This window comes from Hymenobacter armeniacus (genome assembly GCF_014699055.1).
Lineage (GTDB): Bacteria > Bacteroidota > Bacteroidia > Cytophagales > Hymenobacteraceae > Hymenobacter > Hymenobacter armeniacus.
The window spans coordinates 285619-400961 of record NZ_JACXAC010000004.1 but is presented as its reverse complement, the minus strand read 5'-3'; the positions used below and the strand labels follow the sequence as shown (position 1 = coordinate 400961).

Genomic DNA, 115343 nt, shown 5'->3' with positions numbered 1-115343 from the left:
CCATCCAGGTGCTGGGCGTGAGCACCGACATCACGGCCCTGAAAAAGGCCCAGCACGCGGCCGAAGCCGCGGCCACGGCCCGCGAAAACTTCCTGGCCAACATGAGCCACGAAATCCGCACGCCCCTGAACGGCGTGCTGGGCATGACCAACCTGCTGGCCAAAACCGGCCTCAACGAGCAGCAGCACAACTACGCGGCCATCATTCAGCACTCGGGGCGGCACTTGCTGAGCGTGGTGAACGACGTGCTCGACATGGCCAAAATCACCTCCGGCAAGCTGGAGATGGAGCAGTCGGCTTTCAACCTGTGCGACTCGATGCGCAAGGCCGCCGAGCCCCTGGTGATGCAGGCCCAGGAGAAGGGCATTCGGGTGGTGGGCACGATGCTGCGCGACTCCTGCCCCCACCCCTGGGTGCTGGGCGACTCATACCGCCTCAACCAGGTGCTCATCAACCTGCTGTCGAACGCCATCAAGTTCACGCCGGCGGGCGGCACCGTGTCGATAGGCGGCTACTTCGTGAGCGAAACCGAGGACACGCTCACCACCGAGTTTCGGGTTACGGACACGGGCATCGGCATTGCGCCCGACAAGCTGGAAAGCATCTTCCTGGAATTCACCCAGGCCTACGCCGACACCACGCGGCAGTTTGGCGGCACGGGCCTGGGCCTGAGCATCAGCCGGGCGCTGGTGCAGCAGATGGGCGGCCAGCTCACGGTGCAGAGCGAGCAGGGCCAGGGCAGCTCGTTCTCCTTCGTCACCACCCTGCCCAAGGCCAGCCCCGAGGCCCGGCAAGAGGCCCTGGCGCCCCTGGCAGCGGGGCAGGAGGCCGCCGTGCGCGGCACCCGCGTGCTGCTGGTGGAAGACAACCCCGTGAACCGCGAAGTGGCCCAGCTGCTGCTCGAAAGCCACGGCGTGGTGGTGCACGAAGCCGCCAGTGGCCTCGAAGCCCTGGAACAGTTTGAGCAGCACCGCTACGACGTCATTCTGATGGACATTCAGATGCCGGGCATGAACGGCCTGGAAGCCACGGCCCGCATCCGCGCCCACGCCGACCCGGTGAAGGCGGCCACGCCCATTCTGGCCCTCACGGCCAACGCCTTCCGGGCCGACGCCGAGAAGTACGTGGCCGCCGGCATGAACGACACCCTGCCCAAGCCCTTCGACGAGGCCGAGCTGCTCAGCAAGCTGGCCGCGCTGATGGCCGGCGGGAGCAGCCAGCCCGCCGACCGCCGCCCGGCGCCGCCCGCCCCCGCGCCGCTGCCGGCCGCAGCCACAGCCGCCGACCCGCTCTTCGACCTGGCCTTGCTGCGCGAAACGGCTCACGGCAGCACCACTTTCATGAACCGCATCCTGGCTTCGTTTCACACCAACACGCCCGCCAGCGTGGCCGAGCTGCGCACCGCCCTGGCCGCCGCCGACTGGCCCGCCGCCGCCGCCGTGGCCCACAAGCTGCGCCCTTCGCTGCGCCTGATTGGGGCCGCCCAGGTGGTGCCTCACCTCGCCGCCGTGGAAGCCAAGGCCTCGACGGACGCCGAGCGGCAGGCCGGGGCGGAGCAGCTGGTGGCGGGGCTGGAAGCGCTGCTGGCGGGGCTGCCGAAGGAGGTGTAGCGTCGGGGGGCCTACTGACGGGGCGCCTTCCCCTCCGGGCGGCGCGGGTGGGCGCCTCACCCCCCGGCCCCCTCTCCCGAGGGAGAGGGGGAGCCAGATGAGATGCTGCAGCCTTGATGGGGCGGTTGGAGGGCGGCCTGGATTTCGCGCAGCACCTGGGGCAGGTTCGTGAGGATTTGGTCGTTGGGGAAGCGCAGGAGGCGGTAGCCGTGCTCGGCGAGCAGGGCGGTGCGGCCGGCGTCGTAGGCCTGCTGGTCGGGCGGGAGGTGGGCGGCGCCGTCGGCTTCGACCACCAGCCAAGCGTCGAGGCACACAAAGTCCACGACGTAGCGGTCGATGGGGTGCTGGCGGCGGAACTTGGCTCCGATTTTTCCGCCGCGCAGGGCTTGCCACAGGGCTTCTTCGGCCGCGGTGGGCTGTCGGCGCATGGCGCGGGCGCGGCCCTTGAGGTCGAGCCGACCGTACTGGCGCTTGTCGGCGCTCAAGATGTAGTCTTCGCGGTGATGCTCCATGCGTTGGGGAATGGGTGATGGCGGGTTGGGCGTTTAGACGGCGCGCCTTCCCCCCCGGCCCGGGCGGCGCGGGCGTGGCGCCTCACCCCCCGGCCCCCTCTCCCAAGGGAGAGGGGGAGCCTGACGTTGTTGGAGTTGAAATAGATGCTGAAAACATAGTAGAAATATAACTGCGCCGCCGTGGCTCCCCCTCTCCCTTGGGAGAGGGGGCCGGGGGGTGAGGCGCCACGCCCATGCCGCTGGGGGTGGCCACGCCCGCGCCGCCGTGGCTCCCCCTCTCCCTTAGGAGAGGGGGCTGGGGGGTGAGGCGCCACGCCCACGCCGCTGGGGGTGAGGCGCCACGCCCGCGCCGCCCGGGGGGGGAGGCGCTACGCCCGCGCCGCCCGGGGGGTGAGGCGCCCCGTCTGAACGCCCCACACACGCCGCCACCCGCGGCAGCACCCGCCGGCGCACCTACCACGCCACCCGCCACCCGTGGCAGACTACCCCGGCACCGTTCCCACGCCACCCGCCACGCGTGGCAGGGCCTAGAAGCACAGTGCCCCTGCCCGTCGCCACAGGTGGCGGATGGCAGGGGCACATCGGGCAGGGCCCTCGCCACGCGTGGCGAGGGGGCTGGGGTCAGGCCGTAGCGGCGGGGACTTTGGCCGCTTTGTCGCGGCCGGGGTTGCGGTTGGGCAGCAGCCCGTAGTTGAAGTAGAGGTAGGCCTGCTCCGGGTGCTCCCACAGGGCGCCCAGGGCGGTGCAGTGGGTTTGCCAGAGCAGCTGGGTGGCTTGGGCCCACTGCCCGCCGATGCTGCCGATGGTTTCCTTGGCCACTTTCAGGCCGGCGTCTTTGGCGGCGCTGGCGGCCGTGAGCTCGGCCAGCAGGCCGGCGGCCGTGGTGCCGGGGGCGGCGCCCAAGTCGGCGGCGTGGGCCGTGAGGGCCTGGGCAAAGGCCTCGAAGCGCACGGGCAGGTCGGTGGCGTTGGCGTCGGTGAGGTGCATGAGGCCCTGGGGCAGCAGCTCTTTCAGCTTGCCGGGCTGCTGGCGGTAGGCGGGCACCAGCTGCACGGCGTGGGTGTCTTGCACAAACACGCGCATGGCGCGCAGCACGTCCTTCTTGGAGCGGGTGAGGGCCTGGCCGGTGGCGCCCTGCCCTTCGCGCGTCACCACGGCGCCGCCCAGCGCGGTGGCGGCGGCCTGCAGGTCGGCGCTCAGCTTTTTGAGGGCGGGCACGGGGCTGCCGGCCGTGGCCGTGGCGGTGTAGTTCAGGAAGGCCAGAAACGTGGCCCGGCTGCACCGGATGTTGGCGAAATGGTTTTCGTACAGGTCGTGGTAGGGAGCGGCCATAAGCGGTAAAGGGTTGAGGTTAGGTTGTGAGGCGGGAAGGTAGCCGCACGCGTGGACAATAGCTAGCCCTCAGTGATTTACTTGCAAGAGGTTTTCCGTCACCGCACCGGCTGGGCATTTAGAATTTGACGTCGAATCGGCCGTTGGTCACGCGCACGCTGTCGCAACCGGGCTTGTAGAGCGTGAAGGCAAACCGGCCGGCCGCGATGCGCGCCACGGGGTCGAACTTGACCAGCTCTACTTTGCCCGTTGTAAAGTAGTCGCCATCATAAACACAGGGGAGCGCCGCGACGTGGGAATAAAACTGATTTACTCCTGGGGTAAATATGGGAAAAGGCGTTGCGGAAGAGATAATGGCAAAGGTTTGATTGCTTTGAAGCGCACCGTTTAGCGCGATGAGTATTGTACTCATTTCTCCCCCTGCTTCGCCATTTAACCTCGTTGTGCTACCTATAGCTAATTTGGTTGTCGACTGCCAGTCCCCATTGGCGGAAGTTGTGAAAGGCGCGACGTAGGCCTTGCCATTGACCAGGCACCCGAAGGTGCGGGCGCCGGTCTTGGTTTCGGGCGGCAGCAGCGTGAGCGGGTCCTTGGGCGGGTCGGGGGTGGGGTCGTTCTTGCACTTGCTGCACTGGGTGAGCGTGGCCAGGCACAGGTAGAGGAGGAATTTGCGGAGCATACAGCAATATAGCCCCATTTAGCGCCGCCCCACGCGCCACTCCGCCGTCAGTTCGAAGTAGGGCAGCACGCGGGTGGTTTCGCGGTCCAAATCCAGGGCCGAGTAGCTGCTGCCGAGGAAGGTGCCCTTGCCCACGGTGTAGGTGGAAAAGGTGCGCAGCCACTGCAGCCACAGGCTGGCCGTGAGGTTGAAGCCCGCCACCGCGTGCCGCTCCACCGCCACCTCGGGGCCGTGCTGCCGGGTGATGTTGTGCAGGTAGATGAGCTGCGGCGAGGGATTGGCCGCCGTGGCTTCGGGCAGCAGGGCGGCGCGGCCGTAGTTGCGCTGCTCCAGCAGGCGGTAGCCCAGGCGCAGGCTGGTGCTGCCCCGGGGCCCCGCCCACCCCTGCCGCGCCCCCAGGGAGAAGTCGTGCGTCACGCTCGTATCCAGGGGGCTCTCCCGAAACTGGGCCCAGTTGAGCTGGCCCACGCGGTTTTCGCGGCGCACGTAGTCGGCCAGCAGCAGCAGGCGCGGCCGCAGCTGGTAGGTGATGCTCTGGGTTTGCTCCAGCACGCGGCTGGCGCGGTTGCGGGCCTGCTCGGTGGGCTGGTCGCGCACCTGGTAGCTCACCCACAGGTGGTACTGCGAGCGGATGCTCCACTTGCCCGGCGCCCACGTAAAGCCCGGCTCCCAGTGCAGCAGGTGGTCCACGTAGTTCTCCGCGCTCAGCCCGGCCCGGATGAACACCGTCTGGCGGTACTCGCCGGCCACGCCCAGCGTGGTGCGGAAGGCCCCGGCCCAGCGCCCCGTCCAGGTCAGGCGGGCCAGGTGCTGGGCTTCGTCGCGGGTTTGCTGGTTGTCTTTGCTGGGGGCGTCCACGCGCAGCAACTGGGCGGTGCCCACCACGTCGAGCGAGTGCCGCGGCGTGGGCAGCCAAGTCAGGCTGCCCTGCCAGAGGGTGGTTTGCTCGGTGATGTCCTTCACCTGCTCGCGGCTGAGGGCGGCGGCCAGGCGCGGGGCGCTCAGCCGGCGCGAGTTGTCGAGGTAGTAAGCCCGCGTGCGCTCCCGGTAGTTGAACACGATGCTGGCCTGCAGCCGGGGCCGGCCAAAGCGCAGCTCCTGCCGCGTGTCGAGCTCGCGCTGGCGGTAGCCCACGTCCTGCAGCGTGTCGGCGCCCTCGCTCAAGCGCCGGTACAGGAAGGCGCGCGTGGGCAGCAGCACGCTGTTGTCGGAACGCAGGGTGGCGTAGTCGTTCACCTTGTAGGTGGCCCCGGCCTGGGCCAGCACCGTGTCGGACTGAATGCGCTGCACCGAGCCCAGCAGGTAATCTTCGGCGCGGTTGGTGCGGTAGCCCAGCCGGCCCTGCACCGTCACGGGCGCATCGGCCAGGAAAGCCTGCTCGCCGGCGGCTTCGGCCACCAGGCGCTGCATGGTGCGCGGGCCCAGCCGCGAGCGGGTGCCCAGCACGCGCAGGGCCAGCGGCGGCGCCGCGGTGCCGTTGAGGAAATACAGCGCCGCCGCGTCGAAGCCGTAGGCCACGCCGGCGTCGGTGCGGCCGTTGCGGCGGTCGGTGGCCAGGCCGCCCAGCACGGTGAGGTGCAGCTGGGAAAGCGAGTCGGCCGCCCCCGCCGGGCGCAGGCGGCGCTGGTAGCCCAGGCGGCCCAGCCACAGGCCGGTGCGGGTGGCGTTGGCGCGGCTCTGGTCGTAGTGCAATTGCTGACCCAGCTGCCAGTGGTTGGCGGCGTCGAGGGCGAAGACGTGGGCCACGTCGGCCCCATAGTCCTCGCGCACGAAGGGCGGCGTGCCGCGCGAGTCGTAAATCATGTCGGTGCCCACGCGGTAGCGCAGCTGCTGGCGCGGCCCCAGCTGCAGGTAGCCGCGGGCACCGGTGGTTTGCACGAAGGTGCTCACGCCCACCCGCCGGGCCCGGGCCAGCAGGAACAGGGCGGTGTCGGCTCCGGCCGGCCGCAGCCCGCTGAACACCGGCCCAAACGGCGTGGCCCCCACCAGCACCTGGGCCCGGGCCGCCCCACCCCCCACTAGGAAAAACAATAAAATCAGTGCCGCACCGGCGCGCCAAAATCCGGGGCAGTTACCCGCTCCAAACGCCCGCTCACGCACCGAAAACACTGGAATTGCCACGAATAGGCGGCCCCCGAAATGCTGCCTCGCGGAACCGTATCGGGAAGGTAATACATTCGCCTGGGAGGCTCCGCAAATCCTTTTTCGTTAGGTTAGCTGTGCAAAACCGCTTCCCGGTTCCGTTGCAAATCCCGTTATTTGCCAGACCTAGCGCTGTCGTTACGTTTTCATGCTGCCGATACTATGAATAATTATCTTATCCGGAATTTGCTGCTGGCCGTGCCCGCCACGGTGCTGCTGGCGGCCGCGCCGGCCGCCGCCCAACACGTGCAGTGGGCCGCTCGCCTCGTAGCGGTTTCGTCCTACAAAGCCGAAGGCAAAGAGCCCTTCTCGCCCAACCAGGTGCTGAGCGTGCCCAACGCCCTGCCGCTGGGCCAAATCAGCAACGACGCCTGGATTCCGCGCAAAGAAGGACCGAACGAGTTCATCGAAGTGCGCTTTGCCCGCTCCATTCAGGCGCAGCAGGTCACCATCGTGGAAAACTTCAACCCCGGCTCCATCACCAAGGTAGAGCTGGTGGACACCAAGGGCGAGCACCACGAGGTGTACACCAACGCCAACCCCGGCCCGCTGCCCGAAGCCTTCCGCACGCTGGAAGTGCGCTTCCCCCCGGCCGACTACCGCACCCTGGGCGTGAAGGTGTACATGAACACGGCCAAGGTGGAAGGCGTGAACCAGATTGACGCCATCGGCATCGCCGACGTGGCCTCCACCATGGTGAAGCAGGCCTTCGACGCCCCCAAGGGCCCCGACGCCGTGAAGTCCACGCAGTTCGACTCTTCGCTGGTGAACCTGGGCCCGAACGTGAACACGCGCTACGTGGACACCCACCCCGTGATTTCGCCCGACGGCCGCACTCTCTACTTCGCCCGCCAAAGCATGCCCGAAAACGTGGGCGGCGGCCGCGACCCGCAGGACGTGTACTACTCCACGCTGGTGAGCGGCCGCAACAAAACCTGGAGCAAGGCCAAAAACATCGGCGGCCCCATCAACACCCCCGACGACCCAAACGGCCTGGCTTCGGTGTCGGCCAATGGCCAGAGCGCCATCGTCATCAACATCTACAACCGCGACGGCACCATCGACCCGCAGGGCTGCAGCCTCAGCAAGCGCACCCGCATGGGCTGGACGCAGCCGGTGAAGCAGGACATCAAGGACTTCATCAACCTCGACAAGGAGCACGTCGACTTCTTCCTGGCTACCTCGGGCAAGGCCCTGCTCATGGCCGTGGAGCGCCCCGACGGCCTGGGCGGGCAGGACTTGTTCGTGAGCTTCCCGGTGCCCGAAACGCCCAACACCTGGACCAAGCCCAAGAGCCTGGGCCGCACCGTAAACACCGAAAAGTCGGACTTCGCCCCCTTCCTGGCCGCCGACGAAAAGACGCTGTACTTCGCCAGCGACGGCCGCGGCGGCTACGGCAAGTCGGACATTTTCTACACCAAGCGCCTCGACGACAGCTGGACCAACTGGAGCACGCCCCGCAACCTGGGCCCGGTGGTGAACTCGCCCGATTTCGACGCCTACTACACCATTTCGGCCGCCGGCCAGGACGCCTACCTGGTGTCGTCGCGCAACGGCATCGACAACTCCAAGGACATTTTCCGCATCTCGCTGGCCCCGGCCTTCCAGCCCGAAGTGGTGACGCTGGTGACCGGCCAGGTGCTCGACGTGAATACCAAAAAGCCCATCCGGGCCATCATTCACTACGAAAACCTGCTCACGGGCGAAGAAATCGGCGTGACCGAAACCGACCCGCGCGACGGCTCCTACACCATTGTGCTGCCCAGCGGCGTGCAATACGGCATGCGCGCCGAAGCCAAAGGCTACATCTCCGAAAACGCCAGCCTCGACGTGACGGCCAAGGACAAGTACTCGGAGCAGAAGGAAGACCTCTACCTCGTGCCCTTCGACGTGGGCCAGACCGTGAAGCTGAACAACATCTTCTTCCAGCAGAGCAAGTACTACCTCACCACCACCTCCTACCCCGAGCTGGCCCGCCTCATCCGCATCCTGAAGGAGTACCCGTCGGTGGAAATCAAGATTTCGGGTCACACCGACAACCAGGGCGACCCCGCCCTCAACCTCAAGCTGAGCGTGGACCGCGTGAACGAAGTGAAGAAGTACCTCGTGAGCCACGGCATCAACGGCGGCCGCATCACCACCGAAGGCTTCGGCGGCGCCAAGCCCATTGCCAGCAACGACCAGGAAGAAACCCGCGCCAAAAACCGCCGCGTGGAGTTCACCATTACGAAGAAGTAACGCTCGTTCTGACGGGCGCCTCACCCCCTGACCCCCTCTCCAAAATGAGAGGGGGCACCGGAAATGCTCGTTTTAGCTTTAACACAAAAAAGGCCCGCTGCTCAGCGGGCCTTTTTACATTTTCAGTCGTTACACCCGAACCGGTGCCCCCTCTCTTTTTGGAGAGGGGGTCAGGGGGTGAGGCGCCCGTCAGGACTGCCGCCCCTCTTCCCGGCCCGGCTTGATGCTGCCGCTGCCACTGCCGCCGGGGTTGGCAATGGAGTCGCGCATTTCGGTATCGGCCTGCACGTTGCGCATTTTGTAGTAGTCCATCACGCCCAGGTTGCCGCTGCGGAAGGCTTCGGCAATGGCTTTGGGGATTTCGGCTTCGGCTTCCACCACGCGGGCTTTGGCGTCCTGGGTTTTGGCGCGGTTTTCCTGCTCCATGGCCACGGCCATGGCGCGGCGCTCTTCGGCGCGGGCCTCGGCCACGCGCAGGTCGGCGCTGGCCTGGTCGGTTTGGAGCTTGGCGCCGATGTTTTCCCCGATGTCGACGTCGGCGATGTCGATGGACAGGATTTCGAAGGCGGTGCCGGCGTCGAGGCCTTTGGATAGCACCAGCTTGGAAATCTTGTCGGGGTTTTCCAGCACTTCCTTGTGCGATTTTGAGGAGCCAATGCTTGTCACGATGCCCTCGCCCACGCGGGCCAGAATGGTTTCTTCGCCGGCGCCGCCCACCAGCTGCGCAATGTTGGCCCGCACCGTGACGCGGGCAATGACGATGAGCTGAATGCCGTCCTGCGACACGGCGGCCACGCTGGGCGTGTTTATCACCTTGGGGTTGACGCTCGTGGTCACGGCCTCAAACACGTTGCGGCCGGCCAGGTCGATGGCTGTGGCCTGCTTGAAGCTGAGCGGAATGTTGGCCTTGTCGGCCGAAATCAGGGCCTTGATGACGCTGGGCACGTTGCCCCCCGCCAGGAAGTGTGTTTCCAAATCGTTGGCCGTGAGCTGCAAACCGGCCTTGGTGGAGGTGATGAGCGAGTTGACGATGAGCGACGGCGGCACCTTGCGCACCCGCATAAACGCCAACTGGAACAAGCTCACCCGCACCCCCGAAAAAATAGCCGTGACCCACAGGCTAATCGGGAAGAAATACAGGAACACCAGCAGCACAACGGCTGCTATGGCCAAGGGAAAGATGGGAAAATTCATGGCGTAAAGTAACGCCGAATTTCACACCGCCCTTACGCCGCGGCCACCACAATGCGGTTGTGCTCAATGCCTAGCACCCGCACCTCGTGCCCCGAGGCCACAAACTCGCCCCGCGTTACCGCTTCCCGCCGCTCGGTGCCGAACAGCACCGTGCCCGCCGGGCGCAGCGCCGACAGCGTGCGGCCCACCGTGCCGGGCGCCACATCGGGCCAGCGCGCGTCGCGCACCGAGGCGTCGTTGACGTTGGTGAGGGCCACGCGGGCCAGGTTTTTGGGCCGCAGCCCCACGTACACTATCAGCCCGGCCAGCGCTACCACGCCCACCAGCGCGTAGTGGCCCACGGGCGTGCCCAGGTCGCGGTAGCCCAGCCACACGCCCACCACCAGCAGCACAAACCCCACAATGCCCACAATGGTGGTACCGGGAATGAAAATGACTTCGGCCGCCACGAAAAGCAGGCCGAACAGCAACAGCAGCGCAATGGTGAGCCAGGGCATGAGCGTCAGGGAATTGTTTACCTAAAGATACGCAACCAGCCCCCCAAAGGCCATAGCTGCCGCGGGGGCGCTTACTGTTTGGCTGCAACCGGGCTGTTTTCTACGAAGGCCGGCAGCCGGCCATCGGAGCTGTCAATGCCCACAATGTCGAGCAGGTCTTCGTAGTAAGCGGCCACTTGCTGGCGGTCTTCCAGCGACTTGGCTATCGGGCTGAGGCGGTTCAAGCCCGCGTCTACGCTCTTAAAATAGGCTTCCTTGCTAGGGCTTTGCGAGGTAATCGCCAAAAATTCTGCCGTCGACTGCGCCAAAATGCGGTTCAGCATGGGCCGAGCTTCAACCGGCAACGTTTCGGCGCGCTTGCCGATGACCACCGCTTCTTGGGTCTGCTTGAGCACTCGCTCCAATTTTGCGGCAGCTTTGGCTGGCACTTCAATGGCCGCAGTGGTTTGGGCATAGCCGGAGCTGGCTGCTAGGACGAGTAAGCTGAGTAGAAAAATACGCATCGGAACACGGCTTAATGGGCCGCGCAACGATGCGCGACCCAATGCCATATGAAGGTACTATTCTATTTTAAAATATCACTATCAGTAAGAAAGATTTATTTTTAAACAAGAATATTCCTCAATAAGCCCGGGCAAAATAAGCCCGCCGAACGCTCGGCTTGCCTGTCACCATGCACACGCCGTCTTCGTCGGGCTCGGCCAAGGCCAGGCAGCGCACGGTGGCTTTGGTTTCTTCCTTGATGCGCTCCTCAGTTTCGGAGGTGCCGTCGTAGTGCGCCAGCAGGAAGCCGGGCTCCTCGTCCAGCATCCGCTTGAACTCGTCGTAGCTATCCACGCGGGTGGTGTGCGTTTCGCGGAACTTCAGCGCCTTGTTGTAGATGTTGGTCTGAATGTCGGTCAGCAGTTGGTCGACGCTGGCCACGATGTCGGCCAGCGGCAGGCTCATCTTCTCCTTGGTGTCGCGGCGGGCCACTTCCACGGTGCCGGCGTCCAGGTCGCGCGCGCCGATGGCCAAGCGCACGGGCACGCCCTTCATTTCCCACTCGGCAAACTTGAAGCCGGGGCGCTCGGTGTCGCGGCTGTCCACCTTCACGGCAATGCCGCGGGCAATAAGGCCCTGCTGAATGGGCCGGATGCGCTCCAACAGCGCGTCGAGCTCGCCGGTTTTGTAGATGGGCACGATGACCACCTGAATGGGCGCCAGCTTGGGCGGCAGCACCAGGCCTTCGTCGTCGGAGTGCGCCATCACGAGGGCGCCCATCAGGCGGGTGCTCACGCCCCAGCTGGTGCCCCACACGTGCTCGAGGCCGCCTTCCTTGTTGGCAAACTGCACGTCGAACGCCTTGGCGAAGTTTTGGCCCAGGAAGTGGCTGGTGCCGGCCTGCAAGGCCTTGCCGTCCTGCATCAGCGCCTCAATACAGTAGGTGTCTTCGGCGCCGGCAAACCGCTCGTTGGGGGTTTTCACGCCCTTCACCACGGGCAGGGCCATGTGCTCTTCGGCAAATTCGGCGTACACGTCCAGCATCTGGCGGGTTTCGGCCACGGCTTCCTCGGCGGTGGCGTGGGCGGTGTGCCCTTCCTGCCACAGGAATTCGGCGGTGCGCAGAAACAGGCGCGTGCGCATTTCCCAGCGCACCACGTTGGCCCACTGGTTGATGAGCAGCGGCAGGTCGCGGTAGCTCTGAATCCAGTTTTTGTAGGTACTCCAGATGATGGCCTCCGAGGTGGGGCGCACCACCAATTCTTCTTCCAGTTTGGCGTTGGGGTCGACGCGCAGCTTGCCGGGGCGGTCGGGGTCGGTTTGGAGGCGGTAGTGCGTCACCACGGCGCACTCTTTGGCAAAGCCTTCGGCGTTTTTCTCCTCGGCTTCGAACAAGCTTTTGGGGACGAAGAGCGGGAAATAAGCATTTTCGTGGCCGGTGCGCTTAAACATGTCGTCGAGCTGGCGCTGCATTTTTTCCCAAATGGCATAGCCGTAGGGCTTAATCACCATGCAGCCGCGCACGGCCGAATTCTCGGCCAGGCCCGCGCGCTTCACTAACTCGTTGTACCAGAGAGAATAATCTTCTTGGCGGGTAGGCAACTTTTTGCTCATGGAAGGCATCTTAGGGGTAAATGAAAAAGTTCCCAACTCTGGTACAAGATTTGAACTGACCAAGTGGCACCGTTTCGATGCCAAATTACGTTAGGAATAAGTGGACCTGATAAGGGCACGCACCAAGGCCTTGGGCTGGTATCCAGCAGTCGTTGCAACACCCCCTTATCTTTCTGCTTGTTAAAGTCTCATCGAGTCTTCCCGTGTTCATACCCTTTCCATCATTTGCGTTGTTACTTTACTACTATTGATGCGCTCCTCCCACTCTTCACGTCTTTCGTCATGAAAAACCTGCTCACCGCTTTGTTGCCCGCCATGGCCCTGCTCGCGCTGGGCGGCTGCGCGAGCACTTCGGCCGTCGCCACCTCGGAAGACGACGGCGTCTATTACAGTTCCAAGGACCGCACCACGTCCCTGGTGAGCGCTGCGCCGGCCCCGGCCAGCACCGACGAAGCCGCCAACCCCGACTACAACGGCGGCAGCCAGTCGAGGTCGGCCCGGCGGGGCAGCGGCTCCGACCAGTACTACGACAACACCTACACTTACATGCAGGGCGTGCCCAGCTACGGCCCCGGCCTGGCTTACTACACGCCCTACAGCGCCTACACCACCCTGAGCTACGGCTGGGGCGGCGGGGCCTGCGGCTTCTCGCCCTATGGCTTTGCTGACCCGTTCTGCACCACGGCTTTCTACAGCCCGTTTTATAGTCCCTTCTACAGCCCCTACTACGGCTCGGGCTTGAGCATCACGTTCGGGTTTGGGCGCCCGTGGGGGTACGGCTACGGCGGCTATTATGGCTACGGCCGTCCTTATGGTTACGGCTATGCCGGCTACTACGACCCCTTCTATTACAGCAGCCCCTGGGGCTACGGCGGCTATTACGGCCGTGGCGGCTACTACGGCAACCGTTATTACGGCAGCAACTACGACTATAGCAACGGCGGCTACTACGATAACGGCCGCCGCACCAGCACCCCGGTGCACCGCAACGACCGCAGCTCCGACGGCCGCCGGGCTGGCAGCAGCGTGGCCGGCAGCACCCCCGGCTCTACCGGCATTCCGGCGCCCGCCGGCAGTGGCCGCACCCGCGACGACCTGCGCCCGCAGTCGCCCAACGCCCCGCAACCGACCGCCGGCATGGTGGAAGCCGGTGGGCGCACCCGCACTGAGGTATTGACGGCAGCCCCCGGTACCGAAGCCACGACGCCCGTTGGCGGCGGCTTCAACCGCCCCCGTCAGATGACCGACGACGGCTTGCAGCCCCGCTACCGCAACATGGACCAGCGGCCTTCCGCCGAGGGCCGCCAGCCGCAGGACGCCAACCCCGGCTCCGGCCAGGTGACGCGCGAGGATAATCGCCCCCGCTGGCGCAACCTTGATGCCGCCACCCAAACCGACCAAGCGCAGCCCGCCGCTCCGCAACCGCAGGAGGGTCGCCGTCGCGGCGGCATCTTCCAGAACGTGCCCGCCGAGCAACCGAACAACGCGCCCGAGCAAGTAGTGACGGAGCAGCCCCAGCGCCGCCGCTTCGAGCAGCCCCGCCAGGAGCGTACCTACGAGCAGCCCCAACAGCGCACCTACGAACAGCCGCAGCAACGCTCCTACGAGCAGCCACAGCGTACGTATGAGCAGCCCCAGCAGCGCAGCTACGAGCAACCGCAGCGCTCGTACAGCCAGCCCAGCCAGCCTTCGTACTCGGCGCCGTCGAACGGCGGTGGTGGAGGGGGCGGCGGCCGGGGCCGGGGCCGCGCCGACTAACCCACGTTTTCACCTACGGTTTCTGCAATTATTTTCTCAAGCGAGCCGGCCCAACGGCCGGCTCCTTTTCTTCCCACCCCTATGAAAAAACGGATATACTGGCTTAGCCTGGCCCTCGTAGCAGGGCAGGCCGGCCACGCCTTTGCCCAAGGCGCCACCGATGCCCTGCGCTATTCCCGCCTCCAGTTTGGGGGTCCTGCCCGCACCCAAGGCATTGGGGGGGCCAACGTGGCGGTAGGCGCCGATTTTGGCAACCTCACCAGCAACCCCGCCGGCCTGGGGCTGTTCCAAAAATCGGAGGTTCACCTCTCGCCCGGCCTGGGGCTGGGCGAAAGCACGGCCCGCATGGAGGGGAACAGCGCAGCTGCGCAAAACGACACCAAGAACAGCTTCCACATTGGCAGCGCAGGCGTGGTGCTGGCCAACCGCCGCCCCGACGACGACCAGAGCACCAATTGGCGCGGCGGGGCGTTTGCCCTGGGCTTCACGCGGCTGGCTGACTTCAACACGTCTTTCCGCTATGGCGGCACGCTGAACGACCGGACCATCGGCAACTTGGCCCTGACCGGCGACGACCAGTCTTACCTGGCGTCGTTGCGCCGCACGGTGGGCTTCGATGGCTACGGCCAAGAGAACATCGACAACCTGCGCAGCCAAGCAGCCGACGGCGAGTACTACTCGCTCAACGCCTTGGCCTACGGGGCCTACCTAAGCCGCATTGTGAAAGACCCGCGCACCGGCAAAGACATTGGCATCGCCTCCACCACCCGCAGCGGGCCCATCCAACAGGCCGAAACGAGCTATGCCAAAGGCTCGGCGTCGCAGTTTGACCTGGGCTACGGCGCCAGCTACCGCGACCGCCTCTACCTGGGCATTGGCGTGGGGCTGGTGAGTTCGAACTACACGTCCGTCAAAACCTTCACCGAGCGCGAATCGGACCCCAACACCCACCTCAGCGAATACACCCTGCGCGAGGAGCTCAAAACCAGCGGCACGGGCATCAACGCCCGCATCGGGGCTATCTACCGCGCCACCGACGCCTTGCGCATTGGCGCCTCCATTCAAACCCCGACCTTCACCTGGCTGACGGACGACTACAACGCCGTGTTTACGACGACGTTTACGGCGCAGGGCAACGACGTGGTGGCCACTTCGCTGCCCACGGGCCCGGTGGGCGTGAAGTCGCTCGACCAGACGTTTGCGCCCTACGCCTACACGCTCACCACGCCCTTCCGGGCCAATGGCGGGCTGGCGTATACCGTGGGCAAGCACGGCTTCGTGAGCGGCGACGTGGAATACGTGGGCTACGGCCAGGCCCGCCTGCACAACAACGCCAACGACGCCAACGGCAGCGACTACCCCTTCACGGCTGAGAACAGCGACATCCAGGCGCTCTACAAAAACACCGTGAACCTGCGCTTTGGCGCCGAGGGCCGCTTCGACATTTTCCGGGTGCGCCTAGGCTACGCCCGCTACGGCGACCCGTACAAGGCCGACACCAACAACGAGCGCGCCCAAAACTTCTACACCGGCGGTTTTGGCCTGCGGCAGAACAATTTCTTCCTCGACTTGGCCGGCGTGTACACCACCTTCAACCAAGACTACACCGCCTACGACCTGGGCGGCCTGGAGCCCTTGGTGAAAATCAACCAGTCGCGCTTCACCACCAGCGTCACGGCGGGCCTCACGTTCTAGCCCCTTCCATTGCCCACAAAAAAGGCGCCTTCCGTGCGGAGGGCGCCTTTTTTTGTGGGCAACAGCGCTTACGGCACTTTCTGCACTTTCACGGTGCACGCCACGGTGGGCGAGGTGCCCAGCACAATGTTGGTGACCAGCAGCAGCCCGGTGAATACGTCGGTTCCGTCGCCCTTCACCTGGAAGGCAATGACTTCGTTCTTGCTCAGCGGGCCGGTATTGGTCACGGCGGGGAAGTCGGTGCCCGCGGCAAAAGCGGCCGCGATGGTGGCGCCCGTGGCGGCGTTATTGAAATCCGTGTCGGAAAGTCTGGTGCTCTTGAGCACGGTGGTGCGGCGGTCAGGCCAGCGGGCGCCGCTTAGGTTGAGCACGCGGGTGTCGTTGGGCGAGCTCAGAATCACGCTGTTGCCGTCGGCGCTTAGGGCAATGAGGTCGACCAGCGCCTGATTGGCGGCTAGCGGCACACGGCTCAGCACGGCAAACTTGGGCAGCAGCAGGCCGGTGCGCAGGTTGAGAAACACGCGCCGCACGGCCCGCAGGCTGTCGGCGCGGAGGCGGTTGCCAGGCACGGGGCGCAGCAGGGCCGTGAAGCGGTGGTACACCTGGGCCGAGTCGGACTGGCGCACCGTGAGCCGATAGGCCCGGCTGGCCGATTCGCCCTGCTTGTCGGTGATGGTGTATTGCCAGCGCTCGGTGCCCGAGGTGGTGCGCGCCGCGAAGGAATTGTTGAACAAGTATTCGCCGCCCGGATAGGGTGGCTTGCTTTTGTAGGCGGGCTTGATGAGCGAGTCGAGGTACACGATTTCCTGCGCCTCGGGGGCATTCTTGGCGGGGTCGAAGCTGGAAAGCGGCGTGGGGTAGGCAATGGGCCTGAGGCCGGGCTCGTAGTTCACCACGATGCGCAGGCGGCGCAGCGAGTCGTTGTTGCCCACGGCATACACGCGGGTGAGGAGCGTGTCGCTCGGGCTGGCCGTGCGGTTGCCCGACGTCAGCCCCGTGGCGCCAATCAGGTCGAGCTGCACGCCAGGGTTGGTTTTGGAGCAGGCGCCCAGCAGCACGGGCAGGCAAAGCAGAAGCAGGCGAAATCGCATGGCGCAAAGGTAACGGGGCGTGCCGGTGCTGGGGGCAGCTAGTACCTTTAACGTCTTATTCTAACTCTTATTTCGCTCACGATTTTCTCCTTTATGCGTTTTCGCTTTTTCGCGCTGGCCACGCTGCTGGCCACCAACGGCCCGGCCCTGCTGCCGGGCCTCGCCCCTACCGCCGTGCAGGCCCAGCAAAAGCTGCCCCTCACCCTCGAAGACATTTGGGCCAAGCCCACCTTCCGCTCGGCCTCGGTGCCCGGCTTCAACTGGATGAACGACGGCCGCTACTACTCCGCCCTGGAGGGCGGCAGCCTGGTGCAGCACGAAGTGACCACCGGCAAAGCCGTGCAAACCCTGGTGGCTGCTGCCGACCTGCAGCCCGCCGGCGCCGCCAAGTCGTTGGACGTGGACGGCTACTCCTTCAACGCCAACGAGCAGAAAATCCTGTTCACCACGGCCACCGAGCCAATTTACCGGCACAGCGCGCAGTCGGCCTACTACGTGTTCGACCGCGGCACGAAGAAGCTCACGGCGCTGAGCACCGGCAAGCAGGGCTACGCCACGTTCTCGCCCGACGGCCAGCGCGTGGCTTTCACCCGCGACAACAACGTGTTTGTGACCGACCTGGCCACGATGAAGGAAACCGCCGTCACTTCCAATGGTCTGAAAAACAACCTCATCAACGGTTCTGCCGACTGGGTGTACGAAGAAGAGTTCACGATGGCGCAGGGCTTTTTCTGGTCGCCCGACAGCCGGCAGATTGCCTTTTACACTTTCGACGAAAGCCAGGTGCCGGAATATGACATGCAGAAGTGGGGCAGCCTTTACCCCCAGGAATACCGTTTCAAGTACCCCAAGGCCGGTGAGAAGAACTCGGTGGTGAGCGTGAGCAGCTACGACGTGGCCAGCGGCCGCACCACCAAAATGGACGTGGGGCCGAACACCGACCAGTACCTACCCCGCGTGATGTGGACGCAGGTTACCAACACGCTCAGCATCCAGCGCCTCAACCGCCTGCAGAATAAGCTCGAAATCCTGCACGGCGACGCCACCACCGGCAACACCCAAGTGGTGCTCACCGACACTAGCCCAGCCTACGTCGACATCAGCGACGACCTGCGCTACCTGCCCGGCAGCAAGCAGTTCCTCTTTACCAGCGAGAAAGACGGCTACCAGCACCTCTACCTGCACGACATGAAGGGCCGGCAGGTGCGCCAGCTTACCAAGGGCAACTGGGAAATCACGGCCATCAACGGCTTCGACCCCAAATCGGGCTTCGTGTACTACACCAGCACCGAGGGCTCGCCGCTGCAGCGCCACCTATACCGCATCAACCTGCAGGGCACCGGCAAAAAACGCATCAGCGAGGCCGGCGGCGGCAACGACGCCGTGAACATGAGCCCCGACACCCAGTACTTTCTCAATACGCACTCTTCGAACGGTGTGCCCGCCGTGGTGAGCCTGCGCCAAGGCAGCACCGGCAACTTGGTGAAAACCCTGGAGGACAATGCCAAGCTGCGCCAAACCCTGACGCAGTACGACCTCGGCAAGCTGGAGTTCATCACCTTCAAAACCAGCGAAGGCACCGAACTGAACGCCTCCATGCTGAAGCCCAGCAACTTCGACCCGGGCAAAAAATACCCCGTGCTGATGTACGTGTACGGCGGCCCGGGCTCGCAAACCGTGAGGGATGACACCGGCGCCGGCATCGCCTTCACCAACTACCTCTGGCACCAACTGCTGGCTGAGCAAGGCTACATCGTGTTGTCAGTTGACAACCGGGGCACCGGGGCCCGGGGCGCCGATTTCAAAAAGAGCACCTACGCCAACATGGGCAAGCTCGAAACCATCGACCAAGCCGAGGGCGCCAAGTACCTGGCCACACTGCCGTACGTCGACAAGGCCCGCATTGGCATCTGGGGCTGGAGCTACGGCGGCTACATGACCTCACTGGCCATGACCAAAAACGCTGACCTCTTCAAAATGGGCATCGCCGTGGCACCCGTCACCAACTGGCGCTACTACGACACCGTGTACACCGAGCGGTTCCTGAAAACGCCCCAGGAAAACCCCGGCGGCTACGACGACAACTCGCCCGTGCAGTTTGCCCAGAACCTGAAAGGCAAGTTCCTGCTGGTGCACGGCACCGGCGACGACAACGTGCATTTTCAAAACTCTATTGCCTTCGTCGAGGCCCTCATCAAGGCCAACAAGGACTACCAGACGCTGTACTACCCCAACCGCAACCACGGCATTGCGGGCGGCAACACGCGCCTGCACCTCTACCGCCAGATGACCAATTTCGTGCTGCAAAACCTGTAGTCCTCGAAGCGGGTGAACGCGCCAACAGGCCACCGGATTGGGCACTGCCCGGCCCGGTGGCCTGTTGGCTTACGGGGAGCGGCCGGGCCGGGCCCGTTCTTCGCGCATTGGCTACGCTTCGTCGCCCTGCTGCTACGGTTCGGCAGCTTGGGCTTGAGGGCCGGCGGCCGGCGGGCGCACCTTTGAAGCATGAAAACGCTCCGCTTCCTCCGCCCCGCCCTGTTATGCTTGTTCTATCTGCTGCTGGTTGGCCCGGCCGCCCGCGCCCAGGCGCTGGCCAACGGCACGCCCGCCGTGAGCACCTCCGATGGGGTGCGCCTTTATGTGCGCGTGGCGGGCCAGGGCCGGCCTTGCGTGTTTGTGCACGGCGGGCCGGGCGCCGGCAGCGAAACCATCGAAACGCTGGCGGGCCCCATGTTGGAGCAGCGCTTCCAAATGATTTACCTCGACCAGCGCGGCAGCGGCCGCTCGGCCAGTTCGCCCACCAAGGCCTATGGCCTGCCCCGATTGGTGCAGGACCTCGAAGACCTGCGGCAGCAGCTGCACCTCGAGCGCTGGGTGCTCATGTCGCACTCTTTCGGCGGCCTCATCGCCACGGCCTACGCCCGGCAGTACCCGCAGCACGTGCTGGGCCTGGTGCTCACCAACAGCATCCTGAACCTGCCGGCCTCCATGGAAAGCATGGCCACCAAAGGGTACGCGTTGCTGCCCGCCGCCACCCGCCCCCCGCTCGATGCCGCTGCCCCGCTGCCCCAGCGCTTCGGCATGGTGATGGCCTTGCTCAACCAGCAGCACCTCATGGGTCGCCTCATGTACGCTACCGACTCGGCCGCCGCCCGAGTGGCCCGCGCGCAACGCCGCCAGGCCACCGCCAACCACGACTTTGCCGCCTCCCTCTACCAGCCCGGCGTCATTGACGGCTACCTGGAGGACCTGACGGCCAGCACCCCCCAAATGACCCTGCCTGTTCTCGTGCTCCCGGGCCAAACCGACGACGTCACCGGTCCGCAGCATGAGTCCTTCCGCTTCCCTCACCAGCGCGTGGTGGCCTTGCCCGGCAAGCATTACGTGCTGCTCGAAACCCCCAACGAAGTAAGCCGGGCGCTGGCGGCTTTCTCCCGCGAACTCCCTAAGTAAGCCCCCTATTCCTAATACCTTTTTCAACCAACAAAAAGGGCTCTCATTGCTGAGAGCCCTTTTTGTTGGTTGAAGTCGATAGAGCCTAGCGACTTGAGCTACTTATTCAGTCCCGACAGCAAACCCAACCGATGGCGCAGTTGTGACCGATAGCGCTAACTGCGAGGCATCTTATAAGCACAAGTGTAATCCAAAAAGTAACTATATAAATTATCCAAGCACATTCAGTCAGTACAAATTCCATATATAACGCAATGTCCGCTTCATGAGCAAGCAGTAAGCAGCAAAAACGATTTATACAATGACTTACTTCATTTTGGCAAACTATAAACTTTCTAATTATGTAATATTATATGATTTATTTGCAAATTATCTACAATATGTTTGTTCCAATTAGTGACTTACTCATACCCCAAACGCCCTTACCAGCTGGGGTGTAACCGTCGCCTACAAAACCCTTTTTTCAACTTAACTATGTTGACAAACCACTACTCTCGCACTCTTGCATTTGCCGGAGCCCTGATGACTTACCTCCTCGGAGGCGCGGCCCAGGCCACTCCCCTAGCGCCAGCCAGCCTTGCGGCCACCACCTCCAGCACGACGGTGCTGACCGGCGCTGGCGGCACGGCCACCATCACTCCCGCCACCCTGAGCCCGGTGGTGAGCGGTTGCAGCCAAACCACCCAGTTGGTTTCCCTTGTCACGGGCCAGGAAGGCAGCATCACCACTTCCCAGCAGGAGGGCGGGGGAATCAAACTCAACATCGCCGCCCCGGCCAGACAGGTCTTCACTTCGGTGGAATACGCCAACTACGGCACCACCACCGGCTGCAGCGCGCCTACCAGCAAAGCCGTGGTAGAGTCCTATCTGCTGGGCAAAAACTCCGCATCGATTCCGGTTGAGAATTCCACCTTCGGCGGCGACCCTTGTTACGGAGTATACCCCAAAAGCCTGTACGTAACGGCTTCTTACGGCCAGCCGGCCGTGGCTTCGCTCACGCTCACGCCGGGCACCTACACCGTAAAGCTCACCGTTTCGGGTTGTGGCGAAACCACCACCAGCACCGCCACCGTGACGGTGGTGAATGCCGCCTGCGGCCCCCACGGCGATAAAATTAACCTCTGCCACAACGGCCACCAAATCTGCGTGGCCCAAGCAGCCGTGGCCGCCCACTTGGCCCACGGCGACTCCTACGGCGATTGCGGCGCCGGTGGTTCTTCCCTGATGGCTGCTGCTCCCAAGAACGAGAGCAGCGCCATCCGCGCTACCAACCCCGATGTGGTGGCTCAGACCTCGCCCAACCCCGCCACCAGCGGCCAGTTCCAGGTACACGTGCAGGCTGCTGCTACTGGCCCCGTGCAAGTCAGCCTGTTCGACATGCAAGGCAACTTAGTGAGCCAGCTTTTCAACGGCCAGCTTGAAGCCGGTGAGCAGCGCGACTTTGCCGTAAACCGCCCGGACCTGCGCCAGGGCCTGTACTTGGTGCGCATCCAGAACGGGCAGCATTCGCGCTTTGCACGGGTCGAAGTGCAGAAATAACCTTCCCGACCAGGCAACAAAAAAGGGCTCCCGCCATTGGGAGCCCTTTTTTGTTGCCTGCTTAATTGAGATTAATACGGCTTGGCGTCGTGGGCTACCGCCTCGGCTTCGGCCGCTGCTTTCGAGCCCTGGGCTTCGTTGTGCTGGTTGCCGCCTTCGGCGTTCTGGCCGGCGCGGGCAGCTGCCAAGCCTTCGGCCAGGCGGCGGCCCCAGTCGGCATCGCAGTTGGTGCACAGCTCCACCATCTTGTCGCTCACGGTGCGGTTGGCGGTGGCGAGGGCGCCCACCATGTTGTTGATGAGGTCGTCGCGCTCCCAGTCTTCGTGCAGGCGGTAGCGCTCACCGGCTTGCTTGAAGTTGTTCTGGCGGTCAATGGTCTGGCGCATCAGGCGGCCGCTGTACTGCGGCATGTGGTCGGGCGCCGTGCGGGGCGCCTCCTTCAGGCCATTCAGCGAGCTGGGCTCGTAGTTGACGTGGTTGTTCTGGCCGGGGGCCGAGTCCACGTGGTAGGCCATCTGGCCGTCGCGCTGGTTGGTGGCCACGTGCTTTTTGGGCGCGTTGATGGGCAGCTGCAAGTAGTTGGTGCCCACGCGGTAGCGCTGGGTGTCCGAGTACGAGAAGGTGCGGCCTTGCAGCATCTTGTCGTCGGAGAAATCGAGGCCATCCACCAGCACGCCCGTGCCGAACGCCGACTGCTCCACCTCGGCGAAGTAGTTTTCCGGGTTGCGGTTCAGGGTCATCATGCCCACGGACAGGTGCGGGAACTGGTCTTCGGGCCAGATTTTGGTGTCGTCGAGCGGGTCGAAGTCCAGCTCCGGGTGCTCGTCGTCGCTCATTATCTGCACGCGCAGCTCCCACTTGGGGAAGTTGCCCTTCTCAATGTTCTCGAACAGGTCCTGCGTGGCGTGGTTGAAGTTCTTGGCCTGAATGGCTTCGGCTTCGGCCGCAGTTAGGTTTTTGATGCCCTGCTGCGGCTCCCAGTGGTACTTCACCAGCACGGCGTCGCCGTGCTGGTTCACCCACTTGTAGGTGTTCACGCCTGAGCCCTGCATCTGGCGGTAGTTGGCCGGAATGCCCCAGGGTGAGAAGAGGAAGCTCACCATGTGCATGGCTTCCGGCGTGTTCGAGATGAAGTCGAAGATGCGCTCGCCGGTCTGGCGGTTGTGCACCGGGTCGGGCTTCTGCGAATGAATGAGGTCCGGAAACTTCATGGCGTCGCGGATGAAGAACACCTTCAGGTTGTTGCCCACCAAGTCCCAGTTGCCGTCTTCGGTGTAGAACTTCACTGCGAAGCCGCGCGGGTCGCGCAGGGTTTCGGGCGAGTGGCCGCCGTGGCCCACTGTGCTGAAGCGCACGAACACAGGCGTTTCTTTGCCGGCCGTGTTGAACAGCTTGGCGCGGGTGTATTTCGCAATGGGCTCGTCGCCCACTTTGCCGTAGGCTTCGAACACGCCGTGGGCGCCGGCGCCGCGGGCGTGCACCACGCGCTCGGGCACGCGCTCCCGGTCGAAGTGGCTGATTTTCTCAATGAACTGGTAGTTCTCGAGCATGGCCGGGCCGCGGTTGCCCACGGTGCGGGTGTTTTGGTTGTTGGTGAGGGGGTGGCCCTGGCGGGTGGTGAGGGTCTGGGCGTTTTCGCCGGCGGCGAGGCGGCCGTCCTGCGAGGTGCCGGCCCCGTTCACGGCCGTGCCCGTGCCGTCGCCGGACGTGGGATTTTGCTGTTCGCTCATGGAAATAATGCGCTGAATAGTGGAAGAAAAATGTCGGTTTGCTGCGCGAAGAACGCCGAAAGAAGGCCCGGCGTTCGATAGATTTTGCTTATACCGCCATTAGCGCCAGCCCACTAGAGCCCCGCCATGGCCCATGAAAGCAGCACGTTAGCCGCCTCTGAAAAACTGGTAATCTGAGGCTTTATCAGGCCGGCAACGTTCCCGACATCGATTGCACGAATTTACTCCGGACAACCAGCCAATTTCCGCCCATCTGGCCCTTACTATTACTGCTGGCTAACCTCTTCCCCACCCAATTCCTCGCATGAAAACATCCTTACTTTTCGCTGCTTTCCTGGCACTTATCGGCTGGCTTCCCGCCGCGGCCCAAACGCCCGGGGCCACGTTTGGCTTGTTTGGCTTCGCTTCGATGACGACGGGCACCACGGGGGGCGCCGGCGGCACCTCCGTGACGGTCAACACCGGCACGGCCCTGCAAAACGCCATCAAAACCAAGGGCGCGCAGCCGCTCACCATCTACGTCAACGGCCCCATCACGCTGGCCAACTCGCCGGGCCTGAGCAAGATTGACGTGAAGGACGTGAGCAACCTGTCCATCATCGGCTTCGACCGGCTGGGCGAGTTCAATGGCATCGGCATCAAGGTGTTTCGGGCCAGCAACATCATTATTCAGAACGTGAAGGTGCACAACGTGCTGGCCGGCACCGGCGACGGCGACTGCATCGGCATCGAGGGCCCGGCCGACCACGTGTGGGTGGACCACTGCGAGATGTACAACGTGTACCAGGGCGTGGGCACCGACGACTACGACGGCCTGCTCGACGCCAAGGCCGACTGCCAGTATATCACCTACTCCTGGAACTACCTGCACGACGGCTGGAAGGCCAGCCTCTGCGGCTTCACCGAAACCGACAACTTCGACCGCAAAATCACCTACCACCACAACCGCTTCGAAAACATCAACTCGCGCCTGCCGCTGTTTCGCTTCGGCACCGGGCACGTATTCAACAACTACTACAAGGACATTGCTTCCACCTGCGTGAACTCGCGCATGGGCGCCTGCCTCAAAATAGAGAACAACTACTTCGAAAACGCCCGCAACCCCTACGTGGCCGCCTACAGCCCGCAGGACGGCTTCGGCGACATTTCAGGCAATACCTTGGTGAACAGTCCCTTCGTGTACGCCTCCGACGTGCACGTGCTCACGGCCTGCACACTGGCCATTCCGTACGCGTACAGCGGCGTGCTGAACGCGGCGCCCGACGTGCCGGCCATTGTGCTGGCCAATGCCGGCATTGGCAAGGTGGGCCCCACGCTGGCGCCGGGCACGTTTGCCGTCACGGCCTCGGCGCTGGGCCAGGGCACGGTGGCGCCGGCCAGCGGCACGTATGCCCTGGGCCAGTCGGTGACGCTGACGGCCACGCCCGCCACCGGCTGGCAGTTTGCCGGCTGGAGCGGCGACACCACCGCCACCACCAACCCGCTCACGTTCCGGGTGAAAAACAGCAAGGTGCTGCGGGCCACGTTCACGCTCATTCCGGGCACGGGCGCGGCGGGCCCGCTCATCCGCATCGAGGACACCAACACGCCCCTCACCGGCCTGTGCAGCTTCGACGGCGCCATCAGCCAGAACACCGGCGCCGACAACGGCGCGGTCATCAACCTGAGCAACTCGGCCGCCAAGGCCATCGTGTGGAAAGTGGAGGTGACGCCGGCGGGCGCCTACGAGCTGAAATGGCGCTACACCAACAGCAGCGCCAGTTCGGGCTTCACCGGCAAGCTCGTGGTGAACGGCGTGGTGGTGAACGCCGCCGCGCCGTTCCCCCGCACGGCCAACAGCACCACCTTCGCCCTCGCCACCCAAAACGTGACGCTGGACAACGGCGTGAACGAAATCCGCCTGGAAACCACCACGGCCGCTTCGTTTGCCGACATCGACTGGCTGGAAATCACCGGCAACCGCATCGTGCCCACCAACTGCGCCAACGCCGTGGGCACCATTCAGGTGCTGGCTGCCCGGCAAAGCTCCGGTGCCGCGGCCCCGCAAGCCCAGGCCTTCCCCAACCCCATGGCCGGCTCCGTGACGTTTGACGTGACGCAGCTCACGCCGGGCCCCGTGCGCATTGTGCTCTACAGCACCAGCGGCGCCAAAGTAGCCGAAGTGGCCACAGGTCGCGCAGTCTTCGGCAGCGGCACGCACCGCTTTGAGTACCAGAATGCCAAGCTGCCCGCCGGGCTGTATTTCTACGAGGTGACCACCACGGGGGGCACCTACCGCGAGAAGCTGCAGGTGGAGTAATTATTAACCTTGTCATCCTCACCTGGCGTCTGCGCCGCGAAGGATGACAGGGTTGGGACTTATTTCTCCCCTCTCACCACCCGCGCCTTCCCAAATATGTCCTCCTGCACGCGCACTTCGGCAAAGCCGCGCTGCGTGAGCAGGTCGGCGGTTTCCTGGCCTAAGGCCTCGTTGATTTCGAAGTAGATGGCCCCACCGGGGCGCAGCAGCTCGTGGCCGATTTCGGTGAGGCGGCGGTAGAACAGCAGTGGGTCGTCGTCGGGCACGAAGAGCGCCGTGGCCGGCTCCCAGGCCAGCACGTTGTCGCGCATCTGGGTGCGCTCACTTTCGCGCACGTAAGGCGGGTTGCTCACCAGCACGTCCAGCGAGCCGGGCGGCACGCCAGTGGGCAGGTCTTGCAGAATATCTACTTGCTGAAAGGCCACGGCGGGGGCCCACAGCGCGGCATTGCGCCGGGCCACGGCCAGGGCTTCGGGCGAAATGTCGACGGCCAGCACCTCGGCGACGGGCAAGACGCGGGCCAGCGCCAGGGCCAGGCAGCCCGAGCCGGTGCCTACGTCCAGCACGCGCCGCCCGGGCGTGGTGCCCTGCTCACGCTCAATTAGCCGAACCAACTCTTCGGTTTCGGGGCGCGGGATGAGGGTGGCGGGCGTCACTTCCAGCTCCATGCCGGCGAAGTAGGCCGTGCCCAGCACGTACTGCACCGGCTCGTGGGCCAGCAGGCGGGTTTGCAGGGCCGGCAGCTGCGCCAACACGCTGGGCTGCACCGGCTGCGAGGCGGCCATCATGAAGTGCAGGCCATCGAGGTGCAGCAGGTGCTGGAGCACCATGCGGGCAATGGCATCGGCTTCCGACTCGGGGTAGAGGGCCGTGAGCGCAGCGGTCAGGGAGGCGGTGGCGTCGCGTAAAGTCATCGGGGCAAAGGTAGCGGGCGGGCCCAGCCACGCCCCCGTTCCTACCTTCGCGGCCATGAAAATCGACGACGTTTCCTGCATGAGCCGCGCGCTTCAGCTGGCTCACCTCGGCACCGGCCACGCCCGGCCCAACCCCTTGGTGGGCTGCGTGGTGACGCACCAGGGCCGCATCATCGGCGAGGGTTGGCACAAGCAATACGGCGACCCGCACGCCGAAGTGAACGCCCTGGCCGCCGTGGCCGACCAGGAGCTGCTGAAGCAAGCCCGCGTGTACGTGACGCTGGAGCCCTGCGCCCACCACGGCAAGACGCCGCCCTGCGCCGACCTGCTCCTTGCCAAGGGTGTGCCCGAAGTGGTGGTATGCAACGAAGACCCTTTTCCGCTGGTGGACGGCCGCGGCCTGGAAAAGCTGCGCGCCGCCGGCGTGCGCGTCGAGACCGGCCTGCTGGCCCCGGAAGGCCGCTGGCTGAATCGCCGCTTCTTCACCTTTCACGAAAAGAAGCGGCCTTACCTGGTGCTGAAATGGGCCGAAACGGCCGACGGCTTTCTGGCCGGCAAGTACTTCCAGCCCATCCGCATCAGCTCGCCGCAGGCCAACTTGCTCACCCATCAGTGGCGGGCCGAGGAACAGGCCATCTTGGTGGGCACCCGCACGGCCCTGCACGACAACCCCCGCCTGAACGTGCGCGACTGGCCCGGCCCCCAGCCCACGCGCCTCGTCATCGACAAAAACCTAAGCCTGCCGCCCACGCACAACCTGCTCGACGGCTCCCAGCCCACACTCATCTACACCTACCGCCAGCCCTACCACAAGGCCAACCTCGACCTCGTGACCTTGTCGGAAGCCGACGACCTCATCCCGCAAATGCTGGCCGACCTGCACCAGCGGCAGGTGCAGTCGGTGCTGGTGGAGGGCGGCCCCACGGTGCTCAATGCCCTGCTGCAGGCCGGTTTGTGGGACGAAATCCGCGTGTTTCGCGCGCCCACCAAGCTGGGCCAGGGCATTGCGGCGCCGCGCATCGGGTTCAGCGGCCTGCGCAGCCGCACAAACGTTGGCCCCGATGAGCTGTTCTGGTACGTAAACGAGTAGCCGCCCACGTTCATCGCCGTAATGCCTGTAATGGCTGGCGCCTCTTCCCGATTAATCATTTGCCTTCCAACATTCCGCGAGTCCTGACTTCGCACATTTTCCATGGCCGAAACCCTCTCCCTCGACGCCACGCTCACCAAAGCCGAGCAATACCGGCAGCTGCTGCCCCAAATTGAAGCCCTCACCACCGGCGAGCCCGACCTCACCGCCAACCTCGCCAACACGGCCGCAGCGCTGCGGCAGGCATTTGGGTTTTTCTGGGTGGGGTTCTACCTCGTGAAAGGCGATGAGCTCGTGCTGGGGCCCTTCCAGGGACCTATTGCTTGCACCCGCATCCGGCATGGCAAGGGCGTGTGCGGCGCCAGCTGGGCCCGGGCCGAAACCCTGCTGGTGCCCGACGTGGAAGCCTTTCCCGGCCACATTGCCTGCAGCTCGGAGTCGAAGTCGGAAATCGTAGTGCCCATTTTCAAGAACGAACAAGTAATGGCCGTGCTGGATGTGGACAGTGACCAGCTCAACGATTTCGACCACGACGACCAAGCTGCCCTGGAGCAGCTCATGCAGCTGGCGGGCCAGTGGTTTGTCTGAACCACGGATTCATCCGGATTTTTTGGATTCCACGGATTTTGTGGAAGACTGTCCGACCAACCCGCCCCCTTACATTCGGCACAAAGCCGACCGCCAGCCGATTGAAGCTTTCGACCTATTCAATTTCGCTCCCGTCTAATCTCAATACTATCCACAAAATCCGTTCAATCCGAAAAATCCGGATGAATCCGTGGTTCAGACTATGAAAAAGCACTTCCACCTCCTCGGCGACTGGCGCCGCAACGTGCTGCTGATTGCCGCGGCCAGCAGCCTGGGCCTCGCCCTGCCCGCCTGCTCCAACGACAACCGCCGCGACGACAACGGCGCCGAAGGCAGCTGGGGCGGCGAAAGCTACAGCCAGGGCGTCATCACGGAAATGACCGAAGTGCAGCCCGGCCAGTGGAAAATCACGGCCGAGCGCCCGGCCGGCAAGGAAGAAGTGGCGGCTGTGCTGCACCATTTCGATGGCAAAACCGACACCCTGCAAGGCCAGGCCCTGCAGCGCCAGATGCAGGACTACAGCCGCCAGTACCCCGAAAACCGCGCCAACGGCACCGGCCTGATGGACGTGCTGATGTGGAGCGGCATCGGCTACATGGCCGGCCGCTTCCTCACCCCCAACCCCGGCTACTACGCCAACCCCGGCCTCATTCAGCGCAACCAGGGCTGGCGCGCCAACGTGGCCCGCGAGCGCCAGGACCAGGGCCGCGGCTTCTTTGGCCGGGGCTTTGTGGGCCAGCGCACGCCCACGGCCGGCATTCAGGAAAGCCGCTCCACGATGCGCAGCTCGCCGCGGCCCAGCTTCCGCAGCAGCGCGCCGTCGGGCCGCAGCAGTGGCTTCGGCAGCCGCGGTGGCTTCCGGGGCTTCGGGGGGTAGTGGTGGCTCAATGAAGTTGCGACCTATTCAATCGGTAAAGACTGTCATGCAGAGCGCAGCGAAGCATCTTGCCCGCCACCACTAATCATTTGATTGCATTGCGCTGTCAAGATGCTTCGCTGCGCTCTGCATGACATTCTAGTTTATCACCCCGCAGATGATTAACCTCCTTCCGCTCTCCGGCGAAGTAGCCCCGGCCGTGCAGGCCCTGGGCTGGGAATGGGCCATTGAAGACGCCTGCGAGAACTACGTGGCCCGCGAAGCCGTGCAGCTCTCAGAAACTGACGCTGAAACGCTGCTCCAGGCCGCCGATACGCTCTACGACATGTTGATAGAAGCCATTCCGGACCCCATTCCGGACGCTCTGCTGCAAAAGCTGGCCATTCCGGCCAACCTGTGGGAAGCCGTGCGCCACTCTTGGAACGACGAGCGGCACTGGCACCTCTACGGCCGCTTCGATATGGCGCTGACGGCCGACGGCCCCAAGCTCCTCGAGTTTAACGCCGACACCGCCACCGGCCTGCCCGAAACCAGCGTGGTGCAGTGGGCCAGCCTGGTAGCCGCCGGCCAGTCCGAAGACGAGCGCCAGGCCAACGGCTTGTTTGAATGCCTCGAAGACCAGTTTCGCCACTGGCGCGCCCTGAACAACGACAAGCAAGCCACCCTCCTACTCGTGCACCTGCCCGAAAGCGCCGAGGACGAAGCCAACTGCGCCGTGCTGGCCGAAGCCGCCCGCACGGCGGGCTTTGCCGATGTATTCGTCTGCTCCGTTGATGCCATGACCGTATCGGTGCAGGGCGAAGACCGGGGCGTGTGGGCCGAGTCGGTGCCCGGGCAGTGGCAAAAGTTCGACTTCCTGTTCAAGCTGGTGCCCTGGGAAATTCTGGCCGAAGAAGAGCCCGAACTCACCGCCGACCTGGTGCAGCTCCAGCTCACCCGCGACGTGGTGACGGCCAACCCGGCCTACGCCCTGCTCTTCCAAAGCAAGGCCCTGCTGGCCCACCTCTGGGATACGTTTCCGCACCACCCGCTGCTGCTCGATGCCAGCCTGCGCCCATTGCCCGGCCACCACGTGCGCAAGCCCGTGCTGGGGCGCGAAGGTCAAAACGTGGCCGAAATTCAGCCCGACGGCCGCGCCGGAGCCGAAGTACCCGGCGAGTTTGACCAGCAGCCCCAGCTTTACCAGCGCTGGGCCGAACTGCCCACCGACGCGCAAGGCCGCCGCTACCAGGCCGGCGTGTTCTGGGCCGGCGAGGCCTGCGCCATTGGCTTTCGCCGCGAGGCGGGGCTCATCACCAACCTTTCGGAGTTTGTGCCGCACGTGCTGATTTGAAATTCGGCGGGGCGAGGCTGCGATGAGCAAGTTCTCCTTACCGCGCTCGGAATGGGTGGCACGGCCCGGCCGACTATTGAATTCGGCGCCGCATCACGTAATACGCCCCGGTATTTGCCGGGTCGATGAAGGTGCTGGCCAGTTCCCAGCCTTGTGCATTCAGCCAGTTTAGCGCGTCCATGGCCGAATTGAACTCAACCGCCTTGCCCGATGCATCGCGAAAAAGATTGGCCGAGACCAGCTTCTGCTGCTGGCCATAATCAATCGACACCACGTAGCGTCCGTTCAGCTTGGCTTGGGCCACCACTTGGCAATACTCTTCGGTGCGTTTCACCGCCGCAGTCGATGCGGGGGTTTGGGCCGTTGCGGCGCTAAGGGTTCCCGTCGTCAGGAACAGGCAAAGAAGAGGCAGCTTCATAAAACTGAACTGAAAAAGTGTGAAAGGACGCGAATGTAGGCCCAAACGCACCGCATAGCCGGCAGTCGGTGCAGCCACGGCGTTGGCAGTGCGGGGCCGCCACAACGAACAAGGCCACTCATTGAGTGGCCTTGTTCGTTGTGGCAAATCGTGTTTCTGGTCGTTGCCGTTGCGGTTTGCTCCCGCTTATCACACTTTCAACTGGCAAATGACGGTTTCGCCGCCTTTCACTTTCTGGCCCAGCTCCACTTTCACCTCCGTATCGAGCGGCACGAAAACGTCGACGCGGGAGCCGAATTTAATGAATCCAAACTCCTCGCCCTGGCTCACTTCGTCGCCCTCGTTCACGTACCATACAATGCGGCGGGCCATGGCGCCGGCAATCTGCCGGAAGAGCACCAGCGGGCCGGCGTCGCTTTCCACCACCACGGTGGTGCGCTCGTTTTGGGTGCTGCTTTTGGGGTGCCAGGCCACCAAGTAGTTGCCGGGGTGGTACTTGAAATACTTCACGAGCCCCGATATGGGGTTGCGCGTCACGTGCACGTTGATGGGCGACATGAAAATGCTGATTTGCTTGCGCTCGTCTTCGAAGTATTCGGGCTCAAACACGTTCTCAATCACCACCACCTTGCCGTCGGCGGGGGCCAGCAGCAGGTCTTCGTGGGTGAACATGTGCCGGAACGGGCTGCGGAAAAACTGCAGAATCAGCAAAAAGATAATCACCGTGGCGCCCGCAAACAGCCGGTTGACCAACGCGTTGCCCCGGTTGAAATAAAACATCAACAGGTTTAGCGCCAGCAAAATCAGCAGCGTAACGAACAGGATGCGTCTTCCTTCTTTATGTATTTTCATCTGAATTGCGAAACTGGCCGCCGGGGCGAAGTTAAAGCCCACTGTCCAAACAACGGCCCACCTTGCCGCAACGGGCAAAGTGGGCCGGATGTTCGGTTTGGCGCGCAAAGCGTCGGCGTTGCGCAGCCCTCAAAGCCATTAACGCTGAAAACAGCGCCGTTGGATTGACTTGATTAGTGCTTAGAAGCCGCCGCGGAACTTGTACGTCTGGGCCACTTTGTCGATGGCCACCACGTAGGCCGCGATGCGCATCGGAATCTTGTATTTCTGGCTGGTCTGGTACACTTTCTCGAAGGCGTCGGACATGATGCGGTCGGCGCGCTCGGTCACCATGTCGAGGCTCCACTTGAAACCCTGCTTGTTCTGCACCCACTCGAAGTACGACACCGTGACGCCGCCCGAGTTGGCCAGAATGTCCGGCACCACCATGATGCCCTTCTCGTTGATGATGGGGTCGGCCGAGGCCGAGGTGGGGCCGTTGGCGCCTTCCACGATGAGCTTGGCCTTGATGTTGTGGGCGTTGTGCTCGGTGATGACGTCTTCCACGGCGGCGGGCACCAGCACGTCCACGTCGGAGGTCAGCAGGTCGTTCGGGTCCATCGGCGTGGCGCCGGCAAAGCCTTCGAGGCGGCCGTTGTGGGCGTTTTTGTAGGCGATGGCGTCGTCGATGTTGATGCCGTTCTCGTTCCAGTAAGCACCCGAGATGTCCGACACGGCCTTAATCTTCACGCCCTGGGCGTGCAGCAGCACGGCGGCCCACGAGCCCACGTTGCCGAAGCCCTGCACGGCGGCCGACACTTCGGTCGGCTTCAGGCCCAGCTTTTTGAGGGCGGCCAGGGCCGACACCATCACGCCGCGGCCGGTGGCCTCGGTGCGGCCCAGCGAGCCGCCCATCACCAGGGGCTTGCCCGTGACCACGGCCGGCGAAGTCATGCCGTTGGTTTTCGAGAATTCGTCCATCAGCCAGGCCATTTCGCGGGGGCCGGTTCCCATGTCGGGGGCCGGAATGTCACGGTCGGGGCCGAAAATGTCTTTCAGGGCCAGCGTATAGCCGCGCGTCATGCGCTCAATTTCGCCGGGGCTCATGGTGGTAGGGTCGCAGATGATGCCGCCCTTGGCGCCGCCATAAGGGATGTCGACCACGGCGCACTTCCAGGTCATCCAGGCCGCGAGGGCCTTCACCTCGTCGAGGTGCACGTTTTTGTCGTAGCGGATGCCGCCCTTGCTGGGGCCGAGGATGGTGTTGTGAATCACGCGGTAGCCTTCAAACACGTGAATCTGGCCGTCGTCCATCGTCACGGGGATGTTGACGATGACCTGTTTGTCGGGGGCCTTCAGAACGTTGTAGGTTGCCTCATCGAGGCCGAGGATTTCGGCGGCGATGTTGAAGCGCGACATCATCGATTCGAGCGGATTTTCGCGGTCTACTAGCGGAGCGGGCTCTTTATACACGGTGTGGGCTGCCATTCGTGGTGGGGTTGGTTTTAAGAAGCGTTGGGTGGGATGATGGATACGATTGAGGGCCGCAAAGGTATTGCTTTTGGCAAGACCGGAGATGAATTGACCGCAAACGTTTGGGGGAAATCGCAACCGCCTGTCATTGCGAGGCGTAGCCGTGGCAATCCTTCCGCTCAATGCTAAGCGCTTTTCTTTGCGATGAGTTGCGGTTAGTGAAAAGCCCCGACACTGCGCAGTGTCGGGGCTTTTCGATGGGCTTGCTCACATGATTGGGTTGGTCGCTGAGAACAGGACGGATTGCTGCATTCCGCTGTGCTCCATTCGCAGTGACCGAGGGGCTCCTACCCCGCCAGCAGCTGCAGCAGCGCCAGCACCGGCAGCACCAGCAGAAACGCGTCGAACCTATCGAGCAGGCCGCCGTGGCCGGGCATGATGCTGCCCGAGTCCTTCACCCCCACGCTGCGCTTGAGCATGGACTCGGCCAAATCGCCCAGCGGTGCGAACACGGCCACCACGCCGGCCGCCACCAGGCGGTGCGCCAGCGGCAGGTCGGGCAGCATGAAGCCGATGGCCCAGCCCACTATCAACGTCATCACGAAGCCGCCGGCCCAGCCTTCCCAGGTTTTGCCGGGCGAGATTTTGGGGGCCATTTTGTGCTTGCCGAAGGTTTTGCCGGCCGCGTAGGCGCCGATGTCGGACGCCCAGATGAGGAAGAGCAGGGCGAAGATGCGGCGGTAATCGTAGCCGTGATTTCCGTAGGCAATTACAATGAGCAGGCACATTGGTATACTCACATAAAAAAGCCCACCAAGCGCTGCACCAACGTTGGCAAATGGTTGCTTTTGGTCAGGCCAACTGCCTAATTCCTTCAACAGCGAAATCACACTTGTAAAAAGCGCAACCACCATTGTAACAGCAGCCATAAAACCCAGCCTTTCAACACTGCGATATGCAGTTATCATATCGTGTATCGGTTGGCCAGCTATGTAAAGAGGTGATTCAACTGGATACATCCATTGGAATGAAAAGGCTGTCACTCCAAATATTATCAAACTAGCTCCAACCCCAATCCATGTAGCCGGCGCGTAGCCGCCTGCCCGCATCATGCGGTAAAATTCCCACAGCATCACGGCCTGCACGAAGGCGAAAAACAACCCAAACGTCCAGGGGCTGAACCAGACGCTGCCCAGCAGCGCCGCCGCGCCAATGACGCCCCAGATGACGCGCAAACGAAGGTTGCTGGGGCCGCCTTTGGCGGCGGGAGTATCGGTGGCGGCGTCGGTAATCGGAGGCGTAGAGTCGGACAAGTGGGAAAGGAATGTAGAGACGCGACACTTCGCGTCTCGGCGTTGGGAAAGTACGCCGGTGCAATACCGGTCGTTCAGACGAGAGACGCGAGGTGTCGCGTCGCTACAGATTATTGGTTGTCGTTGCGATGCACGGCCACGCCCTCGCTGCTGAGGGTGAGCATGGTGGTGGGCGCGGCGGGCGCGGTCATGCGCTGGTGCAGGAAATAGAGCAGCCCGGCCGAGAGCAGCGCCGACGGCACTACCAGCGTCCAGGGCAGGGGCTCGGTGGCGTCGGGGTCGAAGCCCCAGCCGAAGCGGCCCTGCTGCGTGAAGTAGAGGATGAGGAGCTGAAAGGCATTCTGGGTGAAGTGGGCGGCCATGCTCACCAGAATGTTGCCGCTCCAGAGGTAGAGGTAGCCCAGCACCAGCCCCAGCACAAAGCGCGGCACGAACCCGAAGAACTGCAGGTGAATGGCCGAAAAAATGGCCGCCGCCAGCCACACGCCCACGTGCGGCGAAAACCAGCGCACCAGGTTTTTCTGCACCACGCCGCGAAACACCAGCTCTTCGGCCACAGCCGGCACCAGCGCCACCACCACAATGGCCACCAGCAAGCGACTGGTGGACGTGAGCCGCGTGAGAAACTTGGTGAGGCCGGCGGCCCGGTCTTCGCTGGCGCGGGCCCACACTTCAAAATCGTGCAGCGCGGCCGGGAAATGCGCATCCGCGTTCCAGGCAATGATGACGGACATCAGCGGCAAAATGACCACAATAAGCGCCGCCGCGGCCAGCAGCCACCAGCCCGCACCCAGCCGGCGCGGGTTGAAGTATTCGGCCCAACGGTAGCCCAGGGCCGAGGCCAGCGCCAGCGCGGCGCCGCCAAACACCAGCCCCAGCGTGACGCCCTGCACCATCATCATGATGCCCCAGCCGTTGGGGGAAGTCGTGGGCCGCTGCATCGCCTCTATCAGTTGCCCCGTCGACAAGCCGAACCCGCCCATGCCCCAGGCAAATATCACGGCGTAGGCCACGCAAAAGCATAACGCCATAAAACCCAGCAGCAGGAGTATCTGCAAGCCGGGGTGCAGGGTACGGGGCAGGAAACCTTTCATGGCGGGGCGCTAGTTGGGAAGGGCGTAAATTTACCGCAGATTTTAACTTAGGCTTAGTCATTCAAACAAAGAGCGTGCTGTAGCACATAGCGGGCGCCTCCCCCCGGCCCCTCTCCAAAGGGAGCGGGGAGCCTGACGATTTCCATTTGAAGCAAGTCCGGTGCCCCCTCTCCTTTCGGAGAGGGGGTCAGGGGGTGAGGCGCCCCGCCAGAACATCACGCTTTAACATACAGATATCCCCGTGGTCAACATCGGTCCCAACATCTCCCTTCCCGACTTCCCGCTCCTGCTCGCGCCCATGGAGGACGTGAGCGACCCGCCCTTCCGCGCCGTGTGCAAGGCCAACGGGGCCGACCTGATGTACACCGAGTTTATTTCCTCGGAAGGCCTGATTCGGGCCGCCGCCAAGAGCCGCAAGAAGCTCGACGTGTTCGACTACGAGCGGCCCATCGGCATCCAGCTGTTCGGGTCCGACGTGGAGACGATGGGCGAGTGCGCGGCCATCAGCACCGAGGCCGGGCCCGACCTCATCGACATCAACTACGGCTGCCCGGTGAAGCAGGTGGCCTGCCGCGGCGCCGGCGCCGCCCTGCTCCAGGACATTCCCAAAATGGTGGCCATGACGGCCTCGGTGGTGAAGCACACCCACCTGCCCGTGACCGTGAAAACCCGCCTGGGCTGGGACGAAGGCACCAAAAACGTGGAGGAAGTGGCCGAGCGCCTACAAGACGTGGGCATTCAGGCCCTCACGGTGCACGGCCGCACCCGCGCCCAGCTCTACAAGGGCGAGGCCGACTGGCGCCTCATCGCCAGCATCAAAAACAACCCGCGCATCAAGATTCCGATTTTTGGCAACGGCGACATCACCTCGCCCGAGAAGGCCCTCGAATACAAAAACCGCTACGGCGTGGACGGCGTGATGATTGGCCGGGCCAGCATCGGCTACCCCTGGATTTTCCGCGAGGTGAAGCACTACGTGGCCACCGGCGAGCTGCTGGCCCCGCCCACGCTGGAAGAGCGGGTGGCCATGTGCCAGATGCACTTCGACCGCAGCGTGGAGTGGAAGGGCCCGAAAGTGGGCGTGTTTGAGATGCGCCGGCACTACGCCCAGTACTTCCGTGGCCTGGAAGGCGCCAAAGCCTGGCGCACCCGCCTGGTAGACGCCGAAACGCCCGCCGCCGTGCTGGAGATTCTGCAGGAAATTGCCAGCAGCGACGCCGTGCTGGTGGGGTAGTTTTCGGGGCTAAACAGAACGTCATGCTGAGCGCAGTCGAAGCATCTCGCGTGCCGAAGTAATTCTTACGATTGAGTTACTACCACACGCGAGATGCTTCGGCTTCGCTCAGCATGACGTTCTTTCTAACAATTACATGATTCCGATTTACGAAAAGAAAACCCGCATCAAAATCCTGGTGGCGGTGCTGGCCCTGCTCATTGGGGCAGCCACCGTGGTGTATACCAACCTCCTGGTGCAGCGCGTATCGGAGCGGGAGCAGCAGCAGATTCAGCTCTACGCCAAGGCGCAGGAATTCATCGTCAATTCGGAGTCGGAAACGAACCCCTTTGTTTTCGACGAAATCATCAACGGCAACACCACCATTCCGGTCATTCTCAGCAGCGACGGCAAGGACATTATCGCGGCCAAAAACATCGACATGCCGCGCCGCCTGCCGCTGGCCGACTCGATGGCCCACCTGCAAACCGAGCTGGCGCTGATGAAAACCAAGCACCCGCCCATTGTGGTGAAATTCGGCGGCGGGCAGGTGAACTACATTTTCTACCGCGACTCGCAGCTACTGCGGCAGCTGCGCACCTACCCGCTGGTGCAGCTGGTGGTGATTGGTTGCCTGGCCGTCATCGCCTACTTCGCGTTCAGCTCGTCGCGGCGGGCCGAGCAAAACCGCGTGTGGGTGGGCCTGGCCAAGGAAACGGCCCACCAGCTGGGCACGCCGCTCAGCAGCCTAGTGGGCTGGCAGAACTACCTCCGCGACTCCGACCGCTTCAAGGACGAGCCCATTGTGGAGGAGCTGGGCAAGGACATCCGGCGCCTGGAAATCATCACCGAGCGGTTCAGCAACATCGGCTCGGTGCCGGTGCTCAAGGACGAAAACCTGCTTCAGACCACCCGCAACGCCATTGAGTACCTGCAGAGCCGCGTTTCCAAAAAGGTCGTCTTCAAAATCGAAACCGACCTGCCGACGGACACGCCCGCCCGCATCAACGTGCCGCTGTTCGACTGGGTCATCGAAAACATCTGCAAAAACGCGGTGGACGCCATGGACGGGCGCGGCTCCATCACGCTGCACCTGCGGCGGGTGCGCACGCGCCGCACCTGGTACCGCCGCGGCACGCCCGCCCGGCAGGTGGCCGTCGACATCACCGACACGGGCAAGGGCATTCCCAAAAACAAGATGGAAAGCGTGTTCATGCCCGGCTACACCACTAAAAAGCGGGGCTGGGGCCTGGGCCTAGCCCTGGCCAAGCGCATCATCGAGAACTACCACGAAGGCCGGCTCTTCGTGAAATGGAGCGAGCAGGGCCGCGGCACCACCTTCCGCGTGGTGCTGAATCAGTAAAACATGAGACGTGAGACGTGAGACTTATGGTTGGCAAGACGTTTTCCATGGGTCTCATGTCTCACTGTCTCATGTCTCAGGTCTCTACCGATTCGTAATCTCTACATACGCCTTGCCGGTCACGGGCTGGCCGTTGCGGGTGCCGGTCACGCGGCACATGCCCTCCCAGTAGTACATGGTGAAGGCGTGGAAAAAGCGCAAAGCCAGCTCCTGCTGGGGCACCAGCGGCTCCACGGTGAGGTCGTAGCCCTGGCCGGGCACCTGCACACGCCAAGTGGCGGGGTACTTCTTTTTGGATTTGGGGCTGGTCCAGTACGTGAGGGGCGTGAGCTGGAAATCGGGGCCGGAGAGGTGCAGGTCGGCGCCGCCGGTGGCGCGGCTGAAGGTGCCGTTGTTCAGGGTGAGGCCGGTGGCGGAGTTGCGCAGGGTGTTGAGCATGAACTCCTCGCGCGGCTCGTCGAGCTGGATGCTGAGCCAGTCCCAGCCCACGTTCTTGTCCACGATGCTGGTGCAGTTCCACTGCCGGTCGTACCACAGCTCGCCGGTCACGGCGTGGGGCTGGCCGCCCACGGTGAGGGTGCCCGTGGTGGCCAGGCGCGGGTAGGAATAGTAGCCGGCCACGATGCCGTTGCCGTAGTTTTCGTAGCCGGTGCCGCTGTGCAGCACCACGGGCCGGGTGGGCCGGGTGGTGAGGTCGAGGGAGTAGCCGGCGTTCTGCTTGCCGGTGAAGGCGGCCTGCAGGTGGTAGGTCCCCTCCTGCCCGTCGAGCTTCCACACCTGGCCGCGTTGCTGGTCGCGCAGCCGCAACGGCAAAGAGTCGGTGAGCAGGCGCGGCAGCCGGCCCAGCTTGTAGTCGTAGTTGAACTTCTGCCCCTGTGGGTCGGTGAGGGCCATGTTCACCATCTGCCAGTCCTGTTTGCCGTCTTTCAGGTTGAAGTGGAAGAAAACGTACTCCACGCCGTATTGGTGGCCGGTGGCCTGGTCGGTGAGGTGGCCGGTGAGGTACCACCACTCCAGCGAATTTTTGGAGTGCACGGCTTCTTCGCGGGGCAATTCGGCGCGGGTAGCGGTGGGGTTGAAGCGGGTGGTGGGCCGGGGGGCAGCGCACGCCGTGGCCAGCAGCAGTAGGGTAAAACGCAGGAATCTCATACCCTCAGAAAAGGCATTTCCGGGGCGAAAGGTTTGCGCTTTGCTTCCTCTCGCAGCATTTAAAGCGGCTAACTGCTCACCTACGTGGGGGCTTCACCGGCAACACTGGCCTTATCATCTTGCCCATTATATGCCCACGTCCCTCTCTTGCCTGCATCTTGACCATTAATTCAAGAGGCGAGGAAACCGGCCGCAAATCGACTTGCACTTCCTGAGTGTTAAAATCGAACGGACGGCCTTCTATACGTAGCATGAGCGAATCGGCTTGCACCGGCTTCCAACTCGCATCCAACACCAGCTCAAAGCGCCCACTTGCGTCGGTAGTGGCGCCATAGCGCGTTTGATTGATAAAAATATACATCCCCGGCAAAGGCATACCGGTATCGCCATCGAGCACCTGCCCGCGAATAACAATTTGCCTGTGGGTGGTAGCGTTGGCCCCAATTGCCGACGTGCCCGCCACCGGCAACACCTGCGGCGGCTCCGTCGCACTGGCTGCAAACGGGTGCCAGCCGAGCAGGGCCAGCCCCGTGACCACCCAACGCCGCCAGCGACCTGCTGGCACCGATACCAGTTGCGTCACGTGTGCTCGTACGCACATGTGCTGTCCATTCCGCGCCGCCAGAAGGGCCAGAATCTCGGCCTCGCTCATGCGCGTAAAATCCACCACTTCCGTAGCACAGGTGGCGCAGTGGCGGCCTTGGGCGGTTGGCGTCATGGCGCCCCAGCTTTCGGAGCAGGGCCGCGGAATGGAAACGAGTGAATGAGCCATGCGTCTAAAATACCCTATTCATTTCTTCTACCGCCGGAACGGCCGCGTCACCCAGTACTTGCCCCAGCCCCACAGCGCCCGCGGGTGCCAAGGCGCGGGCGGCAATGCAGAAACCATGAGGCCGCCCGCCACCACTACCTCGCCTAAAGTCTTCACATCTGGCTGCAGCCGGAAGGCTAGGGGCGTGCCGGCTTGGACTGCTACTGCCCGAAACTGCGAGACATAGCCAATGGAGGCCACTTTCACTTCCAGTCCCTTTTTATTTACCAACTCCAGCGGCACCGCCAAGCTGAATAAGCCGTCCTTGTCGGTGCTGGTGCCCACGGTGGTGCCTTCAAACAGCACTGTTACGCCGGGTATCGGTTCGCCGCTGGCAGAGTCGGTCACTACGCCGCGCAGCACGGGCGCGGTGAGGGGCCGCGGCGGCAGCTGGTCTGGGAAGGAGGACATCAACATGGGAGCCCCCGTTGTAGCACTCTGATTCCCGGCTGGGCTCGGGGGCTGCACGTCGGCAGCTTTTGCGGCAGGCGCTGGAGTTTCGCTAGTTGCTGGTACTGGCGCGGCTGGCACCGGGCCACCCCAGTAGCGGGCCCGCCATTCCTGCGGCGTCTGCGCCTGCGCACTCGTGCCCACCGCTTCGCGCACGCCCCACACGGCCACGGCCGCCGCCAGCCAGGCCCGCCACCGGGCCATTGGGGCAGCCGGAACGGCGCGCTGCAACGGCCGCTCCAGCTGCCCCGCCGCGAAGCGCCCGCAGGTGGGGCCGCCCGCGGCCGTGGCCAGATAGGCCAGTATCTCGGCATCGGTTTTCAGGGTGAAGTCGACCACGGTTTTCTGGCAGGCGGCGCAGTGGCGGCCCTGGGTAGCGGGCGTCATGGCGTCCCAGCTTTCGTGGCAGGGCTGCGGAATCTGGATGCTAAGCGAGTGCATAATACAGAGTGGGCTAGAAGCTGATTAATTGGTAGAAGGGCGGCGAAACGGTTTCGTCAGCCATTTGAGTAAGCTGCGCACCCGCTGCCCAGGCGTTCTGGCTAATGGTAGGAGCTCGGTTGCGGAGACTGCGCTGATACTTCCCATCCATATGGTCCGTTGTTGGACGACAGGCATGGCGGCCGCAACCTCGACGCCAGTTGCCGCCGCGTCGGCACGTAGCCCGATGGGCACGTAGCTTCTCGCCTGCACCGTTGCGGGCACCGCTGCCGTCTGCGACTGGTAGCCGAACAGGTGTACTACGAGCGAATGCCTGGCGCGGCGCCCGGCCGGAACCCGCAAGCTGAAGCGGCCCGCCGAGTCGGCGGTGGTGCGCCGGTTTTCACCCTGCAGAAAAACCGCCGCGCCCGGCAAGGGCGCTCCCGTAGTCACGTTCAGCACCACGCCCTGGATGAGCAATGCGGGCGCCGCGGCACCAGCCTTTTTCCGCGAATGAGGCGCGTGCCCGGCCGCTGGCGTCTGGGCCAGCGCCCCTCCTGTCAGGCCTTCGCGCAGCCCCCAAGCGACCAATGCGGTAGCCGCCCACGTGCGCCAGCGGGCAGGCACCGCGCTTGGACCAAGCGGCGCCAATGGCCGGGTTAGCTGGTTGTCCCACACCCGACCGCAAACTCCGCTAGCCGCCGTGGCCAAATGCGCCAGAATTTCGGCATCGGTTTTCAGGGTGAAGTCGACCACGGTTTTCTGGCAGGCGGCGCAGTGGCGGCCCTGGGCGGCGGGCGTCATGGCGTCCCAGCTTTCGTGGCAGGGCTGCGGAATGGTGAGGGAAACGGTGGGGCGCATAAGCTGAGGAAGAAGGCGAAAGAGCTTGCCCGATTGATGCCCGCGCGGCCCCGATTGCACACGCCCCCGCCATTATGCTTTATCTTTTGCCCTTCAAACCCGCTCCTCCCACCTTTCATGAGCTCCGACAAGTCCCTTTTCCGCCGCAAGACCATTGCGGCCATCCTCCAAAACCCACCCGCCGACCACGAAGGGCCCTCCGCCGGCGGCCTGGCCCGCCACCTCACCGTGCGCGACCTCACGGCCCTTGGCATTGCGGCCATCATCGGGGCCGGCATCTTCAGCACCATCGGCAAGGCCAGCCTCGACGGCGGCCCGGCGGTGTCGCTGCTGTTTGTGTTCACGGCGGTGGCCTGCGCGTTTTCGGCGCTGTGCTATGCGCAGTTTGCGGCCACCATTCCGGTCAGCGGCTCGGCCTACACCTACGCCTACGCTTCGTTTGGCGAGCTGGCGGCCTGGATTATCGGATGGGCGCTCATCATGGAATATGCGGTGGGCAACATCGTGGTGGCCATTTCCTGGTCCGACTACTTCACCGGGCTGCTCGACGGCGTTGGCATTCACCTCCCGCTGTGGCTCACGATGGGCACGCAGACCGGCCACGCCGGCTACGAGGCCGTGATGAGCATCATGCAGGCCGGCCGGCCGCTGGCCGAAGCCACCCCGGCTCAGCTAGAAGGCTACAAAGCCTGGACTTCGGCGCCCGAGCTTTTCAACGGCTTCCACCTGGTGGTCGATTTGCCGGCCTTCGTCATCACGGTGCTCATCACGGCGCTGGTGTACGTGGGCATCAAGGAAAGCAAAAACGCCTCGAACCTGCTGGTGCTGCTCAAGCTCATTGTGGTGTTCATCGTCATTGCAGTGGGCGCGTTCTACGTGCAGCCTTCGAACTGGACGCCCTTTGCCCCCAACGGCGTGGGCGGCGTGCTCAAGGGCGTGTCGGCGGTGTTTTTCGCTTACATCGGCTTCGACGCTATTTCGACCACGGCCGAGGAATGCAAGAACCCGCAGCGCGACCTGCCCAAGGCCATGATGTATGCCCTCATCATCTGCACGGTGCTGTACGTGGTTATCACGCTGGTGCTCACGGGCATGGTGTCGTACAAAGAGTTGGGCGTGGGCGACCCGCTGTCGTTCGTGTTTGCCAAAGTGGGCCTGTCGCGCCTTTCGGGCCTGGTGGCGGTGAGCGCCGTGTTTGCCATGGCCTCAGTGCTGCTGGTGTTTCAGCTGGGCCAGCCGCGCATCTGGCTCACGATGAGCCGCGACGGGCTGCTGCCGAAGGTATTTTCCAAGATTCACCCGAAGTTTCACACGCCCTCGTTTGCCACCATCGTCACGGGCTTTTTCGTGGCCGTGCCGGCGCTTATTCTGAACATGGATTTGGTGGTCGACCTCACCAGCATCGGCACGCTGTTCGCGTTTGCGCTGGTGTGCGGCGGCATCCTCATCATCGACCCCTACGGCCGTTCCGAGGCTCGCTTCAAGGTGCCCTACATCAACGGGCAGTGGCTGGTGCCGCTCATTCTGGCCGTGGGCGCCTTTTTGGTCATCCGCTACAACGCGGCCAGCAACCACGAGTTCTGGCTGGATGCCACCGGCCAGCACGGCTGGCTGCAGCACGACGCCGTGAGCGGCAAGGTGACGGGCGGCTTTGCCCACCAGATTCCCACGCTGGTGTTCTTCCTGTTCTGCCTGGCCCTGAGCGTGCTCTCCTTCCGCAAAAAACTGTCGCTGCTGCCCACCCTGGGCCTGCTCATCAACCTGTATTTGATGACCGAACTGGGCATCAGCAACTGGACCTTGTTCTTCGTGTGGCTGCTGATTGGGCTGGCCGTGTACTTCACCTACGGCTACAAGAACTCCAAGCTGGGGCAGCCCGGCGCCCAGGTTGCCGTGGCGTAGCGCCCGGCGCGCCGGCACAGAAGCCGCACACCAAAAAGGGCCCTGGCGAGCATTCGCCAGGGCCCTTTTTGATGAATAAGGCCGGCCGTGCTGCCGATGAACGAGCCTGCCGGTTGTGGCACACGCCGGGCTCGTGGAGAAAAACGCGGCTATTTCACGGGCTTGGGTGCCGTTTCCATCGTGATGAGGCGCTGGCTGAGTTCCTGCTGCTCGACGTCGGCCCATTGGCGCGACGAGCTTTGCATGTTCACGCTGAACCGGTGTTCGTCGTAGCCGATTTTCACCAGAATGGTGTATTTGCCGTTGGGCAACTCGCTGAAATTGAGCTTGCGCCCGAAATTGGTGGCTGAGCTGTACTGCTCGAAGTAAACGGTGCCTTTGTCGTCCACCATTTGGATGAAGCCCGGCTTGGCCGCTGGGTTGCAGGCCCACACGCGGTAGCTCAAATCGGTCATTTTTACGACCCCGGCCCACCGCTGGGGGGCCTGAGCCTGGCTGGAACTGGCAACAAGGAGACTAAGCGCAGCCCCTAGGAGGGCAACAACGCACGTCCGGCCGAAACGGGTGGCGACGGGCAACAACGGATTTTTCATGAGTCAGAACGTTAAAACAGAAAAAAGGAGAGAAAAGGGCTGGCGTGTGGCGCGCCCCAGGCCACAACTCCTGGGGCGGCACGGCCGGGTCAGCTAAAAAAAGCGTGTAGTTGGTCGCATCATAGGCCTTGCCGTAGTTGCCACTCTGCGCTCCCGGGGGTGGCCCGTCTCACCCCTGGCCGCGCGTCCCCTCATAGAAGGAGCGACAAAAACATAGTAAAATGTATATATTTTGCCAGGCGAAGTATTGCACGAATGCGACATAGGCGCTGCCAATGTGCCAGGCCCGCCTGAAGCCGCTGAAGCGCTGCATGCTGCAGCCAGTGGCTGCCCAGCTGCAGGCGCCGCCACCAGCGCCTGCCGGGGGCATCCGGCTGGGGCGAAACGCTGTATATTTCGGCCTGCTTGCATTTCGGCCCGCCAGCAGGTGTGGCTGTACCAACCCGTTTTTTTAGTGGTGGGCCGCTCCCCCAACGCCGCGTTTTTCTGCTTCCCTTTCCCATGCTCACTCCCCCGGATTTGTTTCAGCACTTGCTCGAAGGCAGCCGGCAAACCTTCTTCATCTACAGCATCAGCGCGGGCAAAGTGCTCTACCTGAGCCCCTCCTATGAGAAGCTGTTTCCGGGCCTGCTCTGCGAAAACGTAGACGCCGACTTGCCGCAGCTGCTGCACTGGCTGCCCGTCGACGACCAGGCCTACGCCCGCGAGTGCTTTGTCGACCTGGCCTCGGGCGAGCTGCGCGACGACCTGCTGCTACGCCTGCAGCCCGGCCCCGACCGGCCCCTGCGCTGGCTGGCCATGCAGGCCCACCGCGCCACCGCCGCCGACGGCCAGGAGCTGCTCACGGGCTCGGTGCAGGACGTGACCGTGGAGCAGGAATACCTGCGCAACGCCGACCTGTACATGGCCAAGAAAAACACGACGCTGGAAATCCTGTCGCACGACCTGGCCGGTCCCTTCAACATGCTGCGCCAGCTGGCCGACTTTCTCGAAGAGAAAACCCAGGCCCTGAACGACCCGCAGGTGCAGAACATGATACGCGTGATGCAGGACACCTGCCGCGACAGCGTGAACCTCATTCGCGATTTCGTGGACGGGGAGTTTATGGGCTCGGCCAGCGTGGAGTTGAAGCGCACGCGCGTGGACCTGGCCGCCGAGCTGCGCCAGGTGATGGAAACCTACCAAAAAAACGAGTACCTGGTGGCCAAGTGGTTTTCGTTCGAAACCTCGCGCCCCTCGATTTACGTCGAAATCGACCACAACAAGTTCCTGCAGGTCATCAACAACTTGCTGTCCAACGCCATCAAGTTCACGGGCGAGGGCGGGCGCATTGCCGTGTCGCTGGAGCAGCGCGCCGAGCACGTGCTGGTGGCCGTGGCCGACGACGGCATCGGCATACCCGAGCAGCTCCACCCAGTGCTGTTCGACCGCTTCACCAAAGCCCGGCGGCCCGGCCTGCGCGGCGAAAAAACCACCGGCCTGGGCATGCACCTCATTCACACGATAGTGCAGCTGCACAACGGCCGCATCTGGTTCGACAGCCAAGAACACAAGGGCACCACCTTTTACATCGAGCTCCCCACCGCCCCCGGCGCTTAGCCTGTTGCGGCCTGCTCCAGCTGCGTGCGCACCAGGCGTATCTGCTCGCTGTCGATGGGTTTGCGCAGCAGGCCAGCCACCAGCGCAAACTCGTCCACGCGGGCCGTATCGGCCTGGGCCAGCGACGACGTGAGGATGTAGAACCGACAGCGCCCGCGCAGGCGGTCGGCGATGGGCTGCAGGGCCGCCAGCAGTTCCCAACCGTTCATCATGGGCATGTTCAGGTCCAGAAACACCACGCGGGGCAGCTCGTCGGGGGCGGCCTGCTGCAAAAAAGTCAAGGCCTCGTGGGCGGTGCTCAGCGTGACGATGTCGTCGGAAAATGCCTCGCGCCGAAGCAGGCGCTCGGTAAGAAAGACGCCGATGAGGTCGTCGTCGATGAGGAGGGTGTGCATGCAGGAAGGAGGGTTAGGCTCCGGGAAGAAAACGGTGAAACGCACTGCCGTGTCAGCAGCGGTTTGCACCTAGCGTGCGAAGAAGAATAAGCGGGTATTTGTAAACAGCGCCCGACATTGTAGCACGCCTGGACGGGACAAGGTTCGTGTAGTGGGCCGTTACAGTAATTTCAACCAAGCCCCTTTGTTACGGCCCATGAACCGCAATAACTCCGACACCGGCGCCCCTTCAACCGCTCGCGCCACTTCGCCCGCTACCCTACCGCCGGCCTCGCCCCATAGGCACCGCGAGTAAGCCTATGAGTACCAAAAAGCCATTGCCTTCCTGCTTCAGCTAATTTCTCGCTGCTGCCGTTCTTGAGGCGGCTTTCTTTTCCAATATTTTCTCCTGCGGCGCCCGGCCATGCCCATCAGTCTCATCACCTTTCGCCTGCACGGCACCATACCGGCCGCCACCGGCCGCGAGCTGCAAGCCGAACGGCGCCGGGCTCACGAAGCCGGCGCCGAGCACCGCCGCGCCCAAAAGCAGTTCTTCGCCGCATTCGACGCCGTGCTCGACCGCGCCCCCATCGGCCCGCGCTACTTCGACAGCGAGAAAATGGCCGAAGCGCTGGCCGGCGAAATCCTGATGCTGGAAGAAACCGGCTTCGCTGTGCTGGGCTTCGCCATTCTGCCCAACCACGTCCATTTGGTGGTGCTGCTGCCCGAAACCAGCAACTTATCCTTCGCCAAAGCCATCGACCTGCTGCACCTGCGCACCGGCACCGCCTGCCGCCGCCTGGTGCGCCCCAAGCTTCCGCCCGAAGCCGAGTTCTGGCAAGTGGGCTGGCAAGAATACGAAGTGCAGGACGAGGCCGAACTCACCCGCCTGCTGGCCTACGTGCGCGGCAACGCCCGCGCCGCCGGCCTGCCCGCGCGGTTCCAGGAATGGCCGTATGTGAATGAGTGAAAGGAATGTATTCACTTCACCCATTCACCCATTCTTACCTGGCCCGGTGGATAATGAGCACGCCGGCCAGAATGACCACCATGCCGGCAAAATGCCAGAGGTTGAAGGCTTCGCCGTCGAGGGCGCCCCACGCCAGGGCCACGATGGGAATGAGGTAGGTGCTGGACGAGGCAAACAGCGCCGTGGACTGCTGAATGAGCTTGTTGAACAGCACCATGGCCACGGCCGTGCTCATGGTAGCCAGCAGGGCAATGTAGCCAAAGGCCGCCCAGGCGCCCGGCACGGTGGATAACTTGTGCAAAAAGGCCGTGCCCAGCAGCAGATACACCAGCGCCGGCCCGCCAATAAGCAGCAACAGCACCGACGTGACGGCCACCGGCGTCATCCCGCCCAGCTTGTGCTTGATAACATTGACACTCAGACCATAGCCCATGGTGGCAATGAGGATGTAGACGCCGTACCAGGCGTTGCCCTCGCCGGTGGGCGTTTCGGCCCCGCCGCTGCCGCCCAGCAGCAGCATCACCACCGTGCCCACCAGCCCCAGCGTGATGCCCAGCACCCGCAAGCCCGTGAGCCGCTGCCCAAACAGCAAGGCGCCCACCAGCAGCGTGAACACCACCGTGAGGGCATTGAGCACGCCCGCTAGCCCCGAGGCCAGCTTGGTTTCGGCATAAGCAAAGAGAAAAGCCGGGATAAAGGTGCCTACCATACCGCTCAGGGCCAACCACTTGAAGCGGCTGCGCTCCACACTGCCCACGTGGCGCAGGGCAAACGGCAGCAGCAGCAACGAGGCCACCGCCACGCGGGTAGCGCCCAGTTCCATGGCCGAAAACACCACCAACCCCTTCTTCATCAGAATAAACGACGTGCCCCAGATGGAGGCCAGCACCAGCAGCAGCACCCACGCCACGGGCGAGGTGACGGCCGGCGCGGGCACGGCCATGGCTTCGGCCGCTTCCAGCGACGCGGTTTCGTCGGCGGCGCCCACGGCGCCGGGGTCGCTGCCGGCCGGGCCTGCGCTCGAGGCAACCCCGGCGGGGCGCGGCACGAGTGGAGAGTCAGCAGCAGAGGGGTTTTTCACTAACATGCAGCAAAGGTACGGGCCCTGCGCACGGCGGTTTTTCCGAAAAGTTGCGGTGTTGAGGCTGGGTGGCTAGCGCCGGGCACCTGATTTTCATCAGCCGCCCGCCGGCCAGGTGCCCGTGCTACGCTTGGGATGGGCCCGCCGGCTGATATTCATCAGGTTTGGGGCCGAACCCCGGACGGGCACTGGCTGTTAGTATTCGGAACCGAAATCCTGCCGTAATTTTGTAGTCCGATTTCGTGTCGTCTATTCTATGTCCCATCCGTTCAAGGCCGTTAGCCTATCCTTCAAGAAAGCGCCGCTGGCCATCCGCGAGCTGCTTTCTTTAGACGAGGCCGCTTGTCGCCGCTTTTTACACACGCTGCACAACGAGCTGGGTCTCTCCGACTTACTTGTGCTGAGCACCTGCAACCGCACCGAAGTCTACTACGCCGCGGAGGACGACCGCAGCCGCGAAATCATCCTCGCGCTGGGCCACCTCAAGGACCGCGCCGACATCGGCCAGTTTCTGCCCTACTTCGACCTGCTCACCGAGGCCGACGCGGCCGTGCAGCACCTCTTCGAAGTGGCCATGGGCCTCGACGCGCAGGTGGTGGGCGACCTGCAAATCAGCAACCAGGTGAAAATGGCCTACCAGTGGGCCGCCGATGCCGACGCCGCCGGCCCCTTCCTCCACCGCCTGCTGCACACGGTGTTCTTCACCAACAAGCGTGTGCAAACCGAAACCAGCTTCCGCGACGGCGCCGCCTCCGTGAGCTACGCCGCCCTAGAACTGGTAGAAGAGCTGACCGCCGACGTGGCCAACCCCAACGTGCTGGTGGTGGGCCTGGGCGAAATCGGGGCCGACGTGTGCCGCCACCTGGCCGCCAGCAAGGCGTTTGGCACCATCACCCTCTGCAACCGCACCCGCAGCAAGGCCGAGTCGCTGGCCGAGGAGTGCGGCATGAACATCGTAGACTTTGAAAACCTGGTGCCCGCGCTGCGGGAAGCCGACGTCATCATCTCCTCCATCAACCGCGCCGAGCCGTTCTTCACGAAAGAATTGGTGCAGCACCTCGACGTGCTGAGCTTCAAGTTCTTCGTCGACCTGAGCGTGCCCCGCAGCATCGCCGCCGACGTGGAGCAGGTGCCCGGCGTGCTGGTGTACAACATCGACGCCATCCAGAGCAAGGCCTCGGCCGCACTGGAAATGCGCCTGGCCGCCGTGCCCCAGGTGCGCGCCATCATTGCCGAAAGCATTGTCGGCCTCAGCGACTGGGCCAAGGAAATGATGGTGTCGCCCATCATTCAAAAAGTAAAAGCCAGCCTGGAGCAGCTGCGCCAGGAAGAGCTCGACCGCTTCCAGAAAAAAGCCACCCCCGCCGAAAGCAAGCTCCTCGACGAAGCCACCCGCTCGCTGATGCAAAAGGTGCTCAAGCAGCACGTGTTACAGCTCAAAGCCGCCTGCAAGCGCGACGACGCCGGCCAGCTAGTGGAGCTGCTGGGCGAGCTGTTTGACCTGGAAAAGCAACCGGCTGCGGTTTAAGCGACCTGCCTGTCATTGAGAGCGCAGCACAGCAATCCGTCCTGTTCTCAGCGACTAGCCTTTTTAATGTGATAAAGTCAATAAAAAGCCCCGGCACCCTTGCGGTACCGGGGCTTTCTGGTAAAGGAACGGGGCTGGTTTTGACAGGACGGATTGCTTCGGCTCCGCCTCGCAATGACAGGCGTTATTCCGCCATCATTTTTTCCCGCTCTTTGATTCGCACGTCGTTATTCGCCGCCGTCGGCATCACTGTCACCACCACGTATTTGGAGGTGGGCGTGTTGCTTACTTTGGCCACCGAGCCGATGGGTACCAGCGGGTTGGCCTCGGGAAAGTAGGCCGAGACGTTGCCTTTCGGGATGTCGTAGGGTACGGCCACGAACTTTTCCACGCGGCGCTCTTCGCCTTTGTAGTGGCTCGTGATGTCGATGAGGTCCTTGGCCTTGAGGCCGCGGGCCTCCATGTCGGCGGGGTTCATGAACAGCACGCGGCGCTCGTTGTGGATGCCGCGGTACCGGTCGTTGTAGTCGTAGATGGTGGTGTTGAACTGGTCGTGCGAGCGCACGGTCATCAGCACCAGCTGGTCGGGCTCCAGGGGGTACTTCTCCAAGGTGGTTTTTGAGAAGTTGGCCTTGCCGTTGTCGGTGGTGAATTTCCGCTCGCGGGGGCCGTTGGGCAGGTAGAAGCCGCCGGGCTTGCGCAGCTTCATGTTGTAGTCCTCGAAGCCGGGAATGACGCGGGCAATGTGGTCGCGGATGACGTCGTAGTTCTCCGTCATGGCCACCCAGTCGGTCTTGCTTTTGCTGCCCAGCGTGGCAATGGCCATGCCGCAGATGATGGCCACTTCGCTGAGCTGGTCGCCGGCCACGGGCACCAGCACGCCCTTGTTCTGGCTTACCACGCCCATGGAATTTTCGCAGCTGGTCATTTGGTGCCCAGCCTTTTGCAGGTCGATGTCGGCGTGGGTAAAGGTGGGCAGCAGCAGGCTGGTTTCGCCGGTCACCAGGTGGCCGCGGTTGAGCTTGGTGCCCACGTACACGGTTAGCTTCTGCTGGCGCATGGCTTCGGCAATGACTTCGGTGTCGGGGCCGGCGGCCAGCAGATTGCCGCCCAGGCTGAAGTACACCTTGGTGTGCCCCAGGCGCATGGCCTTGATGGACTCCACCACGTCGAACCCCTCTTTTTTGGGCGGCGTGAAGCCAAATTCTTTCTCCAATGAGTCGAGGAAGTGCTGTGGCATGCGCTCCCAGATGCCCATGGTGCGGTCGCCCTGCACGTTGGAATGGCCGCGCACCGGGCAGGTGCCCGCGCCAGGCTTGCCGATGGCGCCTTTCATGAGCAGCAGGTTCACGATTTCCTTCACCGTTTCGACGCCCTGGCGCTGCTGGGTGATGCCCATGGCCCAGCACACGATGATTTTCTGCTTGCGGGCAATGAGGTTGGCCGCCTCCAGCAGCTGGGCGCGGCTGATGCCGCTGACTTCCTCAATGTCCTCCCAGCTGGTGCTGAGGATGTTCTGCTTGAACTCTTCAAACCCGGTGGTAAACTCCTGCACAAACGCGTGGTCGACCACCTGACCGGGGTTTAGCTCATCGGCCTCAAACAGGTGCTTCATGATGCCGCGCAGCAGGGCCATGTCGCCATCGATGCGCACCTGCAGGTACACGTCGGTAATTGGGGTGCCGCCGCCCACCAGCGCCCCCAGCGCCTTGAGCGGGTTCATGAAATCCTGCGGGTTGCGGAAGTGGTTGAGGCCGGCCTCAATCAGCGGGTTCACGCTGATGATTTTGGCGCCGTTGTTCTTCGCGATTTGTAGGGCCGAGAGCATGCGCGGGTGGTTGGTGCCCGGGTTCTGGCCCATGATGATGAGCACCTCCGCTTCGTGAATGTCATTCAGCGTGACGGAGCCCTTGCCCAGGCCCGTGGTGGGCGTGAGGCCCGAGCCGCTGCTCTCGTGGCACATGTTGGAGCAGTCGGGCAGGTTGTTGGTGCCGAACTCGCGCACAAACAGCTGAAACAGGAAGGCTGGCTCGTTGGGCACCTTGCCCGAGGTGTAGAAAATGCCCTCGTCGGGCGAATCCATGGCGTTCAATTCCCTGGCAATGATGTCGAAGGCGTCGGGCCAGGCAATGCGCGAGTAATGGTTGTCGCCGGGGCGCTTCACCAGCGGGTGCGTGAGGCGGCCGGCGTTGTTGAGGTCGCGGTCGGTCATGCGCGAGAGCTCGGCCAGGCTGTGCTTGGCGAAGAACTCGGGCCCGGCGGCGCGGTGGTCGGAGTCGGAGGCAGCGGCTTTGGCGCCATTCTCGCAAAACTCGGCCACCGAGCGGTGCTCGTCGGGGTCGGGCCAAGCGCAGCTCGAGCAGTCGAAACCGTCCTTCTGGTTCATTTTGAGCAGCGCGTGGGTGCCGCGCGTCATGCCCGCCTCGCTCCAGCTAAACTGCATGGACTTGAGCACGGCCGTGACGCCGGCCGCAATTTTCTGGCGCTCCTCCAGGTGCAGGCCGGTGAGGGCTTCGGGGGGCTGGGCCAGCACGGGGTGCTGGTACTTGGCGTTGGCCACGTCGGGGGCAGGAATGTGGGCGTGCACGTGGGTTCGGTTGGGGTCAGATTTGTAGTGGTTAGGCGCGGGGGCGCTGCCCTGGGCGGGCCGCTCGCCGCTTTTGGGCGCGTTGTCTTGGGCGCCTTGCTCGTGGGAGCGACCGGCCTTGCTCGGGTCGTTTTGCGGGGAGTTGGGAGTATCGGGCATCTTGAAAGATTGAGTTTTTAAGTGTTGAATGTTGCATGCAAAAGGGCCGAATCTTCAGAGGCTGCCGGAGCACTCAACATTCAACACCCAACCCTCAACATTTCCTTAGTGCTTGCAGTCTAAATCCTTCTCCACCAGGATGCGCAAATGCTGATTGTCAGCCAACGGCAGCTCGTGCGAAAAGCCGTTCTGGTCGGTTTCAACCCAAGCTTTGGCCAGGATGAAGGGCACGAGCACGGTCAGGGCGCCGGGCTCGTAATGGATTTGCACGGGCTCCTCGTTGGGCATGGTCTGGGGGCGTTCGGAGCCGCGCTCCAGGGCGTAGGTCAGGCGCTGCTCGGGGCCGAGGCCGAAATGCACGGCGCCCTCCACGCGGCCCTGCTCGGCAAATTCGCGCACCTCGCCATCGGAGAGGCGCAGGCGGAGGGTGTCGTCTTCGATGCGCAGTTTCATGAGAATGGGGCGGGAAATGGAGGATGCTATGTCTAACGTAAGACGGAAGTAGCCGTTGCGCCCGGCCATATGCGACAAGTCTAGTACATTGGTAGGCCATATCCCGTTGTGCGGTCATCTTTCCCAGTCGGAACACGGGTGGCTTTTTGCTTCGAATGAAAAACGTCTTTCTCTGCTACCTCCTTATTCTTCTGCTGTTTCCCAAAGCGCATGCCCAGGCCCAAAGCGTTGCACTACCAGACTCGGGGCGAGCAAGGGTCTCACTGCCTGACGCCTTCTATCGGCATTACGCGGCCGACGTGGGGTTTGAAACGCGCCTCTACAATGGCCCGGAATACGCCCACTACGTGAGCGGCAACATCAGCGGGCACCAGTTCTTCGGCTCCGCCGACTCGCAAACGGGCTCGGTCTACTATCGCGGCGTACTGTACCCTGGGGTGGAACTGCGTTACGATTTGATGCGCGACCAAGTGGTCATCAAAGCCCCGTCCAACGATTATTACCTACAACTGGTATCCGAAAACCTGGCCCGATTCACCATCGACACGCATTCGTTTGTTCGAGTGGTGGTGGCCACCGGCGAAGAGGCCCCACTTAAGACCGGTTTTTACGAGGTGTTAGTCGACGGCCGGGCGCGCCTGCTGGCGGCGCGGCGCAAATCAGTTCAGCAGCGCTCCACGGCCACTGGTCTGCAAGGCGAAATGGAGGAAAAGGCAACCTATTTCGTTCACAAAAATGGTCATTACCACAAAGTTGGCAGCGCAAATTCAGTACTAGGGGTGTTTCCGGAACAAAAGGCTGCCCTGCGCAAATACCTGAAAGCACAGCAGCTGAACTTTGGCGAAAACGGGCGTGAACGGGCCCTGACGGAACTGGTACGGTACGCGGGCGCCCTGGCGCCCCTCCCCTGATGCGGCGCTTCCATCGCTCCTTTTCTTTGCTCGGGTGCTTACTTCACCGTCACCAGGGCTTTTTTCTACCTGCTTCGCTTGCATGAAAACTCTTTACCGGCTTGTTATTTTGATTGTGTGTTGCACGGGCAGCCGGCTGGGCTGGGCTCAGCAAGCCGAGCCGCTCATCAGCGGAAGCTTCCAGGACCTGAGCGTGGAGCAGCTGGCTAAGCAGCTGGAAGCCCGCAGCGGCTACCGCATTTATTTCGATTCGGCCGCGGTGCGGGGCGTGACAGTGCGGGCAGAAGCCCGGGAGCAAACGGTGGCATCGGTGCTGCGGCAGGCGCTGCAGCCCACTGCGTTGCGGTTTTCGATGGACGCCGACCGCCACGTGTTTATCACCAAGGGAACGGGCCTGCCCCTGGTGCTGCCCGCTGGTTTTTTCGAAACGTTGGCATCAGCACCGGGGGCCGACAGCGCGGCCGTGGCGGGCCAGCCGGTGCCGGTGGCCGCCAGCCCGTCGCAGCTCTATGAAATTGGGCGGTTGAGCGCCGCCCCGGCTAGCGGCCGGGCCACGCTGACCGGGCACGTGCGCTCGGCCAAAACCGGCGGGCCGGTGGCCGGCGCCACGGTGTATGTGGACGGCCCCGGCGGGGGCGTGGCCACCGACGCGCAAGGGTATTATGCCCTGACGCTGCCCGTGGGGCCGCACGTGCTCAACATTCGGGGCATTGGCATCAAGAACACGCGGCGGCGCGTGCTGCTGCTGGCCAACGGCCAGCTCGACGTGCAGATGGAAGAAAACGTGGTGGTGCTGAAGGAAGTGGTGGTGGAAGCCGAGAAAACCAAGAACGTGACCGGCATGCAAATCGGGGTCGAGAAGCTCGACATCAAGACCATGCGGCAGGTGCCCACGGCCTTTGGCGAAACCGACGTGATGCGGGTGGTACTGCTGCTGCCGGGCGTGAAATCGGTGGGCGAGGGCAGCAACGGCATCAGCGTGCGCGGCGGCGGCACCGACCAGAACCTGATTCTGTTCAACGACGCCACCATTTACAACCCTTCGCACCTGTTCGGCTTCTTTTCGGGCTTCAACCCCGCCATTCTCAAGTCGGTGGAGCTGTACAAAACCGGCATTCCGGCCAAGTACGGCGGGCGCCTGTCGTCGGTGCTCGACATCACCACCCGCGAAGGCAACAAGCAGAAAATTGCCGGGGCCGGCGGCATTGGCCTGCTCACCAGCCACTTGGCCCTGGAAGGACCCATTGTGAAAGACAAAACCTCGTTTCTGGTGAGTGGGCGCACGTCTTATTCCGACTGGCTACTGGGCAAGCTACCCAGCCGCACCCTGCGCGAAAGCTCGGCCTCATTCTACGACGTGAACGCGCAGGTCAACCACACGTTTGACGCGAACAATACGCTGTCGGTAAACGGCTATGTCAGCCGCGACCGGTTCAGGTTTGGCGGCGACACCACGTATGCCTACCAGAACCGGAACGGGAGCGTGAAGTGGCGCCGCACCTTCGGCAGCCGGCTGTTTGGGGTGCTCACCGGCACGTACAGCCGCTACGACTACCAGATAGAAAGCGCGCGCAACCCGGTCAACGCCTCGGTGCTGCGCTTCGACATCGAACAGCTGGGCGGCCAAGTCGATTTCAGCTATTTCCACAGCTCGGCGCATACGGTCGACTTTGGGGGCAGCACCCTGCGCTACAACATGTTGCCGGGCAGCCTGCAGCCCCGCGGCGACAAATCGCTGGTAGTGGAGCAAACCCTGGCGCGCGAGCAGGCCCAGGAAAGCGCCCTGTACCTTTCGGACCGGTGGGACGTGACGGCGCGCTTTTCGGTGTACCTGGGGCTGCGCTACTCTTTTTACCAGGCGCTGGGCCCGCGCGACGTGTACCGCTACGAAGAAGGCCGCCCGCGTAGCCCCACCACCGTGCTCGACACGGTGCGCTACGGCGGCGGCCGCACCGTGGCCACCTACCACGGCCCCGAGTACCGGGCCTCGCTGAAGTACGCGCTCAACGACAACTCTTCGGTGAAGGCCGCTTACAACCGCACCCGCCAGTACATTCACCAGCTCACCAACACGGCCTCGGTGTCGCCCACCGACACTTGGAAGCTGAGCGATGCCTACGTGCGCCCGCAGGTGGGCGACCAAGTGTCGGTGGGCTACTACCGGAACTTCAAGGCCAACACCATTGAAACGTCGGTGGAAACCTACTACAAGGTGATGCAGGACTTTCTGGACTACCGGGGCGGCGCCAAGCTGCTGCTCAACCCCCACCTCGAAACCGACGTGGTGAGTGCCCGGGGCAAAGCGTACGGGGTCGAATTCTCGGTTCGCAAGACCGCGGGCAAGGTGAACGGCTGGCTGAACTACACCTACGCCCGCACACTGGCGCAGGTGAATCCCGATAACCCGGCCGAACGCATCAACGGCGGCGCCTACTACCCCAGCAACTACGACAAGCCCCACGAAGTGAACCTGGCCGGCAACTACCGCTTCAGCAAGCGCTTCAGCACGTCGGTGAACTTCAACTACAGCACGGGCCGGCCCATCACGCTGCCGCTGTCGAAGTACTACATCGACGGCACGGGCCGCGTGTATTATTCCGACCGCAACGCCTACCGCGTGCCCGACTATTACCGCGTGGACTTTTCGATGAACATCGAGGGCAACCACCGCATCAAGAAGCTGGCCCACAGCTCCTGGACGGTGGCCGTGTACAACCTGACCGGCCGCAGCAACCCGTACTCGGTGTATTTCAAATCGGTGGGCGGGCAAATCAAGGGCTACCAGCTGTCCATTTTCGCGCAGCCCATTCCCACCGTCACCTACAACTTCAAATTTTAACCCGCCCGATGTTGCGCGCCATAAAATATTGTGTACTGGGGCTGCTGTTGAGCCTTGCGGCCTGCGTGGAACCCTACGCGCCGCCGGTGATAAGCTCGCCCGCCCGCTACTTGGTGGTCGACGGCTTCATCAACCTGAACGGCGTCACGGTTATCCGGCTGTCGAGGAGTCAGAGCTTGGCGGCCACCACCGTGTCGCCCTTCGAGCTGAAGGCCATGGTGAGCATCAAAGATGACGCCGGCGCCCTCTACCCCCTCGCCGAACGACTGCCGGGCACATACTCGTCGCAGCCCCTGACCCTGAGTCCCAACCGCCGCTACCAGTTGCAGGTGAGCACGCTGACGGGCCGGCGCTATGCTTCCGACTTGGTGGTGGCCAAGGTGGCCCCGCCCATCGACAGTGTGACTTGGAGCGTGGATGGCCAAGGGGTGCGCCTCTATGTGAACACGCATGACCCCGCCAACGCCACCCGCTACTACCGCTGGAAAGCGCAGGAAACCTGGCAGTACAATTCGGCTTTCCGGTCCGACTACGAGTACGTCAACGGGGCCATGCGGCCGCGCATCGAGAACATTTTCACGTGCTGGAGCACGGCCAATTCCACGTCCATCATGCTGGGTAATACCCAGAAACTGAGCGATGACGTGGTGGCCGACGCGCCGCTGCACTTGCTGCCCCGAAACTCCTACAAGCTGCGCGTGAAGTACAGCCTGCTGGTGCAGCAGCTGGCCCAAACGGCCGAAGAATACGCTTACTGGGAAATGCTGCAGAAGAACACCGAGAGCCTCGGCACCCTCTTCGACCCGCTGCCCACGCAACTCACCGGCAACGTGCACTGCCTGGACGATGCCGGCGAGCTCGTGCTGGGCTACGTCGGCGCGACGTCCGTCACGCAAAAGCGCATGTTCATCGACCGGTCTCAGCTGCCCTTGGGCACGAAGTACGCCACGGGATACGAAGACTGCATTTACCAGGACACCATTCCGTTGCGCCTGGTAAACGACGTTTTCCGCAACCCGGTCAACGTGCCGACCTATGCCCTTCTTGATGGCAACTTCAACCCGGTCTTCTACCTTTCATCGTCGCCCGACTGCGTGGATTGCCGCCGGCGCGGCACCAACGTGAAGCCGAGCTTCTGGCCCTAGCCACTGCCCCAAGCCGCCTCACGCTGCCCCCTTTTGCGTCCTTTTTCTTAATGACTGACCGCTCCTTTTTGACGTTTTGCCGGCTACGGACACGCTTGCTCGGCGCGGCCGTAGCCGGGCTGCTGGGCCTGAGCGCGGCCCGGGCCCAGCAGCCCGCCGACTCCCTGCTGCCGGCCATTGGCACGCGCTTCGCAGCCTACAGCCAGCGCGTGCCCGCCGAAAAGCTTTACCTACACGTGGACCGGCCCAGCTACCTGAGCGGCGAAACCATGTGGTTTAAGGCTTACACTGTGGCCGGCAACCCCCACCGGCCCCTGGCCGCCAGCAAAGTGGCCTACGTGGAAGTACTCAATCGCGAGAACGTGCCCGTGCTGCAAACCAAAATTGGGGTAATGCACGCCGCAGGGTGGGGGTCGCTAGTGCTGCCTTCGTCTTTGCCTTCGGGCCACTACACGGTGCGCGCCTATACCCGCTGGATGCAGAACGGCGACCCCGAACTGTATTTCCACACCACGGTGAGCGTGGTGAACACGCACACGCAATCGGGACTGCCAGCGGCTGGCCCGGCCGCCGCGCCCGATGCGCAATTTTTTCCCGAAGGCGGCCACCTCGTGCAAGGCCTGCTCAGCCGGGTGGGCTTTAAAATAACGGACGGGGCCGGGCACGGCGTGGCGGCTACCGGCGTAGTGCTCGACCCCAGCGGCGCGCGCGTGGCGCAGTTTGCCACGCTGCGGCAGGGCCTGGGTAGCTTTTCCTTCGTTCCGGCCAGCGCGGGCGGGGGATACCGGGCCGAAATCAAGTTGGCCCGCCGCCCGCCCATCGTCGTCAGCCTGCCCGTGGTGGAGACGCGGGGCTACGTGCTGCGCCTAGAAGAAGGCAATGCTGAGCGGCTGCGGCTGGTGGTGCAAGCAACCGGAGCCGGCGACGCGGACGAGCGCCTTTTCCTACTGGCCCACGCCGGACAGCAGGTGGCGGTGGCGGCCACGGGCCAACTTTACGAAGGCAAGGCCGTGTTCAGCGTGGCCAAAACCGGGTTGGCCGATGGCATCTCGCATTTCACGCTATTCAACAGCCACCGGCAGCCGGTGTGCGAGCGGCTTTACTTCCGGCCGCCGGCCCAACAACTCCGCCTCGCGGCCCAAACTGACAAGCCGCAGTACGGGCCCCGCGAAAAGGTGAGCCTGCGGCTGACGGCCGCCGGACCGGCCAACCTGTCGGTGGCGGTGTATCAGCTCGATTCGCTTTCGGCCGCGGGCGGGACCAACATCGTGCCCTACCTGTGGCTGACCTCGGAGCTGCGGGGCGTGGTGGAGAACCCGGAATACTACCTGACGAGCCCAAGCCGCGACCGCGCCGAAGCCACCGACAACCTGATGCTGACCCAGGGCTGGAGCCGCTTTAAGTGGGCCGACGTGCTGGCCCCCAAGCCAGCGCCGCTGCAGCACTTGCCCGAACTCAACGGCCACGTGGTGCGGGGCCAAGTGGTATTGAGCGCCACGGGCGCGCCCGTGGCCAATGTGCCCGTCTACCTCACGATGCCCGGCCGCTATTTCCAGCTATACAATTCTGTGAGCCGGGCCGACGGCAGCATTCGCTTTGAAGCGCCGGACCTGTACGGCCCCACCCAACTCATCGTGCAGCCCAATACCGAGCGCGACACCCTGTACCGCGTCGACCTGCTGTCGCCGTTTTCCACGCGCTATGCCCGGCGGCCATCGGCGCCGTTGTGGCTGCCGCCGGGCTGGGCAGCCGGCCTGCGCCAGCGCCACGTGCAATCGGAAGTACAGCTGCATTTCCAAAGCAAAACGCCGGCCTACTCCACGCCCCTCCTCGACACCGCCACTTTCTACGGCAAGCCCGACGAGCGGTACTTTCTCGACCAATTTACCCGGTTTAAGACCCTCGAAGAGGTGATGCGCGAATACGTGCCGGGGGTGATGGTACGTATGCGCAAGGACGGCTTCCACTTTCTGGTGCTCGACCACAACTCGCGCAACCTGCTGGAAAGCCCGCTGGTGCTGCTGGACGGAATGCCCGTATTCGACACCAACAAAATAATGGCCGTTGACCCCTTGAAAATCAAACGTCTGGACGTGATTACGGCCCGATATTTTCACGGCCCACTCGTGTACAACGGTGTGGTGAGCTACACCTCTTACAAAGGGGATTTGGGCGGGGTGCCGCCCGACCCCTACGCCCTGCTGCAGGACTACGAAGGGCTGCAGGGCCAGCGCGAGTTTTACGCCCCCCGCTACGACACCCCGCAAGCCGTCCAAAGCCGCATGCCCGACTTCCGCAACCTGCTCTACTGGAACCCCAATGCCAGCGCAGAGGAGCTCTCGTTTTACACTTCCGACCAGGCCGGCAGGTACCGGGTGGTGGTGCAGGGCCTCAGCCCTAACGGCTCGGCGGGAACTACCAGCTTCGATTTTGAAGTAAAGCCACCGCTGTAGCCCCCAGTGGCGGAGCCGAGAAAAGCTTATTCGCCCCTCTCCGTCAAACGCCAGCCGTGGCAGTACACGTTGAACCGCTCGTTGCGCACAAAGCCGAGCACCGTCATGCCGAAGCTCTCAGCTGCTTGAATGGCCAAGCTGCTGGGCGCGCCCACCGCCGCCAACACGCCGATGCCGGCCGCCGCCGCCTTCTGCACCAGCTCGAAGCTGACGCGCCCGCTCACCAGCAACACGTGCTGGTGCAAGGGCAGCCAGCCGGCCAGCAGCGCGGCGCCAATGACCTTGTCCAAGGCGTTGTGGCGGCCCACGTCTTCGCGCAGCAGCAGCAGCTCCCCTTCGGGCGAAAAGAGCGCCGAGGCGTGCTGCCCGCCGGTTTGCTCGAAGCCGGCCTGGGCGGCGCGCAATTTCTCCGGCAGCTGGTGCACCGTGGCGTAGCGGAGGTGCGGGCCATCGGTGGGCAACACGGGGCAGGAGGCGGTGCGGACCGCATCAATGCTGGTTTTGCCGCATACGCCGCAGCTGGAGCTGGTGTAGAAATGCCGCTCCATGGCCTGGAAATTGACCTGCACGTGCGCGGCCAGCTCCGCGCGCACCACGTTGCCGGCTTCTTCGGCCTTTTGCACGTCGGGGCAGGGAATGACGCCCAGCAGGTCGGCTTTGGCGTGGATGAGGCCCTCGGTGAGCAGGAAGCCGGCGGCCAGCTCTTCGTCGTGCCCGGGCGTGCGCATGGTCACCGACAGGGTACGGTGCTGGCGCTGGCCGTCGGCCTCGTAGCCGATGCGGATTTCCAGCGGCTCTTCGGCCGCGAGTTGGTCGGAGGCCGAAACCGGTGGGCCGGCGCCGCTCACCTTCTGGATGCTGGCGAATTCGTAGCTGGCGGCGGGCAGCAGGATGGCGGGGTTCATTGGGTGGGCGAAATGGAAATCTATAACGTCATGCGGAGCGCAGCGAGGCATCTTGCCCGCAGCAAGTAAACCAATCGTTCAACGAAAGGATTGGCGGTGGCGGGCAAGATGCTGCGCTCTGCGTGACGTTCTTCCGCACGGACGTTCTTTTTAGCGTGACGTTCTTGCAATTCCTTTCCGCCCCTACCCGCCGCCTATGAAATTCAAAAAACTCACCCGCAACCTTACGTTTTGGGTGCTGCTGGCCATAGTTGCCGGGGCGCTGCTGGGTCACTTTGCGCCCGCCGCCGCCGTGCAGATGGAGCCCCTGGGCAAGCGTTTCATCGACGTGGTGAAGCTATTCATCAACCCCATCATCTTTCTCACCATTACCCTCGGCATCAGCACCATGGGCGACCTGAAGAAGGTGGGCCGCATTGGCGGCAAGGCGCTGCTGTACTTCGAAATTGTGACCACGCTGGCGCTGCTCATCGGCGTGGGCGTGGCGGCGCTGGTGCGGCCGGGCGCGGACGTGAGCACCGGCCGGCTGGATGCCGGCAAGGTGGGCGAGTTCACGAAGCGGGCCACTGAGTTCTCCTGGGGCCACTTCCTGGCCGACAACCTCACGCTGCAGGTGCTGCTAGTAGCCATTGCGCTGGGCATTGCGCTCAGCCGATACGCCGGCCGCAAACCCGTTATTCATTTCCTGAAAGCAGCCTCGAAATACGTGTTTCGGGGGCTGCACCTTGTCATGCTGCTGGCGCCCATTGGGGCGTTTGGGGGCATGGCCTTCACCATTGGGAAGTACGGCATCGCCACCCTGCTGCCGCTGGGCAAGCTCATGGCGACGGTGTACCTGACCATGGGCGTGTTCGTGTTTCTGGTGCTGGGGGCCATTTTGCGCTACTGCGGCGTGGGCATGTGGTCGTTCCTGAAATACCTCAAAGCCGAATTGCTGATTGTGCTGGGCACTTCCTCCTCCGAAGCCGGCCTGCCGGGCCTCATGGAGAAGCTGGAGCGCATGGGCTGCGCCCAGCCGGTGGTGGGGCTGGTGGTGCCCACGGGCTATTCCTTCAACCTCGACGGCACCACCATCTATCTCTCCCTCTCGACCTTATTTCTGGCCCAGGTCTTCCACGTCGACCTTTCCGGGGCTCAGATTCTGACCATGATGGGTATTTTGATGGTGACTTCCAAGGGGGCGGCGGGCGTGGCAGGCAGCGGCTTCGTGGTGCTGGCCAGCACGCTCACGGCCATGAAGGTGATACCAGTGGAGGGCCTGGCCCTGCTACTGGGCGTGGATAGGTTTATGTCGGAAGCGCGCAGCATCACCAACTTCATCGGCAACGGCGTGGCCACGGTGTTCCTGGCCCATAACGAAGGCGCCCTCGACCACGAAATGGCCGTGGAGGCCTTGGGCAAGCGCCTCAAGCCGCTGCGCTTCCGTAAAGGCTACACCAGCGGCGAGTACCTGGGCGAAGCCGCCGAGCAAGCCAGCGAACTGGCGCGCTTGCGGGACAACAAGAAATAGTTGCACGATGCTCACCCAAACCCAACCTGCGCCCCCTGCTCCCGCCCGCCCGTCCCTGCGCTTCGACCGCAACGAGCTGGCCGGCGCGTTTGGCGACCTGGGCACCGACTTGCCGCTGCTCATCGGCGTCATCGCCGCTTCGGGCGTCGACAGCGCCGGGGTGCTCATCATGTTCGGGCTGATGCAGGTGTTTTCGGGGCTGTGGTACCGCATGCCCATGCCGGTGCAGCCGCTCAAGGCGTTTGCGGCCCTGGTCATTGCCCAGAAACTTCCCGGGCGCATCATTTTTGGGGGCGGGCTGGCCATTGGCGTCAGCATGTTTTTCCTGTCGGTGACGGGGCTGATTGATGCGCTGGCGCGGCTGGTGCCCAAGGCGGTGGTGCGCGGCATTCAGTTTGGGCTGGCCCTGCAGCTGGCCACGCTGGCGCTCACCAAGTACGTGGGGGCCGACGGCGCGGCCGGCTACGCGCTGGCGGCGGCCGCTTTTGTGGTCACGGTGGTGCTGTTCGGCAACCGGCGCTGGCCGGCGGCGCTGCTCGTCATCGCCCTGGGCGTGGCGTATGCGTTGGTGTTCAAGCTCGATTTGGCCACCGCGCAAAAGGCCATCGGTCTGCACCTGCCCGCCTGGCACCTGCCCCAGACGCCGGATATCCTCACCGGCGCCCTGCTGCTGGCGCTGCCCCAGATTCCGCTGTCGCTCGGCAACTCGGTGCTGGCCACCCGACAGGTAGCGCACGACTTATTTCCCGAGCGCCAGCTCACCACCCGCAAAATCAGCTTCACCTATGCGCTGATGAACCTAGTCAATCCGTTTCTCGGCGGCTTTCCGGTGTGCCACGGCTCGGGCGGCATGGTGGGGCACTACGCGTTTGGGGCCCGCACCGGCGGCTCGGTGGTCATCTACGGCGGCCTATTCCTGGTGATGGGGCTGTTTTTCAGCCAGGGCTTTGCCGAGGTGGTGCAGATTTTCCCGCTGCCGGTGCTGGGCGTGCTGCTGCTGTTTGAGGCGCTGTCCTTGGCCACGCTGCTGCGCGACATCAGCGCCGAGCGCAGCGACTTGCTGGTGGCACTGCTGGTGGGCTTGCTGTGCGCGGGGCTGCCGTATGGCTACTTGGTGGGCTTGGTGGTAGGTACGGCCGTGTACTACGCCATGCAACGCGGCTGGGTGGGGCTGGGCAAGTAATAGCTTAACGCTCCGGTCTGACGGCTTTGCCATTAGACCGGGGGCGTTGTTACTCGACCGCGACCGGCACATTCTCATTCGCCTTCCGCAGGGGCAGTTCGGGCACAAACAGCGTCATTATCAGCCCGCCCACCACGAGGAAGATGTTGAAAAAGTACACCCGCGAAATGGCTTTGGAGAAAGCCTGCCGCATGGCCTCCGTGGGCGGGCCCGTGGCAGTAGCAGCGGGCAAGGCCGGGCCTTCGGCCACCACCGTTTGCTGGGTGGCGGGGCTGGCGGCGGTGGCGGGCAGGTTTTGGGCCAGCGTGAGGGTGAGCACCGTGCCCAGCACCGACGCCGCAATGGCCCCGCCAATTTGCCGAAAAAACTGACTGGCCGAAGTGGCCTGGCCCATGAGCGCGGGCTCGGTGGCGTTTTGCACGGCCAGGGTGTAGAGCGGCATGGTGGGCCCCAGGCCCAGCCCGCAGATGGCCAGGTACAGCAGCACGCGGTAGTAGGGCACGTCGATGGGCATGGTGGCCATCAGCGACAGGCCCACGAGCAGCAGCGAGAGCCCGGCCAGCATCCAGCGCTTGTAGTGGCCGAAGCGCGACACCATCTGCCCGGCCAGCATCGAGCCCGTCACTACGCCCAGCGACATCGGAATGAGGCTGATGCCGGCGCGGGTGGCCGTTTCGCCCAGCACGCTCACCATGAACAGCGGCTCGAAAATGATGACGCCCAAAAACGCGCCGCCCATGAGAAACAGCGCCGCATTGGCCGTCCGAAACACCGGGTTTTTGAACAAGCCGAAGTTGAGAATGGGGTTTTCGTGCCGCAGGCTGCGCCCCACAAACAGGCCCAGCGCCGCCACGGCCACCGCCAGCAAGCCCAACGTGAGCGGCGATGTCCAGCCATACGTGGCTTTGTTGAGTTGCAAGGCCACCACCAGCGGCCCCAGGCCCACCATCAAGAGCACAGCCGACAGGAAATCAAACTTCTTGGGTTCGGTGGTGGGGCGCAGCGGCGGCATTTGGGTAAGGATAAACCACAGGGCCAGCGCGCCCAGCGGCAGGTTCACGTAGAACACCAGCCGCCACCCGGCCACGCCCGGAATCAGCCCCGTGCCCCGGTCCGTAAGAAAGCCGCCCAGCAGCGGCCCCAGCACCGACGACGTGCCGAACACCGCCCCCGTAAAACCCTGATAGCGCCCCCGCTCGGCCGGGGCAAACAGGTCGGCAATGATGATGAAGGCCATGGCAAACAGCCCCGCGCCGCCAAAGCCCTGAATGGCCCGAAACACTACCAACTGCGTCATGCCGTCGCCCAGCAGCGGCAGCGGGCCAAACTCGCCTGCCAGCCCGCACAGCATCGAGCCCACCAGGAAAATGCTCACCGCCACCACCTCAATCGTGCGCCGCGAGTACATGTCGGCCAGCTTGCCGTAGATGGGCACCAGCGCCGTGCTGGCCACCAAGTAGGCCGTGGCCACCCACGTAAACCTATCGAGCCCCTGCAAATCGGCCACGATGCGCGGCAGCGCCGTGCTCACAATGGTCTGGTCCAGCGCCCCCAGAAACATGGCCAGCAAAATGCCGGCGAAGGTGAGCATCTTCTGGCGGTGGGTGAGGGTTTCGGTCAAAATGAAAAATGCGAGCGGTGGGAGAAGGCCAGGCAAAAAAGAACGTCATGCTTACTCTGGCGTCCGCGCCAGAGTAAGCATGACGTTTTGTTATACGCAACGCGCCGCAGAGGTTACAGCAGCGAGCGTATCCAGCCGCCGTCTACCGGGATGGACGTGCCGGTGATGTAGCTGGCCCGCTCCGAGCACAGAAACGCCGTCAGCGCCGCAAACTCCCGCGGCTCGCCCAGCCGCCGCATAGGAATCTGATTTTCCCAGCGCGCCGTGGCGTCGGCGGCCGAAATGCCTTCCTTGGCCGCCGTGGCGTCGGCCAGGCTCACCACGCGCTCGGTGCGCGTGTAGCCGGGCAGAATGTTGTTGACGGTGATGCCGTGCGGCGCGACTTCCGTGGCCAGCGTGCGCGCCATGCCCGTCACGGCCGCCCGCAGGCTGTTCGAAAGCATGAGGTTTTCCACCGGCTGCTTCACCGAGATGGAGGTGATGTTGAGAATGCGGCCCCAGCCCTGCGCTTTCATGCCGGGCAGCACGGCGCGGGTCAGCTCCACCACGCTGGTGAGGAGCAGGCTGGTGGCGGCTTGCCACTGCTCGGCACTCAGCGTGTCGAAGGTGCCGGCGGGCGGGCCGCCGGCGTTGGTCACCAGAATGTCGATGCGGCCAAACCGCTCCTGGGCGGCCTGCACCAGGCGGGCCACGTCGGCGGGGTTGGCCACGTCGGCGGTCAGGCCGAGAACGGGCACGCCGTGAGCGGCCTCGATGGCGGCACAGGTTGCCTGCAGCGCGTCATCATGGCGCGCGCAGAGCACCAGCGCGGCGCCTTCGGCCGCGAGTTCTTCGGCCACGGCGCGGCCCAAGCCTTTGCTGGCGGCGGCCACCAGGGCCACTTTGCCTTGTAGTCCGAGGTCCATGCGGCTATTTCTGACGCAGGTAGTCGTCCGATTTATCCAACCAGTCCTGGCGGGGCGGGCTGAAAATGTCCACGTCCAGCGTGTCTTCCAGTGCTTCGGCCATGTGCGGCACGTTGGAGGGAATGTGCAGCACTTCGCCCACCCGCACGATGACCTCCTCGCCGTCTTCGGAGCCAATGTGAAACCGCAGGGCGCCTTCCAGAATGTAGGTAATCTGCTCGTTTTCGTGGTGATGCAGGGGCACGATGCAGCCTTTTTTGAGGTAGACATGGGCCAGCATCATTTTATCGCCGGTGATGAGGCGCCGCGACAGCTGGTCGGAGAGCTGCTCCTTGGGCATGTCGTCCCAGGCGTATTTGGTCACTTGTGAGGTTTCGGGCATGAGGTGTTTTGGGTTGGGTTATTACGAGAATAGAAAGAACGGTCATGCTGAGCGCAGCCGAAGCATCTCTACCGCAATGCTAACCTAAATGTTGGAATCACTGCCGCAGTAGAGATGCTTCGACTACGCTGCGCTTCGCTCAGCACGACCGTTCTTTTTTCCTCCCTTCTCCCCCGCTTCCATCTCCCCAATGCCCTACACCCGCACCCGGCCCGCCACCGCCGACACGCACAGCCCCATCAAGGCAATCAGCGCAAACGACACACGCAGGCTGGTGGCCCCGGCCACCATGCCAATCACGGGCGGGCCCAGCAGAAACCCGAAAAAGCCAATCGTAGAGACCGAGGCCAGGGCCATGCCGGCCGACATGTGCGTGGATTTGCCGGCCGCCGAGTACACCAGCGGCACCACCGCCGAGGTGCCAAACCCCACCAGCAAAAAGCCCAGCAGGGCCGTGGGCAGCATGGGCAGCAGCACCGCAATCAGCAAGCCGCTGGCCGTGAGCAGGCCGCAGAGCTGAATCACGCGCTTCGGGCCCAGCCGGTGGGCTAGCCAGTCGGCCCCGAAGCGGCCGAGCGCCATGGTGCTCATGAACGCCGTGTAGCCCGCGCCCACCCAGTCTTTGTCGGCCTGAATCACCTTCTTAAAATACACGCCGCTCCAGTCGAACATGGCTCCCTCGCAGATGAGCGCGCAAAAGGCAATGGCGCCCAGGCCCAGCAGCTCCTTGTCGGGCTTCACGAAGATGGGCTGGTCGGGGTCGACGCCGCTGTCCTGGCGCACGGTGTAGCCGGCGCTCACGGCCAGGCCCGCCAGAATGAACAGCGCAATGAAAATAAAATGCAAGCCCGGCACCACGGCGTGCCCAATCATAAACGAGCCAATGGCCGCCGCCACAAACCCGGCCAGGCTCCAGAGCCCGTGAAACGAGGCCATGATGGGCTTGTGCTTGTAGAGCCGCTCCACGCCCACGGCCTGGGTGTTCACCGAAATATTGGTGAGGTTGCCGCCCACGCCAAACAGCACCAGACAGGGCACCAGCTGGTAGAGGCTACTGGCCCAGCCCAGGCCTAGCAACGCGGCGGCGTACAGCACCACGCCCCACAGCACCACTTTGCGGCTGCCTTCGCGGGCCACCAGCCAGCCCGTGAAGGGCAGCGACAGCAGCTGCCCCAGCGGAATGGCCAGCAGCACGCCGCCCAGCGCCGCCTCCGAGATGCCCATGCGCTGCTGCACGCTCGGAATGCGCGACGCCCAAGTCGCAAAGCACAGGCCCAACAAAAAAAACAAGGCGCCCACGGCCACGCGGTGGGCCTTGCGCGAAATCGGCCGGGCCGATGCAGTCAACGAAATCATAAACACGGGTCCTCACGCGCCGCGCAGCGGGCCGGGCCCGGGCGGTTTTGCAAAACTACAAGCTCCCCCAACGCCCCGGCCCGCTCAGAAGTTGCCGGCGAAGGCTATTCCTCCAAATCGAGGCGAATCTGGAGCATGATTTCGCGCAGCAACAGGCCCATCGATTCCACCAATGGCTCCAGAGCGTCGGCCCGGAATTCGCCCTGCCACTGTTCCAGCGCTTCCACGGGTGGCAGCAGGTGCAGGGCGCGCAGGTGCACCAGGTTGGGACGCAGCTTGTGGGCGGCGTCTTTCAGCAGGCCGATGTCGGCCCGTTGCAGGCCCTCGGCGAGCTCGCGCAGGGCTTCTTCGCAGCTTTCGAGGAAGGTGTCCAGCATGAAGGCCACAAAATCGGTGTCGCCCTGCCCCACCTTCAGCAGCTCGTCGACCTGGTAAAGCTGCACGCCGTCCGAGTCGGCCAGCGGCAGGGGCTCGGGCGCCGGTTCCGGGGATTCGGCGGCCTCGGCGGGAGCGCCGGGGGGCAGCACCCACTTGCTCAGCACTTTCAGCAAGCTTTCTTCTTTGAAGGGCTTGGCCAGGTAGTCGCTCATGCCGGCCGCCAGGCATTTTTCGCGCTCGCCCTTGATGGCGTTGGCCGTGAGGGCCACGATTGGCGTGGTGAGCCCCAGCTGCCGGCGCAGCAGCGCCGTGGCCGCGTAGCCGTCCATCACCGGCATCTGAATGTCCATCAGAATGAGGTCGAAGGGCTGGTGGCGGGCCAGTTCCACGGCCAGGGCGCCGTGTTCGGCCTCGGTCACCTGCACGTGGGCATGGGTGAGGAAGGTTTTGGCAATCTGGCGGTTGAAGCGGTTGTCTTCCACCAGCAGCACCTGCTTGTTGCGCAGGTCGTTGCGCATGGGGCTATCGGGCAGCAGTACTTCCTTGGGGGGCAGGTCGAGGGGCGTGCCCACGGGCAGGCGCAGGGCAAAGCGCATCACCGTGCCCTGGTTTTTCTCGCTTTCCAGCTGCACGTCGCTGCCCATCAGGCTCAGCAGGTTGCGGCAAATGCTCAGGCCCAGGCCCGTGCCGCCGAACTTGCGCGTCACGGACGAATCTTCCTGGCTAAACTCCTGAAAAATCTTCTGCACGAACTCCGGCTCGATGCCCACGCCCGTGTCGGCCACTTCAAACACCACCTCGCCAAGCTCGCCGTCGGGGCCGGGCACGAAGTCGCAGCTCACGCTCACCTGCCCCGCGTCGGTGAACTTGATGGCGTTGCCGGCCAAATTCAGCAGCACCTGCCGGATGCGGTAGGGGTCGCCGATGAGCACCGGCGGCACGGTGGGCGCCGCGCGCACCAGCAGGGCCAGGCCTTTTTCCACGGCGCGGTAGTGCAGGGTCTGGTCCACTTCGGCTAGCAGCTGGGCGGGCTCAAAGCCCACGTGCTCCAGCGTCATCTTGCCGGCCTCCAGCTTGGAAAGGTCCAGAATGTCGTTGATGATGACCAGCAGGTGCTCGGCCGAAGTGGCGATGGCCTGACGGTAGCTGTCCTGGTCGGGCTCCAGGGGCGTTTTGGCCAGTAGCTGGCTCATGCCCAGGATGGCGTTCATGGGCGTGCGGATTTCGTGGCTCATGTTGGCCAGGAAAATCTCGCGGGCCCGCACGGCGCTTTCGGCCGCCAGCTTGGCGTGGCGCAGGGCCTGCTCCGTGAGTACGCGCTCGGTGATGTCGATGCCGTAGGCCACCAGCAGGTGCGGCGTGCCATCGGCGTGAAACACGGGCTGCAGGCAGCGCAACTGGTGGCGGGTGCCGCCCGCCCGGTCCAACGATTCTTCGAACGTGACCAGTTGCCCCCCTTCAAACGCCGCCATGATGCGGGCGTGGCGCTCCTCGGCCTGGGCGAGGGGGTGGCCGTAGCGGGCGTGGTACTCGAAATGGTCCTTGCCGATGGCCCACCTGCGCCGCACGGGGTCTTTGATGCCCACGGCGTTCACGTACAGGTAGCGGCCCTGGGCGTCGAACACGCCGAGGTCGCAGGGGATGTGGTCGAGGGTGAATTCGTAGAATTCGCGCTGCTCGGCCAGTTTTTGTTCGGCCAGCCAGCGCTTGGTGATGTCGGTGCCCGTGCCCACCACCGTGCGCAGCTGGCCATCGGGCTGAAACACGGGAATGAACTGGCGCAGGATGCGGCGCGGGCCCGTGGCCGACGGCAAGGTTTCTTCCCAGCGCGACTCGGTGCGCGACTGCACGGCCTGCGCAAAGGCCCGGCGCCGGTTTTCGGCCAGTTCCACGGGCAGTTCGCGCAACTCGCAGTAGTCAAAATCGGTTTTGCCAATGGCCCAGCGCCGCACCTGCGGGTCCTTGAAGCACAGGGCGTTCACGAACCGGTAGCGGTGTTCGGCGTCGAAGGCCACCACTTCCACCTTCAGGTTGTTGAGGATGGTTTCGTAAAAATCCTGCTGCTCTTCGAGGCGCTGGGCGGCGGTAGCAGCTTCGGCTTGGGCGGCAGCCAGGGCCGCTCGCAAGGCAAGTAGCTCTTCTTCCACGGTTTCGCTGCTGCGCGGTTCGACTTCGGCCGCGGCCGGAGGAAGTGCGTCGGAAGCAGAAAGACGTGTAGAAAAGGACATTGCCTAAATAATGTATAAATAATAAGGCAACAAAGATATGTCCTTAATGCAGGCTAATCATCTTACTAATATATAATTAAAAAGCGAATAAATTTAAACAAACTCATAGCAACGATACTATTTTTCATGGCTGCCCGCTGGCCTTGTGTGAGGCACGAAGTCGCCAGCGCTGGCATAGCACAACCGTAGTAAGCCTAATAAATTGGTGACATAAATGCTAAGCTCAGCACCGGCATCCAAAGTTTTACTCGCACTTCGCAAGCACAGCGGCGGTTCTAGCCCCCAATGGTGGCCATGCTTTCGAAGCTGAGCTGGTGCAGCGGGCGCTGCCGCTCGGCCTCGAAGCCGTTGGCGGCGCGGTGGCGGAAGGCGGCCGAGAGGGCCGCCACGATTTCCGCATCGGTTTTGCCGCCGCGCAGCAGGGCGCGGGTATCGAGCACGCCCTGGTCGTAGAGGCAGGTTTTGATGCCGCCTTCGGCTGTGAGGCGCAGGCGGTTGCAGGTGCCGCAGAAGGTGCGCGAGTAAGCCGCAATGATGCCCACCGTGCCGCAGTGCCCGGCAATGGTGTACTCGGAGGCGGTGGCGCCGGCGGGCGTGGGCACTGGGGCGAGCGCGCCGAAATGCTGCTCCAGGTGCTGGCGGATGCGCCGGTGGTTCCAGGGCAGCGAGGCGGGGCCGGCCTCGTGGCTGCCGCCGTTGAAGGGCATTTCCTCGATGAAGCGCACGTCGACGGGGAGCTGGCGGCTGAGCTCGGCCAGCGGAATGAGGTCGGCAATGTTCTGGCCGTCCATCACCACGGCGTTGATTTTCACCTGAATGCCGGCCTCTAGCAGCGCGTGAAACGTTTCCATTACGCGCGGCAGCTCGTCGCGCCGCGTGATGTGGAAGAACCGCTCCCGGTCCAACGTGTCGAGGCTGAGGTTGACGGCTTTCACGCCCAGGCGGGCCAGGGCGGGCACGTGCGGCGCCGTGAGCACGCCGTTGGTGGTCAGGCTGAGGTCGTCGATGCCGGGCAGCTCGGCCAGGCGCTCCATGAAGGGCACCAGGTCGCGCCGCACAAAGGGCTCACCGCCCGTCAGGCGCACTTTGCGCACGCCCAGCGTGGCCAGCAGGCCCGTGAGGCGCAGCATCTCTTCGTAGCTCAGCAGCTCGTGCTTGGGCATGTACTTGATGCCTTCTTCGGGCATGCAGTAAAAGCAGCGCAGGTTGCAGCGGTCCGTCACGGCCAGGCGCAGGTACTCCAGCGGCCGGCCGTGCTGGTCGTAGAGGGGCGCAACGGCCGGCGGGGCCACGGAAGCAGGAGTTGGAAGCACGTTTATCACCAATTTTGTCCGGCTGTACGTAAGACTGCCGGCTTGCGATAACCCGCCCGGCGCCAAAGGTGTTCAGGCGCGGCGGGTGCCGCGGGCCACTGGACCGGCGGCCCCGGTTTGCCCACACGTTTGCGTCGAAAGATATGTCATTAAAAATCTCCCTGTTCGGCATCACCCGCGACATCGTGGGCACGTCGGTGATTGAGCTGCCCGCGCCGGCCCCCGCCACCGTGGGCGAGCTGCTGGCCGAAATGCGCCGCCAATACCCCGCCCTGGGCGAGCTGCGCAGCTGCGCCGTGGCCGTCAACAACGAGTACGCCTCGCACGACCAGCCGCTGCACACCGTCGATGAAATTGCCCTCATTCCGCCCGTGGCCGGCGGCTGATTTCAGTTACCAGTTATCAGTGCGCAGTGGGTAACGCTGTTCAATAAGCACCCGCAACTGATAACTGCTCACTGACAACTGTTAACTGACAAATGACCCCTACCCTCACCATCACCGACCAGCCCATTGACGTGGCCGCCGCCCTCGCGGCCGTGCAAACCGACACGGCCGGGGCGGTCAACTCCTTTATCGGCACGGTGCGCAACCAGTCGGGCGGGCGGCCGGTGCGCCGGCTGCACTACGAGTCCTACGACAGCATGGCCCTCACCCAGCTGGGGCACGTGGTGCAGCAAGCCTACGAAAAGTGGCCCATGCTGCAGGAAGTGGCCGTGGTGCACCGCAAAGGCACATTAGAGCTCGGCGACGTGGCCGTGGTGGTGGCCGTGGCCACGCCGCACCGCGCCGAAAGCTTCGCCGCCTGCCAGTTCATCATCGACACGCTGAAACAAGTCGTGACCATCTGGAAGCGCGAAGAGTACGAGGACGGCACCGAATGGGTGGCGGCGCACCCGTAAACGTCATTTCTAGCATGAAAAAAGCCTGCCCTCCGAATGGAGAGCAGGCTTTTTTGCGGTCAGGCCGAGGGTTACTTACTCGGAATCAGATACCCCAGCGAGAACTGGAAGGCCGAGTGGCGGGCGTTGCTCAGGTCGCCGTTGAAGTAGGTGTTGTTGTCGCTCTTCACGAAGTCGCTGAAGGCGCCGGTGTAGCGCACGCTCAGGCTCAGGCCATTATCGGCCTGGTAGCCCACGCCGGCCAGATAGCCCAGCTCGTTGCGGTTGAGGCCACTCACGTCGTTTTTGTTTTGGGTTTCGGTCACGGTGGGGGTGCCGCCCAGCGCCGGGGTGGTGGTGTACTTGGTTTCGTTGTTGGAGCTAATCAGGTACGAGTATTGCGGCCCGGCTTCGACGATGAAGCCACCGGCGTTGATTTTCAGCAGCACCGGCACGTCGAGGTAGTTGTAATTGACGTTGCCTTCGCGCTTTTGCTTGGCGCCCAGCAGGTTGGTGTATTCGGTGGGCTTGTTCTCGAAGCCTTTTTGCGAATACAGGATTTCGGGCTGCACCGACAAGAATCCGTCGGCCAGCACGGGCACGTTCACCATCACGCCGCCCAGAAAGCCGGCTTTGTTGTTGTAGGTCGATTCGTTTTTAATGTCGCCGGCCAGGTTGGAGTAGTTGGCACCGGCGCGCAGGCCGAAGCGCACGTCCTGCGCCTGCGCCGAGGAAACAGCGGCCGTGGCCAGAAGCGCGGCAGCTACGATTGCAGTGTTTTTCATAATGAAATACGATTGATTGATAAGGTGTGTCAGGGGCTCGTTATTCAAAAACGTGCCAGCACCGGCCTTAAACGACCGTATTCCCAATAATTGTCTGAACCGCAGCGCAAAAAAATAACCGCCCGTGGGGCGGTTATCTCCGATGGCAGCATAAGGCCCGGCCGCTACGGCCGCTGGGCCAGCTCCTGCGTGGCCGCGGCCCGCTCTTCGGGCGTGTTCACGTTGCGCAGCTCCTCGGGCACGGGCGGGTGCAGCAGCTCGATGTCGGAATTAATCAGGGCCTTGCGCGGGCAGGAGTAGCCCAGGCTCAGAAACCGCAGCAGCTGCCCGTAGCTGCGCGGCTCCCAGATGCTCACCAGCGGCTCGGGAAACTCGTCCCACGGGCTGCGAAACGACGTGGCCATGCGCGCCGGCTGCCGGTTGCTCACCAGGTATTCCAGGGTTTCGCGGGTGAGGAAAGGCAGGTCGCAGGCCAGCACCAGCCACGCCGCGTTGGGGTCGGCCTGAAACGCGGACAGGATGCCTCCGAGCGGGCCCAACCCCAGAAAAGTATCGGGCAGGGCGGTGAGGCCGCCGGGCAGCTCGGTGGCCTGGTCGGGGCGAACGGACACGCGCACGTCGGGGCAAAACTCGGCCAGCAGCGCGGCGGTGTGCTGGCGCTGGTCGAGGTTGTGGTAGTGCAGGGCGCCCTTGTCGGTTTGCATCCGCTCGCTGCGGCCACCGGCCAGCACGAGGCCGCGCAGCACCGGCGCCGCCTGGGCGTACCATTGCCTGATGAAGGCGGCTATTTTCTCGGTCTCGGCCCAGCCCAGCACCGGCGGCAGCGGCGCTGCGCTGAGGTGCTCGGCCAGCACGGCCGGCAGCTCGGCTTGGCCGTCGGCGAGGAGAATGAGACGAACGTCGGTGAGGCGGTCGAGCTTCTTGTCCAGCGGCTTGCGCGGGTCGACGACGACAACCTGCTGGCGGGCGCGGAAGTGGTTGCCGTTCACCAGCACCACGCTGTCGTGAGCCAGCAGCTCGGGCTGCGTGAAGCGGTCCAGCGCCCGCGTGAGGTTGAGCTGGCGGTAGGTGATTTTATCGACCAGCTCGGCGGAGAGGCCCTTTTCGGCCACGTAGGGCACAGCCTTGGCAGGCGCGGCGGCAGCACCTTCGGCAGCGGCGTCGCCGGCGGCATGGTCGGCATCCACATAAGCCACACGCAGTTGCGGCGCCAGCAGGGGCAGCAGCCGGGCCACCAGCGTTTGAATGTCGCCGCAGGGCGCGCCGAGAATGGCCAGCTCGTGGCGGCCAAATTCGCCCACGTCGGGACGGGCAAGGGCGGCGTGCTTGAAGCGTTTTACGGTTGAACTAGGCAGACTATCCATGCCGGAATTTACAAATTTTCAAATCGATTGAAATCCTTCTTGCCGCCGGTTTTGGCGATAAGCTGCACGTTATCAATCGTAATGTCGTGGGAAAAGGCCTTGCACATGTCGTAGATGGTGAGCGCGGCCACCGTGGCCCCGGTCAGGGCTTCCATCTCCACGCCGGTGCGGCTCGTGACCACGGCCGTGCACACCACGCGCAGGGCACCGGCGCCCTCCGGTTCGATGGTAATGCTGCAATCATCGAGCCCCAGCGGGTGGCAGAGGGGAATGAGGTCGGCCGTTTTTTTGGCCCCCATGATGCCCGCCAGGATGGCCGTGTGGATGACCGGGCCTTTGTGCGAAGGCATTTCGCCGGCCTGCACGCGGCTCAGCAGCTCTTCGCCCAGCACCACGCGGCAGTGGGCGCGGGCCACGCGGCGGGTGGGCGTTTTCTGGCCCACATCCACCATGGTGGGCTGGTTGGCGGCGTTGACGTGGGTAAAATTCTTGGTAAGCATAGGGCGTAGAGACGCATAATGGCGTCTAATCGTTGGACAGATTGTGGCGCGGACTTTGGGTTGGCGGCGCCACAGGACAACCAGTGTGGCGGGCTAAAAGTCCACGCTGTTTCTCACTTAGCCAACTCAGCGGCCAATTGTTTTGCCGCAAACTATTGAGACTGGCAGCCGTTTCCAATCCGGCACCGGGTCAAGATGCCCCGGCCACCCCGGCGAACCGCGCCGGCCCATCCGGGCCGCGCTTATCCACCCCGAATTTTCATCATGAGCAATACCGCATTAGTTGTTGGTGCCAGCGGCATCATCGGCAGCAACCTGGCCCAGGAACTGCTGGCCAATAACTGGACCACCTACGGCCTGGCCCGCCGCCCCGGCACCGACATCGCCGGCCTGCAGCCCGTGGCCGCCGACTTGCTGGACGTGGCCAGCCTCGAAACCGCCTTAGCGGACCTCAAGCCCACGCACGTTTTCATCACCAGCTGGATGCGCAACGACACCGAAGCGGAGAACATTCGCGTGAACAGCGCCATGGTGCGCAACCTGCTGGCCGTGCTGGGCCCAAAACATTCGGTGCAGCACGTGGCGCTGGTAACCGGTCTGAAGCATTATCTGGGGCCATTTGAGGCTTACGTGAGCGGCGGGGTAGCCCCGCCCACGCCCCTGCGCGAGTCGCAGCCCCGGCTGGCGCTCGACAATTTTTACTATGCCCAGGAAGACGAAGTGTATGCCGCCGCCGCGCGCGACGGCTTCACCTGGAGCATCCATCGGCCGCACACCATCATCGGCAAAGCGGTGGGCAACCTCATGAACCTGGGCACCACCCTGGCCGTGTACGCCAGCATCTGCAAGGAAACCGGCCGGCCTTTCCGCTGGCCCGGCTCCAAGGCGCAGTGGGAAGGCTTGTCGGATGTGACCGATGCCCGCGTCATTGCCAAGCAGTTGGTGTGGGCCGCTACCACCGAGGCCGCCCGCAACGAGGCCTACAACGTCGTGAACGGCGACGTTTTCCGCTGGAGCCAGCTGTGGGGCCGCCTGGCCGAGTGGTTTGGCGTGCCGGCCGTGGGTTTCGATGGCAGCATCCACCCGCTGGAAGCCGAAATGGCGGGCGACGCGGAGCTGTGGCGTGCAATTGCCACCAAGCACGGCTTGACCGAGGCGGAATTGAGCCGCTTGGCTTCGCCCTGGCACACCGACCTGGACCTGGGTCGGCCCATTGAGGTGATGACCGACATGGCCAACAGCCGCAAGCGCGGCTTCACCGTGTTCCAGTCAACGGAGGATTCCTTCTTTGATTTGTTTGCCCAGCTGCGCGAGGACCGGTTGATTCCGTAGCGTCAACGAAAAAATACTTAGCCCGTCATGCTGAGCGCAGCCGAAGCATGACGGGCTGATTTCTTTGACCTGCGTTCCCCCTGTTCCGCACCGCAACAAAATTCCCCATGCTCACTCCTGCCGAAGCCACGGCCCGCGTCCTCGCCACGGCCCGCCCCCTGCCGACCGAAACCGTCGCCTTACCCCACGCCGCCGGCCGCATCCTGGCCGAGACGCTGACGGCTGACCGCGACTTCCCGCCCTTCAACCGGGTGGCCATGGACGGCATTGCGGTGGCCCACGCCGCCTGGGCCGGGGGCCAGACCGAATTTGAAATTCAACACGCCCAGTACGCCGGCGCCCCGCCCCGGCCGCTGCTCAGCCCCCGGCAAGCGGTGGAAGTGATGACCGGCGCCGTGCTGCCCACCGGGGCCGATGTGGTAGTGCGCTACGAGGACATTCTGTTGCACGACAACCGCGCCACCGTCCAGATTCCGCCGCCCGAAGCCCCCGGCGTGAACATCCACCACCAGGCCGCCGACCGCCGGGCCGGCGAGGCCCTGCTGCTGCCCGGCACCCGCCTCGGGCCGGCCGAGCTGGCCGTGGCAGCCACCGTGGGCGCCGCCGAAATGCAGGTAACGCGCAACGCCCGCGTGGCCGTGGTGAGCACCGGCGACGAGCTGGTGGGCATTCAGGAAACGCCGCTGCCGCACCAGATTCGGCGCTCCAATGCCTACGCCCTGCAAGCGCTGTTCACGCATGCTGGGGCTGAGGTTTCCCTGTTCCACCTGCCCGATGCGCTGGACGAGCTGCGCGACGGCCTCACCAAAATTCTGGGGGCTGGCTTCGATGCTGTGGTGTTGAGCGGGGCCGTGAGCAAGGGCCGCGCCGACCACCTGCCGGGCCTGCTGCGCGAACTGCACGTCAGGGAAATATTTCACGAAGTGCAGCAGCGGCCGGGCAAGCCGCTGTGGTTTGGGGCGCGGGCCGGCGGGCCGGTGGTGTTTGGGCTGCCCGGCAATCCGGTGTCGACCTTCATCACGGCCTGCCGCTACGTGCGGCCCTGGCTGCACGCCGTGCAGCAGCCCGAAGGCACCACCGAAACGGCCGCCGCGGCCGAGTCCCCGCAACCGGCTGTGCTCACGGTGGACATCAATTTCAAGCCCCCGCTCACGCACTTCGTGCCCGTGCGCCTGGCCGTGGACGCCGAAGGCCGCCGCCTGGCCACGCCGTTGCGCGTGGGCGGCTCCGGCGACATGATGGGGCTTGTGGGCGCCACCGCGTTTTTGGAACTGCCGCCCGAGCCGGCCGTGTTTGCGGCGGGCAGCGTGTGGCCGGCGTGGGCGCTGTAGGCTGGTATTGGGGAACCTCCGTGCGCTGGCTGCGTAAAGCAGCGGGAGTCGCAGCGCCAGCGGCTGAGTGTTGAGGGTGGCCCGGCGCATTGGCCACCGTCTTTTTTTCTCACCGCAACCCACCCGATTATGCCGACGAAAAAAGCAAGCACCGCCAAAAAAGACCCCTGCTGGAAAGGCTACGAGCAGGAGGGCACCAAGAAAAAAGACGGTAAAACCGTCCCCAATTGCGTGAAGAAAGACTAGCCTTCGTTCTTTTCGTTATGCCAAACGGCCCCGGCCTGCGCCCTTGTTGGCGTGGGCCGGGGCCGCAGTTTTTTGGTCTGATTTCGACGTAGGGTTGTTTTTGTGGTAGTGTTGTATCTTCGCCCTACGCTGCTATCCAGAAAGACCGAGGGACCGGGCCCGATGACGTCTTGGCAACCTACCGCGAGTAGGTGCCAACTCCCGTTTCACCGCCGTTTTGGTGAAAGAAGATGACAGCCGGAACTGTGCGCCTGCGCACGGGTTTCTTTCTGGATACGCGCTTCCGTAGCTATTCGCCCCCGAAAGAAATGTCCACTGCCACCCTCGCCGCCCCCTCTCCCCTTCCCGAGCTGCTCCGCCAGCGCCTGCTGATTCTCGACGGCGCCATGGGCACCATGATTCAGCGCCACCCGCTTACGGAGGAGGATTTCCGGGGCACGCGCTTCGCCGACCACCCCAAGCCCCTGCGCGGCAACAATGACCTGCTGAGCCTGACGCGGCCGGACATCATCAAGGGCATCCACGCCGAGTACTTCGCCGCCGGGGCCGACATGGTGGAAACCAACACATTCAGCGGTACCACCATTGCGCAGGCCGACTATGGGCTGGAACACGTGGTGTATGAGCTGAACTACGAGTCGGCGCGCCTGGCCCGCGAAGCGGCCGACGAGTACAGCACGCCCGAACGGCCGCGCTTCGTGGCCGGCGCCGTGGGCCCCACCAACCGCACCGCCTCCCTCTCGCCCGACGTGAACCGGCCCGGCTTCCGCGCCGTGACCTTCGATGAGCTGGCCACGGCCTACCTGGAGCAGGTGCGCGGCCTCGTGGACGGCGGCGTGGACACGCTGCTCATCGAAACCATCTTTGACACGCTGAACGCCAAAGCCGCGCTCTACGCCGTGCAGAAGTTCTTCGACGAAGGCGGCCGGGTGGTGCCCGTCATGATTTCGGGCACCATCACCGACGCCTCGGGCCGCACGCTGAGCGGCCAGACGGTGGAGGCCTTCTGGAACTCCATTCGCCACCTGCCGCTGCTGAGCGTGGGCCTGAACTGCGCCCTCGGTGCCCACCAGCTCAAGCAGTACGTGGAGGAATTGAGCCGCATTTCCGACGTGCACATCTCCGCTTATCCCAACGCGGGTTTGCCCAACGCTTTTGGCGGGTACGATGAATCGGCGCAGGAATTTGCGGCGCTGGTGGAAGAGTATTTGAAGGAAGGCATCGTGACGGTGGTGGGTGGTTGTTGTGGCACCACGCCCCAGCACATTGCCGAGCTGAGCAAGCTGGCCGAGAAATACCAGCCCCGCCAATTGCCTTCCGCGCCCACGCCCTCCACGCGCCTGAGCGGGCTGGAGCCGTTTACCATCAAAGAGGAAAGCCTGTTCGTGAACGTGGGCGAGCGCTGCAACGTGACCGGCTCGCGCGCTTTCGCCCGCCTCATCCGCACCGGTGCGTATGAGGAAGCCCTGGCCGTGGCCCGCCTGCAAGTGGAAGAAGGCGCCCAGGTGCTCGACATCAACATGGACGAGGGCATGCTCGATTCGGAGCAGGTGATGACGACCTTCCTGCACCTCATCGCCTCGGAGCCCGACATTGCGCGGGTGCCCGTCATGATTGACTCCTCGAAGTGGAGCGTGCTCGAAGCCGGCCTGAAATGCGTGCAGGGCAAGAGCATCGTGAACTCCATCTCGCTGAAAGAAGGTGAGGAGGCTTTCCGCGAGCGGGCCCACACGGTGCGCCAGTACGGCGCCGCCGTGGTGGTGATGGCCTTCGACGAAAACGGCCAGGCCGACTCGCTGGCGCGCCGCATCGAAATCTGCCAGCGCAGCTACGACATTCTGACAAAGGAAGTGGGCTTCGACCCGTCCGACATCATTTTCGACCCCAACATCCTGACCGTGGGCACGGGCATGGACGAGCACCGCAACTACGCCCTCGACTTCATCGAAGCCGTGCGCTGGATTAAGACGAACCTGCCCGGCGCGCTCACCAGCGGCGGCATTTCGAACATTTCGTTCTCGTTCCGCGGCAACGACGTGGTGCGCGAGGCCATGCACACGGCCTTCCTCTACCACGCCATTCGCGCCGGCCTGGATATGGGCATCGTAAACCCCGGCCAGCTCGGCGTGTACGATGAAATCGAGCCCCATTTGCTGGAATTGGTCGAAGACGTGCTCCTGAACCGCCGCGCCGACGCCACCGAGCGCCTCGTGGAATTTGCTGACACGGTGAAGCAGAAGGACAAGGCCGAGGTGAAAGCCGACGAGTGGCGCAGCCTGCCGGTGCAGGAGCGGCTGTCGCACGCGCTGGTAAAGGGCATCACGGAATTCATTGACGAAGACACCGAGGCCGCCCGCCAGGAGCTGGCCCGCCCGCTCGACGTGATTGAGGGCCCGCTGATGGCCGGCATGAACGTGGTGGGCGACCTGTTCGGGGCCGGCAAAATGTTTTTGCCGCAGGTGGTGAAATCGGCCCGCGTGATGAAGAAGGCGGTGGCTTACCTGGAGCCGTATCTGCTGGCCGACAAGCAGGGCTCGGACCGCCAAACGGCTGGCAAAATCCTGATGGCCACGGTGAAGGGCGACGTGCACGACATCGGCAAGAACATCGTGGGCGTGGTGCTGGCCTGCAACAACTTCGACATTATCGACCTCGGCGTGATGGTGCCGCTGGAGAAAATTCTTGACGAAGCCCAGAAGCAAAACGTGGACGTCATCGGCCTCTCCGGCCTCATCACGCCCTCGCTCGATGAAATGGTGTACGTGGCCCAGGCCATGGAGAAGCGCGGCATGAAAACGCCCCTGCTCATCGGCGGGGCCACCACCTCGCGCCTGCACACGGCGGTGAAAATCGCGCCCGCCTACAGCGGTGCGGTGGTGCACGTGAATGATGCTTCGCGCTCGGTGGGCGTGGCGGCTGGCCTGCTCGGCTCGGGCGAACACGCCTACGCCCAGACCGTGGCCGACGACTACGCCGCCCTGCGCGCCGACTACGCCAGCCGCCAGCGCGACAAAAGCTACCTGCCCATCGAAGCGGCCCGCGCCAACGGCTTCAAGTCGGACTGGAACGCGGTGCCCATCACCAAGCCCAGCTTCCTCGGCACCAGAGTGCTGGAAGACTACGACTTGGCCGAGCTGGCCCAGTACATCGACTGGACGCCTTTCTTCCACACCTGGGAGCTGAAAGGGCGCTACCCGCGCATTCTGGAAGACGAAAACCTGGGCGAAGCGGCTACCCGGCTGTTTGCCGACGCGCAGGCTTTACTGCAGAAAATCATCGACGAGAAGCTGCTCACGGCCCGCGCCGTGCTGGGCTTCTGGCCGGCCAACACCAAGGACTACGACACGATTGAGGTGTACGCCGACGACTCGCGCCAAACCGTGGCCACCGAGTTTTTCACCTTGCGCCAGCAGGGCGAAAAGGGCCCAAAAATCCCCAACATCGCCTTTTCCGACTTTCTGGCGCCGAAAGAATCGGGCCGGGCCGACTACCTGGGCGGCTTTGCCGTCACGGCCGGCATCGGCATCGAAAAGCTGCTGGAGCAGTACGAAGCCGACCACGACGACTACTCCAGCATCATGGTGAAGGCCCTGGCCGACCGCCTGGCCGAGGCCTTCGCCGAGCGCCTGCACGAGCGGGTGCGCCGCGAGTTCTGGGGCTACGCGCCCGACGAGCACCTCACCAACGAAGACCTGGTGCAGGAAAAGTACCGCGGCGTGCGCCCCGCGCCCGGCTACCCCGGCTGCCCCGACCACACCGAGAAAATCACGCTGTTCCAGCTGCTCGACGCTGAGGGCAACACCGGCATTTCGCTCACCGAAAACCTGGCCATGTACCCGGCTTCGTCGGTGAGCGGCATGTATTACGCCCACCCCGATTCGCGCTACTTCGGCCTCGGCCGCATTGGCTTGGACCAGGTGAGCGACATTGCCCGCCGCAAGGGCCTGGAAACCGCCGAGCTGGAGCGGTGGTTGATGCCCAACCTCAACTACGAGCCGAAGAAGTAGCGCTGCAGCGTGGACTCTACGAGTCCGCGCCCGCAACACACGAAACAATTGCCTTCACGCTTCCATGCGCGGACTCGCAGAGTTCACGCTACATAAAATGAAAGTTACCGACCACCTCGCCCGCGCCAACGGCAAAACCCTCTTCTCGTTTGAGGTGCTGCCGCCCAAAAAGGGCGAAAACATCCACACGCTGTTCTCGAACATTGAGCCGCTGATGGAGTTCAAGCCGCCGTTCATCGACGTGACCTACCACCGCGAGGAGTACGTGTACCGCCACCACCCCAACGGCCTGCTGGAGAAGAAAACCGTGCGCCGCCGGCCCGGCACGGTGGGCATTTGCGCGGCCATCAAAAACCGGTTTGATGTGGATACCGTGCCCCACCTCATCTGCGGTGGCTTCACGAAGGAGGAGACGGAGAACGCGCTGATTGACTTGCACTTCCTGGGCATCGACTCCATTCTGGCCCTGCGCGGCGACCCCATTAAGAGCGAGGGCGTGTTCAAGCCCGAGCCCGACGGGCACGCCTACGCCTGCGACCTCATTGGCCAGGTGGCCAACCTGAACAAGGGCGAATACCTCGACCAGGAGCAGGACGAAGCTTGGGCCACGGACTTCTGCATCGGCACGGCCGGCTACCCCGAAAAGCACTTCGAAGCCCCCAACTACAACGCCGACATTCGCTACCTCAAGCACAAGGTGGACCGCGGGGCTGACTACATCGTGACCCAGATGTTTTTCGACAACGAGGAGTTTTTCCGCTTCGAGAAGCTGTGCCGGGCGGCGGGCATCCACGTGCCCATCATTCCGGGCCTCAAGCCGCTCACCACCAAGAGCCAGCTCAGCATGCTGCCCCGCTCCTTCTACCTCAACCTGCCCGAGCCGCTGGTGGAGGCCGTGAGCCAGTGCCGCGACAACGACGCGGTGCGGGCCATTGGCATCGAGTGGTGCCTCAACCAGAGCCGCGAACTGATGGCCCACGGCGTGCCCTGCCTGCACTACTACTCCATGGGCAAGGCCGAAAGCATCCGGCGCGTGGCCAAGGAGCTGTTTTGATTTCAGTGAACAATTAACAGTGAACAGTGAGAGTGAACAGTTAGCCGCAGGGCTCGTTTATGCTACCGAAACAGTGCCCGTCATGGCCCACTGTTCACTGCTCACCGTTAACTGTTCACTGAAAATGCTCGACGACCTGTTTGCCCAGCTGCGCACGGCCACCGCGCCGGCCGAGATTGAAGCCCTGCAAAGCGGCATTTGGCAGGCCTGGCTGAGCAGTGGCGACGCGGCCCTCGACAAAGAGCTCGAAGCCGGCATGCGCGCCATGCAAGCCGAGGACCACACGCTGGCCATTGCTTTGTTCACGCACATCCTCCAGATTAACCCCGATTTTGCGGAAGCCTGGAACAAGCGCGCCACGGCCCACTACCTGCGCGGCGAGTACAAAGCCTCGCTCGAAGACATTGCCGAAACCCTGCACCGCGAGCCGCGGCATTTTGGGGCGCTGTGGGGCAAAGCGGGCATCCTGCGGCAGCTGGGCGACTACCGCCGCGCCCTGCGCACCCTGGACCAGCTGGCCGCGCTGTGCGCCCACCTGCCCGGCCTGCACGAGCAGCAGCTGGCCCTGCGCGAGCTGCTCGAAGACGGCGGGCCGCTGGAGTAGCCCGGGTCCGGGCCCCTACCTTCGCCGGGGCCTGCCGTAGAAGGCGGCAACCCCAAGTCCTCCCACCCTATTTTGGCGCCCCATGAAACGACTAGTTGAACGTTCGACCTCCCATTCCGGCCGGCCGCTGTGGGCCCTGCTGGCCCTGGCCGCGCTTTCGCTCAGCAGCTGCGACTCGACCCCGCGCGAGCGGCAGGAAGCCGCCCGCACAGCCGGCCACGAGCTGGACACCCTGGCCCGCAAGGCCACCCGCAAAATTGCCAACGTGGGCAAAGCCACCGCCACCTACCACGAGGCCAACCGCGCCCGCCGCGCCCGCCCCCTCGACCCGCGCGAGCAGATTGCGATGGAAACCCGGCTGCTGGGCCCCTACTCCGGCCAGGTAAACGCCCTCACGCCCGCCGACCTGCCCAACGCCTACGCCCAGTTTGTGCGGGCCGTGCGCGCCGAGCGCACCACCTTCACCGACCGCGACTGGGACTACGCCCGCGCCGTGTACCAGCGCCTGAACGACCAGCTCAAGCAGATTCGGATGGACATGCCCACGCGCTACGAAGTGCCCATTCGGGCCCGCCAGGCCGAATTTGTGGCCCTGCAAGCCGGCCACGCCGCCAAAGGCATCAACGAGGCCACGAAGCAGACGAAGTAATTTTTCAAGCTGCTTAGGAAGAACGTCATGCTGAGCTTGTCGAAGCATGACGCTCTAAATTTACCGTACTCCCGTGCCCACCCCCGACTCCGTCGTTTTTCTCGAATCGTTTTACGAGCCGATGGCGGCCAACCTGGCCCGCACCCGGCTGGAGGCGGCGGGCATTCCGTGCTTTCTGAGCAACGAAAACCTGGTGGGGCTGCTGCCGCTCTACAGCCCCATCACGGGCGGGGTGCGCCTGCACGTGCGCCAGCGCGACGTGGAAGCCGCCTTGGCGCTACTGCACTCGGTGCCCGTGCCGCCCGCCACCACCCCCGACGTGGCCTCCTTCGCCGCCGAAGCGCCCGACCCCGTGACGCCCCGCTGCCCGCGCTGCGGGTCGTCGGACGTGGCCTGGGGGCCGGCCACGCGCAACACTTACGGGCTGTGGTCGGGGCTGCTGTCGGTGCTGCTGCGCTACCCGGTGCGCGGCAACCGCTTCCACTGCTTCCATTGCGGCCATGAGTTTAAGTAGCCCGGCTGCATTGTAAGAAGTGGATACTACCAACTCGCGCTATTTCGTTGCGGCAACATGAGTTGGCCGAACACTGGACGTTTTTATAGACTACTGCCGCTAATGCTGGTGCGTTTGCTGCCCGTACTGGCGCAGGCCCAGGGCCTACCCACCGGCACGGGCTTGCGCGGCGACTACTATGAAGGCACGAACTTCGAGCGGTTTGTGCTGACCCGGCGCGACGCCACCATCAATTTCAACTGGGGCCAGCAGCCGCCCGCGCCGGGGCTGCCGGCCGAGGATTTCTCGGTGCGCTGGACGGGCTGGCTGGTGCCACCTACCACCGGCCGCTACGTGTTTCACGTGACCGTGGACGACGGCATCCGGCTGTGGCTGAACGACCGGCTGCTGCTGAACGAGTGGCGCGGCCAGCCCCAAAGCAGCTACACTGCAGCCGTGGAGCTACGGGCCGGCGAGCCGTACCACCTGCGGGTCGACTACTGCCAATACGGGCTGGACACCCGCGTGTTTGTGACCTGGGAGCCGCCGGCTTCCCAAACGGTTTCTTCGTGGCGCAATCTGTGGGGAATGACTTCCGACAAGCCCAAGCCCACCCCCATTTCGGCGGCCTACCTGTACCAGTCCAACCCCAAGCCGGTGGCCAAGCGCGCAGCCCCTCCCCCTTCTGCGCCCGCCCCGAAAGCCATTCCGGCCGAGAGCAGGCCCTTGCCGCCCGCGCAGTTGCCTCGCAGCAAACCCCGAGTTGTAGCCGCGGCGCCGCGGCTCGCAAAACCAGCCGCCCTGCCTGCGCCGACGCCACGCTCGGTGCCGACAACTGCGGCCCCGTCCCCGCCCATTGCGGCCAAGCCCGACTCCAGCCGCCGGGTGCGCTTGGCCAGCCTGGCCGTGGGCGAGGCCATCACCTTGCCGGATTTGTATTTCGACCAAGGCCAGGCCCAGCTGCTGCCCGCCGTGCGCACCGCTCTCGACGGGCTGGCCGCGGCCCTGCGCGCCCAGCCCGCGCTGCGCTTCGAGGTGCAGGGCCACACCGACAACGTGGGCAACGCCGAGCTCAACCGCCAGCTCTCGCAGCAGCGGGCCGAGGTGGTGTGCCTCTACCTCACGGCCCACGGCGTGGCCGCCGGGCAGCTGCGCCCCGTGGGCTACGGCGGCACCCAGCCCGTGGCCGACAACGCCGACCCCGCCCAGCGCCCCCGCAACCGCCGCGTGGCCCTGCGCCGGCTGTAGCGGCCCGCGCCCGCGCCCCGGCGGCCAACCCAACGGGCTTTTCTGCGTTGCAGAAGCTCACCCGCCGCTGTTCGATATGGCCTTTGCCACCCGCCTGCTACAGGCCCTGCGCCACCACTGGCGCCACTACCTGACGGAAGCCGGCGGCCTGATGGCGTTTCTCACCGTGTCGAGCACGGCGGCCGTGCTGTTTCACCACCCCGATTCGGCGGTGGCGCGGGCGCTGGGGCCGCACGAGTGGATGCAGCGCGTGGGCGTGGGCCTGGTGGTGGGCGGCCTGATTGCGGCCCTGGCCTACTCGCCCTGGGGCAAACGCTCGGGCGCCCACTTCAACCCGGCCGTGACGCTGGGCTTCTGGCAGCTGGGCCACATTCGCACCGCCGATGCGCTGTGGTACGGGCTGGCGCAGGTGGCGGGCGCGCTGGCCGCGGGCTTTGGCATGCGCTGGCTGCTGGCGCCGTGGCTGGGGCACCACCTCATTCACTACAACACTACTGAGCCCTTGGACGCGCCCCACGGCTGGGCCCTGGCGCTGGGGGCCGAAATGCTGATTTCGGCCGTGCTGATGCTGGGGCTGCTGTGGGCCCTGCACTCGCCCACGCGCAAAAAATGGGCGGGGGCATTGGCCGGCGGGCTGCTGGCCGTGTTCATCGTGGTCGAGTCGCCGCTGTCGGGAATGAGCCTGAACCCGGCCCGCACCGTGGGCGCAGCGGCCGCGGCGGGTCGCGGGCCGGGGCTGTGGCTCTACGTGGTGGGCCCGCTGCTGGCCATGTGGGCCACGGCCGAAGCCTTCCGGCGCTGGCGCGCCGGCCGGCCGGTGGGCGAGCGTCCGCCCGTGTACCCCGACCCCACGGCCTAGCCCGCCGGGCCCGGGCGGCGGCCGGGGTAGCCATTTGCCGGGTTTACGCGTAAGCTGCACAGTCCATTTCTTTCAGCTCATGCCCACTAAAAAACCCGTGCCGGCCAAGCAGGCCGCCAAAAAAGCCCCTGCGGCCGCTAAGAAAGCCCCTGCCACGCCTGAGCGCCGCCCCACTGCCAAAGACATGAAAGCCGGCGCCCAGAAGCTGCCTTACCCAGCCAAGCAGGCCGACATGCGCCTGCAGCCCGACTCGGACCTGGCTAACTACCGCGCCGCCGGCAAGCTCAAGGATAAAATTGCCCTCATCACCGGCGCCGATTCGGGCATCGGCCGGGCCGTGGCCCTTGCCTTCGCCAAAGAAGGCGCCCACGTGGCCGTGGTGTTCAACGAAAACGTGGAGGACGCCGAAGAAACCCGCCGGCTGGTGGAGCGCGAAAAGCGCAAGTGCCTGCTGCTGCAGCTCGACGTGCGCGACTCAGAGCAGTGCAAACAGGCCGTGCGCCGCACCCTGGCCGAGCTGGGCGGCCTGAACATTCTGGTGAACAACGCCGCCTTTCAAAACAGCCAGGAGAAGTTTGAGGAAATCCCGGAAGAGCAAATCCGGCGCACCTTCGACACCAACATTCTGGGGTACATCTGGATGGCGCAGGCGGCCATTCCGCACCTGCAAGCCGGCGACTGCATCATCAACACGGGCAGCATCGTGGGCATCACGGGCATTCCGATTCTAGTGGACTACGCCTGCTCCAAGGCCGGCATTCACGCGCTCACCAAGTCGCTGGCCCTGTACCTGGGCGAGAAGAATATTCGGGTGAACTGCGTGGTGCCGGGCCCGGTCTGGACGCCCAACATCCCGGCTACCATGCCGCGCGAAGAGATTGAAAAGTTCGGCCATGAAGTGGCGCTCAAGCGCCCCGGGCAGCCCGAGGAACTGGCGCCGGCCTACGTACTGCTGGCCTCGCAGGACGGCTCATTCATGACCGGCAGCCTCGTGCACGTCACCGGCGGCAAGCTCAGCAGCGACGAATAGCCGGAGGTGGCCGGGCGTCGGACTCATCTGGTGTCACCTGTCATCCTGAACTCTCTCCGTCGCCCGTCCTTTAACCTGCCTCTTCATGGCTGAAATTTCTTCCTCGCTGCTCGACCGCAGCCGCACCGTGGCGGGCCCCGGCTACAACCGCTGGCTGGTGCCGCCGGCGGCGCTGGCCATTCACCTGGCCATTGGGCAGGCCTACGCCTTTAGCGTGTTCAAGAAGCCGCTGGGGGCGCTGCTCAGCGGCGACGTGGACCACCCCGCTGCCGGCGACTGGACGGCGGGCCAGATTGGCTGGATTTTCTCCATTGCCATTGTGCTGCTGGGCTTGTCGGCGGCCATTTTTGGCAAGTGGCTGGAGCGCGTGGGGCCGCGCAAGGCCATGCTGGCGGCGGCGCTGTGCTTTGGGGGCGGCTTTCTGCTGGCGGCGCTGGGCGTGCGGCTGCACAGCCTGGCGCTGGTCTATTTCGGCTACGGCGTGGTGGGCGGCATCGGGCTGGGCATCGGCTACATTTCGCCGGTGAGCACGCTCATCAAGTGGTTTCCCGACCGCAAGGGCGTGGCCACGGGCATGGCCATCATGGGCTTTGGGGGCGGCGCCATGATAGGCTCGCCGCTGGCCGTGGCCCTGATGGCGCGTTTCAACGACGTGGCGCCGCAGGGCGTGGCGCCCACGTTCATCGCCATGGGCTTCCTCTACTTCCTGTTCATGCAGTTTGGGGTGTGGACCATTCGGGTGCCGGCCGACGACTGGGCGCCCGCCGGCTACGTGCCCAACCAGGAGCACAGCGCCCTCATCACCGACCGGAACGTGTCGGCCGACAACGCCATCAAAACGCCGCAGTTCTGGCTGCTGTGGGTGGTGCTGCTCTGCAACGTGACGGCCGGCATCGGGGTGCTCGAAACGGCCTCGCCGCTCATTCAGGAAACTTTTTCGGACAAGGTCCTCGGGGCCGGGCGTGGCGTGACGGTGGCCGCAGCGGCCGGGTTTGTGGGCCTGCTCAGCTTGTTCAACCTGCTGGGCCGCTTCTTCTGGTCGTCGGCGTCGGACAAGCTGGGCCGCAAGGTCACGTATGCCCTCTATTTCGGGCTGGGCATGGTGCTGTATGCCCTGGTGCCAACGCTGGGCCACAATGCGCAGCTCACGCTGTTTGTGGTAGTGGCTTGCTTGATTATCAGCATGTACGGCGGCGGGTTTGCCACCATTCCGGCCTACTTGTCCGACTTGTTTGGCAAGTACCAGGTGGGAGCCATTCACGGGCGCCTGCTCACGGCCTGGAGCACGGCCGGCGTGCTGGGTCCGCTCATTGTGAACTGGTTGTCGGAGGGCCGCAAGGCCGAGGGGCTGAAAGGAGCCGCCGCCTACCAGCCCGTGTTCTACACCATGGCCGGCCTGCTGGTGGTGGGCCTGCTGGCCAACTTCGCCGTAACGCCCGTGAACGAGAAATACGCCGAGCAAGGCCCCGTCACGCCGGAAGCCGGCGGACACTGAGCTGCCTTGCATCTTCCGCCTTTGCTTATCACTGTCATGAATTCACACACAGATTCTTCTCCTCCATCTGCTCCGGCCGAGGCCAGCGCGGGCGGCTCAGTGATGCTGGCCTGGCTGTTTGTGGGCGTGCCGCTGGCCTGGGGCGTCTTTCAGACATTTATTAAAGCCCTCGCGCTATTCCGGTAGGCACCTAGACATGGCCGAAACGGCCGCTTTTCCGGTCGCAAAAGCCAGTAACTTACCGGCATGAAAAAACTTTGCGCGCTGGCCCTGGTGGTACTTCTTGGCTCGACTGCGGCCACCACCCCGCTGCAGCAGGTGCGGCGCTTCCGGCAGGCCAACGAGCGGGCGCTGCTCACGGAGTTTGGGCAGTTGGTGGCCATTCCCAACGTGGCCGCCGACACGGCCAACCTGCGGCGCACGGCCGTGTTTGTGCAGGGCATGATGCAGCAGCGCGGCATCCGGAGCCAGCTGCTGGCGGCGCCCACGCCGGGCGTGGCGCCGGTGGTGTTTGGCGAGGTGAAGACGCCCGGCGCCACCCGCACCGTCATTTTCTACGCCCACTACGACGGGCAGCCCGTGAACCCCGCGCAGTGGCGCGAGGGCCTGAGCCCGTTCACGCCCGTGCTGGCCACCGGGCCGCTCGACCGCGACGGCCGGCTGGCCCCGCTCCCCGCCGCCGGCCAACCCCTCGACCCCAACTGGCGCCTCTACGCCCGCAGTGCCTCCGACGACAAGGCCGGCATCATGGCCATTCTGACCGGCTACCAGGCCCTGGTGGCCAGCAAGCTCAAGCCCACCGCCAACCTTAAGTTCTTTTTTGAGGGCGAAGAAGAGCGGGGCTCGCCGCACCTGGCCGAGCTGCTGGCGCGGCACAAGGCCCTGCTGGCGTCGGACGTGTGGGTGATTTGCGACGGGCCGGTGCACCAGTCGGGCCGCAAGCAGGTGGTGTTTGGCGCGCGGGGCGACGTGAACCTGGGCCTGACCGTGTACGGCCCGCGCCGCCCCCTGCACAGCGGCCACTACGGCAACTGGGCGCCCAACCCCGCCCTGGCCCTGGCCCGCCTGCTGGCCTCGATGCAGGACAGCACCGGGCGGGTGCGCGTGGCCGGCTTCTACGACGACGTGACCCCGCTCACCCTGGCCTAGAAAGCCGCCCTGGCCCGCGTGCCCAACCTGGACGAAACCATCCGGCAGGAGTTGGGCTTTGCCCGGCCCTACGGCACGGGCCAGGCGCTGGTGGAGCTGCTCAACCAGCCTTCGCTCAACATCAACGGCATGCAGAGCGCCAACGTGGGCGCGCAGGCCGCCAACGTCATCCCGACTACGGCAGCGGCCATGCTCGACCTGCGCCTGGTGCCCGGCAACGACGTGCAGCGCCAGGTGCAGAAAGTCATTCGCCACATCGAGCGGCAGGGCTACCACGTCATCAGCGCCGAGCCCACGGCGGCCGAGCGGGCCCAGTACCCGCTTCTGGCCCGCGTGCAGCCCCAGCCCGGCTACAACGCCCAGCGCACCCGCCTCGACCTGCCCATTGCCCGGCAGGTGGTGGCCGCCGTGCAAGCCACCACCCCCGACCGCGTGGTGGAGCTGCCCACCATGGGCGGCAGCCTGCCGCTCTACGTGTTTGAGCAGGAGCTGCAGGCCCACACCATCACGGTGCCCGTGGCCAACTACGACAACAACCAGCACGCCGAAAACGAAAACATCCGCCTCGGCAACCTCTGGGACGGCATCGAAACCATGGCCGCCATTATGCTGCTGAAGTAGCGCCCCCGTCGCGGCCCAGCGGTGGCTGGCCGGACTTTTTGCGCGCGAAGTGCCGGGGCTTTCACCCGCGAAGAAGATTTTGCTCGTAAGGGAATATTAGCTGAGCCGTCTGAGGCGGCGTTGCCATCAGCTACAGCCTTTACTATGCCCGTCCCCACGTACCCGAGCGGCACCGTGCGCGCCCTGCTCGGCACCGAACACGTTTCCGAAGCCACCCGCGCCGCCCTGCAGGAGCGCCTCGATGCCCCCGCCGCCTACGCGCCGCAGTTGCTCAGCGCCGAGTCTTTTGCCTTGCTCGAAGCCGTGGCCGCCCGCCTCTTCCCGCAGCCCGACCGCCCCGAAGCCCCCATTGCCCTGGCCCCGGCCGTGGACCAGCGCCTGGCCGCCGGCCGCGCCGATGGCTGGCGCTACGACGTGCTGCCGCCCGACCGCGAAGCCATGCGCCTGGGCCTGGGCGGCATTCAGGAAATAGCGCAGAGTCTGTTTCAGGCCGATTTTCTGGCGCTGGCGGCGGAGCAGCAGGACGCGGTGCTGCAGGCCCTGGCCGATGGCCGCCCGCCCGGCGCCACCTGGCAAACGCTGCACGCCGGCCGCTTCTTCGAGGAGCTGCTGGCCGAACTTACGGAGTATTACTACGCCCACCCGCTGGCCCAGGAGGAAATCGGCTACGTGGGCATGGCCGACCTGCCGGCCTGGACGCGCATCGGCCTCAACGAAAAAGAAGACCGGGAGGTGAACCCAATGGGTGAGTGAGTGAATGGGAAATGGGGGACTGACTCTAGGGTCGTCTGCTCACTCGCCCGGCCGCTTATCCACCCATTCACCCATTCACTCATTCACCCATTGCAAAAATGCCCGACGAAGAAGTTCTCGAAGAAGGCGTCCTCAACCCCGTGAAGCCCGAAGTGCAGGACCCGCTGCTGCGCGCGCTGCTGGCCGACGAGCCCGCCGCCCCGGCACCGGCTGCCACCGACATTCCGCAGGAGCAGCCGCAGGCCATCCCGGCCGAGGCCGACGAAGTAGACTGCGTGGTGATTGGCCTGGGCGCGGGCGGGGCGCCGCTGCTGGCACGCCTGGCCATGGCCGGCCTGAAGGTGGTAGCATTGGAAGCCGGCCCCTGGCACAACCCCGAGAAAGATTTTGCCACCGACGAGCACGCCCAGAACTTTCTGTTTTGGAACGACGAGCGGCTGAGCGCGGGGCACGACCCGCTGGCCATGGGCAAAAACAATTCGGGCACCGGCGTGGGCGGCTCCACGCTGCACTACACCGCCTACACGCCCCGCCCCTTGCCCGACGACCTGCACCTGAAGCGCGACTTTGGCCAGGGCGAGGACTGGCCCGTGGGCTACGAGGAGCTGGCGCCCTATTACGAGGAGCTGGAGCAGTTTCTGGGCATTTCGGGGCCCACGCCCTACCCCTGGGGCCCGGCCCGACGCAAGGGCTACCCGCTGGCCCCGCTGCCGCTCAACGGCGCCGCCCAGCTCATGGTGCGCGGGGCCGAGAAGCTGGGCATTCGCACCTCGCCGGCGGCCAATGCGGCGCTGTCGGCGCGCTATTACCAGGAAGGCATTGGCTGGCGCGAGGCCTGCACCAACCGCGGCTTTTGCCAGGCGGGGTGCTCCAACGGCGCCAAGGCCAGCATGGACGTCACGTTTATTCCGCTAGCAGTGAAGCACGGCGCCGACATCCGCCCCAACAGCTTCGTGACCGAGATTGAGCGCGACGCCCAGGGCCGCATCACTGGGGTGGTGTACACGCAAAACGGGGCGCAGCAGCGCCAGCGCTGCCGCCACCTGTTCCTCTGCGCCGGCTCGGTGGAAACGCCGCGCCTGCTGCTGCTCAATGAGCTGGCCCTGACCAGCGGGCAAGTGGGCAAAAACCTGATGGCCCACCCCGGCGTGCAGGTGTTTGGCACATTTGAAGAAGCGGTGCGGCCGTACAAGGGCATTCCGGGCGCTTTGATTTCGCAGGACACCCACCGGCCGGCCGACGCCGATTTTGCGGGCGGCTACCTGCTGCAAAGCATCGGCATCATGCCCGTCACGTTTGCGGGGCAGGTGGCGCGGGGGCGCAAGCTCTGGGGCCAGCCGCTGCGCGACTACATGAAGAACTATAACCACGTGGCCGGCATCAACATCCTGGGCGACTGCCTGCCCCACGCCGACAACTTCCTGGAGCTGGCCGAGGAGAAAGACGCCCGCGGCCTGCCCAAGCCCCGCCTGCACTTCACGGCCCAGGAAAACGAGCAGCGCATGAATGCCCACGCCGAGAAAATCATGCGCGGCATCTGGGAAGCGGCCGGGGCTACGGATATCTGGGCGTTTCAGCGTTACGCGCACGTCATCGGCACGGCCCGCATGGGCCTGAGCGGCGACGACGCGGTGGTGGACGCCAACGGCCGCGCCTTCGACGTGCCCAACCTCTACATCGCCGACAATTCCACCTTCCCCAGCGCCCTGAGCGTGAACCCCGCCCTCACCATCATGGCCCTGAGCCTGCGCACAGCCGACAAGTTTCTGGAACAGCAGCAGCGGCGCGACGCGTGATTTTAGTTGTCAGTTGCTCGTTGTCGGTTGTTAGTATCTGACAGCTGCTCGAAAGAGCCAACAACTGACAACGAGCAACTGACAACTATCCCCAAATGAAAGCCTTCCTCACCCACATCAAGGAGAAATACGGCGACGGCAATTACGCCGGCGACGAGTTTGGCGGCGCCCGCGGGCACGACGGCCGCGGCCTGCCCACCGGCCTGCCCAACAACTTCATGTTTGCCACCGGCATCGAGTGCTCCAACCCCACCATCGACCACGGCCGCACGCGGCGCGACTTGCTGGAAGAGTGCGGCCACTACGAGCGGTGGCGCGAAGACCTGGCCCTGGTGAAGGGCCTGGGCCTGAAAGTGCTGCGCTACGGCCTGCCCTACCACAAAACCCACCTGGGGCCGGGCAAATACGACTGGGAATTTGCCGACCAGGTGATGGCCGAGATGCAGCGCCTGGAAATCACGCCCATCCTGGATTTGCTGCATTTCGGCGTGCCCGACTGGCTGGGCAATTTCCAGAACCCCGAGCTGCCGGTGCACTTTGCCGAGTACGCGGGCGCCGTGGCCCGGCGCTACCCCTGGGTGCGCTACTACACGCCCATCAACGAAATCTACGTGACGGCCCGCATGAGCGCCAAGGACGGCCTCTGGAACGAGCAGCTGAAATCCGACCGCGGTTTCGTGACGGCCATGAAGCACTTGGTGGCGGCCAGCATCATGGCCACCCAGCAGATTGCCGTGCACCGGCCCGACTGCATCATCGTGCAAAGCGAGTCGGCCGAGTACATCCACGAGCTGCGCGCCAACCCCTCGCCCGAGGTGGCGCTGGAAAACAAGCTGCGCTTTGTGTCGCTGGACTTGCTCTACGCCCACCACCCCGACGGCGACGTGCTCAACTACCTCTTCGACCACGGCCTGACCCGGCGCGAGTACGACTGGTTCATGGCCGGCGAGCCACCCGGCTACCAGATTATGGGCAACGACTACTACGGCCGCAACGAGCGCATCGTGCTGCCCGATGGCGAAATCTGCACCAGCATGGACGTGCTGGGCTGGTACAACATCACGCTGGAATACTACCGCCGCTACCGCAAGCCCGTGATGCACACCGAAACCAACGTGCTGGAAGCCCACAACGCCCCCACCTGGCTCTGGAAGCAGTGGGTGAACATCCTGCGCATGCGCGACGAAGGCGTGCCTGTGCTCGGCTTCACCTGGTACTCGCTCATCGACCAGCTGGACTGGGACATTGGCCTGGCCCGCAAAGTGGGCAAGGTGAACCCCTGCGGCCTGTTCGACCTCGACCGCAAGCCCCGCCCCGTGGCCGAGTGCTACAAAATGCTGCTGCAGGAATACGGCCAAATCACCATCGTGCCCCACGGCGAGCTGTTTGAGGTAACCAAGTCCCCGGCCACGCTGAAGGTGGAAGTATAAGGCTGAGCCAGTGCCTCGTGGCTGCATTTTCATTCCGCGCTCACCCGCTTGGTTCTTCTTCGGCTCTATGAATCGCCCGCGGCCCCAAAACCAGTGGCACCAGTTGCTTTGGCAGCACGGCTTGCTGCTGGCGCTGGGCCTGGCCCTGTACCTGATTGACAAATACGAAGGCCTGACGCCCGGCGCCATCACCGGCGTGCTGCTGCTGGCCGCGGCGGGCAAAACCGGCTATTTTCTGCTGCACAACTTCCGGGCCCTGGCCGCGCTTCGCCAAGCCTTCCGGCAGTTTGTGCTGCTGGTGTCGCTGAATCTGTTCATGATTGCGCTGTCTTTCGCGCTCGATTTTTACTGCCTCCACCGCGTGAACAGCAACGCCTTTGCCGGCCTGCGCGCGGGCAGCGAACTGGATGTTTTTGGCCAGCTTTTTTATTTCAGCGTGGGCACGCTCATCAGCAACACCGAGGGCAGCGCCACGCCCGCGGTGGGCGCCGCCCAGCTCCTGCTGCTGCTGCTGGAAAAAATAGCCGGCTTCGTGTCCACGGTTTTCGTTATTTCAAACGCGGCCAACTTCCTGCGGCCCACGCCCCGCCGCAAGCAAGCAGCCCTGCCCGATAATCCGGCCCAGCCCTGATGCCTTCCACTGCCCCGCATACGCCCCCTGGCCTGCTGTTGCGCGTGGCCGCTGCCTGGCCCTTGCCGGGTTTGGGCCTGCTATTATTGCCCCAAGGCCCCGCACCCGCATTGGCACCATACGCCCTGCACACCGCCCTGGCTGTGGAAGCGCGGCTGCCCGACGGCGCGCGCCACGCCGCCGTGGCCACCGTGGAGGAAATGACGCGGCCCGAAACGCCCAACGCCCCCACCCGCGGGCTGCTGCTTGATGTCGGGGCGGCCACCTTACCGGCGGGCACGGAAGTCTGGCTGACCGATGCCGCCGAGCCGGGCCTGACTTTGCCGCTTGGCTAACCGGGCTCGGCCGCCGTTGGCAGACGGGTGCACCCGCCCGTCGACTTTTTGCTCCACTTGCTCGACGGGTATTGGAAAAGCTGAAATGACCCAATAGTTTGGCCACCAGGAATGAGTCTTCGATGATTGTCCCAACGGGGCCCCGCGGATTCCCTCGTTCTCAAACTATTCCATTTCCATCTTTTCCATTCCCACCTCATGTTCAAAACCTGTTTATTGCTGGCCTGCGCGGCGTTGCTCACCCTGCTCACGCCCACACTCAACGCTTCGGCCCAGTGCCGCGACCCCTGGATTGCCCAGGCTTACAAGCAGGCAGCCAACCGCGCCCCCGTGGGCCAGGGCGAAGTCTGCGAGTGCAACATCCGCCTGTACAACAACGGCAGCTGGGGCAACTACAACGAGCTGCTCGGCTACGTGCGGCAGTTTCTGGCCAGCGGCACCCGCTTGGGCTACACCCCCCTGCCCAATGGCAACTTCGCCGTGGTCGTTCTGAATGGCAATCAGGTTTCTGCTGTTGCAGTACAGAACTCTGGCGGCAACGTGGTGGCGGCCGGCGGGGGCAATGTGGTAGCCGCGGGTGGCGGCAATGTGGTGGCCGCCGGTGGGGGCAACATGGTGGCGGCGGGCGGCGGCAACATCACCGGCTTGAGCAGCAGCACCCCGGGCTTTGCCTTCGGCATGAGCCGCGGCCTGCTGGCGGCGGGCGAACGACGCGTGGCCACGAGCGGCAACGGCGCCATCGTCATTCGCTAGGCCCGGCCGGCGCCTTTGCCGGCGGTTTTCTTCTTCAAGGTAAAAAAGCCCGTGCCCACGCACGGGCTTTTTTGACGGCTCCGTTAACGTTGGCCGGGCCAGGACAACAGTTGGTCCGCCAGGTTTAATTGTTGGCCCGAAATTTTCATACTTTCGGCTTGGAACTAGTTGGGAGCCGCGTACGCTTTGCGTAAATTGCCGGACTACTTCAGGTTCTTGCATTTGGCTCCTTACTACTCAGTATGAAATTTTTTGCTCCGCTGCTCCTGGCACTCCTGTTGGTGTTGCCAGCCGCAGCCCAGCGTATTGTAATCAGCGGCCAGGTAGTGGAGGCTACGAACGGTGAGCCGGTGCCGTTTGCCTCCATTTTCGTTCCCAAAACCAGCGCGGGCGTCACCGCCGACGCCGACGGCAAGTTTCGGCTGGCCGTGACGGGCTCGCCCGACTCCATTGCGGCCTCGGCCATGGGCTTTGCCACCCAGCGCCGCAAGCTTAGCGACGCTCCCACCCAAAACGTGCTGTTCCGGCTGAAGACCGGCGGCGTGGCGCTGGCCGAAGTGGTGGTATCGTCGCGCCAGCCCGAAAACCCCGCTTTCCGCATCCTGCGCGAAGTGCAGAAGCACAAGCCCGAAAATGAACGCTCGGCCCTGCAAGCGGCCGAATACGACTCCTACAACCGCATCGAAACCAGCCTGATTGACGTGCCCGCCAACCTGGCCAAGCGTAAGGTTATCAAGGACATTCGGGCCCTGGCCGTGCGCCAGGGCGCGGCGGCGGCGGCCGACGGCGACGCGCCGTTGCCCATCTTCGCCTCCGAAGTAGGCTCGCGGGTGTACCAGCGCAACGCCCCGCTGCGCCGCCGCGAAGACCTGCTGCACAAGCAGATGCGCGGCGCCGGCCCGCGCGAGGGCTCGGTGCTGTCGCAAATGCTGGGCTCGAACTTCCAGAATTTCGACTTCTACCCCAACTGGCAAAACGTGCTGGGCAAGGACTTCATCTCGCCCATTGCCGAAGGCGGCCGCCTTACCTACGACTACGAGCTGCAGGACTCGGTGTTTGTGGGCAAAGACTGGTGCTACAAGATAGCCGTGACGCCCAAGCGCAGCCACGACCTGGCCTTCAAAGGCACCATCTGGATTACGCAGGAAGGCTACGCGCTGCGTCGCATTGACGTGGTGGCCAGCCCCGACGCCAACATCAACTTCGTGAGCGACCTGCGCATTTATCAGGACCTCACCTCGCCGGGCGACGGCCCGGGCCTGCCCGTTCGCACCAAGCTGGTTCTCAGCGTGCGGCCTTACGAAAAGCAGGCCGCCATGCTGGTGCGCTTCACCACGGTGAGCAGCAACTTCGTGCGCAACAAGCTCCACACCGAGCCGGGCTTCTACGACCAGCCCATTGTGTCGTCGCTGATGGAGCCGGCCGAGCAGGGCGACGGCGGCCTACTCTCGAGCCAGCCGCAGGCTGGCGCCCGCGGTTATTTCGACGAGCACCGGCCCGACACGCTCAGCCTGTCGGAGCGCCAGACCTTTGCCGTGCTCGACTCGGCCAAGCAACTGCCGTCGGTGCGCAACCTGCTCGACTGGGTCGACCTGCTGGTGAACGGCTACAAGCGCGTGGGCCGCTGGGACATTGGCCCCATCCTCACTTCTTACGCCCACAACGACTACGAAGGCAGCCGCATCCGGCTGGGCTTCCGCACCACGCCCAGCATCAGCCGCGACTGGGTGACGCAGGGCTACGTGGCCTACGGCACGCGCGATACCCGCATCAAGTACGGCATCCGGACCTACTACATTGCCGAGCGCCGGCACTGGACGCTGCTCACCGGCGAATTTAAGCACGACGTGGAGCAGGTGGCCTTGCTGGACAACGACTTCACTTCCTCCGACAACTTATTTGCGGCCGCCTCCCGCTGGGGACGCTTCATTCAGGGCCGCCCCATCCTGCGCGACTTGTACTCGCTCAGCGTGCAGCGCGACCTGTTCCACGGCTTCACCCAGACCCTGACGCTGCGCCACCAGGATATTTCGCCGCTACACGACTTCGCTTACTACTCCACCACCGACCGCGGCCCGTCGGCGCCCATTGGCCACGACCTCACGCTGTCGGAAGCAGTGCTAGAGTCGCGCTACGCCCCCGACGAAAACCTGGTGCAGAGCGAAAACCGCCGCCGGGCCGTGGGCCTGAAGCGCTGGCCGGTGTTCACGTTCCGCTACACCCTTGGCTACCGCAACCTCTTCGAAGGCAAGACGCCGCCGCCGTACCAGAAGTTTAACCTGCTGATTACGCACAGCGCCTCGATTGGCCAGTTGGGCCGGCTCAATTACCGCCTCGAGGGCAGCTACATTCCCGATGCGGTGCCCTACCTCATCCTCAAAACGCCGCTGGGCAACCAAACGCCGTTCTACAACGCCAACTCGTTCAACCTGATGAACTACTTCGAGTTCGTGACCGACCGCTCGGTGTCGCTGCGGCTCGACCACCACTTCGAAGGTTTGCTCCTCAACGGCATCCCCGGCATTCGGGCGCTCAACTGGCGCCTAGTGGGCACGGCCAACGTGCTGTATGGCACCTTGTCCAAAACCAACACCACCCAGCCCCGCCGCGACATGAGCGGCCACGAACTGGCCCCCATCCCCACCCTCGACAAGCAGCCGTACGTGGAAGTGGGCTACGGCATCGAGAACATTTTCAAGTTTATTCGCGTCGATTTCATCCACCGCCTCACCTACCGCGACCAGCCGGTGCGCGAAACGACCATTACGCCCAAGCACCAGAATTTCGGCATCAAGGTGGGCGCGCAGTTCCGCCTGTAAGGCTTTGCCCCGCTTGTTTCAAGAAGCCCACCGGTTCAAAGCCGGTGGGCTTTTTGTATTTTAGACGCCTCATGCAACAACCAGACACTGCCGATTGGCCCCGGGCCCAATGCCGGGCGTTGGAAAGCCCGCTCAGGCGGTTTTTCTTGCTCCTGAGCCTGGTGCTGGCGGGCCTGCTGGGCGGCGCGCCGCAAGCCCAAGCCGCGCCCGAAGACACGCTGGTGGTCGACCCGGCGCAGTCGGCCATTTACCTCGACGACAACTACTACAGCCTGCTGGAAGACCCCACGGGCCGCCTCACGCTGGCGCAGGCACAGAGCCCTACGTGGAGCCGGCGCTTTGTGCGGCTGCGCGGTTCGGGCCACCCGGCCAACATCGACCACACGCGCAGCGCCTACTGGCTGCGCATCACGGTGCGCCACGCGCCCAACGAGACGGCGGCCTGGTACCTGGAACTCTACGACTCGCACATCGGCCAGGCGCTGTTTTTCCGGCCCCGGCCCGGGAGCACATCCGCCTACGACAGCGTGCTGACCGGCGCCAGCCTGCCCTTTGCCACCCGCCCGCACCCCTACAAGAACTTCCTGTTTGACCTGCCGCCGCGGCCGGGCCAAACCGCGACCTACTACCTGCGCCTGCATTCCGATACGCGCACCAGCTTCCGGGCCATGCTGCACAGCGGGCCGGGGCTCATTCCGGAACTGTCGGCGCAGTATTGGCTGCTGGGCATATTCTACGGCATCCTGGTCATCATGCTGCTGTACAACCTGATTCTGTTCTTCTTCCTGAAGGAGCAGACGTATCTGTCGTACGTGCTCTACGTGCTGAGCGGCACGCTATTGTTTCTGACCGAAGACGGGCTGGGCTTTCAGTACCTGTGGCCCGGCGGGCCAGGGCAGAACCACTTCATTGGGGCGGCGGCGCCGGTGCTGCTGCTCATCACGTTTGCCGTGTACGCCAGCGGCTTTCTCGACATGGCCTCGCGCGTGCCTACCCTTTACAGCCTGGGGCGCTGGGTGGTGGGCCTGAGCACGGCCCTGCTGGTGCTGGATGCGGCCGTGGTGCATTCGGGGTTCAGCTTCTGGCTCTACCTGCTGCCGTATGGCCTGCTGTATTACTCGGCCTTCCGGGCCTACCGCAGCGGGCTGCGCCCGGCGCGCTACCTGTTGCTGGCGCAGGCGCTGGTGGCCAGCAGCCTCACCTTCCTCATCATGCGCAAGCTGGGCATCGACTTCTACAACAATGCCTACACCGTGTATAGCCTCTACGCGGCTTTTGTGGCCGAAGTGGTGATTCTGAGCTACGCCCTGGGCGAAAAGCTCAAAGGCCTGATGGATACGACCCTGCTCACCCAGCATCGGCTGCTGAAGCAGCTGCGCAAAAAGCACCAGGCCCAGGACCGCCTGGTGGAGCAGATGCGCGAAAACCAGGAGCTCAAAGACCGCCTCAACACCGAGCTCGAAGCCCTGGTGGCCCAGCGCACCGCCGAGCTGCGCCGCCAAAACGACACCGTGGCCGCTCAGAATCGCGAGCTGCTGGAAGCCAACGGCTTGCTGGCCCTGCAGTCGGCCGCCATCGAAACCCTCAACGCCGAGCTCAGCCGCGACCTGCACGCCGAGAAGGCCGCCCGCATCGAAGCGCGCGAAGTCGACTTTGGCGAGTTCAGCCAGATTTATCCCGACAAAGACGCCTGCCTGCGCTACCTGGCCGGCTTGAAGTGGGACCATGGCACCTACCGCTGCCGCAAGTGTGGCCACGAGAAGAGCTGCGAAGCCCGCGAGCCCCACGCCCGCCGCTGCACCCGCTGCCGCTACGTGGAGTCGGCCACCGCCGGCACCCTACTTCAAAAGTGCAAATTCTCGATTGTGAAGGCGCTGTACGCCGTGTTCCTTCTGCACGCACACAAAGGCAACTACTCGCCGTCGGAACTGGCCCGCGTGCTGGAGCTGCGGCAGGCCACCAGCTGGGCCTTTGCCCAGAAAGTGCTGGCTGCCCTGCAGCGCCGCCGCCACGCCCCCGACTACGAAGAAGGTGAGCCGTGGACGCATGTGCTGCTGGATGCCACCGCCGACGCCGAAGTGACCGAAGAAGCCCCCGCGGAAAGCATAAAATGACGGCCCCAACCTTCCGGTAACGATTGCGAATGCTAGGCTTCCCACGATTTGGGCTTGGCGGCATAGTAGGCGCAGAATTAGGTGGGGGTGTGGGTATGTGCGGCGTGAAGTCAATTTTTTTTCGATTTCTCGCACTTTTTTTCGTTGTTTTTTAGCCCAAGACCAGGATTTGCGAAAAGGCGCTGCCCGGCAAGTTGGCGCACAAAGCGGTTTTTTTACGTGTGCAGCAAGCGTATAACCACTTAGGCAAACAAGCGTAAAAACCCTTAAAACAAGCAGCTGAGGCGGTTTTTGCACTTGCATTTGCCAACCACAGGCCCATACATTTGAGCGTCCTATCCCACCCGACGCTCGTGTTTTTTCCCGTAACCACCTCCTTTTCGGTTGCTGTTGCGCGTACCCGCTGGTCGTCCCTCCGGGGCTGCGTCAGCTGGCGTGCGCTGCTGCTGAGTGCGCCGCTTTTGGCCGCCTGCCAGCGGGCTGCCGTGCCCACCGCCGGCGTGGCGCCCGCCACTACGGTGAGCGTGGGGGCAGTGCCCGCCCCGGCCGTGGCCGCCTTCAGCCCGCGGGTGCAGCAGCTGCTGGCCCAGATGACCCTGGAAGAGAAAATCGGGCAGATGACCCAGCTCAACCTGTCGGCTATAAATACCACGGGCGAAGACAAGGACGTGGTGCTGGACTCGGCCAAAGCCACGGCGCTGGTGCGCGATTTTCACGTGGGCTCGTTCATCAACGGGCAGGCGGTGCCGGCGGCGCAGTGGGTGCGCTACTCGGCTGCGCTGCAGCGCATTGCCCTGCGCGAGTCGCGGCTGCACGTGCCCATCCTCTACGGCATCGACCACATGCACGGCGCCAGTTACGTGAGCGGCACGGCCATTTTCCCGCACAACCTCAACCTGGGCGCCACCTTCAACCCCGACCTAGCCCGCCAGACGGCCCGCGCCACGGTGCTGGAGTCGGCGGACCTGGGGCACCACTGGCTGTTTGCGCCGGTGCTGGATTTGGGCGTGAACACCTACTGGCCCCGCCTCTACGAAACCTACGGCGAAGACCCGCTGCTGGCGGCCACCATGGGCGCCACGTTTGTGCGTGAGGCCCAGACCAACAGCGAGATAGCACCCTACAAAATAGCGGCTTGCGCCAAGCACTTCATCGGGTACTCCGACCCGCGCAACGGCTGGGACCGCACCAACGCCCTCATCCCCGACCAGCGGCTGCAGGAGCTGTTTCGCCCTTCGTTCCAGGCCGCAATCGATTCCGGCGTGAAAAGCGTGATGGTGAACTCCGGCGCCATCAACGGCGAGGCCGTGCACGCCTCCAAAGCCATTCTTACCGACCTGCTGCGCCGCCAGATGGGCTTCCGGGGCGTGGTGGTGACGGACTGGGGCGACATCAACCGGCTGGTGAAGGTGCAGAAGGTGGCACCCAACGAAAAGGAAGCCACCTGGATGGCCCTCGACGCGGGCATCGACGTGGCCATGACGCCCTACGACACCAACTTCTGCCGCTACGTGAAGGAGCTGGTGCAGGAAGGCCGCCTGAGCGAGGAGCGCATCACGCTCTCGGCGGGCCGGGTGCTGCAGATGAAGGAGGAAATCGGCTTGTTTGAAAACCCCATGCCCCGCGCCGACCGGCTGGCCCGCGTGGGCGACCCGGCCCTGCGCGCCCAGGCCGTGGCGGCGGCCCGCGAGTCGCTGGTGCTGCTGAAGAATGAGAAGAACGTGCTGCCGCTGGCTCCGGCCCGCGTGAAGCGCCTGCTGGTGCTGGGCCCCTCGGCCGAGTCGCGCGCCAACCTGTGCGGCGGCTGGACGCTGGCCTGGCAGGGCCGCGCCGAAGAGGGCTACCCCAAAGACGTGCCCACGCTGGTGCAAGCCCTGCGCAAGGAATACCCCAACGCCACCGTCGAGGCCCTGCCCTACCGCGACGCCAAAGGCAAGCCGTTGCTGACCAGCATATCGGCCGCCGCCAAGCGGGCTGATGCCGTGGTGCTGGCCCTGGGTGAGCGGCCCTACACAGAAGTGCTGGGCAACACCTCGGACCTGACCCTGCCCGACGACCAGCAGCAACTGGTGCGCGCGGCCCAGGCCAGCGGCAAACCCACGGTGCTGGTCATCATCGGGGGGCGGCCGAGCATCATTCGGGCGGTGGCGGGCGGCAGCGCGGCCGTCATCTGGGCGGGGCTGCCGGGCTACGGCGGCGGCACGGCGCTGGCCGAAGTCATCAGCGGCAAGACCAATCCCAGCGGCCGGCTACCGTTTACCTATCCGCAGTTTGCCGGCCACGTCACCAACTACCACCACGACGCCAACGAGAACAGCGCCGAGCTGAAAGATTTTGCGGCCGGCTTCTCGGCCCCGGGCACCCAGTACAAAAGCACGATGCTGACCGAGTTTGGCGAGGGCCTGAGCTATACTGCCTACGCCTACTCGGGCCTGACGCTTAGCGACTCCGTGCTCACGGGCACCGCCGCCCGGCTGCGCGCCACCGTGCAGGTGGCCAACACCGGCACCCGCGCCGGCCAAGAGGCCACGCTGTGGTTTCTGACCGATGAAGTGGGGCGCATTGCGCGGCCGGTGCGGCTGCTCAAGCACTTCGAGAAGCAGCCCTACGCCGCCGGCCAGACCCGCGCACTGACCTTCACCATCGAACCCCTGCGCGACCTGAGCTACCCCGACGGCCAGGGCCGCCCCCAGCTGGAAGACGGCTGGTACACGCTGCGCGTGGGCACCCAAACGGCGCGGTTTCGCTACGTGGGCAGCGCCAGTGCCAACAGCAGCGCGCCCACCAAAACTACCGGCGCGGTAGTGCCGTCCAGCGCCCCGCCAAACTCAACCAACTAACCGAGCCGCCGACTGGCCGCCCGTTGCGGGCGGACTCACCTTCTAACATTTTTTCCCACCCACTTCACAATTCTCATTATGAAGCGACCTGTTTACTTACATGCGCTGCTCCGCCGCACGGCGGTGATGCTGGCCTGCGGGCTTCCCGCGCTGGCGCACAGCACCCCAGCCGAGGCCGAGAGCCGGCTGGTTCGGCCCGCGGCCGACGTGCCCGTGAGCGGGCGAGTGACCGGGCCCGATGGGGCCGGCCTGCCCGGCGTGACCGTGCTGGTGAAAGGCACGTCGGTGGGCACGAGCACCAACGCCGACGGCGCTTTCAGCCTGATGGCGCCCGAAGGCAGCACGCTGGTGTTCAGCTTTGTGGGCTACACCACCCAGAGCGTGGTGCTCACGGCCGGCAACGCCAGCGCCCTGAGCGTGAGCCTGAAAGAAGACACCCAGAAGCTGAACGAAGTGGTGGTGGTGGGCTACGGCACCCAGCAGCGCGGCAGCGTGACGGGGTCGGTGGCCTCGGTGAGCGGCCAGGAAATTGCCGCCTTGCCGGTGGCCGACGTGTCGCAGGCCCTGCAGGGCCGGGCAGCGGGCGTGACCATCACCTCCAACGGCGGCGCACCGGGCGGGGCGGCCGGCACGTCCATCCTCATCCGGGGCATCACCTCGGCCGGCAACAACCACCCGCTGTTTGTGGTGGACGGCTTTCCGCTGCCCGACTCGGGCGAAGACCAGCTCAACGTCATCAGCCCCAACGACATCGAGAGCGTTGACATTCTGAAAGACGCTTCGGCCACCGCCATCTACGGCGTGCGGGCCGCCAACGGCGTAGTCATCATCACCACCAAACGCGGCAAGGCCGGCAAGTCTACCGTGAACGTGGACGGCTACCGGGGCGTGCAGAGCACCTGGCGCAAGCTGGGCCTGCTGAACGCCCAGGAGTACGCCGTCATCAACAACGAAAATCGCATTGCGGCCAACCAGCCCATTGTGGTGGACCGCCTGCGCAACCCCGCCGCCTTGGGCGAAGGCACCGACTGGGAGAAAGAGGTGTTCCGGACGGCCGCCATGCAGAACTACTCGCTGGGCGCCACCGGCGGCAGCGACAAGGCCCGCTACGCGGTGTCGGGCAGTTACTTCAAACAGGACGGCATCATCATCGGGACCAATTTTGAGCGCTTTACGCTGCGCGCCAACGGCGACTTGCAGGTGAACAAGATGCTCAAGCTGGGCAACAGCATCCAGCTCACGCACCAGGAAGACCGCCAGATAACGTCCAACAGCGGCGAGTACGGCACGGTGCAGCAGCTCATTCGCATGATTCCCATCGTGCCCGTGTACCGGCCCGACGGCTACTACTACGAGCCGCGCGGCCAGCAGGACAACTTCGTGGAAGAGAACCCCTTGGCCCAACTCTACACCAACCGCAAGTACGTGCGCAACCGCTTGCTCACCACGCTGTTTGCCGAGTTGGAGCCGGTGAAGGGCCTGCGCTTCCGCACCAACGTGGGCGTCGACTTCAACTTCACCAACAACAACAGCTTCGCCCCCAAAATCCCGGAGCTGACGGTGGGCACCGACGTGTACACCACGCGCTACTCCACGGCGGGCTCGTTTTCGCAGGCCAACACCATCTACAGCTACCTGATTGAGAACACCGGCACCTACGACCACCTCTTTGCCGACAAGCACCAGGTGACGTTCCTGCTGGGCCAGTCGGCACAGCTCTTCAACAGCCAGGAAGTGGGCGCCTCGCGCAACGGCTACCTGAGCAACGACCTGCAAAACCTCAACAACGGCCCGGTGAACCCGCAGCTCGGCAACTTCGGCTACCTGGGGGTGCCGTCGCACCTGGCCAGCTACTTTGCCCGCCTCAACTACGAATACGCCGGCAAGTACCTGCTGCAGGCGGTGGTGCGGGCCGACGGCTCCAGCGCCTTCCCCCCCGGCGCCAAGTTCGGCACCTTCCCCGGCGTGTCGGTGGGCTGGCGCATTTCGGAGGAGAATTTCATGAAGGACAACCTGGTGGTGAGCAACCTGAAGCTGCGCGCCGGCTACGGCAAGGTGGGCAACCCCAACAACGCCGGCCGCTTCGCCTACCTCTACTCCATCAACTCGCAGATTAACTACCCCTTCGGGCCCAACGGCACCATCTTCACCGGGGGCGCCCCCACCCGCCAGCCCAACCCCGAGCTGCGCTGGGAAACCAACGACCAAACCAACTTCGGCATCGACCTGGGCTTGTTCGACAACCGCATCGAGGCCACCCTGGACCTGTACAACCGCAACTCGCCGAACCTGATTACCTCGGTGCCGGTGTCGCTGGTGTCGGGCACCTACGAGAACGTGCCCCGCAACGCTTCGTCGTCTTACAACCGCGGCCTCGACTTCTCGGTGACTTCGCACAACTTCCGCAACGCCGGCCGCGGCCTGGTGTGGAACACCACGCTCAACTTCTCAACCTTTAAAACCCGCCTCACTTCGCTGGGCGCCGGCCTGCCCTTCAACGGCCAGGGCTCGCTGAGCGGCGACATCGTGCGCTACGAGCCGGGCTACGCGTTTGGCTCCTTCTACGGCTACGTGGCCGACGGCCTGTTCCAGACGCCCGAAGACGTGCGCAACCACGCCACCCAAACCGTGAACGCCGACCCCACCAAGGCCACCAGCCCCGGCGACATCCGCTTCCGGGACCTGAACAACGACGGCAAGATTGACGCCGCCGACCGCACGTTCATCGGCAACCCCAACCCCGACTTCACCTACGGCCTGACCAACACGCTGACCTACGCGGGCTTCGATTTGAGCGTGTTCCTTCAGGGCGTGCAGGGCAACGACGTGTACAACCTGAACCGCTACCTGGAAGAAGCCCCGCTGTACGGCAACGCCAGCGGCGGCACCCGCGTGCTGGGCCGCTGGACCGGTGCCGGCACCAGCAACGACGTGCCCCGCGCCATTGCCGGCGACCCCAACAACAACCTGCGCGTGAGCAGCTACTACATCGAAGACGGCTCCTACCTGCGCGTGAAAAACCTGACCCTGGGCTACTCGCTGCCCAGCACCCTGCTCAGCCGCATCAGCGCCCAGCAGATTCGGGTGTACGTGAGCGCCCAGAACCTCTTCACCTTCACCAAATACACGGGCTTCGACCCGGAGGTGAGCCCCAGCGGCGTCGACCGCGGCATCTACCCGCAGGCCCGCACCTTCCTCGGCGGCCTCAACATCGGGTTCTAATCGCCTCTTCCCACCTCATTCTTAGCCATCCAGACTATGTCCATTTTTCATAAATACGCGTGGGGTGCCCTGCTGGGCCTGGGCCTGCTGAGCGGCTGCGGCGAGAAATTCCTCGACGAAGCCCCCAACGACCAGGTCACCGACGCCAACTTCTACAAGTCCGAACAGGACGCCATTCTGGCCGTGAACGCCGTGTACAGCGAGCTGGGCAAGGGCGGCCAGTACAACTACGCCCTGTGGGGCATCGGCGACATCGGCTCCGACATTTCCTACACCGGCGGCGGCGGCGGCGGCGACGGCATCGAGCAGCAGCAGCTCGACAACTTCAACATTCCCAGCACCAACCCCATCATCAACCGCTTGTGGGGCGGCTGCTACATCGGCATCGGGCGGGCCAACATCGTGCTGCAAAAGGTGCCCGGCATTGCGGGCATGAACCCGGCCATCAAGAATCGCTGCTTGGGCGAGGCCGAATTCCTGCGGGCCAAGTACTATTTCGACCTGGTGCGGGCCTACGGAGACGTGCCCCTGCTCACGGTGCCGCCCCTCACGCCGGCCGAGGTAAACATTCCGCGCACGCCGGCCGCGCAGGTCTACACCCAGATTGTGAGCGACCTCACCGACGCCATCACCAAGCTGCCGACCACCTACTCGGGCGACGACATCGGGCGCGTGACCAAGGGCGCGGCCCAGGGCCTGCTGGCCAAGGTGTACCTCACCCAGGGCAACCTGCCCGCCGCCGCGCAGCAGGCCAAGGCCGTGATTGACTCGGGGGTGTACAGCCTGTTCCCGAACTACGGCGACATCTTCAAGATTGCCAACGACAACGGCCGCGAAAGCCTCTTCGAGGTGCAGTACGTGTCGGGCCGCAACGAATACACGTTCGACGGCCTGGGTTTTGTGGGCAACGAATTCTTCGGGCCCCGCGGCCAGAGCATCGTGCCGCAGGGCGGCTACGGCTTCAACATCCCGGAAAACGACTTCGTGGCTGGCTACGAAACCGGCGACCTGCGCCGCGACGTGACCATCTGGAAGCCCGGCGACGTGTACCCCGACGGCCGCACCCAGCCGGCCTCGCTGCCAGGCTCGCCCAGCGGCTACGGCTGCAAGAAGTGGTTCATTGGCAAAGTGGATACCCGCGTGTGGGACTCGGGCCTGAACATCAAGGTGATGCGCCTGGCCGAAGTGTACCTGATTTACGCCGAAGCCACGGGGCCCACCACGGGCACCTCGCCCCTGGGCGGCCTCGAAGCCCTCAACATCGTGCGGCGCCGCGCCTTCGGCCTGCCCCTGAACGCGCCCTCGGCCCGCGACGTGGCGGCCGGCATCAGCGCCCAGGCGTTCAAGACGGCCGTGTGGCGCGAGCGCAAGTACGAGCTGGCCTTTGAGAACGACCGGTGGTTCGACATGAAGCGCACCGGCGAGCTGCTCACCTCGCCCCAGCTGCTGGCCAAGGGCGTGAAGCCCACCAACGTGGTGCTGCCCCTGCCCCAGAGCGAGCTCGACATCAACCCCAACCTGAAGCAGAACCCGGGCTACTAGCCTACAGCTCGCCCGCGCCGCGAAAACCACCTGCGCGTGGGCGAGCCCTTTTGCTCCTTCACCCTTTGTCCAGATTCAACTCATGAAAAATATTGTACGCGCCGCGGCCCTTGGTTTCCTGCTGACGCCGATGCTGCTGGCCTCTTGCACCAAGAAAGAAAACCAGTTGGAAGGGGCCGTGCCGGCCTCGGACTTCACGGTTACCACGGTCACCACAGGCCTCACCACCGTGGCGACCTTTCGGGCCAACAACACCGACGGCTTCCTGTACCAGTGGGAGTTTGGCGACGGCACCGTGGGCACGGGCCAGACCGTAAGCCACACCTACACCAGCGGCGGCACGCTCAAGGCGCGCCTCATCACGGCGTACCGGGGCGGCACCAGCGTGTCGGCCACCAAAGACGTGGTGCTGCCGCAGGTGTCGGCCATCGTGAAGGGCATTCTGACGGGCGGCTCCTCCAAAACCTGGAAGCTCGACAACACCGTGGTGGCCCCCATCACCGTGGGCCCTTCCGATGCTGACCCCACCAGCTACTACGCCGGCAACCCCATGCCCGGCCAACTGCCCGCCTGCCAGGCCGACGACGAGTACACGTTCAGCACCGCCAACGTATTCACCTACGACGCCAAAGGCCAGACCTTCGTGGCCGGCGGCGCCTGCGATGCCCCGCGCAACGTGACCACGTCGTTCACGTTTGGCAACGCCACGGGCCCCGGCCTGGCCCAACTCACGCTGGCCAGTGCCACGCCGTCGCCGTTCATCGGCGTGACCGATGCCCCCGGCTTCACGTACCGCATTCTTTCCATCGATTCGCAGCACATGCTGGTGCGCGCCGGCAGTACGGCCGCTGGCGTGGTGTTCGACATGAAATTCATTGCGAAGTAGCCGCGTTTGGCTGCTTAACGCTTTCCTTTCCCTCGCCATGATGTTTTCCCGCTTCCACCTCAAGCCCCGCCACGGGGCCGGCCTGCTCCTCGCCCTCAACCTGCTGGCCTGCACCGACAAAGGCAGTTCCTTCACGCCCGGCCCGGTGACGCCTCCGGGCCCGGCCACGCCGGTAACCAATGAAGACGCCCGCGCCTACACCGACTACACCGACCTGGTGTGGAGCGACGAGTTCGACGGCGCGGCCCTCGACCAAAGCAAGTGGAAATACGACCTGGGCGCCGGCGGCTGGGGCAATAACGAGCTCCAGACCTACACCAACTCGACCGACAACGCCTACCTCAGCGGCGGCAACCTCTACATCAAGGCCAGTCGGTCGAGCTCGGGCAGCATCACGTCGGCCCGCATCCTCACCAGCGGCAAAAAGGACTTCCAGTACGGCCGCATCGACATCCGGGCCCAGGTGCCCAAGGGCAAGGGCATCTGGCCGGCCATCTGGATGCTGGGCTCCGACATCGGCCAGAACCCCTGGCCCAAGTGCGGCGAAATTGACATCATGGAGCTGCGCGGCAGCAAGCCCCGCGAGCTGCTCAGCACCATGCACTTCCAAACCGCGCAGGGCACGCACGGCCAGCAAGGCACCACGCAGCTCCAGCCCGCCGACCTGTCCGACGCCTTCCACATCTACTCGGTGGTGCGCAGCAAGGACCAGCTGCGCTTTTTCCTCGATGGGCAGCAGTACTACACGTTTGGCAACGGGGGCGCTTCGCCCAACCCGTTCAACAACCTGTTTTTCGTGATTTTGAACGTAGCCGTGGGCGGCAATTTCGACGGCAATCCCGACGCCAGCACCGTGTTTCCGCAACAAATGGTGGTGGACTACGTGCGCCAGTACCAATACAAATAAGCGCGCTACCCCGCCCGCTTGCTACCAATCCGGCCGGGAATTGGTGGGATATGAACCCGCCGGATAGGGCGGCGGCCGCTCCCGGTTCGGACAAACCGGGGCGGCTGCCCCCGATGGTATACCTTGCCCAAGCCGCTGCCCGCGGCGCCGCGACGGGCTTTATCTCAACGCCATGCTTTCCTTTCTCCTTTCCGGGTTTCTGTGGCTGAGCCCCGGCAGCCCGCCTCCTGCGGCCCCGCCCGCCAAGCCGCGCTACACCTTCACCAAACTGGCGTGGAGCGACGAGTTCAACTACACCGGCCTGCCCGACTCCACGAAGTGGAAATACGACGTGGGCGGCAGCGGCTGGGGCAACAAGGAAGAACAATACTACACCAAGCGCCGCCCCGAAAACGCCCGCGTGGAAGGCGGCCACCTCATTATAGAAGCCCGCAAGGAAGCCCTGGTGCCGGCCAACGCCTACACCTCGGCGCGGCTGGTGTCGCGCGGCCCCGGCGGCAGCCAGACCTACGGCCGCTTTGAAGTGCGGGCCAAGATTCCGGCCGGGCGCGGCACCTGGCCCGCCATCTGGATGCTGCCCGACGAGAACCCCTACGGCAACCACAGCTGGCCCGACAATGGCGAAATCGACATCATGGAGCACGTGGGCTACGACCCCAACGTGATTCACGCCAGCACCCACTGCAAGGCCTACTACTTCCGCATCAACAACCAGAAAACCGGCGTCACGAAGCTGCCCGATGCCACCACGGCCTTCCACGTGTACGCCGTGGAGTGGACGCCCGAAACCATCACGGCCGAAATCGACGGGCAGCTCTACTTCGCGGCCCGCAACGAAAACACCGGCTGGGAAGCCTGGCCCTGGGACAAGCCCTTCCACCTGCTGCTGAACGTGGCCGTGGGCGGCGAGTGGGGCGGCCAGAAAGGCATCGACGAGGCCGCTTTCCCGCAGCAAATGCTGGTGGACTACGTGCGGTTTTACCACATGAAAAAGAGCTGACTCCGGGCACGCTGGCGCATCGAACGCCACGCCTTTTATAGTTCTTCTCAACACCTCAACTCGTTTTCTCCCTCACGCCGACGGATTGGTGAGATTCCGTCCGGTGCTGCCGACGCCGGTGCTGCAAGCCCCCGGCGTCATCTCGAAGGAACGGGCCATCGGGCATCCTTGGGGGGAGCCCGGCGCGGCCTGTTCCTTCTGCAGCCTTCCCTCCGTCTTCCTCATTATTTTATGAAAAAACCCTTCCCCTTCTTCCGCTGGCTGGCCGCCGGGGCCGCCCTGGTGCTGGCCGGCAGCCCCGCCGCCCAGGCCCAGCGCCTGGGCCTGGAGTTCCGCATCGACTCGCTGCTCAAAGCCATGAGCACCGAGGAAAAGCTGGCCCAGCTCACCAAAAACACCTTCATGACCACGCCGGATAATGCCCGGCTCCGCATTCCGGGCTTCGTGATGGACGACGGCCCCCACGGCGTGCGCTTCGAGAAAGCCACGGCTTGGCCCACGGGCATGGGCCTGGTCTCGACCTGGCACCGCGGCCTGGCCGAGCAGGTGGGCCAGGCCATGGGCGAAGAGTTCTGGGCCTTTGGCAAGCAGCAGCAGCTGGGCCCCTGCATCGACCTGACGCAGGACCCGCGCGGCGGCCGCAGCGCCGAAAGCGGCGGCGAAGACCCGTACTTGATTGGCCAGGTGCAGTCCCGCGTGGCTTTCGGCATTCAGAAAACGCCGGTGATGGCCACCGTGAAGCACTTCATGATTGAGGGCAAGCAGGCCACGCGCCACACCCGCAACGAGCTATTTACGGACCGCGGCGTGATGGAGCACTACGGCTACCACTTCCGCACGGTGGTGCAGGAAGGCGCGGTGCTCAGCGTGATGTCGGCCTACAACCTGATAAACGGCGAGCACGCGGCCGAAAGCCCCTACCTGCTGAACACGGTGCTGCGCGAGCGCTGGGGCTTCCCGTTCTACGTGGTGTCGGACTGGGACGCGGTGCACGACACGAAAAAGGCCATCCTGGCCGGCAACGACGTGTGCATGGGTTCCGACGACTACCTCAAGGACCTGCCGGGCCTGGTGGCCAGCGGCGCCGTGCCCATGACGGCCATCGACGCGGCCGTGCGCAACGTGCTGCGGACTAAAATCATGGCCGGCCTGCTCGACTACTACCCCAAGGGCAGCAAGGCCGACGCCAACACGCCGGCCCACACCACGCTCAACCAGCAGGCGGCCCGCGAGTCCATCATTCTGCTGAAGAACTCGGGCAACATCCTGCCCCTGAAAAAGGCCACGCTGAAGCGCATTGCCCTCATCGGCCCCAACGCCGACAAGGGCAACCTGAACTGCTTCGGCAGCTCCGAAACCACCCCGCCCTACGCCGTGAGCCTAAAGCAGGGCCTGGAAACCAAGCTGGGCGTGGACAAGATTTCCTTCGCCAAAGGCTGCGACATGAACAGCGCCGACACCACCGGCTTCAAGCTGGCCCGCGAGCTGGCCCGCAAAGCCGACGTGGTGATTTTCGCCGCCGGCCTCGACAGCACCCAGGAGGGCGAGCAGTACAACTCCGGCCACGACCGCACCAACAACTCGGCCACCTTGCCCGGCCAGCAGCAGGCCCTCATCATGGCCCTGGCCCGGGCCAACCCCAACGTGGTGGTGGTGGTGCAAAGCGGCGGCGTGTGCGCGATGCACGAGAGTCTGCCCCGCATGAAAGGCCTCGTATACAGCTTCTACGCCGGCCAGGAGGCTGGCACCGCCCTGGCCGACGTGCTGCTGGGCGACTACAACCCCGCCGGCCGCATGCCCGTGAGCATGCCCACCGGCGACAGCCAGCTGCCCCCGTGGAGCGACGACCTGCGCGACGCCAACGGCGTGGGCTACCGCATGTACGACAAGAAAGGGATGAAACCGGAGTTTGCCTTCGGAGCCGGCCTGAGCTACACCACCTTTCAGTACAGCAACCTGCAGCAGCCCAAGGCCCCCGTGGCCGTGGGGGCGCCCGTCACCATCAGCGTGGACGTGACCAACACCGGCGCCGTGGCCGGCGACGAAGTGGTGCAGCTCTACCTGCGCGACAAGTCGTCGAAACTGGACATGCCGGTGAAGCAGCTCAAGGGGTTCGAGCGCATCAACCTGGCCCCGAAGCAGAAAAAGACTGTGACCTTCACCCTTTCGGCCGAAGATTTTTACTTCTGGAACGAGCAGACCAAAGCCTACGAGGTGCACCCCGGCGCT

General features: G+C 64.2%; 90 protein-coding genes and 1 riboswitch (2 of these 91 only partly in view). Of the genes, 55 read left to right on the top strand and 35 right to left on the bottom strand.

Going from position 1 to position 115343, the window contains the following annotated elements:
- On the top strand, positions 1 to 1610 hold the 3' portion of the coding sequence (locus IC234_RS13190; protein WP_190925345.1) for a response regulator. 1141 nt of this gene lie to the left of the window's left edge; the window shows 1610 of its 2751 coding nt (coding positions 1142–2751); the start codon falls outside the window, past its left edge; its stop codon occupies positions 1608 to 1610.
- 56 nt (positions 1611 to 1666) lie between these two features.
- Here IC234_RS13190 and IC234_RS13185 read toward each other — a convergent pair whose 3' ends face one another.
- The 4 genes from IC234_RS13185 to IC234_RS13170 all read right to left on the bottom strand — a co-directional run bounded on the left by IC234_RS13185 (position 1667) and on the right by IC234_RS13170 (position 6164).
- Positions 1667 to 2122, bottom strand: coding sequence for an endonuclease domain-containing protein (locus IC234_RS13185; RefSeq protein ID WP_190925343.1), 456 nt, complete (start codon positions 2120 to 2122; stop codon positions 1667 to 1669).
- A 621-nt stretch (positions 2123 to 2743) separates the two neighbouring features.
- Entirely contained in the window at positions 2744 to 3454 is a 711-nt protein-coding gene (locus tag IC234_RS13180) for a hypothetical protein (RefSeq protein WP_190925341.1), read from the bottom strand.
- A gap of 118 nt (positions 3455 to 3572) precedes the next feature.
- Entirely contained in the window at positions 3573 to 4133 is a 561-nt protein-coding gene (locus tag IC234_RS13175) for a hypothetical protein (protein ID WP_190925339.1), read from the bottom strand.
- Between the two features lie 18 nt (positions 4134 to 4151).
- Positions 4152 to 6164: a hypothetical protein gene (locus IC234_RS13170; RefSeq protein WP_190925337.1), complete on the bottom strand. Its 2013-nt coding sequence runs from the start codon at positions 6162 to 6164 to the stop codon at positions 4152 to 4154.
- A gap of 273 nt (positions 6165 to 6437) precedes the next feature.
- On the opposite strand from IC234_RS13170, the gene IC234_RS13165 reads away from it, so the two are divergent.
- A complete protein-coding gene (locus IC234_RS13165; protein WP_190925334.1) occupies positions 6438 to 8513 on the top strand; it encodes an OmpA family protein in 2076 nt (691 codons plus the stop codon).
- 189 nt (positions 8514 to 8702) lie between these two features.
- Here the strand turns inward: IC234_RS13165 and floA are convergent, their stop codons facing one another.
- From floA to proS, 4 genes are all read right to left on the bottom strand, one after another.
- On the bottom strand, positions 8703 to 9707 hold the full coding sequence (gene floA / locus IC234_RS13160; protein WP_190925331.1) for a flotillin-like protein FloA: 1005 nt from the start codon (positions 9705 to 9707) through the stop codon (positions 8703 to 8705).
- 32 nt (positions 9708 to 9739) lie between these two features.
- Positions 9740 to 10204 carry an NfeD family protein gene (locus tag IC234_RS13155; RefSeq protein ID WP_190925329.1) on the bottom strand — a complete coding sequence of 155 codons (465 nt, stop codon included), beginning with the start codon at positions 10202 to 10204 and terminating at the stop codon, positions 9740 to 9742.
- Between the two features lie 71 nt (positions 10205 to 10275).
- On the bottom strand, positions 10276 to 10755 hold the full coding sequence (locus tag IC234_RS13150) for a DUF4844 domain-containing protein (RefSeq protein ID WP_190925327.1): 480 nt from the start codon (positions 10753 to 10755) through the stop codon (positions 10276 to 10278).
- A 70-nt stretch (positions 10756 to 10825) separates the two neighbouring features.
- On the bottom strand, positions 10826 to 12301 hold the full coding sequence (proS, locus tag IC234_RS13145) for a proline--tRNA ligase (protein ID WP_190925326.1): 1476 nt from the start codon (positions 12299 to 12301) through the stop codon (positions 10826 to 10828).
- A 282-nt stretch (positions 12302 to 12583) separates the two neighbouring features.
- Between proS and IC234_RS13140 the strand changes: the two genes are divergently transcribed.
- Complete coding sequence (locus tag IC234_RS13140) at positions 12584 to 14059, top strand: hypothetical protein (RefSeq protein WP_190925324.1); 1476 nt, start codon at positions 12584 to 12586, stop codon at positions 14057 to 14059.
- An 81-nt stretch (positions 14060 to 14140) separates the two neighbouring features.
- A complete protein-coding gene (locus IC234_RS13135; RefSeq protein WP_190925322.1) occupies positions 14141 to 15754 on the top strand; it encodes an OmpP1/FadL family transporter in 1614 nt (537 codons plus the stop codon).
- Positions 15755 to 15822: 68 nt separating this feature from the next.
- Here the strand turns inward: IC234_RS13135 and IC234_RS13130 are convergent, their stop codons facing one another.
- Entirely contained in the window at positions 15823 to 16845 is a 1023-nt protein-coding gene (locus tag IC234_RS13130; protein ID WP_190925320.1) for a hypothetical protein, read from the bottom strand.
- 93 nt (positions 16846 to 16938) lie between these two features.
- On the opposite strand from IC234_RS13130, the gene IC234_RS13125 reads away from it, so the two are divergent.
- From IC234_RS13125 to IC234_RS13115, 3 genes are all read left to right on the top strand, one after another.
- On the top strand, positions 16939 to 19161 hold the full coding sequence (locus IC234_RS13125) for a S9 family peptidase (protein WP_190925318.1): 2223 nt from the start codon (positions 16939 to 16941) through the stop codon (positions 19159 to 19161).
- A 189-nt stretch (positions 19162 to 19350) separates the two neighbouring features.
- Positions 19351 to 20298, top strand: a complete 948-nt coding sequence (locus IC234_RS13120; RefSeq protein WP_190925315.1) for an alpha/beta fold hydrolase — start codon at positions 19351 to 19353, stop codon at positions 20296 to 20298.
- A 522-nt stretch (positions 20299 to 20820) separates the two neighbouring features.
- Positions 20821 to 21837: a T9SS type A sorting domain-containing protein gene (locus tag IC234_RS13115; protein ID WP_190925313.1), complete on the top strand. Its 1017-nt coding sequence runs from the start codon at positions 20821 to 20823 to the stop codon at positions 21835 to 21837.
- 71 nt (positions 21838 to 21908) lie between these two features.
- On the opposite strand, the gene IC234_RS13110 is transcribed toward IC234_RS13115, so the two are convergent.
- On the bottom strand, positions 21909 to 23567 hold the full coding sequence (locus IC234_RS13110) for a catalase (RefSeq protein WP_190925311.1): 1659 nt from the start codon (positions 23565 to 23567) through the stop codon (positions 21909 to 21911).
- 304 nt (positions 23568 to 23871) lie between these two features.
- Here IC234_RS13110 and IC234_RS13105 point away from each other — a divergent pair, with 304 nt between their 5' ends.
- Positions 23872 to 25866 (top strand): pectate lyase family protein, encoded by a 1995-nt coding sequence (locus tag IC234_RS13105; RefSeq protein WP_190925309.1) that lies wholly within the window; start codon positions 23872 to 23874, stop codon positions 25864 to 25866.
- 59 nt (positions 25867 to 25925) lie between these two features.
- Here IC234_RS13105 and prmC read toward each other — a convergent pair whose 3' ends face one another.
- Positions 25926 to 26780 carry a peptide chain release factor N(5)-glutamine methyltransferase gene (prmC, locus tag IC234_RS13100; protein WP_190925306.1) on the bottom strand — a complete coding sequence of 285 codons (855 nt, stop codon included), beginning with the start codon at positions 26778 to 26780 and terminating at the stop codon, positions 25926 to 25928.
- Between the two features lie 55 nt (positions 26781 to 26835).
- Here prmC and ribD point away from each other — a divergent pair, with 55 nt between their 5' ends.
- The 4 genes from ribD to IC234_RS13080 all read left to right on the top strand — a co-directional run bounded on the left by ribD (position 26836) and on the right by IC234_RS13080 (position 30668).
- Positions 26836 to 27870: a bifunctional diaminohydroxyphosphoribosylaminopyrimidine deaminase/5-amino-6-(5-phosphoribosylamino)uracil reductase RibD gene (gene ribD, locus IC234_RS13095; RefSeq protein ID WP_190925304.1), complete on the top strand. Its 1035-nt coding sequence runs from the start codon at positions 26836 to 26838 to the stop codon at positions 27868 to 27870.
- Positions 27871 to 27972: 102 nt separating this feature from the next.
- On the top strand, positions 27973 to 28458 hold the full coding sequence (locus tag IC234_RS13090; RefSeq protein ID WP_190925302.1) for a GAF domain-containing protein: 486 nt from the start codon (positions 27973 to 27975) through the stop codon (positions 28456 to 28458).
- A gap of 202 nt (positions 28459 to 28660) precedes the next feature.
- Positions 28661 to 29335 carry a hypothetical protein gene (locus IC234_RS13085; protein ID WP_190925300.1) on the top strand — a complete coding sequence of 225 codons (675 nt, stop codon included), beginning with the start codon at positions 28661 to 28663 and terminating at the stop codon, positions 29333 to 29335.
- 157 nt (positions 29336 to 29492) lie between these two features.
- Positions 29493 to 30668 (top strand): glutathionylspermidine synthase family protein, encoded by a 1176-nt coding sequence (locus tag IC234_RS13080; protein WP_190925298.1) that lies wholly within the window; start codon positions 29493 to 29495, stop codon positions 30666 to 30668.
- A gap of 73 nt (positions 30669 to 30741) precedes the next feature.
- On the opposite strand, the gene IC234_RS13075 is transcribed toward IC234_RS13080, so the two are convergent.
- The 5 genes from IC234_RS13075 to IC234_RS13055 form a co-directional block, all read right to left on the bottom strand.
- Complete coding sequence (locus IC234_RS13075) at positions 30742 to 31086, bottom strand: hypothetical protein (protein WP_190925296.1); 345 nt, start codon at positions 31084 to 31086, stop codon at positions 30742 to 30744.
- A 189-nt stretch (positions 31087 to 31275) separates the two neighbouring features.
- On the bottom strand, positions 31276 to 31938 hold the full coding sequence (locus tag IC234_RS13070) for a phosphatidylserine decarboxylase family protein (RefSeq protein WP_190925294.1): 663 nt from the start codon (positions 31936 to 31938) through the stop codon (positions 31276 to 31278).
- Positions 31939 to 32118: 180 nt separating this feature from the next.
- Complete coding sequence (locus tag IC234_RS13065) at positions 32119 to 33405, bottom strand: Glu/Leu/Phe/Val family dehydrogenase (RefSeq protein ID WP_190925292.1); 1287 nt, start codon at positions 33403 to 33405, stop codon at positions 32119 to 32121.
- A gap of 332 nt (positions 33406 to 33737) precedes the next feature.
- On the bottom strand, positions 33738 to 34625 hold the full coding sequence (locus IC234_RS13060; RefSeq protein ID WP_223827698.1) for a phosphatidate cytidylyltransferase: 888 nt from the start codon (positions 34623 to 34625) through the stop codon (positions 33738 to 33740).
- Between the two features lie 188 nt (positions 34626 to 34813).
- Entirely contained in the window at positions 34814 to 35797 is a 984-nt protein-coding gene (locus IC234_RS13055; RefSeq protein ID WP_190925287.1) for a CPBP family intramembrane glutamic endopeptidase, read from the bottom strand.
- A 241-nt stretch (positions 35798 to 36038) separates the two neighbouring features.
- On the opposite strand from IC234_RS13055, the gene dusB reads away from it, so the two are divergent.
- Positions 36039 to 37031, top strand: coding sequence for a tRNA dihydrouridine synthase DusB (gene dusB, locus IC234_RS13050; RefSeq protein WP_190925285.1), 993 nt, complete (start codon positions 36039 to 36041; stop codon positions 37029 to 37031).
- A 136-nt stretch (positions 37032 to 37167) separates the two neighbouring features.
- On the top strand, positions 37168 to 38373 hold the full coding sequence (locus tag IC234_RS13045; RefSeq protein WP_190925283.1) for an ATP-binding protein: 1206 nt from the start codon (positions 37168 to 37170) through the stop codon (positions 38371 to 38373).
- Positions 38374 to 38457: 84 nt separating this feature from the next.
- On the opposite strand, the gene IC234_RS13040 is transcribed toward IC234_RS13045, so the two are convergent.
- The 4 genes from IC234_RS13040 to IC234_RS13025 all read right to left on the bottom strand — a co-directional run bounded on the left by IC234_RS13040 (position 38458) and on the right by IC234_RS13025 (position 42064).
- Positions 38458 to 39522, bottom strand: coding sequence for a lipocalin family protein (locus tag IC234_RS13040; protein ID WP_190925280.1), 1065 nt, complete (start codon positions 39520 to 39522; stop codon positions 38458 to 38460).
- 76 nt (positions 39523 to 39598) lie between these two features.
- Positions 39599 to 40294, bottom strand: coding sequence for a carboxypeptidase-like regulatory domain-containing protein (locus IC234_RS13035; protein ID WP_190925278.1), 696 nt, complete (start codon positions 40292 to 40294; stop codon positions 39599 to 39601).
- A 27-nt stretch (positions 40295 to 40321) separates the two neighbouring features.
- Entirely contained in the window at positions 40322 to 41224 is a 903-nt protein-coding gene (locus IC234_RS13030) for a carboxypeptidase-like regulatory domain-containing protein (protein WP_190925276.1), read from the bottom strand.
- Between the two features lie 24 nt (positions 41225 to 41248).
- Entirely contained in the window at positions 41249 to 42064 is an 816-nt protein-coding gene (locus IC234_RS13025) for a carboxypeptidase-like regulatory domain-containing protein (RefSeq protein WP_190925274.1), read from the bottom strand.
- A 117-nt stretch (positions 42065 to 42181) separates the two neighbouring features.
- On the opposite strand from IC234_RS13025, the gene IC234_RS13020 reads away from it, so the two are divergent.
- Complete coding sequence (locus tag IC234_RS13020; RefSeq protein WP_190925271.1) at positions 42182 to 43966, top strand: amino acid permease; 1785 nt, start codon at positions 42182 to 42184, stop codon at positions 43964 to 43966.
- A gap of 149 nt (positions 43967 to 44115) precedes the next feature.
- On the opposite strand, the gene IC234_RS13015 is transcribed toward IC234_RS13020, so the two are convergent.
- Positions 44116 to 44421: a hypothetical protein gene (locus IC234_RS13015; protein ID WP_190925269.1), complete on the bottom strand. Its 306-nt coding sequence runs from the start codon at positions 44419 to 44421 to the stop codon at positions 44116 to 44118.
- Positions 44422 to 45060: 639 nt separating this feature from the next.
- Here IC234_RS13015 and IC234_RS13010 point away from each other — a divergent pair.
- Positions 45061 to 46158, top strand: a complete 1098-nt coding sequence (locus IC234_RS13010) for a sensor histidine kinase (RefSeq protein WP_190925267.1) — start codon at positions 45061 to 45063, stop codon at positions 46156 to 46158.
- Here the strand turns inward: IC234_RS13010 and IC234_RS13005 are convergent.
- Positions 46155 to 46553 carry a response regulator gene (locus tag IC234_RS13005; protein ID WP_190925265.1) on the bottom strand — a complete coding sequence of 133 codons (399 nt, stop codon included), beginning with the start codon at positions 46551 to 46553 and terminating at the stop codon, positions 46155 to 46157. The genes IC234_RS13010 and IC234_RS13005 overlap by 4 nt on opposite strands.
- Before the next feature lie 403 nt (positions 46554 to 46956).
- On the opposite strand from IC234_RS13005, the gene IC234_RS13000 reads away from it, so the two are divergent.
- Positions 46957 to 47502, top strand: a complete 546-nt coding sequence (locus IC234_RS13000) for a transposase (RefSeq protein ID WP_190925263.1) — start codon at positions 46957 to 46959, stop codon at positions 47500 to 47502.
- A 34-nt stretch (positions 47503 to 47536) separates the two neighbouring features.
- Here IC234_RS13000 and IC234_RS12995 read toward each other — a convergent pair whose 3' ends face one another.
- Entirely contained in the window at positions 47537 to 48589 is a 1053-nt protein-coding gene (locus tag IC234_RS12995; RefSeq protein WP_223827666.1) for a DMT family transporter, read from the bottom strand.
- Between the two features lie 250 nt (positions 48590 to 48839).
- On the opposite strand from IC234_RS12995, the gene hemA reads away from it, so the two are divergent.
- On the top strand, positions 48840 to 50111 hold the full coding sequence (gene hemA, locus IC234_RS12990; RefSeq protein WP_190925261.1) for a glutamyl-tRNA reductase: 1272 nt from the start codon (positions 48840 to 48842) through the stop codon (positions 50109 to 50111).
- 184 nt (positions 50112 to 50295) lie between these two features.
- Here hemA and IC234_RS12985 read toward each other — a convergent pair whose 3' ends face one another.
- Both IC234_RS12985 and IC234_RS12980 read right to left on the bottom strand, forming a co-directional pair.
- Positions 50296 to 52857 carry an FdhF/YdeP family oxidoreductase gene (locus IC234_RS12985; RefSeq protein WP_190925259.1) on the bottom strand — a complete coding sequence of 854 codons (2562 nt, stop codon included), beginning with the start codon at positions 52855 to 52857 and terminating at the stop codon, positions 50296 to 50298.
- Positions 52858 to 52962: 105 nt separating this feature from the next.
- Complete coding sequence (locus IC234_RS12980) at positions 52963 to 53310, bottom strand: DUF7009 family protein (protein ID WP_190925257.1); 348 nt, start codon at positions 53308 to 53310, stop codon at positions 52963 to 52965.
- Positions 53311 to 53465: 155 nt separating this feature from the next.
- Between IC234_RS12980 and IC234_RS12975 the strand changes: the two genes are divergently transcribed.
- The 4 genes from IC234_RS12975 (at position 53466) to IC234_RS12960 (ending at position 60658) form a co-directional block, all read left to right on the top strand.
- On the top strand, positions 53466 to 54221 hold the full coding sequence (locus IC234_RS12975; RefSeq protein ID WP_190925255.1) for a hypothetical protein: 756 nt from the start codon (positions 53466 to 53468) through the stop codon (positions 54219 to 54221).
- Positions 54222 to 54303: 82 nt separating this feature from the next.
- Positions 54304 to 57060, top strand: a complete 2757-nt coding sequence (locus tag IC234_RS12970) for a TonB-dependent receptor (protein ID WP_190925253.1) — start codon at positions 54304 to 54306, stop codon at positions 57058 to 57060.
- Between the two features lie 8 nt (positions 57061 to 57068).
- Positions 57069 to 58205: a DUF4249 domain-containing protein gene (locus IC234_RS12965; RefSeq protein WP_190925251.1), complete on the top strand. Its 1137-nt coding sequence runs from the start codon at positions 57069 to 57071 to the stop codon at positions 58203 to 58205.
- 50 nt (positions 58206 to 58255) lie between these two features.
- Positions 58256 to 60658, top strand: coding sequence for a hypothetical protein (locus tag IC234_RS12960; protein WP_190925249.1), 2403 nt, complete (start codon positions 58256 to 58258; stop codon positions 60656 to 60658).
- Positions 60659 to 60684: 26 nt separating this feature from the next.
- On the opposite strand, the gene fdhD is transcribed toward IC234_RS12960, so the two are convergent.
- Positions 60685 to 61563 (bottom strand): formate dehydrogenase accessory sulfurtransferase FdhD, encoded by an 879-nt coding sequence (gene fdhD, locus IC234_RS12955; protein ID WP_190925247.1) that lies wholly within the window; start codon positions 61561 to 61563, stop codon positions 60685 to 60687.
- 196 nt (positions 61564 to 61759) lie between these two features.
- Between fdhD and IC234_RS12950 the strand changes: the two genes are divergently transcribed.
- Both IC234_RS12950 and IC234_RS12945 read left to right on the top strand, forming a co-directional pair.
- On the top strand, positions 61760 to 63073 hold the full coding sequence (locus tag IC234_RS12950) for a cation:dicarboxylate symporter family transporter (protein ID WP_190925245.1): 1314 nt from the start codon (positions 61760 to 61762) through the stop codon (positions 63071 to 63073).
- 7 nt (positions 63074 to 63080) lie between these two features.
- Positions 63081 to 64256: a putative sulfate/molybdate transporter gene (locus tag IC234_RS12945; protein ID WP_190925242.1), complete on the top strand. Its 1176-nt coding sequence runs from the start codon at positions 63081 to 63083 to the stop codon at positions 64254 to 64256.
- 49 nt (positions 64257 to 64305) lie between these two features.
- On the opposite strand, the gene IC234_RS12940 is transcribed toward IC234_RS12945, so the two are convergent.
- From IC234_RS12940 to moaA, 6 genes are all read right to left on the bottom strand, one after another.
- Positions 64306 to 65877, bottom strand: a complete 1572-nt coding sequence (locus IC234_RS12940; RefSeq protein WP_223827665.1) for an MDR family MFS transporter — start codon at positions 65875 to 65877, stop codon at positions 64306 to 64308.
- Positions 65878 to 65990: 113 nt separating this feature from the next.
- Positions 65991 to 66782, bottom strand: coding sequence for an SDR family oxidoreductase (locus IC234_RS12935; protein WP_190925240.1), 792 nt, complete (start codon positions 66780 to 66782; stop codon positions 65991 to 65993).
- 4 nt (positions 66783 to 66786) lie between these two features.
- Entirely contained in the window at positions 66787 to 67164 is a 378-nt protein-coding gene (locus IC234_RS12930) for a cupin domain-containing protein (protein ID WP_190925238.1), read from the bottom strand.
- A gap of 195 nt (positions 67165 to 67359) precedes the next feature.
- A complete protein-coding gene (locus tag IC234_RS12925; RefSeq protein ID WP_190925236.1) occupies positions 67360 to 68520 on the bottom strand; it encodes an MFS transporter in 1161 nt (386 codons plus the stop codon).
- A gap of 104 nt (positions 68521 to 68624) precedes the next feature.
- Positions 68625 to 71126 carry a hybrid sensor histidine kinase/response regulator gene (locus IC234_RS12920; RefSeq protein ID WP_190925235.1) on the bottom strand — a complete coding sequence of 834 codons (2502 nt, stop codon included), beginning with the start codon at positions 71124 to 71126 and terminating at the stop codon, positions 68625 to 68627.
- A gap of 275 nt (positions 71127 to 71401) precedes the next feature.
- The gene (gene moaA / locus IC234_RS12915; RefSeq protein WP_190925233.1) at positions 71402 to 72418 is read right to left on the bottom strand and encodes a GTP 3',8-cyclase MoaA; all 1017 of its coding nucleotides are present in this window, start codon (positions 72416 to 72418) and stop codon (positions 71402 to 71404) included.
- Positions 72419 to 72582: 164 nt separating this feature from the next.
- Between moaA and IC234_RS12910 the strand changes: the two genes are divergently transcribed.
- The gene (locus tag IC234_RS12910; RefSeq protein ID WP_190925231.1) at positions 72583 to 72825 is read left to right on the top strand and encodes a MoaD/ThiS family protein; all 243 of its coding nucleotides are present in this window, start codon (positions 72583 to 72585) and stop codon (positions 72823 to 72825) included.
- A 92-nt stretch (positions 72826 to 72917) separates the two neighbouring features.
- On the top strand, positions 72918 to 73340 hold the full coding sequence (locus IC234_RS12905) for a molybdenum cofactor biosynthesis protein MoaE (RefSeq protein ID WP_190925228.1): 423 nt from the start codon (positions 72918 to 72920) through the stop codon (positions 73338 to 73340).
- Between the two features lie 71 nt (positions 73341 to 73411).
- Here IC234_RS12905 and IC234_RS12900 read toward each other — a convergent pair whose 3' ends face one another.
- The 3 genes from IC234_RS12900 to moaC all read right to left on the bottom strand — a co-directional run bounded on the left by IC234_RS12900 (position 73412) and on the right by moaC (position 75968).
- Positions 73412 to 74104, bottom strand: coding sequence for a porin family protein (locus tag IC234_RS12900; RefSeq protein WP_190925226.1), 693 nt, complete (start codon positions 74102 to 74104; stop codon positions 73412 to 73414).
- Between the two features lie 164 nt (positions 74105 to 74268).
- A complete protein-coding gene (locus IC234_RS12895; protein WP_190925224.1) occupies positions 74269 to 75468 on the bottom strand; it encodes an NTP transferase domain-containing protein in 1200 nt (399 codons plus the stop codon).
- 8 nt (positions 75469 to 75476) lie between these two features.
- Positions 75477 to 75968, bottom strand: coding sequence for a cyclic pyranopterin monophosphate synthase MoaC (moaC, locus tag IC234_RS12890; RefSeq protein WP_190925222.1), 492 nt, complete (start codon positions 75966 to 75968; stop codon positions 75477 to 75479).
- Between the two features lie 264 nt (positions 75969 to 76232).
- Between moaC and IC234_RS12885 the strand changes: the two genes are divergently transcribed.
- The 29 genes from IC234_RS12885 to IC234_RS12750 form a co-directional block, all read left to right on the top strand.
- Positions 76233 to 77300 carry an SDR family oxidoreductase gene (locus IC234_RS12885; RefSeq protein ID WP_190925220.1) on the top strand — a complete coding sequence of 356 codons (1068 nt, stop codon included), beginning with the start codon at positions 76233 to 76235 and terminating at the stop codon, positions 77298 to 77300.
- Between the two features lie 107 nt (positions 77301 to 77407).
- Positions 77408 to 78631, top strand: coding sequence for a molybdopterin molybdotransferase MoeA (locus IC234_RS12880; protein ID WP_190925218.1), 1224 nt, complete (start codon positions 77408 to 77410; stop codon positions 78629 to 78631).
- Between the two features lie 375 nt (positions 78632 to 79006).
- Positions 79007 to 79114, top strand: a riboswitch (SAM riboswitch).
- Positions 79115 to 79185: 71 nt separating this feature from the next.
- Positions 79186 to 82884 carry a methionine synthase gene (gene metH / locus IC234_RS12875; protein WP_190925216.1) on the top strand — a complete coding sequence of 1233 codons (3699 nt, stop codon included), beginning with the start codon at positions 79186 to 79188 and terminating at the stop codon, positions 82882 to 82884.
- Between the two features lie 97 nt (positions 82885 to 82981).
- Complete coding sequence (gene metF, locus IC234_RS12870) at positions 82982 to 83938, top strand: methylenetetrahydrofolate reductase [NAD(P)H] (RefSeq protein ID WP_190925214.1); 957 nt, start codon at positions 82982 to 82984, stop codon at positions 83936 to 83938.
- An 82-nt stretch (positions 83939 to 84020) separates the two neighbouring features.
- The gene (locus tag IC234_RS12865; protein WP_190925212.1) at positions 84021 to 84542 is read left to right on the top strand and encodes a tetratricopeptide repeat protein; all 522 of its coding nucleotides are present in this window, start codon (positions 84021 to 84023) and stop codon (positions 84540 to 84542) included.
- A gap of 82 nt (positions 84543 to 84624) precedes the next feature.
- On the top strand, positions 84625 to 85191 hold the full coding sequence (locus tag IC234_RS12860) for a hypothetical protein (protein WP_190925210.1): 567 nt from the start codon (positions 84625 to 84627) through the stop codon (positions 85189 to 85191).
- Positions 85192 to 85264: 73 nt separating this feature from the next.
- Complete coding sequence (locus IC234_RS12855; RefSeq protein ID WP_190925208.1) at positions 85265 to 85705, top strand: putative signal transducing protein; 441 nt, start codon at positions 85265 to 85267, stop codon at positions 85703 to 85705.
- 102 nt (positions 85706 to 85807) lie between these two features.
- The gene (locus IC234_RS12850; RefSeq protein ID WP_190925206.1) at positions 85808 to 86932 is read left to right on the top strand and encodes a PA14 domain-containing protein; all 1125 of its coding nucleotides are present in this window, start codon (positions 85808 to 85810) and stop codon (positions 86930 to 86932) included.
- Positions 86933 to 87008: 76 nt separating this feature from the next.
- Positions 87009 to 87791 carry an aquaporin gene (locus tag IC234_RS12845; RefSeq protein WP_190925204.1) on the top strand — a complete coding sequence of 261 codons (783 nt, stop codon included), beginning with the start codon at positions 87009 to 87011 and terminating at the stop codon, positions 87789 to 87791.
- A 184-nt stretch (positions 87792 to 87975) separates the two neighbouring features.
- The gene (locus IC234_RS12840; protein ID WP_394354884.1) at positions 87976 to 88821 is read left to right on the top strand and encodes an SDR family oxidoreductase; all 846 of its coding nucleotides are present in this window, start codon (positions 87976 to 87978) and stop codon (positions 88819 to 88821) included.
- 85 nt (positions 88822 to 88906) lie between these two features.
- Positions 88907 to 90316: an L-lactate MFS transporter gene (locus tag IC234_RS12835; protein WP_190925199.1), complete on the top strand. Its 1410-nt coding sequence runs from the start codon at positions 88907 to 88909 to the stop codon at positions 90314 to 90316.
- A gap of 36 nt (positions 90317 to 90352) precedes the next feature.
- Positions 90353 to 90502: an MFS transporter small subunit gene (locus IC234_RS12830; protein ID WP_190925987.1), complete on the top strand. Its 150-nt coding sequence runs from the start codon at positions 90353 to 90355 to the stop codon at positions 90500 to 90502.
- Positions 90503 to 90562: 60 nt separating this feature from the next.
- On the top strand, positions 90563 to 91465 hold the full coding sequence (locus IC234_RS21855) for a M20/M25/M40 family metallo-hydrolase (RefSeq protein ID WP_223827664.1): 903 nt from the start codon (positions 90563 to 90565) through the stop codon (positions 91463 to 91465).
- Positions 91466 to 91483: 18 nt separating this feature from the next.
- Positions 91484 to 92086, top strand: coding sequence for a peptidase dimerization domain-containing protein (locus IC234_RS21850; protein WP_317173376.1), 603 nt, complete (start codon positions 91484 to 91486; stop codon positions 92084 to 92086).
- A gap of 144 nt (positions 92087 to 92230) precedes the next feature.
- Positions 92231 to 92839, top strand: a complete 609-nt coding sequence (locus IC234_RS12820) for a gluconate 2-dehydrogenase subunit 3 family protein (protein WP_190925196.1) — start codon at positions 92231 to 92233, stop codon at positions 92837 to 92839.
- Positions 92840 to 92937: 98 nt separating this feature from the next.
- Positions 92938 to 94635: a GMC family oxidoreductase gene (locus IC234_RS12815; protein ID WP_190925194.1), complete on the top strand. Its 1698-nt coding sequence runs from the start codon at positions 92938 to 92940 to the stop codon at positions 94633 to 94635.
- Positions 94636 to 94730: 95 nt separating this feature from the next.
- Positions 94731 to 96065: a family 1 glycosylhydrolase gene (locus IC234_RS12810; RefSeq protein WP_190925192.1), complete on the top strand. Its 1335-nt coding sequence runs from the start codon at positions 94731 to 94733 to the stop codon at positions 96063 to 96065.
- A 67-nt stretch (positions 96066 to 96132) separates the two neighbouring features.
- A complete protein-coding gene (locus tag IC234_RS12805) occupies positions 96133 to 96696 on the top strand; it encodes a hypothetical protein (protein ID WP_190925190.1) in 564 nt (187 codons plus the stop codon).
- Positions 96696 to 97031 (top strand): hypothetical protein, encoded by a 336-nt coding sequence (locus IC234_RS12800; RefSeq protein ID WP_190925187.1) that lies wholly within the window; start codon positions 96696 to 96698, stop codon positions 97029 to 97031. Before IC234_RS12805 ends, IC234_RS12800 begins: the two co-directional genes overlap by 1 nt.
- Before the next feature lie 198 nt (positions 97032 to 97229).
- A complete protein-coding gene (locus tag IC234_RS12795; RefSeq protein WP_190925185.1) occupies positions 97230 to 97784 on the top strand; it encodes a hypothetical protein in 555 nt (184 codons plus the stop codon).
- Positions 97785 to 98026: 242 nt separating this feature from the next.
- Positions 98027 to 100603, top strand: coding sequence for a DUF5686 and carboxypeptidase-like regulatory domain-containing protein (locus tag IC234_RS12790; protein ID WP_190925183.1), 2577 nt, complete (start codon positions 98027 to 98029; stop codon positions 100601 to 100603).
- Between the two features lie 146 nt (positions 100604 to 100749).
- A complete protein-coding gene (locus IC234_RS12785) occupies positions 100750 to 102717 on the top strand; it encodes a 7TM diverse intracellular signaling domain-containing protein (RefSeq protein WP_223827663.1) in 1968 nt (655 codons plus the stop codon).
- 353 nt (positions 102718 to 103070) lie between these two features.
- Positions 103071 to 105557, top strand: a complete 2487-nt coding sequence (locus IC234_RS12780) for a beta-glucosidase (RefSeq protein WP_190925179.1) — start codon at positions 103071 to 103073, stop codon at positions 105555 to 105557.
- Positions 105558 to 105635: 78 nt separating this feature from the next.
- The gene (locus IC234_RS12775; protein WP_190925177.1) at positions 105636 to 108779 is read left to right on the top strand and encodes a SusC/RagA family TonB-linked outer membrane protein; all 3144 of its coding nucleotides are present in this window, start codon (positions 105636 to 105638) and stop codon (positions 108777 to 108779) included.
- Between the two features lie 36 nt (positions 108780 to 108815).
- Positions 108816 to 110321, top strand: coding sequence for a RagB/SusD family nutrient uptake outer membrane protein (locus IC234_RS12770; protein WP_190925175.1), 1506 nt, complete (start codon positions 108816 to 108818; stop codon positions 110319 to 110321).
- 82 nt (positions 110322 to 110403) lie between these two features.
- On the top strand, positions 110404 to 111207 hold the full coding sequence (locus tag IC234_RS12765; protein WP_190925173.1) for a PKD domain-containing protein: 804 nt from the start codon (positions 110404 to 110406) through the stop codon (positions 111205 to 111207).
- 37 nt (positions 111208 to 111244) lie between these two features.
- Positions 111245 to 112114, top strand: a complete 870-nt coding sequence (locus IC234_RS12760; protein WP_190925171.1) for a glycoside hydrolase family 16 protein — start codon at positions 111245 to 111247, stop codon at positions 112112 to 112114.
- 172 nt (positions 112115 to 112286) lie between these two features.
- Positions 112287 to 113114, top strand: coding sequence for a glycoside hydrolase family 16 protein (locus tag IC234_RS12755; protein ID WP_190925169.1), 828 nt, complete (start codon positions 112287 to 112289; stop codon positions 113112 to 113114).
- Between the two features lie 231 nt (positions 113115 to 113345).
- On the top strand, positions 113346 to 115343 hold the 5' portion of the coding sequence (locus IC234_RS12750; RefSeq protein WP_190925167.1) for a glycoside hydrolase family 3 C-terminal domain-containing protein. The gene runs 423 nt beyond the window's last position; only the first 1998 of its 2421 coding nucleotides appear in the window; the start codon lies at positions 113346 to 113348; its stop codon lies off the right edge, out of view.

Coding starts and splice junctions, on each gene's coding strand:
- IC234_RS13180 (WP_190925341.1), bottom strand. CDS start 3,454: ATGGCCGCTCCCTACCACGACCTGTACGAAAACCATTTCGCCAACATC.
- metH (WP_190925216.1), top strand. CDS start 79,186: ATGTCCACTGCCACCCTCGCCGCCCCCTCTCCCCTTCCCGAGCTGCTC.
- IC234_RS13140 (WP_190925324.1), top strand. CDS start 12,584: ATGAAAAACCTGCTCACCGCTTTGTTGCCCGCCATGGCCCTGCTCGCG.
- IC234_RS12800 (WP_190925187.1), top strand. CDS start 96,696: ATGCCTTCCACTGCCCCGCATACGCCCCCTGGCCTGCTGTTGCGCGTG.
- IC234_RS12760 (WP_190925171.1), top strand. CDS start 111,245: ATGATGTTTTCCCGCTTCCACCTCAAGCCCCGCCACGGGGCCGGCCTG.
- IC234_RS12795 (WP_190925185.1), top strand. CDS start 97,230: ATGTTCAAAACCTGTTTATTGCTGGCCTGCGCGGCGTTGCTCACCCTG.
- IC234_RS12925 (WP_190925236.1), bottom strand. CDS start 68,520: ATGATTTCGTTGACTGCATCGGCCCGGCCGATTTCGCGCAAGGCCCAC.
- metF (WP_190925214.1), top strand. CDS start 82,982: ATGAAAGTTACCGACCACCTCGCCCGCGCCAACGGCAAAACCCTCTTC.
- IC234_RS12900 (WP_190925226.1), bottom strand. CDS start 74,104: ATGAAAAACACTGCAATCGTAGCTGCCGCGCTTCTGGCCACGGCCGCT.
- IC234_RS13020 (WP_190925271.1), top strand. CDS start 42,182: ATGAGCTCCGACAAGTCCCTTTTCCGCCGCAAGACCATTGCGGCCATC.
- IC234_RS12975 (WP_190925255.1), top strand. CDS start 53,466: ATGAAAAACGTCTTTCTCTGCTACCTCCTTATTCTTCTGCTGTTTCCC.
- IC234_RS12815 (WP_190925194.1), top strand. CDS start 92,938: ATGCCCGACGAAGAAGTTCTCGAAGAAGGCGTCCTCAACCCCGTGAAG.
- IC234_RS13075 (WP_190925296.1), bottom strand. CDS start 31,086: ATGAAGCTGCCTCTTCTTTGCCTGTTCCTGACGACGGGAACCCTTAGC.
- IC234_RS13080 (WP_190925298.1), top strand. CDS start 29,493: ATGATTAACCTCCTTCCGCTCTCCGGCGAAGTAGCCCCGGCCGTGCAG.
- IC234_RS13030 (WP_190925276.1), bottom strand. CDS start 41,224: ATGCACTCGCTTAGCATCCAGATTCCGCAGCCCTGCCACGAAAGCTGG.
- IC234_RS13150 (WP_190925327.1), bottom strand. CDS start 10,755: ATGGCATTGGGTCGCGCATCGTTGCGCGGCCCATTAAGCCGTGTTCCG.
- proS (WP_190925326.1), bottom strand. CDS start 12,301: ATGAGCAAAAAGTTGCCTACCCGCCAAGAAGATTATTCTCTCTGGTAC.
- IC234_RS13165 (WP_190925334.1), top strand. CDS start 6,438: ATGAATAATTATCTTATCCGGAATTTGCTGCTGGCCGTGCCCGCCACG.
- IC234_RS13155 (WP_190925329.1), bottom strand. CDS start 10,204: ATGCCCTGGCTCACCATTGCGCTGCTGTTGCTGTTCGGCCTGCTTTTC.
- IC234_RS12850 (WP_190925206.1), top strand. CDS start 85,808: ATGCTGGTGCGTTTGCTGCCCGTACTGGCGCAGGCCCAGGGCCTACCC.
- IC234_RS13115 (WP_190925313.1), top strand. CDS start 20,821: ATGACTTACCTCCTCGGAGGCGCGGCCCAGGCCACTCCCCTAGCGCCA.
- IC234_RS12770 (WP_190925175.1), top strand. CDS start 108,816: ATGTCCATTTTTCATAAATACGCGTGGGGTGCCCTGCTGGGCCTGGGC.
- IC234_RS12980 (WP_190925257.1), bottom strand. CDS start 53,310: ATGAAACTGCGCATCGAAGACGACACCCTCCGCCTGCGCCTCTCCGAT.
- IC234_RS12950 (WP_190925245.1), top strand. CDS start 61,760: ATGAAATTCAAAAAACTCACCCGCAACCTTACGTTTTGGGTGCTGCTG.
- IC234_RS12845 (WP_190925204.1), top strand. CDS start 87,009: ATGGCCTTTGCCACCCGCCTGCTACAGGCCCTGCGCCACCACTGGCGC.
- IC234_RS13120 (WP_190925315.1), top strand. CDS start 19,351: ATGAAAACGCTCCGCTTCCTCCGCCCCGCCCTGTTATGCTTGTTCTAT.
- IC234_RS13125 (WP_190925318.1), top strand. CDS start 16,939: ATGCGTTTTCGCTTTTTCGCGCTGGCCACGCTGCTGGCCACCAACGGC.
- IC234_RS13130 (WP_190925320.1), bottom strand. CDS start 16,845: ATGCGATTTCGCCTGCTTCTGCTTTGCCTGCCCGTGCTGCTGGGCGCC.
- IC234_RS12970 (WP_190925253.1), top strand. CDS start 54,304: ATGAAAACTCTTTACCGGCTTGTTATTTTGATTGTGTGTTGCACGGGC.
- IC234_RS12860 (WP_190925210.1), top strand. CDS start 84,625: ATGAAACGACTAGTTGAACGTTCGACCTCCCATTCCGGCCGGCCGCTG.
- IC234_RS12945 (WP_190925242.1), top strand. CDS start 63,081: ATGCTCACCCAAACCCAACCTGCGCCCCCTGCTCCCGCCCGCCCGTCC.
- IC234_RS12865 (WP_190925212.1), top strand. CDS start 84,021: ATGGCCCACTGTTCACTGCTCACCGTTAACTGTTCACTGAAAATGCTC.
- IC234_RS12965 (WP_190925251.1), top strand. CDS start 57,069: ATGTTGCGCGCCATAAAATATTGTGTACTGGGGCTGCTGTTGAGCCTT.
- IC234_RS13105 (WP_190925309.1), top strand. CDS start 23,872: ATGAAAACATCCTTACTTTTCGCTGCTTTCCTGGCACTTATCGGCTGG.
- IC234_RS12930 (WP_190925238.1), bottom strand. CDS start 67,164: ATGCCCGAAACCTCACAAGTGACCAAATACGCCTGGGACGACATGCCC.
- ribD (WP_190925304.1), top strand. CDS start 26,836: ATGAAAATCGACGACGTTTCCTGCATGAGCCGCGCGCTTCAGCTGGCT.
- IC234_RS12960 (WP_190925249.1), top strand. CDS start 58,256: ATGACTGACCGCTCCTTTTTGACGTTTTGCCGGCTACGGACACGCTTG.
- IC234_RS12835 (WP_190925199.1), top strand. CDS start 88,907: ATGGCTGAAATTTCTTCCTCGCTGCTCGACCGCAGCCGCACCGTGGCG.
- IC234_RS12810 (WP_190925192.1), top strand. CDS start 94,731: ATGAAAGCCTTCCTCACCCACATCAAGGAGAAATACGGCGACGGCAAT.
- IC234_RS13015 (WP_190925269.1), bottom strand. CDS start 44,421: ATGACCGATTTGAGCTACCGCGTGTGGGCCTGCAACCCAGCGGCCAAG.
- IC234_RS12840 (WP_394354884.1), top strand. CDS start 87,976: ATGAAAGCCGGCGCCCAGAAGCTGCCTTACCCAGCCAAGCAGGCCGAC.
- IC234_RS12985 (WP_190925259.1), bottom strand. CDS start 52,857: ATGCCCGATACTCCCAACTCCCCGCAAAACGACCCGAGCAAGGCCGGT.
- IC234_RS12775 (WP_190925177.1), top strand. CDS start 105,636: ATGAAGCGACCTGTTTACTTACATGCGCTGCTCCGCCGCACGGCGGTG.
- IC234_RS13090 (WP_190925302.1), top strand. CDS start 27,973: ATGGCCGAAACCCTCTCCCTCGACGCCACGCTCACCAAAGCCGAGCAA.
- IC234_RS12885 (WP_190925220.1), top strand. CDS start 76,233: ATGAGCAATACCGCATTAGTTGTTGGTGCCAGCGGCATCATCGGCAGC.
- IC234_RS12765 (WP_190925173.1), top strand. CDS start 110,404: ATGAAAAATATTGTACGCGCCGCGGCCCTTGGTTTCCTGCTGACGCCG.
- prmC (WP_190925306.1), bottom strand. CDS start 26,780: ATGACTTTACGCGACGCCACCGCCTCCCTGACCGCTGCGCTCACGGCC.
- IC234_RS13025 (WP_190925274.1), bottom strand. CDS start 42,064: ATGCGCCCCACCGTTTCCCTCACCATTCCGCAGCCCTGCCACGAAAGC.
- IC234_RS13065 (WP_190925292.1), bottom strand. CDS start 33,405: ATGGCAGCCCACACCGTGTATAAAGAGCCCGCTCCGCTAGTAGACCGC.
- IC234_RS12805 (WP_190925190.1), top strand. CDS start 96,133: ATGAATCGCCCGCGGCCCCAAAACCAGTGGCACCAGTTGCTTTGGCAG.
- IC234_RS12755 (WP_190925169.1), top strand. CDS start 112,287: ATGCTTTCCTTTCTCCTTTCCGGGTTTCTGTGGCTGAGCCCCGGCAGC.
- IC234_RS12895 (WP_190925224.1), bottom strand. CDS start 75,468: ATGGATAGTCTGCCTAGTTCAACCGTAAAACGCTTCAAGCACGCCGCC.
- IC234_RS13085 (WP_190925300.1), top strand. CDS start 28,661: ATGAAAAAGCACTTCCACCTCCTCGGCGACTGGCGCCGCAACGTGCTG.
- IC234_RS12905 (WP_190925228.1), top strand. CDS start 72,918: ATGACCCCTACCCTCACCATCACCGACCAGCCCATTGACGTGGCCGCC.
- IC234_RS12820 (WP_190925196.1), top strand. CDS start 92,231: ATGCCCGTCCCCACGTACCCGAGCGGCACCGTGCGCGCCCTGCTCGGC.
- IC234_RS12920 (WP_190925235.1), bottom strand. CDS start 71,126: ATGTCCTTTTCTACACGTCTTTCTGCTTCCGACGCACTTCCTCCGGCC.
- IC234_RS12830 (WP_190925987.1), top strand. CDS start 90,353: ATGAATTCACACACAGATTCTTCTCCTCCATCTGCTCCGGCCGAGGCC.
- IC234_RS12880 (WP_190925218.1), top strand. CDS start 77,408: ATGCTCACTCCTGCCGAAGCCACGGCCCGCGTCCTCGCCACGGCCCGC.
- IC234_RS12935 (WP_190925240.1), bottom strand. CDS start 66,782: ATGGACCTCGGACTACAAGGCAAAGTGGCCCTGGTGGCCGCCGCCAGC.
- IC234_RS12995 (WP_223827666.1), bottom strand. CDS start 48,589: ATGTTAGTGAAAAACCCCTCTGCTGCTGACTCTCCACTCGTGCCGCGC.
- IC234_RS21855 (WP_223827664.1), top strand. CDS start 90,563: ATGAAAAAACTTTGCGCGCTGGCCCTGGTGGTACTTCTTGGCTCGACT.
- hemA (WP_190925261.1), top strand. CDS start 48,840: ATGTCCCATCCGTTCAAGGCCGTTAGCCTATCCTTCAAGAAAGCGCCG.
- floA (WP_190925331.1), bottom strand. CDS start 9,707: ATGAATTTTCCCATCTTTCCCTTGGCCATAGCAGCCGTTGTGCTGCTG.
- IC234_RS13110 (WP_190925311.1), bottom strand. CDS start 23,567: ATGAGCGAACAGCAAAATCCCACGTCCGGCGACGGCACGGGCACGGCC.
- IC234_RS13070 (WP_190925294.1), bottom strand. CDS start 31,938: ATGAAAATACATAAAGAAGGAAGACGCATCCTGTTCGTTACGCTGCTG.
- IC234_RS13035 (WP_190925278.1), bottom strand. CDS start 40,294: ATGGCTCATTCACTCGTTTCCATTCCGCGGCCCTGCTCCGAAAGCTGG.
- IC234_RS12910 (WP_190925231.1), top strand. CDS start 72,583: ATGTCATTAAAAATCTCCCTGTTCGGCATCACCCGCGACATCGTGGGC.
- IC234_RS13010 (WP_190925267.1), top strand. CDS start 45,061: ATGCTCACTCCCCCGGATTTGTTTCAGCACTTGCTCGAAGGCAGCCGG.
- IC234_RS13055 (WP_190925287.1), bottom strand. CDS start 35,797: ATGAAAGGTTTCCTGCCCCGTACCCTGCACCCCGGCTTGCAGATACTC.
- IC234_RS13000 (WP_190925263.1), top strand. CDS start 46,957: ATGCCCATCAGTCTCATCACCTTTCGCCTGCACGGCACCATACCGGCC.
- IC234_RS13045 (WP_190925283.1), top strand. CDS start 37,168: ATGATTCCGATTTACGAAAAGAAAACCCGCATCAAAATCCTGGTGGCG.
- IC234_RS13040 (WP_190925280.1), bottom strand. CDS start 39,522: ATGAGATTCCTGCGTTTTACCCTACTGCTGCTGGCCACGGCGTGCGCT.
- moaC (WP_190925222.1), bottom strand. CDS start 75,968: ATGCTTACCAAGAATTTTACCCACGTCAACGCCGCCAACCAGCCCACC.
- IC234_RS13185 (WP_190925343.1), bottom strand. CDS start 2,122: ATGGAGCATCACCGCGAAGACTACATCTTGAGCGCCGACAAGCGCCAG.
- IC234_RS13135 (WP_190925322.1), top strand. CDS start 14,141: ATGAAAAAACGGATATACTGGCTTAGCCTGGCCCTCGTAGCAGGGCAG.
- fdhD (WP_190925247.1), bottom strand. CDS start 61,563: ATGAACCCCGCCATCCTGCTGCCCGCCGCCAGCTACGAATTCGCCAGC.
- IC234_RS13175 (WP_190925339.1), bottom strand. CDS start 4,133: ATGCTCCGCAAATTCCTCCTCTACCTGTGCCTGGCCACGCTCACCCAG.
- IC234_RS12790 (WP_190925183.1), top strand. CDS start 98,027: ATGAAATTTTTTGCTCCGCTGCTCCTGGCACTCCTGTTGGTGTTGCCA.
- IC234_RS13005 (WP_190925265.1), bottom strand. CDS start 46,553: ATGCACACCCTCCTCATCGACGACGACCTCATCGGCGTCTTTCTTACC.